The organism is Paenibacillus sp. Pae15 (genome assembly GCF_024519685.1).
Taxonomy (GTDB): domain Bacteria; phylum Bacillota; class Bacilli; order Paenibacillales; family NBRC-103111; genus Paenibacillus_G; species Paenibacillus_G naphthalenovorans.
The window spans coordinates 1-109802 of sequence record NZ_JALJRM010000017.1; the positions used below are offsets into that span (position 1 = coordinate 1).

The 109802-nt window shown below is 49.8% G+C and carries 99 protein-coding genes; 15 read left to right on the plus strand and 84 right to left on the minus strand.

The window, feature by feature from the left end:
- Positions 1 to 118: 118 nt before the first annotated feature.
- From NR121_RS15005 to purB, 4 genes are all read right to left on the minus strand, one after another.
- Positions 119 to 571: a tripartite tricarboxylate transporter TctB family protein gene (locus NR121_RS15005; RefSeq protein WP_256831409.1), complete on the minus strand. Its 453-nt coding sequence runs from the start codon at positions 569 to 571 to the stop codon at positions 119 to 121.
- Positions 572 to 707: 136 nt separating this feature from the next.
- Positions 708 to 1781 carry a tripartite tricarboxylate transporter substrate binding protein gene (locus tag NR121_RS15010; protein ID WP_256831410.1) on the minus strand — a complete coding sequence of 358 codons (1074 nt, stop codon included), beginning with the start codon at positions 1779 to 1781 and terminating at the stop codon, positions 708 to 710.
- A 302-nt stretch (positions 1782 to 2083) separates the two neighbouring features.
- Complete coding sequence (locus NR121_RS15015; protein WP_256831411.1) at positions 2084 to 4177, minus strand: molybdopterin-containing oxidoreductase family protein; 2094 nt, start codon at positions 4175 to 4177, stop codon at positions 2084 to 2086.
- A 42-nt stretch (positions 4178 to 4219) separates the two neighbouring features.
- Positions 4220 to 5590, minus strand: a complete 1371-nt coding sequence (purB, locus tag NR121_RS15020) for an adenylosuccinate lyase (protein WP_256831412.1) — start codon at positions 5588 to 5590, stop codon at positions 4220 to 4222.
- Between the two features lie 305 nt (positions 5591 to 5895).
- Between purB and NR121_RS15025 the strand changes: the two genes are divergently transcribed.
- From NR121_RS15025 to NR121_RS15045, 5 genes are all read left to right on the plus strand, one after another.
- Positions 5896 to 6807, plus strand: a complete 912-nt coding sequence (locus NR121_RS15025; RefSeq protein ID WP_256831413.1) for a LysR family transcriptional regulator — start codon at positions 5896 to 5898, stop codon at positions 6805 to 6807.
- Between the two features lie 211 nt (positions 6808 to 7018).
- Entirely contained in the window at positions 7019 to 7441 is a 423-nt protein-coding gene (locus tag NR121_RS15030) for a MarR family winged helix-turn-helix transcriptional regulator (protein WP_174350043.1), read from the plus strand.
- A gap of 109 nt (positions 7442 to 7550) precedes the next feature.
- Entirely contained in the window at positions 7551 to 8114 is a 564-nt protein-coding gene (locus NR121_RS15035; protein ID WP_256831414.1) for an FAD-dependent oxidoreductase, read from the plus strand.
- 26 nt (positions 8115 to 8140) lie between these two features.
- Entirely contained in the window at positions 8141 to 9619 is a 1479-nt protein-coding gene (locus NR121_RS15040) for an aldehyde dehydrogenase family protein (RefSeq protein WP_054817855.1), read from the plus strand.
- A 271-nt stretch (positions 9620 to 9890) separates the two neighbouring features.
- Positions 9891 to 10337, plus strand: coding sequence for a GreA/GreB family elongation factor (locus tag NR121_RS15045; RefSeq protein WP_062408770.1), 447 nt, complete (start codon positions 9891 to 9893; stop codon positions 10335 to 10337).
- 101 nt (positions 10338 to 10438) lie between these two features.
- Here the strand turns inward: NR121_RS15045 and NR121_RS15050 are convergent, their stop codons facing one another.
- The 11 genes from NR121_RS15050 to NR121_RS15100 all read right to left on the minus strand — a co-directional run bounded on the left by NR121_RS15050 (position 10439) and on the right by NR121_RS15100 (position 21329).
- Positions 10439 to 11479 carry a FecCD family ABC transporter permease gene (locus NR121_RS15050; RefSeq protein ID WP_062408771.1) on the minus strand — a complete coding sequence of 347 codons (1041 nt, stop codon included), beginning with the start codon at positions 11477 to 11479 and terminating at the stop codon, positions 10439 to 10441.
- Positions 11476 to 12501, minus strand: a complete 1026-nt coding sequence (locus NR121_RS15055; RefSeq protein ID WP_256831416.1) for a FecCD family ABC transporter permease — start codon at positions 12499 to 12501, stop codon at positions 11476 to 11478. The genes NR121_RS15050 and NR121_RS15055 overlap by 4 nt, the downstream gene beginning before the upstream one ends.
- Before the next feature lie 125 nt (positions 12502 to 12626).
- The gene (locus NR121_RS15060) at positions 12627 to 13601 is read right to left on the minus strand and encodes an ABC transporter substrate-binding protein (protein ID WP_062408773.1); all 975 of its coding nucleotides are present in this window, start codon (positions 13599 to 13601) and stop codon (positions 12627 to 12629) included.
- 97 nt (positions 13602 to 13698) lie between these two features.
- Positions 13699 to 15342, minus strand: coding sequence for a helix-turn-helix domain-containing protein (locus NR121_RS15065; RefSeq protein ID WP_256831418.1), 1644 nt, complete (start codon positions 15340 to 15342; stop codon positions 13699 to 13701).
- Positions 15343 to 15435: 93 nt separating this feature from the next.
- A complete protein-coding gene (locus NR121_RS15070) occupies positions 15436 to 15750 on the minus strand; it encodes an MFS transporter (RefSeq protein WP_054817853.1) in 315 nt (104 codons plus the stop codon).
- Positions 15751 to 15889: 139 nt separating this feature from the next.
- Positions 15890 to 16666, minus strand: a complete 777-nt coding sequence (locus NR121_RS15075; protein ID WP_074726857.1) for an IucA/IucC family C-terminal-domain containing protein — start codon at positions 16664 to 16666, stop codon at positions 15890 to 15892.
- A gap of 273 nt (positions 16667 to 16939) precedes the next feature.
- Complete coding sequence (locus NR121_RS15080) at positions 16940 to 17788, minus strand: sugar phosphate isomerase/epimerase family protein (RefSeq protein ID WP_054817851.1); 849 nt, start codon at positions 17786 to 17788, stop codon at positions 16940 to 16942.
- A 62-nt stretch (positions 17789 to 17850) separates the two neighbouring features.
- Complete coding sequence (locus NR121_RS15085; RefSeq protein WP_062408776.1) at positions 17851 to 18456, minus strand: NAD(P)H oxidoreductase; 606 nt, start codon at positions 18454 to 18456, stop codon at positions 17851 to 17853.
- Between the two features lie 71 nt (positions 18457 to 18527).
- A complete protein-coding gene (locus tag NR121_RS15090) occupies positions 18528 to 19493 on the minus strand; it encodes an LLM class oxidoreductase (protein ID WP_054817850.1) in 966 nt (321 codons plus the stop codon).
- A gap of 109 nt (positions 19494 to 19602) precedes the next feature.
- Entirely contained in the window at positions 19603 to 19905 is a 303-nt protein-coding gene (locus NR121_RS15095) for an ArsR/SmtB family transcription factor (protein WP_062410945.1), read from the minus strand.
- 284 nt (positions 19906 to 20189) lie between these two features.
- Positions 20190 to 21329: a zinc-dependent alcohol dehydrogenase gene (locus tag NR121_RS15100; protein ID WP_062408777.1), complete on the minus strand. Its 1140-nt coding sequence runs from the start codon at positions 21327 to 21329 to the stop codon at positions 20190 to 20192.
- A 268-nt stretch (positions 21330 to 21597) separates the two neighbouring features.
- On the opposite strand from NR121_RS15100, the gene NR121_RS15105 reads away from it, so the two are divergent.
- Positions 21598 to 22389 (plus strand): IclR family transcriptional regulator, encoded by a 792-nt coding sequence (locus NR121_RS15105; RefSeq protein WP_083351140.1) that lies wholly within the window; start codon positions 21598 to 21600, stop codon positions 22387 to 22389.
- On the opposite strand, the gene NR121_RS15110 is transcribed toward NR121_RS15105, so the two are convergent.
- The 22 genes from NR121_RS15110 to NR121_RS15215 all read right to left on the minus strand — a co-directional run bounded on the left by NR121_RS15110 (position 22386) and on the right by NR121_RS15215 (position 45438).
- A complete protein-coding gene (locus NR121_RS15110) occupies positions 22386 to 23621 on the minus strand; it encodes a Zn-dependent hydrolase (protein WP_256831420.1) in 1236 nt (411 codons plus the stop codon). The genes NR121_RS15105 and NR121_RS15110 overlap by 4 nt on opposite strands.
- Positions 23622 to 23627: 6 nt before the next feature.
- Positions 23628 to 24173, minus strand: coding sequence for an L-2-amino-thiazoline-4-carboxylic acid hydrolase (locus NR121_RS15115; RefSeq protein WP_054817849.1), 546 nt, complete (start codon positions 24171 to 24173; stop codon positions 23628 to 23630).
- 76 nt (positions 24174 to 24249) lie between these two features.
- Positions 24250 to 24981, minus strand: coding sequence for an ABC transporter ATP-binding protein (locus NR121_RS15120; protein ID WP_373864957.1), 732 nt, complete (start codon positions 24979 to 24981; stop codon positions 24250 to 24252).
- Positions 24968 to 25753 (minus strand): ABC transporter ATP-binding protein, encoded by a 786-nt coding sequence (locus NR121_RS15125; RefSeq protein WP_062408780.1) that lies wholly within the window; start codon positions 25751 to 25753, stop codon positions 24968 to 24970. The genes NR121_RS15120 and NR121_RS15125 overlap by 14 nt, the downstream gene beginning before the upstream one ends.
- Entirely contained in the window at positions 25716 to 26711 is a 996-nt protein-coding gene (locus NR121_RS15130; protein ID WP_074726854.1) for a branched-chain amino acid ABC transporter permease, read from the minus strand. Before NR121_RS15130 ends, NR121_RS15125 begins: the two co-directional genes overlap by 38 nt.
- 9 nt (positions 26712 to 26720) lie before the next feature.
- Positions 26721 to 27593 carry a branched-chain amino acid ABC transporter permease gene (locus NR121_RS15135; RefSeq protein ID WP_074726853.1) on the minus strand — a complete coding sequence of 291 codons (873 nt, stop codon included), beginning with the start codon at positions 27591 to 27593 and terminating at the stop codon, positions 26721 to 26723.
- Between the two features lie 68 nt (positions 27594 to 27661).
- Positions 27662 to 28789 (minus strand): ABC transporter substrate-binding protein, encoded by a 1128-nt coding sequence (locus NR121_RS15140; protein ID WP_074726852.1) that lies wholly within the window; start codon positions 28787 to 28789, stop codon positions 27662 to 27664.
- Between the two features lie 455 nt (positions 28790 to 29244).
- Positions 29245 to 29694 carry a hypothetical protein gene (locus NR121_RS15145; RefSeq protein WP_054817847.1) on the minus strand — a complete coding sequence of 150 codons (450 nt, stop codon included), beginning with the start codon at positions 29692 to 29694 and terminating at the stop codon, positions 29245 to 29247.
- A gap of 6 nt (positions 29695 to 29700) precedes the next feature.
- Positions 29701 to 30621, minus strand: a complete 921-nt coding sequence (locus tag NR121_RS15150; RefSeq protein ID WP_249929453.1) for a fumarylacetoacetate hydrolase family protein — start codon at positions 30619 to 30621, stop codon at positions 29701 to 29703.
- On the minus strand, positions 30564 to 31394 hold the full coding sequence (locus tag NR121_RS15155) for a creatininase family protein (RefSeq protein ID WP_074726849.1): 831 nt from the start codon (positions 31392 to 31394) through the stop codon (positions 30564 to 30566). The genes NR121_RS15150 and NR121_RS15155 overlap by 58 nt, the downstream gene beginning before the upstream one ends.
- A 29-nt stretch (positions 31395 to 31423) precedes the next feature.
- Complete coding sequence (locus NR121_RS15160) at positions 31424 to 32623, minus strand: amidase (protein WP_054817845.1); 1200 nt, start codon at positions 32621 to 32623, stop codon at positions 31424 to 31426.
- 96 nt (positions 32624 to 32719) lie between these two features.
- Entirely contained in the window at positions 32720 to 33757 is a 1038-nt protein-coding gene (locus tag NR121_RS15165) for an ABC transporter substrate-binding protein (protein WP_256831422.1), read from the minus strand.
- A gap of 44 nt (positions 33758 to 33801) precedes the next feature.
- Positions 33802 to 34230, minus strand: coding sequence for a cupin domain-containing protein (locus tag NR121_RS15170; RefSeq protein ID WP_054817841.1), 429 nt, complete (start codon positions 34228 to 34230; stop codon positions 33802 to 33804).
- Between the two features lie 77 nt (positions 34231 to 34307).
- Positions 34308 to 35066 (minus strand): cysteine hydrolase family protein, encoded by a 759-nt coding sequence (locus NR121_RS15175; protein ID WP_054817865.1) that lies wholly within the window; start codon positions 35064 to 35066, stop codon positions 34308 to 34310.
- Positions 35067 to 35083: 17 nt separating this feature from the next.
- The gene (locus tag NR121_RS15180; RefSeq protein WP_256831423.1) at positions 35084 to 37246 is read right to left on the minus strand and encodes a CocE/NonD family hydrolase; all 2163 of its coding nucleotides are present in this window, start codon (positions 37244 to 37246) and stop codon (positions 35084 to 35086) included.
- Positions 37247 to 37379: 133 nt separating this feature from the next.
- Positions 37380 to 38156 (minus strand): ABC transporter permease, encoded by a 777-nt coding sequence (locus NR121_RS15185; protein ID WP_054817864.1) that lies wholly within the window; start codon positions 38154 to 38156, stop codon positions 37380 to 37382.
- 152 nt (positions 38157 to 38308) lie between these two features.
- Positions 38309 to 39118, minus strand: a complete 810-nt coding sequence (locus NR121_RS15190) for an ABC transporter ATP-binding protein (protein ID WP_062408789.1) — start codon at positions 39116 to 39118, stop codon at positions 38309 to 38311.
- 361 nt (positions 39119 to 39479) lie between these two features.
- Positions 39480 to 41084, minus strand: coding sequence for an alkaline phosphatase family protein (locus NR121_RS15195; RefSeq protein ID WP_256831424.1), 1605 nt, complete (start codon positions 41082 to 41084; stop codon positions 39480 to 39482).
- 227 nt (positions 41085 to 41311) lie between these two features.
- Positions 41312 to 42784, minus strand: coding sequence for a sodium:solute symporter family protein (locus tag NR121_RS15200; RefSeq protein WP_082660771.1), 1473 nt, complete (start codon positions 42782 to 42784; stop codon positions 41312 to 41314).
- An 8-nt stretch (positions 42785 to 42792) separates the two neighbouring features.
- Complete coding sequence (locus NR121_RS15205; protein WP_054817838.1) at positions 42793 to 43053, minus strand: hypothetical protein; 261 nt, start codon at positions 43051 to 43053, stop codon at positions 42793 to 42795.
- Between the two features lie 38 nt (positions 43054 to 43091).
- A complete protein-coding gene (locus NR121_RS15210; protein WP_062408793.1) occupies positions 43092 to 44750 on the minus strand; it encodes a HAMP domain-containing sensor histidine kinase in 1659 nt (552 codons plus the stop codon).
- Complete coding sequence (locus NR121_RS15215) at positions 44737 to 45438, minus strand: response regulator transcription factor (protein ID WP_054817833.1); 702 nt, start codon at positions 45436 to 45438, stop codon at positions 44737 to 44739. Before NR121_RS15215 ends, NR121_RS15210 begins: the two co-directional genes overlap by 14 nt.
- Positions 45439 to 45744: 306 nt before the next feature.
- Between NR121_RS15215 and NR121_RS15220 the strand changes: the two genes are divergently transcribed.
- On the plus strand, positions 45745 to 46104 hold the full coding sequence (locus NR121_RS15220) for a N,N-dimethylformamidase alpha subunit family protein (RefSeq protein ID WP_062408794.1): 360 nt from the start codon (positions 45745 to 45747) through the stop codon (positions 46102 to 46104).
- A 25-nt stretch (positions 46105 to 46129) separates the two neighbouring features.
- Positions 46130 to 48406 carry a N,N-dimethylformamidase beta subunit family domain-containing protein gene (locus NR121_RS15225; RefSeq protein WP_062408795.1) on the plus strand — a complete coding sequence of 759 codons (2277 nt, stop codon included), beginning with the start codon at positions 46130 to 46132 and terminating at the stop codon, positions 48404 to 48406.
- A 23-nt stretch (positions 48407 to 48429) separates the two neighbouring features.
- On the opposite strand, the gene NR121_RS15230 is transcribed toward NR121_RS15225, so the two are convergent.
- From NR121_RS15230 to NR121_RS15245, 4 genes are all read right to left on the minus strand, one after another.
- Positions 48430 to 49203: a cysteine hydrolase family protein gene (locus NR121_RS15230; protein ID WP_174349737.1), complete on the minus strand. Its 774-nt coding sequence runs from the start codon at positions 49201 to 49203 to the stop codon at positions 48430 to 48432.
- A 102-nt stretch (positions 49204 to 49305) separates the two neighbouring features.
- The gene (locus NR121_RS15235; RefSeq protein ID WP_054817829.1) at positions 49306 to 50172 is read right to left on the minus strand and encodes an alpha/beta fold hydrolase; all 867 of its coding nucleotides are present in this window, start codon (positions 50170 to 50172) and stop codon (positions 49306 to 49308) included.
- A gap of 34 nt (positions 50173 to 50206) precedes the next feature.
- Positions 50207 to 50596 carry a hypothetical protein gene (locus NR121_RS15240; RefSeq protein ID WP_062408797.1) on the minus strand — a complete coding sequence of 130 codons (390 nt, stop codon included), beginning with the start codon at positions 50594 to 50596 and terminating at the stop codon, positions 50207 to 50209.
- Between the two features lie 267 nt (positions 50597 to 50863).
- Positions 50864 to 52768 carry a sigma-54-dependent Fis family transcriptional regulator gene (locus NR121_RS15245; RefSeq protein WP_256831426.1) on the minus strand — a complete coding sequence of 635 codons (1905 nt, stop codon included), beginning with the start codon at positions 52766 to 52768 and terminating at the stop codon, positions 50864 to 50866.
- 218 nt (positions 52769 to 52986) lie between these two features.
- Between NR121_RS15245 and NR121_RS15250 the strand changes: the two genes are divergently transcribed.
- Positions 52987 to 53178, plus strand: a complete 192-nt coding sequence (locus NR121_RS15250) for a hypothetical protein (protein ID WP_054817826.1) — start codon at positions 52987 to 52989, stop codon at positions 53176 to 53178.
- Between the two features lie 198 nt (positions 53179 to 53376).
- On the opposite strand, the gene NR121_RS15255 is transcribed toward NR121_RS15250, so the two are convergent.
- The 7 genes from NR121_RS15255 to NR121_RS15285 all read right to left on the minus strand — a co-directional run bounded on the left by NR121_RS15255 (position 53377) and on the right by NR121_RS15285 (position 60515).
- Positions 53377 to 54222 (minus strand): sugar phosphate isomerase/epimerase family protein, encoded by an 846-nt coding sequence (locus NR121_RS15255; RefSeq protein ID WP_256831427.1) that lies wholly within the window; start codon positions 54220 to 54222, stop codon positions 53377 to 53379.
- Positions 54219 to 55304 (minus strand): zinc-dependent alcohol dehydrogenase family protein, encoded by a 1086-nt coding sequence (locus NR121_RS15260; RefSeq protein WP_256831428.1) that lies wholly within the window; start codon positions 55302 to 55304, stop codon positions 54219 to 54221. The genes NR121_RS15255 and NR121_RS15260 overlap by 4 nt, the downstream gene beginning before the upstream one ends.
- Before the next feature lie 29 nt (positions 55305 to 55333).
- Complete coding sequence (locus tag NR121_RS15265) at positions 55334 to 56188, minus strand: carbohydrate ABC transporter permease (RefSeq protein WP_174350413.1); 855 nt, start codon at positions 56186 to 56188, stop codon at positions 55334 to 55336.
- Between the two features lie 36 nt (positions 56189 to 56224).
- Positions 56225 to 57103 (minus strand): carbohydrate ABC transporter permease, encoded by an 879-nt coding sequence (locus NR121_RS15270; RefSeq protein ID WP_054817824.1) that lies wholly within the window; start codon positions 57101 to 57103, stop codon positions 56225 to 56227.
- A 76-nt stretch (positions 57104 to 57179) separates the two neighbouring features.
- Positions 57180 to 58616 carry an ABC transporter substrate-binding protein gene (locus tag NR121_RS15275; RefSeq protein ID WP_256831429.1) on the minus strand — a complete coding sequence of 479 codons (1437 nt, stop codon included), beginning with the start codon at positions 58614 to 58616 and terminating at the stop codon, positions 57180 to 57182.
- Entirely contained in the window at positions 58613 to 58960 is a 348-nt protein-coding gene (locus NR121_RS15280; protein ID WP_054817819.1) for a Gfo/Idh/MocA family protein, read from the minus strand. Before NR121_RS15280 ends, NR121_RS15275 begins: the two co-directional genes overlap by 4 nt.
- Before the next feature lie 133 nt (positions 58961 to 59093).
- Positions 59094 to 60515 carry a response regulator gene (locus tag NR121_RS15285; protein ID WP_256831430.1) on the minus strand — a complete coding sequence of 474 codons (1422 nt, stop codon included), beginning with the start codon at positions 60513 to 60515 and terminating at the stop codon, positions 59094 to 59096.
- An 84-nt stretch (positions 60516 to 60599) separates the two neighbouring features.
- Between NR121_RS15285 and NR121_RS15290 the strand changes: the two genes are divergently transcribed.
- Positions 60600 to 62438, plus strand: a complete 1839-nt coding sequence (locus tag NR121_RS15290; RefSeq protein ID WP_256831431.1) for a sensor histidine kinase — start codon at positions 60600 to 60602, stop codon at positions 62436 to 62438.
- Positions 62439 to 62728: 290 nt separating this feature from the next.
- On the opposite strand, the gene NR121_RS15295 is transcribed toward NR121_RS15290, so the two are convergent.
- The 4 genes from NR121_RS15295 to NR121_RS15310 form a co-directional block, all read right to left on the minus strand.
- Entirely contained in the window at positions 62729 to 64033 is a 1305-nt protein-coding gene (locus NR121_RS15295) for a TolC family protein (protein WP_256831432.1), read from the minus strand.
- 24 nt (positions 64034 to 64057) lie between these two features.
- Positions 64058 to 65281, minus strand: a complete 1224-nt coding sequence (locus NR121_RS15300) for an ABC transporter permease (protein ID WP_256831433.1) — start codon at positions 65279 to 65281, stop codon at positions 64058 to 64060.
- Between the two features lie 7 nt (positions 65282 to 65288).
- Positions 65289 to 66563 (minus strand): HlyD family secretion protein, encoded by a 1275-nt coding sequence (locus NR121_RS15305; protein WP_256831434.1) that lies wholly within the window; start codon positions 66561 to 66563, stop codon positions 65289 to 65291.
- A gap of 155 nt (positions 66564 to 66718) precedes the next feature.
- Complete coding sequence (locus tag NR121_RS15310; RefSeq protein ID WP_054817863.1) at positions 66719 to 67303, minus strand: TetR/AcrR family transcriptional regulator; 585 nt, start codon at positions 67301 to 67303, stop codon at positions 66719 to 66721.
- A 215-nt stretch (positions 67304 to 67518) separates the two neighbouring features.
- Between NR121_RS15310 and NR121_RS15315 the strand changes: the two genes are divergently transcribed.
- Entirely contained in the window at positions 67519 to 68637 is a 1119-nt protein-coding gene (locus tag NR121_RS15315) for a hypothetical protein (protein WP_256831435.1), read from the plus strand.
- A 79-nt stretch (positions 68638 to 68716) separates the two neighbouring features.
- Here NR121_RS15315 and NR121_RS15320 read toward each other — a convergent pair whose 3' ends face one another.
- The 17 genes from NR121_RS15320 to NR121_RS15400 all read right to left on the minus strand — a co-directional run bounded on the left by NR121_RS15320 (position 68717) and on the right by NR121_RS15400 (position 87168).
- Positions 68717 to 69337, minus strand: a complete 621-nt coding sequence (locus NR121_RS15320) for an NUDIX hydrolase (RefSeq protein WP_235594307.1) — start codon at positions 69335 to 69337, stop codon at positions 68717 to 68719.
- A gap of 180 nt (positions 69338 to 69517) precedes the next feature.
- Positions 69518 to 70783, minus strand: a complete 1266-nt coding sequence (locus NR121_RS15325) for a nickel pincer cofactor-dependent isomerase, group 22 (RefSeq protein WP_256831436.1) — start codon at positions 70781 to 70783, stop codon at positions 69518 to 69520.
- A gap of 131 nt (positions 70784 to 70914) precedes the next feature.
- Complete coding sequence (locus NR121_RS15330) at positions 70915 to 71916, minus strand: MBL fold metallo-hydrolase (RefSeq protein ID WP_256831437.1); 1002 nt, start codon at positions 71914 to 71916, stop codon at positions 70915 to 70917.
- Positions 71917 to 72103: 187 nt separating this feature from the next.
- Positions 72104 to 72973, minus strand: coding sequence for a 3-hydroxyacyl-CoA dehydrogenase family protein (locus NR121_RS15335; RefSeq protein WP_256831438.1), 870 nt, complete (start codon positions 72971 to 72973; stop codon positions 72104 to 72106).
- Positions 72974 to 73016: 43 nt separating this feature from the next.
- A complete protein-coding gene (locus NR121_RS15340; RefSeq protein WP_306274549.1) occupies positions 73017 to 74459 on the minus strand; it encodes an NAD-dependent succinate-semialdehyde dehydrogenase in 1443 nt (480 codons plus the stop codon).
- Between the two features lie 38 nt (positions 74460 to 74497).
- Positions 74498 to 75649 carry an iron-containing alcohol dehydrogenase gene (locus NR121_RS15345; RefSeq protein WP_074726830.1) on the minus strand — a complete coding sequence of 384 codons (1152 nt, stop codon included), beginning with the start codon at positions 75647 to 75649 and terminating at the stop codon, positions 74498 to 74500.
- A 20-nt stretch (positions 75650 to 75669) separates the two neighbouring features.
- On the minus strand, positions 75670 to 77265 hold the full coding sequence (locus NR121_RS15350) for an acyl CoA:acetate/3-ketoacid CoA transferase (protein ID WP_256831439.1): 1596 nt from the start codon (positions 77263 to 77265) through the stop codon (positions 75670 to 75672).
- Positions 77262 to 77729 carry a MaoC/PaaZ C-terminal domain-containing protein gene (locus tag NR121_RS15355; RefSeq protein ID WP_054817808.1) on the minus strand — a complete coding sequence of 156 codons (468 nt, stop codon included), beginning with the start codon at positions 77727 to 77729 and terminating at the stop codon, positions 77262 to 77264. Before NR121_RS15355 ends, NR121_RS15350 begins: the two co-directional genes overlap by 4 nt.
- A gap of 24 nt (positions 77730 to 77753) precedes the next feature.
- On the minus strand, positions 77754 to 78464 hold the full coding sequence (locus tag NR121_RS15360) for an ABC transporter ATP-binding protein (RefSeq protein ID WP_054817807.1): 711 nt from the start codon (positions 78462 to 78464) through the stop codon (positions 77754 to 77756).
- A complete protein-coding gene (locus NR121_RS15365) occupies positions 78457 to 79194 on the minus strand; it encodes an ABC transporter ATP-binding protein (RefSeq protein ID WP_249929459.1) in 738 nt (245 codons plus the stop codon). Before NR121_RS15365 ends, NR121_RS15360 begins: the two co-directional genes overlap by 8 nt.
- Positions 79191 to 80291: a branched-chain amino acid ABC transporter permease gene (locus NR121_RS15370; protein WP_171005808.1), complete on the minus strand. Its 1101-nt coding sequence runs from the start codon at positions 80289 to 80291 to the stop codon at positions 79191 to 79193. Before NR121_RS15370 ends, NR121_RS15365 begins: the two co-directional genes overlap by 4 nt.
- Before the next feature lies 1 nt (position 80292).
- On the minus strand, positions 80293 to 81162 hold the full coding sequence (locus NR121_RS15375) for a branched-chain amino acid ABC transporter permease (RefSeq protein WP_062408812.1): 870 nt from the start codon (positions 81160 to 81162) through the stop codon (positions 80293 to 80295).
- 94 nt (positions 81163 to 81256) lie between these two features.
- A complete protein-coding gene (locus NR121_RS15380) occupies positions 81257 to 82516 on the minus strand; it encodes an ABC transporter substrate-binding protein (RefSeq protein WP_062408813.1) in 1260 nt (419 codons plus the stop codon).
- The gene (locus NR121_RS15385) at positions 82500 to 84140 is read right to left on the minus strand and encodes an acyl CoA:acetate/3-ketoacid CoA transferase (protein ID WP_256831440.1); all 1641 of its coding nucleotides are present in this window, start codon (positions 84138 to 84140) and stop codon (positions 82500 to 82502) included. Before NR121_RS15385 ends, NR121_RS15380 begins: the two co-directional genes overlap by 17 nt.
- Positions 84137 to 84877 (minus strand): 3-oxoacyl-ACP reductase FabG, encoded by a 741-nt coding sequence (gene fabG, locus NR121_RS15390; RefSeq protein WP_062408814.1) that lies wholly within the window; start codon positions 84875 to 84877, stop codon positions 84137 to 84139. Before fabG ends, NR121_RS15385 begins: the two co-directional genes overlap by 4 nt.
- Before the next feature lie 65 nt (positions 84878 to 84942).
- Positions 84943 to 86121, minus strand: coding sequence for a thiolase family protein (locus NR121_RS15395; RefSeq protein WP_256831441.1), 1179 nt, complete (start codon positions 86119 to 86121; stop codon positions 84943 to 84945).
- A 42-nt stretch (positions 86122 to 86163) separates the two neighbouring features.
- Complete coding sequence (locus NR121_RS15400) at positions 86164 to 87168, minus strand: LacI family DNA-binding transcriptional regulator (RefSeq protein ID WP_054817801.1); 1005 nt, start codon at positions 87166 to 87168, stop codon at positions 86164 to 86166.
- A 592-nt stretch (positions 87169 to 87760) separates the two neighbouring features.
- Between NR121_RS15400 and NR121_RS15405 the strand changes: the two genes are divergently transcribed.
- Positions 87761 to 87979 carry a hypothetical protein gene (locus NR121_RS15405; RefSeq protein ID WP_054817799.1) on the plus strand — a complete coding sequence of 73 codons (219 nt, stop codon included), beginning with the start codon at positions 87761 to 87763 and terminating at the stop codon, positions 87977 to 87979.
- Between the two features lie 135 nt (positions 87980 to 88114).
- On the opposite strand, the gene NR121_RS15410 is transcribed toward NR121_RS15405, so the two are convergent.
- From NR121_RS15410 to glgB, 6 genes are all read right to left on the minus strand, one after another.
- Positions 88115 to 88525 carry a DUF2203 domain-containing protein gene (locus NR121_RS15410; protein ID WP_054817798.1) on the minus strand — a complete coding sequence of 137 codons (411 nt, stop codon included), beginning with the start codon at positions 88523 to 88525 and terminating at the stop codon, positions 88115 to 88117.
- Positions 88526 to 88546: 21 nt separating this feature from the next.
- Positions 88547 to 89308 (minus strand): NRDE family protein, encoded by a 762-nt coding sequence (locus NR121_RS15415; RefSeq protein ID WP_306274552.1) that lies wholly within the window; start codon positions 89306 to 89308, stop codon positions 88547 to 88549.
- A gap of 151 nt (positions 89309 to 89459) precedes the next feature.
- Complete coding sequence (gene glgA, locus NR121_RS15420) at positions 89460 to 90887, minus strand: glycogen synthase GlgA (RefSeq protein WP_256831442.1); 1428 nt, start codon at positions 90885 to 90887, stop codon at positions 89460 to 89462.
- A gap of 144 nt (positions 90888 to 91031) precedes the next feature.
- Positions 91032 to 92141 carry a glucose-1-phosphate adenylyltransferase subunit GlgD gene (gene glgD, locus NR121_RS15425; RefSeq protein ID WP_074726826.1) on the minus strand — a complete coding sequence of 370 codons (1110 nt, stop codon included), beginning with the start codon at positions 92139 to 92141 and terminating at the stop codon, positions 91032 to 91034.
- The gene (locus NR121_RS15430) at positions 92138 to 93313 is read right to left on the minus strand and encodes a glucose-1-phosphate adenylyltransferase (RefSeq protein ID WP_062408818.1); all 1176 of its coding nucleotides are present in this window, start codon (positions 93311 to 93313) and stop codon (positions 92138 to 92140) included. The genes glgD and NR121_RS15430 overlap by 4 nt, the downstream gene beginning before the upstream one ends.
- Positions 93306 to 95246: a 1,4-alpha-glucan branching protein GlgB gene (gene glgB, locus NR121_RS15435; protein ID WP_256831448.1), complete on the minus strand. Its 1941-nt coding sequence runs from the start codon at positions 95244 to 95246 to the stop codon at positions 93306 to 93308. The genes NR121_RS15430 and glgB overlap by 8 nt, the downstream gene beginning before the upstream one ends.
- A 424-nt stretch (positions 95247 to 95670) precedes the next feature.
- On the opposite strand from glgB, the gene NR121_RS15440 reads away from it, so the two are divergent.
- On the plus strand, positions 95671 to 96534 hold the full coding sequence (locus tag NR121_RS15440; protein WP_054817796.1) for a class I SAM-dependent methyltransferase: 864 nt from the start codon (positions 95671 to 95673) through the stop codon (positions 96532 to 96534).
- Positions 96535 to 96537: 3 nt separating this feature from the next.
- Positions 96538 to 97227 carry an RluA family pseudouridine synthase gene (locus tag NR121_RS15445; RefSeq protein WP_256831443.1) on the plus strand — a complete coding sequence of 230 codons (690 nt, stop codon included), beginning with the start codon at positions 96538 to 96540 and terminating at the stop codon, positions 97225 to 97227.
- Between the two features lie 258 nt (positions 97228 to 97485).
- On the opposite strand, the gene NR121_RS15450 is transcribed toward NR121_RS15445, so the two are convergent.
- Both NR121_RS15450 and NR121_RS15455 read right to left on the minus strand, forming a co-directional pair.
- Complete coding sequence (locus NR121_RS15450) at positions 97486 to 97569, minus strand: putative holin-like toxin (RefSeq protein WP_256380597.1); 84 nt, start codon at positions 97567 to 97569, stop codon at positions 97486 to 97488.
- Positions 97570 to 97720: 151 nt separating this feature from the next.
- Positions 97721 to 98134, minus strand: coding sequence for a MarR family winged helix-turn-helix transcriptional regulator (locus tag NR121_RS15455; RefSeq protein ID WP_054817795.1), 414 nt, complete (start codon positions 98132 to 98134; stop codon positions 97721 to 97723).
- A 200-nt stretch (positions 98135 to 98334) separates the two neighbouring features.
- Here NR121_RS15455 and NR121_RS15460 point away from each other — a divergent pair, with 200 nt between their 5' ends.
- Positions 98335 to 98502 carry a hypothetical protein gene (locus tag NR121_RS15460; RefSeq protein ID WP_171005809.1) on the plus strand — a complete coding sequence of 56 codons (168 nt, stop codon included), beginning with the start codon at positions 98335 to 98337 and terminating at the stop codon, positions 98500 to 98502.
- Here NR121_RS15460 and gyrA read toward each other — a convergent pair.
- The 7 genes from gyrA to NR121_RS15495 all read right to left on the minus strand — a co-directional run.
- Positions 98499 to 100934 carry a DNA gyrase subunit A gene (gyrA, locus tag NR121_RS15465; protein WP_062408821.1) on the minus strand — a complete coding sequence of 812 codons (2436 nt, stop codon included), beginning with the start codon at positions 100932 to 100934 and terminating at the stop codon, positions 98499 to 98501. The two genes, NR121_RS15460 and gyrA, sit on opposite strands and share 4 nt — an antisense overlap.
- A gap of 76 nt (positions 100935 to 101010) precedes the next feature.
- The gene (gene parE, locus NR121_RS15470; protein ID WP_062408822.1) at positions 101011 to 102978 is read right to left on the minus strand and encodes a DNA topoisomerase IV subunit B; all 1968 of its coding nucleotides are present in this window, start codon (positions 102976 to 102978) and stop codon (positions 101011 to 101013) included.
- 62 nt (positions 102979 to 103040) lie between these two features.
- Entirely contained in the window at positions 103041 to 104033 is a 993-nt protein-coding gene (locus NR121_RS15475; protein ID WP_062408823.1) for an ABC transporter permease, read from the minus strand.
- Positions 104026 to 105030, minus strand: coding sequence for an ABC transporter ATP-binding protein (locus NR121_RS15480; protein ID WP_054817794.1), 1005 nt, complete (start codon positions 105028 to 105030; stop codon positions 104026 to 104028). The genes NR121_RS15475 and NR121_RS15480 overlap by 8 nt, the downstream gene beginning before the upstream one ends.
- Positions 105031 to 105050: 20 nt before the next feature.
- Positions 105051 to 105968 carry a GDSL-type esterase/lipase family protein gene (locus tag NR121_RS15485; RefSeq protein WP_074726823.1) on the minus strand — a complete coding sequence of 306 codons (918 nt, stop codon included), beginning with the start codon at positions 105966 to 105968 and terminating at the stop codon, positions 105051 to 105053.
- A gap of 307 nt (positions 105969 to 106275) precedes the next feature.
- Entirely contained in the window at positions 106276 to 107691 is a 1416-nt protein-coding gene (locus NR121_RS15490) for a M23 family metallopeptidase (RefSeq protein WP_062408826.1), read from the minus strand.
- Positions 107692 to 108006: 315 nt separating this feature from the next.
- The coding region (locus tag NR121_RS15495; RefSeq protein WP_256831444.1) for a dynamin family protein at positions 108007 to 109802 on the minus strand (1796 nt) is incomplete at its 5' end.

Here is a 109802-nt window from a genome sequence, read left to right on the forward strand (position 1 = left end):
GGAGCGCGCCAACCAATGTTCCGATAATTACCCCGAGAACGCACCAAAAAATAACTTGCGGATCCAAAATATTCATAAAACCTTGCAGTAAAAGTTGTAATTCCATTTACCTCACCTCCTAACCGAATATTCCTTTCGGCAGATTGATCCCGAGCCAAACATCAAAAATGAAATAAATGCATACCATAGCTGCCGCACTGAAAATAGCCGCTCTTACCCATGACAGTTTTTCGACCATAACCAAAGTCACAAGCAGAAATAAACCTATGGTTACCACCAAACCTAAATCATCGCCAACCCACAAAGAGACGGCCAGCACTCCGATTAAAAAACACTGTTTCCAAACGGTGGATTTTAAAACCGGCTCCTTTTGGGGATATCGCTTTCTCTTCAGAATCAACTCTACTAAATAATAAATAATCAAGGCGATCAAAATGATGATCAGGATTCTCGGAAAAAAACCGGCACCCATCAACCCGTTTTTTAACAAGAACGGGAGTTTCATGGATTGCAGAAAAAGTATAAACATGAGTATAAACAGCGAGGCGCCGAATATCAGTTCAACTAACATTTTCCTCCCCTATTCTTTTCCGTCATGATGAAGCAAGTGTGAGCTCTTTATCGCAGCAGTGATGAAAGGGCATTTCAAATGTTACATTTGAAAATGCCCTTCCTCCGTTAACCTGATAAAGCGATTGCCAGTCGCTTTATCTATTGGCCTGAACCTTCTGAATATAGGCCTTAAAACGAGGTCCTTCTTCTTTCAAAAATTTCGTATACTCCTCTGAATTCAAAAATGTAATTTGCATCAAATTTTTGTCGGCATACTCTTTATATTCCGGAGTCTTTGTCACTTCTCTTAATTTGTCTTCCCAGTATTGAACGATTTCCTTCGGAACGTCTTTGCCTATCCAAAAACCGCGTGCTTTGCTATGAACAATGTTAATTCCTTTTTCCACCAATGTCGGCGCTTCCGGGAACTGAGGCAGTCTTTCAGGGGACAGCACGGCCAAAACTCTGGCATTGCCGGTTTTAACATGGTCGACAAAAACGTTTGGGTCAACAAGTGCCACATCCAGATGGCCGCCCAAAACATTGGTGACGACAGCTGCGGATCCATCCGTCGGTACGATATTCAAAGATCCGATCTCAAGCGGTTTCTTTCCTGATTTTTTGGCCAGTTCCTCAAAAATCGTATACCATCTGTAAGGTTCGGCGCTGTCCAACGCTCCAGGCACGGCAATCGAGACGGATTGCGGATCGTTTTGTATTTCCTCCAGCAATTGCTCAATCGTTTTAAAACGGGAATCCGCTTTTACCGCTATGACAAGTGTTGAAGTGCCGACTTGCGCAACAGGCTGAAAATCATCATAAGTAGCATCGAGTGCGCCGTTCATTAACGGAATGCCCATTTCCGGAACATTTAGCAGTTGATATTTATTATCCTTTTCTTTGAACATTTTGGTAAAAGCTTGAACACCGCTGGCGCCTGGCAAATTTTCTACCTGAAAGGTTTGGTCCACGATCTTGTTCTCGGTTATTATTTTTATTATTGTTCTGGATTGAATATCTGACCCTCCGCCGGGAGCATACCCGACTAGAACATTTATGGGCTTGTCAGGATAGCCATCCAAAGCAGACTTTGGAGCCTGGGTGGAAGCAGATGTATCCGTAGGAGAAGATTCCTGCGAGGAAGGTTTTGCTGATGAGCAACCTGCGGCCAACACCATGACGGAGACAATCAGAATGAACATAGGCATTAAAAAATTTTTAAATTTCATAGTTTTTTCCCCTTCGTTTTTAGATAACTGGTACGATGCCAAAAAATCATGTTAAATTTATGCAAATTGCAAAAAAAACGAAGACACCTCCCCTATCAGGTCTGTATCTCCGGTCGTCCGGTAGAAATAATTACCAACTATTCCTATGTGATTAGTCTGAATTTACGTTTGTTATCATAGCATCGCCGAAAATTCCTGTCAATACCTACATTAACCTTTCACTGAGCCTGCGGGGATTCCACTGACGGGCTGCTTTTGCAGCAAAACGAACCCTGATGTGGGTGCTGAACTGGAGAGTAAGTTCACACCACTTTTTGTACCTTCACCAAACATGTATGATACGTTATGTTGTCTCCCCAGTCGGTAGCCCGTTCGCTTGTCAGCACATTGACGGCCGCAACCGGTTCTCCTTCTTCCGATAGAGCGTAGTAGCCATTATCCAGGCTGACGGCGCCGGGTACGATTTGATCCGTTATTCGAATCTGTGCCCGTACTGTCCCCCGTCTGCTGCTGATCCGCACCCAGTCTCCATTGTCCACATTAGAGGCAAGAGCGTCGTCAGGATGTATCGAAAGCAGTGGCGGGTCGTTGACGGTTTCGCTTAAGGTCGAGTTGGTTGTCGAAGACCTCTTCGGGCAAAGCAGCTGCAACGGATAATTCAACCTAAGGGGGTCTTCTACTCCTTCCGGTTCGGAGCGGTAGACAGCACAAACCGGCAAGCCTCGTTTGGCCAGGCCAGGCGAGCTTAGCTGGATTTTACCGCTCGGTGTCGGAAAGGGGAGTCCTTCCTCGATTTGGCGGCGAAAGGGGATATCAGGCAAATCGCCTGGAAGCACATAGATGCCGATTCGGCGAAATTCCTCAAAATCCGGCACACCCAACCGGCCGGCAAACGCTCTGAGCCAACCTTCCTCACCCTTATCATCGAAATCTGCTCCTTTGCCGAGACGTTCGGCGAGTTCCCGCAACACATCGAAATCCGAGCGGACACCTGGAGGCGGGTCCACAACTTTTTGCTGGTAAAGAATAAAGTTGCCGTGTCCTGCCCAAGGCATCTGGATATCCTCACGTTCCATAAAGGTGGCCGCCGGTAATACAATGTCTGCCTGGCGGGCGGTGAGGGTGAGGAAGTGATCGTGAACAACAAAGAAGTCCAGCCTCTGCATCGCCTGCAGGGTACGGCGAATGTTGGATGTCTGCTGCACCAGATTTCCGCCAACCGAGTAGGCCATGTGAACGTCAGTTGGATAACCGCCCGCAACGCCCCGGGCAATGGCATCAGGCCAATTCGTAATGCGGACTGAAACATTCGCCGGGTTGGGCGGGATCGGCAGGCCTACACCATGCGGGCCACAACCGTATCCGCAGCCGCCCGGGTTACCGCCGCTCATGCCAACGTTCCCCGTCATCGTTGCCAGCGTGGCCGTTGCCCGGGTGAAGTTCTCTCCTTGAGCGCTGCGCTGGGCCCCTCTTCCGGCCATCAAAGCTGCCGGCTTTATGGTCGCGTAGAGCCGAGCCAGCTCGATGATGGTCTCTTCAGGCACGCCGGACAGGCCGCTTGCCCAGGCCGGAGTCTTTGCAAGCCCGTCATCTTCGCCGCGCACATGCGCCGCAAAGGATTCAAAACCTGTGGAATAGCGCTCTACGAAATCCCGATCCCATGTCCCTTCATCGAGCATGACATAGGCCATAGCCAACAATACCGCCACATCGGTACCGGGGCGGATCGGGATCCATCGGTCAGCAAAGCGGGCCGTTTCCGTCCGGCGCGGGTCGATACAAATGATTCGTACCCCCCTCCTGCGTGCCTCCTGAAGGTAATATAACGAATCCGAGCCAAAGCGTGTAACTGCGGGATTGTGCCCCCAAAGCAGAATCAGTCTGGAATTAAGCAAGTCGTCGTAGCTGTGGGCGGTATGGATCGTGCCGTAAACCTCATTGGAGGCCGTCTGCGCCGCGCCATAGCTGTAACTTCCTTGCACCTCAAGCCGGCCGCCCAAAGTATTCAGGAAGCGGCCAGCCATTTTTCTGCATTCGTGCAGCACGGCCGTAACGGAACCGGTACGCGATAGATCAATGATGGAACCGGCGCCATACCGCGCTATGGTCTCTCCCAGATGATAAGCAACCCGCTTTAAGGCTTCATCCCAAGAAATCGGCCGGAATTGCCCGCTGCCCCGCTCTCCGACTCGCAGAAGCGGTGTCGTCAGGCGGTCCGGGTGATAAAGACGGTGAAGGTATCCGATTCCCCGCCCGCAAGGCACAATGTTCAGCTCCCGGTTTACTTGCCGGCGTCCGGCAACAGAGATTGCCTTTCCATCGGCCACTGTCACTTCCAAAGGACACTTGCCGCCGCAATCATGGGCACAGGAAGTATATCTTATTTCGGTTGCCATATATTTTCAACACCTCACTATGAAAAAGCGAACAATGGTATCCTATTCTTCCTTCAACCATCCCGAGCTTTCGGCTAGCTTTAATACCCGGTCCACAATCAGCGGGGCGGATCCCAGATAGGTGGACGGATCCAGCAATTCCTCCAATACGGCCGGATCCATCGCTTCGCGTATCCGTTCGTCCGCCAGCAGAACCTCTCTGAACGGTCTGCCCTCTTCAATAGCCTGCATGCTTATCTCGTACACAACATGGTGAGCGGTTTGCTTGCCCAAAAGCTCACCCAGAGCAAACATGATCCTTTCGGACAGCAGCAGCCCTCCAAGCTTATTCAGGTTGCGCATCATATTAGCGGGTTTTACCACTAGACCGGAAAGCACTGTACGCGCAGTCAGCAATTGCGAGGACAGATAGATGCATGTCTCGGAAATGACGATCCATTCTCCACGCCAAGCGATAAGCTCCCGCTCGTGCTCCACGATCATGGATTCCTGGGCGATGGCCACGTTATAGCGAATCGGCTTGGCCAAAGAGGCCAATCCCTCGAGAGCGGACGGGTTTCGCTTGTGCGGCATCGTAGACGATCCGATCTTCCCTGTGGTAAAAGGCTCTTCCAATTCATCGATTTCGGTGCGCATCAGGTTATAAAACTCGTTGCCCATCTTCGCGAGCGTGGCACTGATCAGACCGAGGATACTTATATATTCGGCGATTCGATCGCGGGATGAATGCCAACAAATATCCGGCGCCGCCAATCCCAACCGTTCGAGGGCGCGGCGTTCCACTTCCGGTCCAAGAGGCCCATACGAGGCGTAAGTCCCTACGGCACCGCCCAATACGCCGGTGAACACCCGGGCTTCCGCTTCGCGCAGCCGATCGAGATGACGAATGACCTCGTTCAAGATGACAGCCATCTTGAAGCCAAAAGTGGTGGGCACCGCCTGAACGCCGTGCGTTCGCCCGGCAATCGGCGTTTCACGGTGTTCCCGGGCCAACCGGGCAAGTTCCCGGGCGACGGACCGTAATTCACGGACAATGATCGTATGCGCCTCCTTGAGTTGGAGAATCACTCCCGTATCGATCACATCCTGAGTCGTAACTCCATAATGAACATACTCCCCATATTCCGGACCGCAGACCTGCTGCAAAGCCTTCACTGTAGGTGTCAACGCGTGCTTCACTTTTTGAACTTCGTCAGCGATCATCTGAAGGTCAAGCAATTCCACTCGGGCATGGACGGCAATGGTTTCGGCAGCAGCAGCCGGGATTAATCCCAATTCTGCCTCGGCGAGAGCCAGGGCTGCCTCGACATCCAGATGTTTCTGAGTCCTGTTTTCGCCTGACCAAACAGCACGCATCTCCTCCGTCCCAAATACATGGCGAGTCATTAGCATATCGATAACGTGTGAGGACATCCAAATTACCCTTCCTATTCATGAAGTTGTTTTCGCGAGCGTCTACATTTTTTTTACCGGATCCAATGCAAAAAGACTTTGCAACTATGAAATTCATTTCAGTGTTTTCTGATATGATTGGTTTTAAATATACTTTCGATGATTCGAAAAGTAAAATTAAGAAATTCTTGAGTCACCATAAAATAATTTAAGCGTCAAGAGGAAAGATGACGTTACGGTAAAAGTTCATAGAGATCACCGGCGTTGCATTAATCCAGTCCATCATATAAATTAAAACTATTCCATATTCAATTGGAGGGGCTTTGATGAATGAAAAAGACTGTATCATGCTGCAATATCTTTTTGAGGAAATGAATATAACCAAAGCGGCAGAACGTCTGTTCATGACACAACCGGCAATAACGTACAGACTTCAACAAATTGAGAAGGAATATGGGATTAACATCTATGCAAAAACCGGAAACGGAAAAGGATTCAAGTTTACGCCTGAAGGCGAGTATTTGGTGAGACAAGCCAAAAAAACATTATTGGAAATCCGCAAAACCAAAGATTACATCTTAAATATGAGCCGGGAAGTACAAGGTAAGCTAAGAATCGGTGCTCACAGTTATTATTCCCGATATATCCTACCGTCTCTGCTAAAGAATTTTATAGGCATCTACCCGAAAGTAGAATTTAACGTTCATACTGGATTCAGTTTTGAGGTATTGGAATTATTGCAAAATGAAGAAGTTCATGTCGCCATTATTAGGGGCAATTATGAATGGTTTGAAGAAAAATTTCTGATCGATGAGGAAAACATATGCCTGATTTCGAAAGAACCAATCAATATCGAAGAATTGCCCAATTTACCCCGAATCAATTACAGTATTGACGCGAAGCTTTCTTACAAAGTCAGAAACTATATGAACCTGCCATTAACCATAACCATTAAAAATTGGTGGTATGAAAGATTTAATAAACCTCCACTCATCACCATGCAAGTGGACAGCTACGAAACCTGTAAAGAAATGGTCAAAAATGGGTTGGGTTATGCCATTGTGCCGCGTGCGTTTGTAAATCCGAATGATGAATTATATTCTATAAACTTGAGTCTGAAAGATGGACAAATCATAACGGTGAAAACGTGGATGTTATACCGGGCATCATCCTTGCAATTGACGACTGTCGATAAATTTGTACATTATATAAAATCATTGCATGAAATGCTAAAGTAATTCGCAAGCGATAAATTCACAGAGCCAAGAAAAAGAAAAGGCCGCACAAAGTGCAGCCTTTAGTCGTATAATGGTCTCCTTCTGGAAAATCCGTTTTGCAGCATTTCACACGGACCATAAGAGAAAAATGTGAAAAAAATTGACATCAAAAATTTTGCATAATATAATGTATCTGTAACAACTGTTGTTATAGCAACAAGGAGGTGGTTGTTTGAAGTTGTTAGATGAATATATCAGCATTTTTATTCACCAGACCGACTTAACCTTGACCAGTTACATTAAAAAGCAATTGGCTCCATACAACCTGGCGCCTGAACAAAATCTGGTTATGATGCTTCTTTGGGAGAAGGATGGCCTTACCCAAAATGAAATTGCGGAACTGCTGGTAAAGGATAAAACCAATGTTGCACGGATGTTGTTTAATCTTGAACAAAAAGGATTTATCCGAAGAGCATGTCCGAAAAACGACCGTCGATCATTGATCGTTTATTTGACGGAAGAAGGAAAACAACTCGGCAATCACATTATTCCTCTCACTGAGAAGTTTAATGAGTTGGTAAAAAATGAGATTACAAATGAAGAATTAAAGGAACTAAAAAGAATCCTTACAAAGATAAGCCATAATGTCACATAAAATCCTGCATATCGCTGCCATCATGCAGCTCTTGTATATTCATATAGAGACTTTGCGAGCACTAAAGTTGCTATAACAACCATATACTCATTAGAGGGAGTGTCGAACGATGTACGATATTGCTGTTATCGGTGCAGGCCCTGCCGGAGCAACCGCTGCACTCTTTGCCGCTAAAGCCGGTAAAAAAACGTTATTGATTGATAATGACAAAACCATGACGAAAAGAGCTTGGGTTGAAAACCATTATGGCGTACTCGAAATCTCAGGACCCGAGCTTGTAGAAACAGGAAAAAAACAGGCAAGCAAATTGGGGGCGGAAATGGTTACAGCAACAGTGGATAATATTACGGAAACAGAAACAGGTTTTAAAATTCATTTGGACAATCAAACCGTTGAATCGAATCAAGTGATTTTGGCTACGGGCGTCCTAACTGATCTGGCCGAAAAAATTGGCTTGGCCACAAAAGAAGGCACAGAACCGCGCATAAAGAAAGTGATCTCCGTGGACAGCCATGGTAAAACAAACAAAAAAGGCATTTGGGCGGCAGGAACTGCAGCAGGGGTAAGCGTTCATACCATTATCACAGCCGGCGATGGCGCGAAAGTGGCGATTAATGTCATAAGTGAGTTAAATGGCGAACGTTATGTTGACCATGATGTACTTAAGTCTTAATTTAATTTAGAAAGAGGGTTATTTTTATGGTGAATCAACCGGTTGTTGTTCATGCGATCATCAATGGCGAGAAAGTCGAAACAGATAAACAGTATTCCCGCGAGAATCCGACGAACCCCAACGAAATTGTCGGCTACGGCCCTGTGAACACACGCGAGGAGGCCATTGAAGCCATTGAAGCTGCGGCAGCGGCTTTCCCCGATTGGAGCAGGACACCCATCGAGGAACGTATTGCACGGATGCAGCGCGCCATTGCAAAGCTAAAAGATGCTAGCCCGGAAATTTCGAAGCTTCTGTCCCGTGAGCATGGCAAACCTCTGTACGATGCAGAAGGTGAGCTTGCGATTTCCCTGATGTGGATGGAATATGCCTGCAACACGGCTAAGGAAGTGCTTAAAGATCAGGTACAGGAGCATGAGAACGGAAAAACCATTATTTCCAAAGATGCGATAGGTGTCGTTTCCGCCATAACACCATGGAATTATCCGCTCTCCCTTTCGACCATTAAAATCGCTCCGGCGCTGTTGGCGGGCAATACCATGGTGCTCAAGCCGAGCCCCCTTGCCCCGTTGGCTGTAAGCAAAGTCATTGAGATGATTGCAGCCGAGTTTCCGGCAGGTGTGCTTAACATGGTCCACGGCGAATCGGATGTGGGAGTGGAACTGACCTCTCATCCCAAGGTTTCCAAAATCGCATTCACCGGCGGAACCAAGACGGCAAAAGCCATCATGAAAGCCGCGGCAGATACTATTAAGGATATGACATTGGAATTAGGCGGAAATGATGCGGCGATTATTCTTTCTGATTTCGACGTGAACGATGAACGTGCGATGCGCCGCCTCGTGATCTCAAACTTCCTTACTGCCGGACAAATTTGTATGATTGCGAAAAGAATCTATGTCCATCGCTCAATTTATGACAAATTCGTGGAGAAATATATTGAGGCGGCGAACAAGTGGATTCGGGTGGGCGATCCCTTTAACCCGGACGTTACCGTTGGCCCGGTGAATAACGCTGGTCAGGTTAAGTTTGTACGGAGCTTAATCGACGATGCTCAAAACCGGGGTGCCCAAGTGATCAAGTTGGGACGTATTCTTGATCCGGAACTGTTTGAAAAAGGTTACTTCCTGCAACCGACTGTCGTATTGGGAGCCGGATACCATGACCCTATCGTCGTGGAAGAACAGTTTGGTCCCACCGTCCCGATCCTGCCCTTCGATGATGATGACCAAGCCATCTCCTTAGTCAATGACAGTATTTATGGTCTGACGAGCTCCGTATGGGGCGAGGAAGAGCATGCCCTTAGGGTAGCACGGCGAATCGAGGCAGGTACAACCATGATTAACACCGCTGCCGTACAGGGACTTGACGTTCGTTTTCCATTCGGCGGGGTTAAGCAGTCCGGCATAGGGCGTGAATATGGTCCGGAAGGCATTCTCTCCTATGTCGAAACTCACGTCATTAACATACCAAAGGTCGGCGAATTGCCTTATATTCCCGAATAACCATTTCCTTTTTATAAGCATGTCGTGGCTTCCTGCCTCGACATGTTTTTCTGTTTATGTTTCTCTCGGAAATGAAGGAATCGTGATTGCTTTCCGGATCGGCTGCCAGGTTTGGCCGGATTTAAAATGATTGGATTTACCAGCAAGATTTGGTACAATAATCTGAAGGTCTCCCTTATGGAGACCTATATTTACATGGGAGGGATTTCGATGGTAAGTGGCTTTAACTTCAGAGTATATGGTTTGCTTCGTAAAGGAGGGGAAATCTACTATGAACCATAGTCTTATGTATCAAGGTTCCCGGCTTCAACTGGTGAATCAGCTGGTTTATTTTGACGATGAAAAGCTGAATTTCCTCAACCAGTATTTCCCTGAGCCTAACCAAAAACGCCGCAATGTGGAGAAGACAATATCAGTATATTGTTCGACGCTTGAAAGGATTATCAAGGATCTAACCGAAGAAAATCTGAATTCCATGGCGCTCATAGGAAGCCAAGTAGATTTGCGATATCTGGACGATGGATCAACGGAATCTCTTACGATTGTATTCCCGCATCGGACGGATCCCAATAAAAACCTGATATCTTTCTTATCTCCTATAGGCTTTCAACTGCTGATGGCACAAACCAATGAAAACTATCAGCTTGTGATACCTTCCGGCGAAACCTTGGTAAGAGTGGAAAATATTAAGTTTGTTAATCACGGCGATGTACATTAACGGTTATGAGATTTAGAAGAGCAGACCTGGCAATTGGGCACGCTGCTTTTCATAAAAAAAAGTCAGCTAGTGCAAAAACTGGCTGGCTTTTTGTGCATATTTTATTTATTGCGATTTCTATAAAGCAGATAGATAAAGAAGGGTGCACCTACACCCGCAGTAAACACGCCCGCGGGAATATCGAGTGGGAGAAAAGCCGTTCTGCCAAACGTATCGGCAATCAGAAGCATCAGGCTGCCAATAAGAGCCGCTACCGGAATTAAGCCGCCAAACGAAGCGCCTACGAGCTTTCTGGCGATATGCGGAGCAATTAAGCCGATAAATCCAATCGCTCCGGCTACGGCCACGGCTGAACCCGCCAACGCCACGCTGATGAACAGCAGCATTAATCGGTGATGCTGAACAGGAGCCCCTAAAACCATCGCAATATCGTCCCCCAGCTCTTGAACATTGATGTGTCTGGAATAAATCAGGGCCAGCGGAATAAAAATAATCAACCAAGGCAGCAAAGCATACACATTATCCCACGATGCACCGTAAATACTTCCGGTTAACCAAATATAGGCCTGACCGGCTGCTTTAATGGGGCTGAGAACGATCATTAGCATGGTTAAAGAGCTTGTCGCCGCTGAAATCCCAATCCCAATCAGCACCAGCCTTGTTGGAGTAACTCCTTTATTCCATGCCAGCAAATAAATAACGATCGAGACCAAGCCGGCCCCCAAAAAAGCTGCTACCGGGAGCCACTGGATGCTTACCGTCCCCGCAAAATAGGTAATAAACGCCACTGCCGCAAATGTGGCCCCTCCTGTAATCCCGACAATATCCGGCGAGGCCAGCGGATTGCGGATAATGCCCTGAAGGATCGATCCGGAAACCCCCAGAGCCGCTCCGACCAATACAGCCAGAATAATACGGGGAAGCCTTAACGTCCCAATAATCAGCAAATTCACGGCCGTCCCTTGCCCAAGGATCGTTTTGTACACGTCCGCCAGAGAGGTACCCTTGTTGCCCAGCCCGATACTCATCATCAATACAAATAATAACAATAACGTTAACACGGAGAGCACAATCATCGTTTTCTTCTGTACAAGAAAAGAAAAGTGCCCCGTTTTGCTTCGAAAAACAACCAGCCGCTTCATTGCGAAACCCCTTTCGAGCGAAACCCCTTCCTGGCAATGTAGATAAAAAATGGCACTCCGATTAATGCCGTCATTACTCCGATCGGCAGCTCTCCAGGCATAATCACAAAACGAGCGACGATATCTGCAAGCAGCAACAAGATAGCCCCCAGTACTGCGCTGTAAGGAATAATCCAGCGATAATCAACACCCACCAGAAAGCGGGCAATGTGCGGAATAACAAGACCTACAAAGCCGATGGAACCGGCAACCGCAACAGAGCTGCCCGCCAATAAAATGACCGTAACAGCAATCGATATTTTCACAAGGCCTGTTCTTTGCCCCAATCCTTTGGCAATATCCTCTCCCGAAGAAAGAATGTTGACAGGCTGTGCCAGTACCAACGCGGCGATCCCGGCGAAAATCATGTACGGCAAGACCGGAATTAACCCCTCGGCCGATTTGCCTGCGACAGAACCGGCTAACCAAAACATCACATTTTGCAAGCCCGTTTCATTGACAACCAGCATCCCTTGAGTAAAAGAAGTAAACAAGGCTGTCATCGCCGCGCCGGCTAGTACGATTTTAATCGGAGTCATGCCGTCCCGACCCAGAGAACCGAGGTAATAAACGGTCAAAGCGGCAATACCCGCTCCAAAAAAGGCGACCCATACCAATTGATCCAGGGAAGAGACCGGGAGAAAGGCTAACGCCATTACCACAAAAAAAACGGCACCCGAATTAATGCCGAAAATACTTGGAGAAGCCAAAGGATTCCGGGTCAACGCCTGCATCAGAGCGCCCGCAACGGCTAAATTCCCCCCTATCATAGCGGCAAATAAAGCGCGGGGTAACCGTGTCGTTTGGATAATCACATGTTCGTCCGATGACATATCATAATGGATAAACGACTCGATAGCCGTGAGAAAGCTGATTTTCGTTGTTCCCAGCACGATACTCAGTATAAAAGAAATCACAAGGATTAAAATACCAAACACCAAACCCGAAGCTTTTAAAGATGTCTGGTGTAATAATGGACTCACAAAGACCCTCCTCTTTGAGGTTTCATTCTCTCCACAGCCTTCATGAAACGAAGCGGAATTAAGGAAGAAACTTCTTAGAGGCTGTTGATCCCGTCGTTGTTCAACAGCCTCCTCATCAAAATATGCTATTTTAAACCATAGAATTCATAGAGATCATTTACCATCTCCATAGCCGCTAACGGGCCGGAGCCGTTATTCCATACCGCCGTATCCACCTCGAATACTCTGTTGTTTTGAACGGCTTTTAATTTTTTCCACAGCGGATGCTCGCTCCATGCTTTTCTCAAATCCAGTCGGCCGTCATCTCTTGTCGTACTCGTCTGATCAAATATAATGTCTGCATCCATTTGCGGAATACTTTCCTTTGATGTGAGCTGGACTCCCCATTCCGTTCCCCTCTGGCTGGCTGGCCGGGCGATTCCCAACTCGTCCAAAACGAGAGCTGAAAATCCGGTATAAACAATTCGGGCATGATCTACCCGGAAGTCAACGATGCCGGCTTCCAATTTTAATTTATCGCCCATTTTCTCCTTAAAATCGGCTACCTTCCGATTCCACTCTTCCAGAAATTTTTTCTCTTCATCCTTTTTGTTTAAAGCTTCTGATGTCAGAGTCAACGTATCCTTCCACAAATGAACCTCTTCTGTCATGACTGTTGGCGCGATGGCCGATAATTGCTTATAAATCTTCTCATGGCGTGTCTTGGAAGCGATAATCAAGTCCGGCTGAATTGAAGCCAATTTTTCCAAGTCCGGCTGGTTTTCCGAACCCAGGTTAGTTACCCCTTCCATCTGGGCTCTGATGTAATTGTACCAGGGTTGTTCGATCCAGGATTCAACGGCTCCCACAGGCTTAACTTTCAGCGCCAAGGCAGCGTCCGTAGCCCCTTGAAACAGGGTGACCACGTTTTTAGGCGTGCCTTTAATTTCAGTCGTGCCCATGGCATGTTGAACGACTCTGGCGTCCTGATTTTCGGTTTCTGGTACTTGTGGCGGCTGAGAAGCCTCTCCCCCCTGCTGATTCCCCCCGCAGCCGGCGATCACGAGCATCAATACGAACATCGCCGCCAGCATCAATACTAATTTTTGGCGTCTAACCATTTGTGTACCTCTCCTTTTTCTTGGTGTACCTATTAATGATATTGATTCTTATTCTCATTATAAGGATGTACCACATAATGAACATGGAGATTTTTGATCACTTTTTGGACAATACAGATCTTTCTGCAGCGGCATCTGCCATCAGCAGCTGGTGCATTTTGTCCAGAAATAAATCATGTGACAGAGGATTATAGCTTGTATAAAGATGCTGGCTGTCATACATAAAATAAACTTTTTTGTTCCTGACCGCTTTTAGCGCATGCCATTGTTTGTTGGCATATAACGCGCATACTTCATTCCGGATGGCCTGATCCATATGTGCAGTACCATCGTGCCTGTAGCTGGTTAACAGGATACGATCCGCTTCAAACTCCAACAAATCCTCCAGCAATATCTCCTTATAGTGAGCAATCCCCGATACACCTTTGGGAGCGGCCAACCCTAAATCGCCATAAAGAACCGACCCCATGTTTCGCAGACCATACACGCACATTTTCCCTTCGCCAATGCCAACAATTAAGAAGGTTTCATCTCCTATTTTGCTTTTGATTTGTTTTCGGATCGTGTCCGCTTTCCAATCGTAACGCTCCAGCCAATCGTTTGCTTCCTTTTCTTTGCCGACGATCTTTGCTATCGTCTGAAAATGAACTCTCCAGTCTTTGGAAAAATGAAGCGTTATCGTCGGTGCGATTTGATTAAATATTCTCTCCTTCGGTGATTTTTCCACTTGGCGGGAACCGCTCGCCACAATTAAGTCCGGCTTGGCGGTCATCAGTCTTTCCAAATCGGGATTGAAGTGGCCGACGGCTATGGTGTTGCGCAACCGGGTAGTGATGGGGTAAGCGTTATTGATGATAGCGGCATAAGGCTCGATGTCCAGCGCAATCAAATGACCTGTAGTTTGATGATTAAGCGAAGCAATTTTACCGGAATATTTGATTTTTTTCACATAATTCATCGGCGAGCAGCCTGTTTCTGCCTTAAACTTGCGGCTGAAATAAAATTCATCGCTAAAGCCGACGCTTTGGGCAATCGAACGAAACGATTCGCCGGACTGGACCAGCAATTGCTTGGCTTGATTAATCCGGATTTCAGTCAAAACTTTCATCGGACTTTTTTTAACCTGTTTTTTGAAGGCCCGCGAGAAATAATCCGCACTCAAACCTGTCATTTCAGCAAGCTTTTCCCGGGTTATGTTTAAAGGATAGTACTGTTCCATATAATCTAATGTAAGACGAATCGCTTGCTGCAAATCCGACTTCTCTTCCTGAATGGTATCCTTGAATAGCGTGATGATCATTTCTTGAAACATAATATTCGCTTTCATGGCATCCCAGCTATTGTCACTACGATGTTTTGTCTCCATCTTATGAACCATGTCGATCAGAAACTGAAAATGCGAAGCAAACAGTTCATCCGGACATTTCAATTCCGCAAGAACGAAATGCCCCCGGCCCGCAGGCCGCAGCGCATAAAACCGTATGTAATAATAATCCGCCTGCTCATTTTGAATGAACAGTTTGACATAGGTGCCGGGAGATACGATAAAAATCTTCTGCCGCTGCAAGGAATAGCTCCGTCCGTCGATGACAATGCTTCCTTCGGCTTCCTTAAAAAGCAGCATGCCGTACAACGAATGATCATGTTGAAATATGGACTCATTCGAGTTTACGTGTTGAATATCTTCCAGTCTAAACTGGCAAGCAGCGAGCTGCATTGAAAGATGTGAGCCGTTGTCCATTTGTACTCGTCCTTTTTCGTGAATAATAATCATTCTCATTATATATGATTTCGACAAATCTTTCCCGATTTCCTTGTTCGGATCCGTTTTTTATTATTCCTTCAGAACGGCTGCATCGGCAACGATTTTTCTTGCAACCGTCAGGTTGATCAGCAAGAGAACGGCGGAAAAATAAAAATCATCGGCAAACCAAAATAAGACGCGACCACTCCCATCCCCATGGACCCTACCATACCTCCCGGAAAGAAACAAGGCACAATTGGAATAGCTGAATGTACGGCTTTCCATGCCATTCGGCGCATAGCGACGAATCAGGACATGGATGGAAGGGGTCATGCCGCCAAGGAACACACCCGTACAGAATCGCAGCACAATGAGCTGCCATAATTCCTGAACGATGCTTGGCACGGATGAGCATTAATTTACGTCCATACCGGTCTCCAAGCTTTCCCCATACCAATGAAAAAATAAAAGTGGTCAGCAGGTTTGCCCCGAAAATAAGGCCCGACCATATACGGACTTCTTCAGTGTCAGTGAGTCCTAATTGCTACAAATGCTTCACCTTTGGACAGTTTGAACAGTAGCCTTCGTCAGGAGAAACTTTATAGTAGAAACAGCATGTCTTTCGCATACGAACCGGTTGAACTGCAGAAGAAATCGTACATGCAGGATAGTAATACCTTGCCATTGGATTATCCGTTTCCCCGAATAAGATCCCGGGCGCTGTACTAATCAGATATTTGAAATCCTCCTGTATGCGCTTGTTTTCCTGTAAGTCGGACCCTTCCCCCATTCGTTTCTCATAGAGCGAATATAAACGAACAGCCGTATTTTCCCATAAAATAGCCATTGGAATATCGGCGGCTTCCGAAATGGAACGCCACAGTTTTGCCAAATGCCCCGCGAACAGATTTCTTATCGTTTCATCGCGCCATTCATCCCGCTTCCCTGCCGCGGGTTCGTTCACCTGCAAATCTGGCGCGCATAGACGGGCAGACCACGATTTTTTGAGCGTTGCGGACGATTCAAGAAGGCTGCTTTCAATAGATAAATCCAATCCTTTATTATACATCGTCATAGCGTATAACCCGGGAGCAAGGGTTAAAAAAGCATACCTCTTGGCGAATTGCGAGGCGGTAATCATTCTTGACGGAGACTGGAGAACCATAGTTAATTCATCCAAGTAGGACGCACATTTTTCACCGTCAAGCAAATCGACGATTCGGATCGAACTCGTGGAATGGGGCGACTGCTCTATGGAAAAATAAAAATTTTTTATTACGTATTCCAATTCCCCCACTTCAAGCCGGGACTGCGTTTTCACCTGATTTCCTCCCTATGTCACGCTGCTTCGCATGGAGCGGATTCACAGCCGTGCCGTTGGTCATGATACTGATTATTATTATTAATGCAAAAAAAATGATTGAACATGGACATTTGCGCCCGATTTTTGGAATAATAGGACATTAGTACCCCGGCAGTTTCTTGATGGTTTCAGTTAAAGCATGCAAAAGCACCGGACGCGCCCTATAAAGGGCCGTCCGGTGCTTCAGTTCCCGGGTATTGAATGGGTGAATACTATGCAAAGCCCGCAAGGTTACGGAAGCAATTTCAGCTCCGCCCAGTGCGGATGTGCTTCAAGACGCCGTTCCATGTCACGGAATGCCTGGAGCGAGCGGCTCAGCTTCAAGTAGGCGTCGCCCCCTTCGCTCCAGCCCTGAAAGCCGATCATCCCATCATAACCAATCCTTTTCAGCTGTCCAAGCAGTGCGAAATTGTCCAGCTCGCCTTCATCCAACGGCTCGATCGTCGCAACGTTGCCAAAACCGTGCGGATTCCGGCGGCTGCCGGACAGGTTCACTTGCTTCAGATACGGCGCCACCTCATCCAGTATGCCCGCCAGGTTGCTCCCGTCGACGGCGTACCAGTGGTAGCCGCAGAACACGATACCCAAACGGGGATGGCTCAACCGTTTGCACAGCCGCACCGCATCTTCGTGGCGTTCGACCCAGAAGGAAAGGTGCGTATACAGCAGGATATCGATGTTTCTCCGCTCGCAAATCTCGAGCGCTTTTTCCAGCCACTTCACCACGGCGTCGTCACCCGCCGGATCCGAAGGGCGCAGATGGCTTCCTGCGGACTGGATCGCCAGCTCGACCGTCGAACATCCTTCAAGCGTCTCCAGCATCTTCAGAATGCCTTCGTTTCTCGGATGGCTCTCGCCTAAAGAGAGATCCAAGACGACGTACACACCGGCCACGTCCAGCCCGTATTTCCCTTTGACGCTGCCGAGCTTCGCCGCATCCCGCCACCGCTCTCCGTGCCAGATGGACAAATGCATCGCATCGTACCCGATCTCTTTGAGCATCTCGCATCGGGTTTCAAAGCTGTAAATTCCCATGGAGTTGTAAAAAGAAAAATCCATTGCATAAACACGGTAAGCCATTCGTTGCCTGCTCCTCCTTTTCGGTAAATCAATCCTGGGGATTGAATACGTCAGCCTTTTTGCTATTGCGTGACCGAATCGCTGTAGGTTTGCCCTAACTCATACGCGCGTTGTAACAAACTCTCGTAATGCTTGTTGATTTCATCCTCGCTTTCCATCTCTTCAGCCAGCGTGTTATAGAAAAACGCCACTTCCGACTGAGAGATGCCCGTATATCCTGCCAGACCGACATTCAAATATTGGGATATCATCGTATCGAAGCTTCGTTTTTTTAAGCTTGCTTCGGTCTCCCCGACAAGCGGAATCCACAATACTTTTTTGTGTGGCAGGCGTGCTCCTCCATAAGCAAAACCATAGTTCCATGTACGGTCTATATAGCCTTTCGTAATCGCCGGCAAGGAATACCACCAAACCGGAAAGATGAACGCGAGTCCTTCGTTTCTTTTCAGCCTTTCCATTTCAGCTTGCACACGAGCGGAATAGCTCTTTCGTGGGTTATCCCAATCAGGTTCATCTTTTTCAAAGACGAGCGGATGAAATTCTTCCCCGTACAGATCCGCCATCTCCACTTCATGTCCGGCATCGGTGAGTCCTTGAACAAAACGTTCGGCAACGGAAAATGTAAGAGATTCCCTTCTGGGATGCGAAACGATCGTCAGCACTTTCATATCAGTCACTCCCCGACAGATTTTGGTGAAACGGACCGGTCGCGCGGCTAACGGGACCGGGGCTTTCCTGTTCACGAATTTTCCTGCTGCTTACCGGTTATTGCGGGAAAATGCGGAAGGACTTCTTCTCCCAATTCTTCAATGACTTCTTCAACCGGCCGGTGCCCATATTTCAAGTTGATAATCACATGATTGACACCGACGCTTTTAAGAAACTGAATAAATTCAATCAGCGGATTGCGTCCGATACGGAATCCTAGATGGATGGGGACCGGTCTATGATTCGGATCCTCCATCAAATCGATATATAAGGACTGGCTGAACGGTTTAAACTGATCGGTGTAGGAACGCCAATTTTTGATCAGTTCCGCTTGGAACTGCACGTTTCGCGGATAATACATCCAGCCGTCGCCATTTTGGGCAATCCATTCGACGGACTGTGAGCTGTGGCCGGTTACCAGCACCGGGATATCCGAAAGACGCGGTTTGGGCAAAAGGTCTCCGAGCGACATTTCGACGCGCTGCGTCCGGATCGCCGGGAAGTTCTCCCCCCACACTTTTCTCATGACGGAAAGGGCTTCTTGAAACAACGGGCCCCGCTCTTCGAAATCAACGGAGAAGGCCGGGAATTCTATAGGACGATCCCCGGTCGCCACCCCGAGAACCAGGCGTTCGCCGGATATGTGATCAACGGAAGCGGCTGCTTTAGCCACATGCAAGGGGTGACGCAAGGTGAGAATAACGCTTGCGGTGCCCAAAGCGATGTTTTGGGTATGGGCGGCGATATACCCTAAATAAACCCAGGGATCATACATTTGGCCCACATCCCCAAAATGAGGGTCATACATCGGAACATCCCTGACGAACAGCGCGGCAAAATTGAGCTCCTCCGCTCTTTTGGCCAGTTTCATTTGCTTTTCTATGTTCATCTCCGGAATACTGCCTGCGTATGATTCCAAAGGAAAGAACAATCCGAGAGTCAAATGGTTTTCTTTAAACATGCGTGAAAATCCTTTATGATTTTCAAACTTGTTCATATTCGTACCTCCTAATCATTAATTATAGATATCTATAAATATCGATATAATAATAAAATAAAAATCCATATCCTGCAACCATAAAGAAAGTGGAAAACAAAAAATTTGATTACAATTCTTTGTTTATCCCTTCCAACACTTTTTTGATATTTTCCTCATCCCTTTTATAATAAGTAAATTGCCCAATACGCTTTGCTTTTATCAATCCGGCGTTCTGCAGCATGGACAAGTAAAGGGACACCGTGGATTGCGACAATCCCACTTTTTTGTGGATGTCGCTCACGCAAACCCCGTCTTCATGAATATCCCCGCTTTGCGGTTTGGGAAAATGAATCTCCGGATCTTTTAACCACTGCAAGATCAGCATTCTCGTTTCATTAGACAAGGCTTTAAATACTTCCAAAAGTTCCATGGCTTCCTCCAGATACATAAAATTTAAACGTATTATTCATATGACTCCAGTTTTCCACTGCATTTTAAGCGAAAACCTGCTGCGTTGACTGAGTTTTTGAATGCTAAAAAACCGGATGGACTCCGATGGATTGGAGAAATCCCGTTATACTCATTCTAACACTACATCCTGACCGAGTGGAATACCATGATTGAAGATTCTATCTTTAAAAAACAAAAAATCCTTGATAATTCAAGGATTTTTTGTTTTATTTATGAAGGTGCCTGAAGGATACGTAATATGATTCAAGGCTTCAAGACGAATTTAATGCTTTCGTCCATATGGTTGTAAAACGTGTTGTACGCGTTGTGCGCTTGATCCAGCGGCACTTTATGCGTGACGATCTCCGACGGATCGAACTCGCCGGCTGTAATTTTTTGAAACAGCATCGGCATGTAATGAATCACGGGGGCCTGTCCCATGGTAAGCTTCACGTTTCGTTCCCAAAGGTTTCCGAACATGAACTGGTTATATTTAGAACCGTATACTCCCGTAATCTGAATCGTGCCGAATTTTCTCACCGCGTTCATTGCGATGTTGAGCGGGCTGAGCGTTCCGCCGACCAGCTTGGCCTTCTGCTCTTCCTCCTCCAATGGCGTCTTCTTGCCGTCCATGCCTACGCAATCGATGACGACATCCGCCCCACCGCTCGTGATTTCTTTGATATGCAGCCCCGTGTCATTGAACTGTTCGAAGTTAAAAATCTCGACGTTGTTTATTTTTTTGGCATAGTTCAGCCGGTATGGAAGATTGTCGACCGCGATGACCCGTTTGGCCCCTTTCATCCAGGCAAATTTTTGCGCCATCAAGCCGACGGGGCCGCAGCCGAGCACCACGACCGTATCCCCCTGCTTCACGCCGCCGTTGTCCACGCTCCAATAGGCTGTCGGCAGCACGTCGGATAGGAACAGCAGCTTCTCATCCTCCAATTCGCATGATTCCGGAATGACGAACGGCATGAAATTGCCATAGGGCACGTAAAGCAATTCGGCTTGTCCGCCCCAATAATTCCCGTAACGTTCGGTGAATCCGAAATAAGCTCCCGTATCCACTTGAGGATTGGGGTTGGAATTGTCGCATTGGCTCTCCATTTCATGCTGGCAGTAAAAACAGCTGCCGCACGAGATATTGAACGGCAGCACGACCCGGTCGCCTTTCTTGACCCTTGTCACATCAGGGCCTACTTCTTCGACGACGCCCATCGGTTCATGTCCGACCACGTATCCGGGTTGGGCCTGAATCGCCCCCTGGTAAATATGGAGATCGGAACCGCATATGGCAGTCGAGGTGATCCGGACGATGATCCCGTCTTTTTTCTGAATTGTCGGATCGGCAACCTGTTTCACCTGCATATTCTTTACACCTTCATAAGTTACAGCCTTCATCGTCGCCCTCCTGTTTATGGCATCCTTTGTTTTGCACACTGCACATATCTTGCACCCGGAGAAGACGGATTATACGCTGCAGGGTAACGGAACGCAATGACAACAAAGGATAACTGTCGACACGGTATTTGCATTTGATATAATAAAATATAAGTAATGGTGAGATGGTCAGAACATACAATCCATCATTCTCTGTTTATACCGGGAGACCGGCCAGTGCTCCCGCTCCCACTCATTCTTATTATTTAACGGCTAACGTTATGGAGGTATGGACTTGAATGAAAAAAATCCGCGCTTGATCCAATCGGTTAAGCGAGCCCTTGATATTATTAATTGTTTCGATTCTTTAAACGTTCAATTATCCCTGAGCGAAATCAGTGAAAAGCTTCATTTGAATATCAGCACGGTTTATGGCATCATTAACACCCTTTGCGCCTATTCCTACATTGATAAAAATCCCAACAACGGCAAATATAAATTGGGGCTGGAATTTCTGCTCAAGGCGAATCTGGTTTCGGAAAGCCTTGATCTTAAAGAAATCGGATATCCCTACTTGACCGAATTGACCAAAAAATATCATGAAACGACCCACTTGTATGTTTATCAGAATAAGCAAATTTTCTGTGTGGGCAAGGTAGAATCGCCAAGCAATTACTTTATTATCAGCTCAAGAGCCGGCAGCAAGCTTCCGATGCATGCTTCGGCGTCGGGTAAAGTCTTTCTCGCGAACATGTCCAGTGAGGAACTGGAGGAGTTTTTGGATAAATACAAGTTCACCAAGCTGACTGACAATACAATTACGAATAAGAAGCAGCTAATGAAATGCTTGCAGGAAATCAGGAATCAAGGGTACAGTATTGAAAACGAGGAAATTGAGGAAGGCGCATACAGTATAGCCGCCCCCATCAAAAATTCGACGGGACAGGTTGTCGGCACGATCAGTATTGTCGGTTCCTTAACCCGTATGAAGGAGAACGAAGAAAATATCCGAACTGATCTGCTGAAGGCGGCTTGCTCCATCTCCAGCCAGTTCGGATACCATCAGAAACTTGAATCTTAATTATTCTGCTCTACAGCCAGTTGAAGAAGCGTGTGGTACAGCACCTCCGCACCCGCACGGCAGTCCTCCGGGGAGCTCCATTCCTGCGGGGAATGGCTGATGCCGTCCCGGGAACGTACGAATATCATGCCGATGGGACATAATCCGCCGAATTGCATGCCGTCGTGACCGGCTCCGCTGACAAGTGTCAGCACAGGCAGCCCGGCCCGCTTGCACCCCTCTTCAATGATGGCCCTGATACCGGGAGAGCACGGCGAAGGCGCAACCCTTTGCAGCGTGCTGATCCGAAGCTCGATCCCGGACGCCTGGCAGACCTCATGGGCAAAGGTATGGATAGCTTGTTCGAGCCGGTCCCGCACGGCAAGCTCGATATCTCTCAAATCCAGCGTAAACTCCACCTGCTGGGGAATGACATTAATGCCGCCGGGAATAACGCGCGCTTTTCCGATCGTAGCTACGGCATTTGTGTATTTCTTTGCTTCCTGATAAATATATCCCATTATTTCGGCGGCCGCCTGCATCGGGTCCCTTCTTGCATTCATTGGCGTTGCCCCGGCATGGCCGGCTTCGCCGGTCAAAGTAAACTGCTGCCACAGCGGCCCGGCAATCCCCGATACGACGCCGACGGGTAAGCCTCTGCTTTCCAGAATCTTACCCTGTTCAATATGAAGCTCAACATAAGCCTTGACCTGCTCGGGGCTCCTCGCAGCTTCGGCAATTCGGGCGGGGTCCAGGCCCGCCTCCTGCATCGCTTGCCGAATGGTAATCTGCCGCTCATCGGCATGCTCTAAATGCTCTGCCTGAAGCGTTCCGGCCAAGGCCCGGCTCCCGATCATGCCGAAGCCGAATCTGGCGCCCTCTTCATCGGTAAAGGCAATGACCTCTATCGGATGGGTGGTCGTGATTCCCCGCTCGTTCATTTGCTGCAAGACTTCAATCGACGCCAGGACGCCAAGCGCTCCGTCAAACTTTCCTCCATCGGGAACCGTATCGATATGCGAACCGGTCAAAACAACGGGAGCCAGCGGATCGCGTCCTTCCTTGCGCCCGATGACATTGCCGGCGGCATCCTCACGTACGTCCAGGCCGGCTTCCTTCATATAAGCGATCACCTGATTTTTGGCCTGTCTTTCCGCCTCGGTAAACGAAAACCTTGTCACCCCTCCGCTGTGAGTCTGTCCGCCAATCGCGCTTAGTTCCATCAGCCTTGCCCACAATCGATCGCGAGTCATCCCATGTCATCCTTTCTTCGTATGGTTATGCTCCTCTTCTTTCTGCTTGCCGTCAACCTGATTGTCTTTCATTTGAAAACGGAAATGACAATGCCCTTCCTTTAGAAGATATTTATCGTGTTCCACTTCAAAGTTCGGGTTATACCCTTTGGCTATGGCCGGATCAATCATTTGACAATAAAGGATGCCGTATTCCTCCATGCCGTCCGCCTTCCATTGGTCGCCAAAAGCGCATCTCGTAAAGTTCTGTTCAATCTCCAACGGATGATAGTGTGTCTCATACTCGAATAAATCGCTGCGTCCCATGTCATAATGAGGCAGATAATTATGAATGTCATTCGGCTTTCCGTTCGCAGCCGCCCGGCGGGCGATATCCCGGCCGCGCTCTTCTCCGAAAGCGCGCACCCCTTCACGAACAGCCTCCTTGCCTTCTTCGCCAAAACGGTCGACCACCGCCTTCGAGACATGGGCGAACAGCTTGGCCATTATTGTATATGGGGATACAGGTTCAAGACTTTCATCCTGTTTGCGTTGATCCTTTTCTTTACTCATCGTTGCAGCACCTCATTTAAATTATTATAGAAATTGGGTATAAAAGATAGGGATCAGAGAACGAGATTTGTTCAAATTATCGCTCATTCATTCCTAGATAAACGGATTTAATCATATGATGATCCTTCAATTGATCCGAACTGCCTTCCAAGACGATGTTTCCCGTTTCCATTACATATCCTCTGTCGGCCAGCGCCAGCGCCATTTTGGTATTCTGCTCAACGAGCAGCACCGACACGCCGTTCCGGTTAATCCTTCGGATGGCCCGGAATATTTCCCGAACCAGCAAGGGAGCCAGGCCCATGGAAGGCTCGTCAAGCAGCAGCAGCCGCGGTCTGGCCATCAGCGCACGGGCAATCGAAAGCATCTGCTGTTCTCCGCCGCTCATCGTGCCGGCAAGCTGCTTCTTTCGTTCCGCAAGCCGTGGAAACAGCTGAAAAACCTCCGCCATATCCGCTTTAATTTCTTTGCTTCCTCTTCTGATATATGCCCCGATGCTCAAATTTTCCATTACCGTAAGATCGGCAAAAATCCCTCTTCCCTCAGGAACATGAGATATTCCCGCCTTCACGATAAGGTGCGGCTCCAGACGGGTAATGTCGGTGCCTGCAAACAAAATCCGTCCGCTTCCCGCTCGGACGATGCCCGAGATGCAGCGCAGAACGGATGTTTTCCCCGCTCCGTTAGCCCCGATCAGAGCGACAATTTCCCCTTCACGGACTTCCAGATCCAATTGTTTTACAGCTTGAACATGACCGTGGTTGACCGTTAGCTGCTGAATTTTCAATAATGCGTTATTCCCCGTCAAAGTCATCATCCTCCCCGCCCAAATAGGCGCTGATTACCTTGGGATTTTGTTGTATTTCCTCCGGGGGGCCCTCGGCGATTTTATGCCCGTGATCGAGCACGACGATTTTATCCGCAATATTCATAATAAGACCCATATCATGCTCGATCAGCACCATATCCAGGTTGAAATTTCGGGAGAGGTAGCCGATCTTGTCCGCCAGCTGCTTTTTCTCCGGCCCATTCATACCGGCGGCAGGCTCGTCAAGCAGCAGCACCTTGCAGCCTGTAGCCATGGCACGCGCAATTTCCAATAGTCTCTGCTCCCCGTAGGGCAAATTGCCGGCCCATTCGTCCAGCTTGCGATGAAGCCCCACCACCTCAAGCAGATCGATACACTCCCGGGCTATGGCGTCGCGCCGGCGTCTTCCCTTGCCGAACAGAAACAGGGAGCCCAGAATGCTTTCCGAATTGCAATCCGGATGAGCCACCAGCACATTTTCCAGCACGGTCATGTTTTTGATCAGCCGGGTGTTCTGAAAGGTGCGTGCGATTCCCAATCGAGCCCGGTCAAACGGCTCCAGCTTCGTAATATTTTGACCCATGTAATGTATCGTACCTGACGTAGGCTTATAAACTCCCGTCAGCAGATTGAAAAGTGTCGTTTTCCCCGCCCCGTTCGGACCGATCAGCGCAACAATCTCACCGCTGTTCACACTAAGGTCGATTTCGTTGAGTGCTACCAAACCGCCGAACTTAACGGATACTTTTTCGAGACTTAGCAATTTGGCCATGTGGCTGATCACCTTTCTGCGAACTGTAGAAATTGATTGTACGGTGCTTCTCGCCCCAGAAACCCGAAGGCTTGAAAATCATCATGAGAACAATGGCCAGGCCAAGCAGCATCATCCTGTAGTCATCGACATAACGAAGCAGCTCCGGCGCCAGCACCAGAATGACCGCACCCAGAATCGATCCGGGAATGCTTGCAGCGCCGCCCAGAATAACCATAGCCAAAATATTCACCGAATCCAGGTAACGGAATGTATCCGGGCTGATAAAGGTAATATACGAGGCCCAGAACGCGCCGGCCGCGCCGGCAAAAAATCCGCCCAGCGTAAAGGCAAGCAGCTTGTATTTCACGGGTCTGATCCCGATGGATTTCGCCAAAGTCTCATCTTCGCGAATCGTCAGAAGATTGAGTCCGATTCCCGAATGAACCACTCGATGAATCACATAGATTGTGATCATGAGCATGACTAAAATAAGATAATAATAATCGGTTTTATCGGTGAACGAGTAACCGAACAAACGGGGGGCGGGAATTCCTGGAATCCCCATCGGTCCCCTGGTCACTTCGACCCAGTTTACAAATATCAGACGGACAATTTCGCCGAATCCAAGGGTTACAATCGCGAGATAGTCTCCTCTGAGACGGATGACCGGCAATCCGAGCAGAAAGCCGAACAGTCCGGCTATGATCGCTGCGGCAGGAAGCGCCAGCCAGAACGAAAGCTGAAAGTGAATCATTAACAGCGCCGCTGAATAAGCGCCGATCCCATAGAATGCGGCATGTCCAAGCGCGAATTGCCCGGCATAACCGATAATCACGTTGAGACTGAGTGAAAGTATGCTAAAAATACCGATCGCGATCGCAATATGAACGAAATAACTGTTTATCTGTTCCAGCAATAAAGGCAGAATAATAAGAAGCGCGGTGACGATGATTTTCCGGTAATTTAATTTGCTCAAGCCATTCACCTACACCTTATTAATTTCTTTCTTTCCAAGGATTCCCGTAGGTCTGATCAGAAGTACAATGATCAGGATGGAAAATGAAATGACGCTCTGGTACGGGGTCGAAATATAAGCGCCGCCCAAATTTTCAATCACCCCAAACAGAATGCCCCCCAGCATCGCCCCGGGAATGCTGCCGATTCCTCCAAGCACCGCAGCGGTGAATGCATTGATTCCTGCCATATATCCCATCGTTGGATAGACCGCATTATAATAAATGCCCACCATGATTCCCGCACATGCAGCAAGCGCGGAACCGATGGCAAAGGCCAGTGTAATCATCCGATTCGTATTGATTCCCATCAGAGAAGCATGTGGAATGCTCATGGACGTGGCCCGCATGGCCGTTCCGGTCTTCGTCTTGGTGACGAACAGGTGCAGGCCTATCATCAAAATCAAAGATAATACAAGAATTAAAATCTGAATTTGAGAAAAGATAATATGGCCTACCGTATACGTTTTGCTGCCGAATGTCGTGGGAAAAGGATGGGTTCCCGTACCCCAGAGCTTCTGCGCCAGACTGATCAGGAAGGTGGAAACCCCGAGTGCGCTGATCAGCGGCACAATGCGATCCGACAAGCGGAGCGGACGATAGGCAACCCGCTCGATGATCATGCCCATTACCGCCGTCGATGCCGCGGAAATCACAAAACTGGGAAATAACGGCATGTTCAGCTGCTCTATCAAAAAAAGCCCCAAAAAGCTGCCGAACATGTAGATATCGCCATGAGCGAAATTCACGATTTTCAGTATGCCATAAACCATCGTATATCCAAGCGCAATCAGCGCATAAATCATTCCAATCGTCAGCCCGTTTACCAGTTGCTGAAGGAGCATGCTAACATCCCTTCCATGCGTTGGAGCAGGAAATATGTCTCAATTCCTGCTCCAAACGTGTTTATATCTTATTGATAAAGCACGAAATGTCCATTTTTAATCGTCAATTTCTCAGGAATGGTCTGGACATCGCCGTTTTCGTCAAACGTCAGTACTCCCGTCGTACCCGGGAAGTCTTTCAGCGTATCCAGATACGTTTTAATGCTCTCCCTGTCAGGGCCGCCTTGCTTAATGGCTTCAATGACTACGGAAGTGGCGTCAAAGGCATATGCGGCATACGTATCCGGCCGTTTGCCGTAAGCGTCCTGATAAGCTTTGTCGAACTTCGTTGCCTGTTCATTATTGCCGCCCGGATAGAAAAATCCGATGAGCTTGAAATTCTCTACTGCCGCCCCACCCAAGTCGAGCAGCGCCTGGGAGTACAAGCTGTCTACACCGATATAGTCTACGGACAGGTTGAGTTTTTGCGCCTGCGAGGCAATCAGGGCCGCTTCGTTATAAAAACCGCCGATAAAAATAGCGTCCGGCTTTTTCTCCTTGATTTTGGTAAGAATCGTGCTGAACTCTTTGGCCCCCGGAAGATAGGACTCGGCCGCAACGATTTCAATACCGTTCTCCCGTGCCGATTTCTGATAAACATCCAGCAGCCCCAAGCCAAAGTCGGACTGCTCATAGATGAGCGCTACCTTTTGGTATCCCAGTTCCTTCGACCATTTTGCCAAAAAGGATGCCTGGAAAGCGTCAGTCGTGATCACACGGAATGTGTAATCTCCCGCATTCGTTACGCCGGGAGCGCTCGAAGACGGCGAAATTTCCACGATTTTGTTCTGGTTGTAAACCGGCGCTGCAGCTAGCGTCGCCGAACTGTTAAAATGCCCTACGACTGCCAAAATGTCTTTATTTGATGAAAATTTGTTGGCCACGTTTACTGCTTCACTAGGATCGCCCTTGTCATCCTCGATCACAATCTTCACTTGCTTTCCGTCGATTCCGCCGGCCTCGTTAATTTGCTTGGCAGCCAGCTCGGCCCCGTTCTTAAACGCCTCCCCGTACTGCGCTTGCGTGCCGGAAATCGGAGCCGAGAGGCCGATTTGAATCGTTCCGCCCGCATTGGCACCCCCATCCTTGGCTGCGCAGCCCGCCGTAAAAACCATCATTGTTGCTAAAGCAGCGGTAATGAAAAAACGTCTCTTCATCCCAATGTCCTCCCAAACATGAATTATTCCTATAAGGTTAGTAGTATTTTCATTATAATTCGTTTTGCTGAAAAATCAACACATTTTTTTAATATTATCAAAATCATTTTGATATTGTCAAAGTAAGTTCAAAAATACGCAAAACATAAGAAGCGCCGGTGATGGTTATTCATCTCCTGACTTCCGCTTGTCTTGTGGAAGCGGCAGTATGCGAACGGAACAGTTTCCTCCGTTGGCACCTGCCAGGAGATCTCCGTTTTCCGGGGTTCCGTCTTTAAAGCAAGTACGCGAGGCCCTCTTGATTCCGGTCGGTACCATACAAAAAAACTCAGAACTGGTTTTACTCAGCTCTGAGTTTATTGTCAGGCAAAATTGCTTTGTTCATGCGTGTTCCGCCCGCTGCCGGATGGACTTCCGTTTTTTTTCAAAAGACGATAAGCGCTTGCACACATCCTTTATCTCCACATGTTCGTACATCGGCCGCACTCCACACAGGCATACAAGTCAAGCAGCTGCCCCTTGGTAAAGTGTTCAATCTTGCCCACCCCGAATTCCTCTGCGGTTTCATCGGAAAAATCCAGCTTACACGGCCTGCCGGGAGGGCCCGTGCCCGATAATACGATATCGAAGGGCACGAACAGCAAATGGGCGCGCTTCGACTGCGGCACATAGAGCAGAAAAGCAAGCAGAATCAGGAGATGCAGCCACCAGCAAACGTAAACCAGCCAATAGGCCGCTTGCCGGCCTGTCCCCGCCGACAAAAGCGACAGCAGCGAGGAAATCGGACTGAACTCCGATGGCGGCTTTCCCCCTGCTTCAACCGGGGCAGCTTTTCGCCAAACCGTCTGTACGCCGCATACCCAACCGATAGTATGATCATCTACCGCCTGCATCCTGCGCCGCATAACGCATCAGGCCTCCCGGATTACGGGATTTCTCAATGCTTCAAAGCCGTCGATCCGGCATTCCGCCACATCCCCTTCCCGGATCGCGACCGAGCCGGGAGTGCCGGTCATGATGACATCGCCCGGCAGCAGCGTCATCATCTTGGAGAAATAAGATACGATAAACCATGGAGAATAGATCATATTCGCAATGGTATTGCGGTGCACGACCTGTCCATTAAGCCCGGTTTCCACCGTCAGCTTCTCCAGCCCGGGCAGCTCATCGGGCGTGATCAGGAACGGTCCGAAGCTGAAAAACGTATCGAAGTATTTTGACCTGCCGAGAAAACGGGGATTCCGGGCATGAATATCCTGGGCTGTCATATCGAGTGTTGTCGTAAACCCTGCCGTAACGAAAGGCGCTTCGGCCTCCCCGATGTTTTTGCACGTTTTCCCGATGACGATGCCAAGCTCCGCTTCAGCGGTGACCCGCTCCGACTGGCCGGGAAGCACGATCGCTTCGCCGGCTCCGATCAAGCTCGTATCCGGCTTGATAAAGCAAATCGGCTCTTGCTCCGGAGGCGTGGCGTTCAATTCCTCCGCTTTTGCGATATAATTCATTCCGATCCCGCAGATTTTACGCGGAAACCGGTAAAGCGGAGCATACTCGTCATACCTGCAGGACCGGGGCTCCCACCGGCTTAACAGCTCGCGGCCCTCCCGATCGTACCAGCGCTTCAGATCGCTAAACTGACCGCGCCGCAGCAGTTCATGCAATTCCGTACTCCATTCCGTGGACAGCGCGCGATTGATTGTGCGAAGCAGGACCGGTCCGGAATCGGCTACGATTGCCGCTTCTTCGACGGCACCTGTTTTTAACGAAACGAGCTTCACCGCTTCACCGCTTTCTCTGAGCTTTTCTTGACCTCGGATATTTCGAACGCGCATAATTCCGCCAGCGCCTGGGCTAATATATCGGTGATCCTCTCCTGAATAATCCGGCCTTTCTCCGCCGTTGCCTTCGTAGCGTCGCCGCAAATGCCGCTTGCGGAAATATCGGCCATTTTCCAGGCAAATCGAATTTTCCCTTCCAGCGTCAGGAACTCCAGGCAGGACAAATCGGGAAATTCCCTGACAGCAAACTGGTCCTGAACCCAGTTCGGTTTGATCGCCTTCACGATGGATGTTTCGTAATCGCCGCCATGAATGCCGTATTCCAGCTCTTCGGGTGAAATCAAACCCTCCGCGCCTCCCAGACTCCCGGGCGACAAATAAAATACGGTCATGCCGAACTTAATCCTGATTTCCCGGATGGCGACATTCAGCAAATCCACATTTCCGCCGTGCGTATTGAACAAAAGCAGCTTGCGGAACCCGCTGGCATTCAAGCTTTCGGCAATATCCATAATAACGCCCTGAAGCGTTGAGGCCGACAAGGAAATCGTGCCGGGAAGGCCGAAATGTTCGTTGCTTTTCCCATAGGATACCGGGGGAAGCAGCCAAACCGCCGTTTCCTCGTTCAATTTCTCCAACGCCCGGGTCAATGTCGCTTCCCCGATCAGCGTATCCGTCATTACCGGCAAATGGGGTCCGTGCTGCTCCACAGCCCCGACCGGCAAAATGACCAGCGCCTGCTCTTTCGGCAGCTCCTTCACCTGCTTGCTCGTCAACCGCGGCAAAAACCGTTCTTCCCACGCCGCACCTTCATATCTCGTAAACATAAGGCATTCTTCCTTCATAATGGATTTTGTCAAAGGATCGCAGCCGTTTCCGGAAAAGCCTTCAATAACTTCTCATGAATCCATCTTAGCAGTTTCCGGTCCTGCCGGTACCCGGCAATGACAGACAATCCTATCGGCAAACCTTCAGCTCCTGCAATCGGAATCGTCACCTGAGGCATGCCGGTCAATCCCGCCACACAGGACAGCTGCATGACGCGCGAACGCGTTCGTTCGATTTCTGTTCCCGCCAATCCCCGTTTGGGAGCTGGGCCGGGAGCTGTCGGTATGACCAGCAGCCCGTCGCTGCCCAGCAGCGTATCCATATATTCGCAAATTCGCTGCCGCACCGTCTTTTTGTTTTCAAATTCGGCTTTTCCGAGCGAGCTCGCCCAAGCAAAACGCTCGGCGATGTCCGGGCCAAACACCGGCTTTTCCCTCTGAATCCATTCGCCATGCGCGCTCCAGATTTCGTAGCCTTGAATGGTCCGGAACGTGTTCACCCACTCGTCAAGCCCCTGCGGCGCAATATCGATCCATGCGCTTTTGCCGGTCAACTGCTGAAAATAAGGCAACCATTTCATTAGAATCATCCGGCAATCTTCCTGAACAATATCCCATGCGTCCGTGCCGAAATGAACCTGCCGAAATTCACCCGATTCCGCTTCTGCGCTTTCGATTAACGCGCTTCCGACATCCCATAGCGTTTTGGAATCTCTGGCCATCCAGCCGACCGTATCAAAGCTTTGGGCCAAAGGAATAACCCCTTCGACCGGAACCAGACCGTGTGTGGGCCGGATTCCATAAATGCCGCAGTAAGCGGAAGGAATGCGGACCGAACCGCCCGTATCGGTTCCCAGCGCAAAATCGGCCAGTCCGGCGGATACGGCTACTGCCGAGCCGCTCGACGAGCCGCCGGGAATCCGATCGGGATCTTTGGGATTCACCGGTGTGCCGTAATGGAAATTTTCCCCATTCAGACTGAACATCAGCTCATCCGTCTGTGTCGTTCCCCTCAGCCTGGCCCCTTGTTTCAACAAAAGCTCGATGGCGGCCGCATGTTTCAAAGCCGGCTTATGCGTCCGAAACCAATCCGGATTTCCAGCCGTATTTGTGTTTCCTTTCACTTCAAAGACATCTTTCACAGAAAATGTCAAACCCTGCAATCGTCCTTCCCCAACCGGTTCGATCGTCAAATCTTCCCGAACGTAGGCGTTCCATTCGCGGTGCATCGGCTTTCCTCCATTCGTCCACATTTGACCGTACTTCCGACGATCCGCTTCTTTCTTAAAAAGGCAGATAAATGTTTGTCAACGGCTGCGCACCGCTTACGGTTTTTTCAAAAATTCGATCGTAAATGCTTTCGAAACATCCTGTTTCTCCTTCAGGCCCTTAATCTCCAGCAGTTGATCCTGCACGGCGTTCCAGCGCTCCATCGTCATATAGCCGATGCCGTTCGCCTTCGTTTCCTCGTTCAAAATAAACTCTTTCTGCTGCTCCGCTTCATAATTCATCGCTTCGACCGTCATATCCTTGTTGTAGGTTTGGATAAACGGGTTCACGCTCTTGTAATTTTCCAAATAGTGGCTCCAGCCCTTTTGGGTGGCTTGAACGACGGCTTTTACAATATCCGGGTGCCGCTTCAAATAATCCTCCGTCGTAAAGAGAACGTCGCAATAGTTGGCATAGCCGGAATCGGCTATTTTCAGGTATTTTACCTTTACCCCCTGCTGGGACAGCGCGTACGGCTCATTGGTGAGGTATCCCTGATTCAGGGAGCCTTTGGTTTGGATAAAATTGACCAATTGCCCGGTGTAGGCCATCTCGTTCACGTTCTTCAAATTGTACTTGCTCTTGATGTATTCCCAGTACAGCACGCCGGGCTGCATAAACACCGTCCGGCCTTCCAGGTCCTCAAAGCCGTTCAGGTTGTCGTCTTCGTGATAAATCAGCACCTGGGGAGTATGCTGAAAGGAGGCCAGCAATCCGACAACAGGGATTCCCTCTTCCCGCGCCCGCAAAATGTCATCGGCGTACGAAATGCCGAAATCGGCTTTTCCCGAAGCGACCAGCTGCATCCCGGATATTTGCGGACCGCCGGGCTGAATCGTCAGATCGACGCCCAGCTCTTTGTAATATCCCTGCTGAAGAGCGGAAAAGTACCCTCCGTCCTCCCCTTTGGCATACCAACCCTCGATCAGCCGCGCCTTTTGAAGAACTGGTTCTTTGCCTGCATCCGTCTGTTGGTTCTTCCCGTCCGGGGACGGGACGTTACCGGTGCTTGCCGGCGGACCGGAAGAACAACCGGAAATCAAAACGGTCACGGCTATAAGCGCCAGCAGCACCATCTTCGGCCTTATCATCATAAGCATCCTCCTGCTCCTGATCTATCTGCGATCGGCGCTGTTGATTATATTCCGCTTCCCTCGATGACGCGCAGATCCTCTTCGTCCAGACTGGCAGCCGGACCGGATTTGATCAAATTGGAAAATTGTTCGTCCGGAATCATCGTCGTTAATACATACAGCCGGCCTTTTCCTGTATTGTGGACTTCGTGATTGTTTCCAGGCGGAACGATGAAAAAAGACCCCGTCCGGACAGGTATTTTCGTATCGCCGACCACCGCTGTCCCTTCCCCGGCAAGCACGTAAAAATATTCGTGCGCCGCAGCATGTTCATTCGGCGGCGTCTTCCCGCCCTCATCGAATATTTCCAGAACCGACACGAACGGCGCCTGCTCCCCGTCGCACAGAAGCACAAATTTATTAGAATCTTTCTCCGAGATTTTGTGAACCGGGCATTCCGTATAGTTTCCGGCAACCCATCCTTTTAATGACATCGTACAAGTCCCTCCCAGACCGAATCATATTTTTGCAATCAAACGCATACTTCCCTCCAATGCGTTTTGGCACTTCCCTACCGCTGCAAAGCTTCCAAAACCGCAGCCGAGGTTGTCACAAACCCGTAGCACTGCTTGATGTTGTAAAGGGTCGCTTCGACGCAAAACGCAGGTGAATTGGTGGCGCAGCAATCTTCGAGCAGGATGCTGTCATAACCGGAGTTGACCGCATCCTGCAAGGTCGCCATCACGCATTGATCTAGATTTACACCGGCAAACAACACGGTGCGGATTTGCAGGTTGCGCAAAATGCTGTCCAACGGCGTATCCCAAAACCCGCTCATTCTGTATTTGTCCACGTAAATATCCGACGGTTCCGTCTGCAGCCCGGAAACGATCGCCGCTCCCCAGCTTTCCTTCTCCAGAACGCGGGATTGATTATTCGGCAGCGGCTCCCCGATGCCGATTCCTTCGCCGGTCATGTTATACACGTGCAGAATAGACGGGCTTAGATTGGCTTTGTCCGGCCTGTTTCCCCAATTCAGCCAAATGACGGGCACTCCCGCTTGGCGAAGTGCGGGCAGCGCGCGGTTTAAAGGTCCGATGGGCTGCTGCAGCGCCTTGTAATCCGCTCCGATATAGTCCAGCCAACCATTTTCCGAACAAAAATCGTTCTGCATATCGACGACAATGATCGCCGTATGCTGCAAATCAAAGGTAATCCGCTGCGGCTGGGCCGGAATGGAAAGCGCAACCGGCTGCCTTTCTTCTCTTCGCAAATCCGCATGAGCGGTTGAAACCGACCAATGGTTTCGTTGATTTCCAATGCAGTACATCAAATCACCCGGCTTTTTCATAAATTCGGAAGCGCGATAAATGAAGCCATTCCCGACTGGCTGCCAACAGCAACCGTAGCGATGCGCAGCGATTCCGCGCCTGCACGGTGCAGATCGGCATCAGTATGATTGGGATGTCTTGCAAATAAGGGAAATCCGCTGCCGGTCAGCTCCAGGCGGATCGAGCTGCCCCGGTTCAGGTGCAGCGCGCACGGCCGCAGCGAAATTTCCGCCTTCCCCCAGCCTTCTACCTGTTCGCGGGATAGTTCGGTGCGGCCTACCGTCAGGAAGCGCGCGGTTCCGTCCGGCAAAACGACGGAAAGCGTGGCGACCAGGTCGGTCGGGCCCCCCAATGTCTGGAAATATATTGTTGCTTTCGGCGATCCCAAAATATGCAACGGGCTTTCCAACGGCTCGCTGGTATATACGAGGATTTCATACCGGTCCTGCGCCGGACTGCGATCCAGGGGCAGGTAGGATTCCAGGCTCATCGGCAGGCGGGCGTCGTAAACGAAAACATCGGGAACGGACGGCGCGCCCCCGGGTTCCTCCGGCGACAAGCTGCCGCCGCCAAGAGCGCCGTTAGCCGGTTTCTCCCCTCCCTGCAGATACCAAAGGGAGCTTTCGGCGGCCGGCTGCATCAGCGAAGTCCGATCCGAATGGCGCCAAACGTTGCTTCCCCGTTCAAAATAGCGAATCGCAGGCTCATGAAACAGCTCGGCATCCCGCTTGTCTTTCAGCCAGTAATCAAACCATCTCACCTGCTCCAGGTGAATGTCCCCATCCGCCTGATCCCCATGGTCCACACCACCGGCTTTTCTTCCCCATGGAATATGCGTCCACGGGCCGACGATCAGACGATGAAAGAGCTCCGGGCTTCCCGGTTCCTGCTGCAGCGCTTCGTAGCTTTGCATCGTGCCCATGAGGAAAACGTCGTACCATCCGCCGATTTGCAGAGAGGGAACGGGACGTTCCTTCACCTTCGGCAGCCAGTCGCGTTCAGCCCAGTACGCGTCGTACCCGGAATGCTCGCACCATTCGAAATAAGCGGGGAAATATTTGCGCAACACCGGATGATGTTCCCCGAGGACGGGAAGCTGCCAGATGAGCGCATCCGGGCTGCGCATCATTTGGGTACAATACCGCTCGGCTTCAGAATCGCCCAGTCTCCTGGCGGTATCCCGCGCAAGCTGGTAGGCCCAGGGAAGGTGCTCCCGAATCGCGAACCGCCCATGCGGATAAAACATCCCGTGGTACAAATCGGCAGCGCACATCGCGGGAGCGATCGCCTTCAGATGCGGAGGATGCGCGGACGCCGCCGCCCACTGCGTAGAGCCCTGATAGGAGAAGCCGTACATGCCTACCCGGCCGGTTGAGCCCGGCAGCTTCGCCGCCCACTCCACCGCATCGTAACCGTCCTGTGCTTCATGGATAAAAGGAATGAATTCTCCTTGCGAATCTCCCCTTCCGCGGACATCCTGAATTACAACGATGTATCCGTGCTGCGCGTACCAGAGCGGGTGCGCGTGGCTGACCGTGGAAGCGATCGCCCTTCCGTACGGCTGGCGCATCAGCAGTACGGGATATTCTTTCTCCGGCTCATCCGGCCGGTAAATATCGGCATATAAAACCGTACCGTCCCGCAACGTGCAAGGCTGCTTTCGTTCAACGACGACCCCGCCAAAACAAACTGAAGATCGGCTCATTCTCAACACCCCTGAAATGAAAATTACAATGCTAGATCGTATGGTATCGTCCTGAAGCAAATAAGAAGCCCTTAAGACGGAACCGCCAGCTTCTTCAGGTTTAACAGGCTTAAAGGATCGTTCGAGATCCCACAACCTATCATGCGAATATGACCTTCCTCCTTCTTGCATGTCCCAGATATGCGGATTGGCTACGCCGATTCCGATTTCCTCGCATCTTGCCATCAGCCGGTTTAACCGCTCTTCGTTCTTAAAAAGGATCACCGGGATGCCAAATACCAGCAAGTCGCCGTTGGCCGCTTCTTCCCAGCTTGGAAACGAAACGATCCATTGCGACCAAGGCACTTTCGGTACGAGGGAGATTTGAATGTCCGACACGATGCCGACGGTGCCGTACGTATGCAGATAAAGATGAATGTCCTCTCCGCTTACCGTAAACGTGCGGGGATTGACTTCCATCGTTTTTACCGTCATCGACTGAACCCGGAGAAAAATGGCGATAGTCCTTGGAGTATTTTTCCAGGGAAGGCGCATCCCACAGCAAAATTTGTTCGTTTACCCGCTGTCTCAAACTTTCCTGCCATCCGTTCATCATCGTTTGTCCCCCTTATCTCATTTCCGATTCGTGCCAGGAGCTCAACAGCCATTTGGAAAAAGCATTGATCAGCAAAAAGAACGCGATGCCCAACACGGAAGCGGATAACCCGCAAGCAAATAAATAAGGTGTCTGCAGCCGCGTTGCCGCTACCGTAATCGCATAGCCCAGCCCTCCTTTCCCTCCTCCGATTCCTGCAATATATTCGCCAACGATGGCTCCTACAACCGACAGCGAGCAGGATATTTTCAAACCCGCCATAATGTAAGGAAGAGCCGCCGGAAAACGCAGCCGCCAGATCGTTTGCATCTTCGTCGCGTTATACAGGTAAAACAAATTTTTCATGTTTTGTTCCGTCGAGTTCAATCCGATCAGCGTATTGGACAGAATGGGGAAGAAACTGATCAGGAACGCAATCACTACGATCGCATTCATGCCCGCTCCGAACCAGATGACGATGATCGGCGCCACGGCCACAATCGGAATCGTCTGAAGAATGATCGCATAAGGATATACGCTTCGTTCCACCATCTTGGATAAGGCCAGCAGGACGGCAATAGAGATGCCCAGGATCACGCTGACCACAAATCCGGCCACCGCTTCGGCAAGCGTGGTGCTTACCGACTCCGCCAGATTGAGCCCATTTTCTTTGGCCGCCAAAACAATATCGGTCGGTTTCGGCAAAATATAAGGCGGTATGCCGATCAGTCGGACAATCGCTTCCCAACCTCCCACGAACAAAATAAAGACGGCAAGCGGCGGCAAAACCTTCATGAACCGGCTCATCATCGGGCTTTCCTGAATCACGGTCGTCCGTTTGTCGCCCGGGGGACGGGAACCGGCACGTTTCTTAGCAGCCGGCTGTCCGGATTCTTTCAACATGCCTGCAACCATGTCTTTCATCCTATCGTTCTCCTTTCGTAAGTTGCAACGTCATCTGTTTAATGCTTCAGAACGCCGGAAATCTGGCGCACATAGCTTGCGAATTCCGCCATCGTGCGAAAATCCTCATTGCGCGGGAACGAATAAGGAATATCGATCACATCCGCGATTTTCCCCGGCCGCGGTGTCATCACGATCACCCGTGTGGACAAGAACACCGCTTCAAACACGTTGTGCGTAATAAACAAAACGGTCATTTTTTGATCCTGCCGCCAAATGCTCAGCAGCTCGTCCTGAAGCGTCTGGCGGGTGATTTCGTCGAGCGCGCCGAACGGTTCGTCCATCAACAGCAATTTGGGCCTGGAAATCAGCGCCCGCGCGATCGATACCCGCATTTTCATGCCGCCAGACAACTGGCGAGGCAGCACTTTCATGTAATCCTTCAATCCGACCAGTTCCAAAACCCGCTCGCCTTCTTCCTTGCACTGCTTTTTGGGAATTCCCCGAAGGGTTAGCGGCAGCGTGACATTATCAATCAATTTCGCCCATGGCAAAAGCGTATGTTCCTGAAAGACAAAAGCAATTTCATTCTGCTTGCGGGCTTCCTTGGGTGTGGTCTGAAGAACCGACAGCCTCCCGGAAGTAGGATTGGTCAATCCGGCGATCATGTTGAAAATCGTTGACTTGCCGCAGCCCGAAGGTCCGACGAAGCAAAGAAACTCTCCTTCAACTGCCTTAAGATCGGCATTTTGCACAGCGATCGTGCCGTTCGGATAAACTTTGCCGACATCTTCCAGATGAACTAGGAGCTCACTTTTTCCGGCTTCCCCCTTTGACGGAACGATTGATTTTGTCGTGACCAAAGCCATTCTTCCATCCCCTCCTCCATCAACTCGAATTAGATCATGCCGCCTGTCATGCTTCAAACTTTTTATGTTATATTTTATAACACATTCCAAAGAAGCGAACAATGAAAAACGGGATATGTTGTGTAACTTTACAATAAAACGGACTATATTCGTATTTTTTTACGATCTATTCCGATTTTATGTCTTGTTTAATTACATGAAGAAACCGGACGGCAGCAGCTTCTGTCGACGAAAATAGCCGCCCTTCCTTCCAGCAGGGGGGCGGCTATGGCCTTTCTTTCGGTATTGGAGACGAGCGGAATGATGGGAAATGAAATAGCCCGATCCATCCGGTTTTCATGTCGCTATCGGCACTCGTTGTTCAAAGCGGTTGTGGAGGTTGAATGAGCAGGTCCAACACAAATGCTTTTAAATCCACGATGCGCAAGTACTGCGGCTTTTGATCCGTTCCACATATGATCAAGGGAATGAGCGATTCCGTTTGATGAAGAGAGCCATGGCCTCCGCCGCCCTTATGCTTCGGCGAGCTTCTGTCCGCCAATTCATAACCGGGTTTTGCGGTAACCACCAAAAATTCGCCGGGATGTGAGTTCAAAGCTCCGGATAATCGCTGCAATGCATCAGGGTATTGGCCATACGCCAATGTACCCTCCGAAGCATTGATCTTTACGTCCAGCACCTCGGCATCCTGCTCGACGGTCCATTTTTGCCGATATGGATCGGTCAGCCGCCCGTTCGCTTTAAATGCCAGCTCCTTGAACGAACCGCCCTGAACCGCACGAATCCATTCGTTTTCTTTCCATGCGATAAAATCAATACGCGGATCGGATTTTAATGCGTTGGCCATGTCTCTTAGTGACCGATCTGCTTTAAGCTTATAAACATAAGCCATGGTTTCATTGACAGCAAGGACGATGTCTGTTTCTTGCGATAGGTTTTCTCCAGGACGCAATACATGATCTCCCCGGAAAAAGGCAGGCAGGTCGATAACGGGATCACTTTGGGCAGGCAGGATTTGAGTGGCTCCACTGTCGCCAGCGATGACAAAAATCGCATTTCGCAAGGCTTCTTCCGGTGTACCGAATGTTTGCAGCAATGTAAGAAGCTGCCCGTCGATTTCCTGAATTCCATTACGTTCCGATGGACCTTTCTTATGAATTTTTTGATCTAAATCCGGCAAGTAAACATATAAAAAATCGGGCAATTGATTGGCTTTAATCAAATATTTGGCTGTATCAATGGAATATGGATTGTTTAATCCCATTCGCCGGGTTATCCCGTCCGGGAGTTTTTTAATGCCTTCCAGTGGATTGGACAAAGAGCCTAAGGCTAAAAAATCCGGCCCTTTCACTTGAATTTCCTTTGGCAAAGAGGCTGGTACTTGAATCCAGAGGGGAACGGACAACGTATGGTCGGTGGTTCCGCGATAAATTAAACCGTTAACGGAACCGGACTTGAGCCCATGTCTAGCCAAGTCCTCATAAAGGGTGGGCTGTTGCCGGTTTAAATGACTGCCATTCAAGTGAATTAGTGCATCGGCCAATACCGGATCTATGCCATGCTTGAATACCTCCATAGGCCCGGTACCGTAATTGATCACTTTCTTTTGATCAGACGAATACCAGGTAAGTCCCGGCACATGATGATCATCAGGATAAGTTCCGGTAAGAAGAGAACTATCGATCGTTACAGACATCGTGGGAAAAGAGCTCACCAGGTTTTGATAATATTGCCCATGTTCAATCAGGAATTGAAACGTAGGGAGTTCCTGTTGTTCAATCCCTTTATTTATCGCTTGTGACATTAAAGAATCGATCATCAAAAAGATGATTTTCTTCGCATGTTCTCCTCTGGCCGATTTGACTTGCATGAGATCCTTTTCTTTTGGAATGGAATCCTGCCGCTGGCATCCGAGCATCAGGCTAATGATCAGCAGGAGGAAACACCAGCTTATCTTTTTATACATGACTAACCTTCACCAGCCTTGATCGTAGAATGCTCAAGCTGCTTCCTTCCACCATCCTTGCACCTGCTTTCCAAACCCTATAACCAATATTCACTAAAATAACTTTAACCGTTTCATCCGTTTTTTATCCATCATTTAGAAAGATAAGCATAAAATAACCTCTATCCTAAGCAGCTCCTGCCTGCTTGGATAGAGGCTTTGCGCTATAGGCAATGCCGGCGGCTTCCTCAGCTCTTCGATCTTCTCGCGTTCCTTCGCGCAGTCTCTATATCGGACCACAATTGTTCCACATGCGGGGAAATCGGCTTGAGATAACCCGCGATGATCATAATCCCGAAAGCGAGAATAATGCCGTACATCCCGGCAGTCCAGCCCAGCTCGTCAATAAAATAAGGGTTAAAGATGATTAAATAGACGGATGTCGCCGTACCGATGATCATACAGGCAATGGCACCTTCTTTATTTGCCCTTTTCCAATAAAGGCCTAAAAAAACGACCGGAAAAAACATGATGATGCCTTGATAGGTCAGAATGGCTATAAACACCAGTTTACCAAAATCAACGGCGGCCATCGCCAAGGATAACAGGCATATGATGATCACGGAGATCCGGGTCACTTTCAGAGCCTTTTCGTTCGATATTTGAATATCGATCTGTTTGGCAATATCGTTGGAGATTGCGGTGGCCATGGCTTGAATGATCCCCGAAACGGTAGATATGCTGGTCGCCATAATGAGCACACTCATCAATGCCAGTGGAATAGGGCCCGCCATGCTGGCAATCCACATATAGGCTTCCTCCGGATGATTGCGGGGGTATTCCATGGAATGGATCATGATCCCCAAAAAGACCATAGACGTCCAGAAAATAAAGCCTAACATCGAGGCGATGACCGCCGACTGTTTAATGGCTCTCACATTTTTGGCTGCAAACATTTTATTATAGATCCAGGGCCACATGAATGCACCCAGTCCGCTTACAATGATGATCGAAGTCCAATAGGGCGTGGGAGGAGACCATCCGGGCCCGGGGTAGGTTAACACATCGGGATAGTCCCGTGCAAGCATCTCCATCCCGCTGCGGATGCCGCCGAAAAATTTGTAAATTAACCATAAAGACAGCCCTGTTCCCGCCGCAAACATAAAGAGGCCCTGAACGGCATTGGCTCTAATCACAGATCGCATGCCACCCATGGAAACGTAGATCATCACGGTAAGCACACCGATCAGCATCCCCCAAAAAGGGCTTATTTGCCCCCCGGTAGCGTAGCTGAATATATATCCCTGCGTCACCCATTCCAAAAGCAGCCAAGGCCCGGTAAACAGGACCCCCAAAAACGACATCATGATCCGCAGCATCCCGCTCTGATAACGAAAGCCCATCAGCTCGGCTTGTGTGATTAAATTGTACTTTTTTCCCCAGATATACGTTTTCTCTGACACCAAATACATAATAAATATAGATATCGTTCCGTATATTGCGGTATAAATGCCTATAAATCCGAATCCTACGTTAAATTCGGCCCATGCTGTAAATACGGAGCCGACATACCACGATGAAAATACGGACAATCCAATGGCAAAAGGTCCAAAACTCCTGCTGCCTGTTGTATAGTCGCTGTAATCGTTAATCCCCTGATTTCCCCGATTTATCATAATCATGAGCAATAAAAAGATCAAAATAAAGGCTAGTCCCATCATTCCCTCTTTTATCGTTCCTCGTTATTTTCTTTTGGCATACGCTCAATCTCAACATCCAGATCCCCGCTCCACGCATCGGCGATACACCAAATCAATAATAACAAACACATGCCGGAGATCAACATTAATTGCCAAAACATGGAGAATGGAATGTTAAACACCCAAGGCTGAATACGGTTGGACCAGTCGAACAGAACAGGAAAGCAGCTTAACGAGATAAGAACGAAGAAAGAGAAAGCTATTAAGCCCCTGCTGAATGTATAGGACATCGTTACCTCCCCGTTTCTAAAGTATAACTCTCTTCTATCTATCCGGCGGACATGTCGCTTACGCCACTCATCATGGCACCCGTGTCAACAACGGGAAGCATAATATAGACGGTTGTGCCTTGGTTCACTTCACTCTCTATAAAAATATCCCCATGATGCGCTTCAATCATTTTTTTGGAAATGCTTAACCCGAGCCCGCTTCCCTGGATCTCTTTTTCAACCGACCGCGTTTCTCGATAGTAGGGGACGAACACCTTATCGATATTTTCTTTCTGGATTCCCATTCCGTTGTCTTGCATTTTGATGACGATATCTTTGTTGTTTAAATAAACGGTGATCTTGATATGGATTTTCGGTTGATTGGAGGCATATTTGATCGAGTTATTTAAAATATTGATAAAAACCCGGTAGATCTTCTTGGGATCCACAAACACTAAAGGCAAATGGTCTTCATAGTACGTATTCAGGGTAATATTGGCATGCTCCCCGTCAGAAAACACGGTCTTGAGTGCATGATCCATAATAAATTCAATATTTATCCATTCCTTTTGGAATGTCAGTTCTTCTGCGTCCAATGACGAGAGGTCAAACAACCCTTCAATCAATTGAATGATTTGATTCGTTTGGACGAGAAGTTGATCGATCAGTTCTTTTTTCTGCTCCTGGGGCAAAGCGTATTTGTTCAGAATCTCCAGGAACCCTTTCATCGAAGTCAATGGGGTTTTTAAATCATGGGATACCTGAACGATTAACTCGGAACGTGATTTTTCCGATCTTTTTAGCTTTGAATAGGTTTGCTGAAGCAAGTCGTTGGCTTCCTGCAAATCTCTGGTTCGTTTTTGCACGTTTTCTTCCAATTGATTGGATCGGCTGTGCAGTTCCGTTATCAATTTTTGAATGGTGCTGTCCATATAGTTAAAGGTATGAATGAGCTCTCCTATCTCGTCTGATCTTTTCGTATGCAGAGGATCGATTTCAAATCCTTTGGCTCTTTGGATTAAAGCGGATGTTAATTGTCTGATCGGGGTGGTAAAAAACTCGGAAAAAAAATAGGAAAAAAATAAGATTAACAACATTCCGATAAATAAAAAAAAGCTCATACGTTGGACAAGCTTATATACTTGAGTATCGGCATAATCTTCGGCCTGACCGGCGGCGATGCTCATTAAACGGGATTCAGGGATGAGATAAGCGATAAACCACCCCGCTTTGTCCAGGCTCATATACAGCAGGTGAACCTTCTCGCCAGGCGCATTGACCGTAACATGTCCGCTTTTATGATCGAGTATGGTTGAATGATGTGCCTCAAGAAGGTCAATGTGCACCTCCGGCTCCAAGTCGTTGCGGGCCTTGGCGATCACCGCCCCGTTCGTATCCAGGATATATGCCATGGGCTTATATCCGTAAACCGCAATATCCAAAAGCTCTCCGGCCAGAAGTTCACGCGATGCCTTATCCGTCTTCCCGCCCCATTGTTCATTCAAACGCCGCGTTCTTTCTTCCAGGGAAACGGACGCTTGAAGAATATTATTGGATGAGGTTTCATGAATCATCTTTTTTGTAAGCGCTTTAACCTCAATCAAGAAATAGATGCTGAACAGCACATACGGGATTAAGGATAACAGAGCCGTATACATGAGAATTTTGACAAAAAGGGATCTTCTGATCCATCTTTTGATCCAATTAGTAACGAACAAATTTATACCCCGCTCCTCTTACGGTAACGATATACCTTGGATTCAGGGGATCTTCCTCCACTTTTTTTCGCAAACTGGAAATATGAACGACCACCGTTCTGTGATCACTCAGCGTATCGTTTCCCCAGATTTTATTTAAAAGCTCCTCCATCGTAAACACGCGATTACGGTTTCTGTACAGAAACGTCAGCAAATCGAATTCCTTCATGGTCATATGTATTTTTTTCCCGTCCCGATAAACTTCCCTGGCTTGCGTATCAATCAGTAGATTATCGATGTGAATCCGGAAGTCCTGTTCGAGCGCTTGCTGTCTTTCTTTTTGCAAGATCCGGTTTCTGCGCAAATGCGCCCTCAGCCTGGCTAATAGAACATTGATGTTAAACGGCTTTTCGATATAATCATCCGCTCCCATACTGAGACCCAGGATTTTGTCATTGTCCTCACTCTTGCAGCTCATAAACAAGATGGGACTGGTTGTCAGCATGCGAATTTGTTTGCACACCTCGATGCCGTCCATATCCGGGAGCATGATATCCAGAAGAATAAGAGAGGGATTATTGCTCTTTACTTTTTCAATCGTTTCTATGCCTGAAGAGGTCATGGAATATGAAAGTCCTTCATGATCCAAGCAAATCGAAAGAAGCTTTTGTATCTTCACATCGTCTTCCACGATCAGGATTTCTTCCATTCCCCCACCTCAATTTCCCTTATTTTATTATTTGTAATGATAATACAAAATTTAGAATATTTCAATTTTTCCGTTTTTCTGATGGACGCTTCGGAAGCCTGAATTCCTAAAATAAACTTTACCTTCATTTGATCCGGGTATGATGCGGATTTGATTGCCGGTTTATCTTTGGCTTATATAATGGACTTGCACCGGAGTATGAGCTGGATATCCGCAATGAAATGTGACGGAGGTGACGGTACATTTTTGTTCTATTCTTTATTCGCTGACAACGATCTTAAAACAAATGATGGAGGGATCGGCCATATGTCCAAGAAAGCCAGAGATAAAGAGGTCTATTTGGATATCGATTTGAGGAATTTTGAAACGAGAATCAAACCGCTGATTACCAAGGAACTGATAGAGGAGCACCGGTTGAATCCGATCGGAAAGCATAGCGAGCAATTGGATGTGGTATTGAATTTTTTCAGAAGACATCATGAACAATTGGAAGGCAAATATGTCATCGTGTGCACTAAGCCCCATGAAGAATGGTGTATCGGCGAGCATCCCGCCGTCCGCGGGGAACGCCCGCAACTGTTCGAGGATGAAAAGTTTGATTCCAGGGAAGCTGCGGAACATGGGCTTTTTCTGAAAAGACTCCGGCACTTTGGTGTAGTCATTTAAATCTGAAACCAAGGGGAGATGACTAGTGGCGATCAATGGATATACAGATAAGCTCAGCGTAGAACCGGGAAGCACCATTCAATTTATGGTGAACTGTGAAGGGCATGAAACCTACCAGGCCTCCATCGTTCAATTAATTCATGGGGACACGAATCCTCAAGGACCCGGACTGAAGACGAAACCCGTCAACACCGGCATAAATCAGGAATATAAAGGAAGGGAACAGAAAATTTACAGCGGATCCTATATTATGGTTCCGGATCAACCCTTATTCAGAAAACTTCAGAGCTTCTCCCTGCAAGCTATGATTTGGCCGACTACACCGGATAAAGGTGTTCAAGGACTGCTCACGAAATGGTCGGAAGCCGGAAAAGCCGGTTATGGTTTGTTTATTGACGAGAATGGCTGTCTGGCTTTATGGATAGGCGACGGGAAAGGCAAGGTCTACAAGATCAGCACAGAGAAAAAGCTGGAAGAAAAAATCTGGTTTTTTGCAGGCGCTTCTTATGACGCATCGAGCGGGGCGGTTGAAGTATTCCAAAAGCCTCTCATCGGCAAAACCAACGGAAGATATGCTCTTCCTTACTCCTTGGAAAGAATGGCCGCACATGTAAAGACGACCGTAAACGCAAAGCCTGATACGGATCATGATACTCCTTTCCTTATGGCCGGTTATTTACAGCACGCAAGCGCAGGCAAGCACATCGCGGGCGGTTTATATAACGGTAAAATCGACAGGCCTCGCATGGCAGACCGCGCTCTTACCCTGCAGGAGATGGAGCAGTGTATTGAAGAGCCTTTTGAGGATTTGCTGGCCGTATGGGATTTTGCGAAAAATATCGGTCCGAACGGTATTGAAACGCCCAGCAGGATATGGGATGCTTCCAGGAACGAGCTGCACGGAGAGGCCGTTAACCTTCCCGCCCGGGCGATGACCGGTTACAATTGGACATCGCATGAACAAAATTTCATCCATGCGCCCGAGCAGTACGGAGCCATTCATTTTCATGACGACGATCTTTCCGATGCCCGATGGGAAGCGGATTTTGAATGGACCGTCCCGGACGGTCTGAAAAGCGGTGTGTATGCGGCCCATGTCAAAGCAGGAGAGGATGAAGACTACATCACCTTTTTTGTAAGGCCTGCCAAAGGAGCAACCGCCAATAAAATCGCTTTATTGATTCCAACGGCGAGTTATTTGGCTTATGCAAACACAAGATTTCAGGACATTCCTCTCGCTCAATTGATGTTTGGACGCGCCCCTGTGATTCAGCAAGAAGACTTGTACCTGATGGAACATAAAGAATTTGGTCTTTCCACGTACGATGTGCATTCCGACGGCAGCGGAGTATGTTATTCCTCTTCCCTTCGCCCTGTCCTCAATATGAGGCCGAAGTACAGACATAACCTTTCTCCGTCCTTGTGGCAGTTTAATGCGGACCTCCATTTGGTGGACTGGATGACCGAAAAGGGTTACTCCTTTGATGTGATTACCGATCATGACCTTCATGCCGAGGGCGTGGAGCTGTTAAATCCGTACAATGTAGTCCTTACGGGATCCCACCCCGAATATTATTCCGGCAGCATGCTGGATGCGATCGAAGATTACCAGCAGCTTGGCGGAAGACTGATGTATATGGGTGCCAACGGCTTCTATTGGATCATCCAGTTCAACCCGGAGAATCCGAATATGATTGAAGTCCGCAAGCAATTCGGCTCCAACGCCTGGAAGGCACAGCCTGGCGAATTGCATCTCAGCTTCAGCGGCGAACAGGGTGGACTTTGGAGAAACAGAGGAAGGGCTCCGCAAAAAATTGCCGGCACCGGATTCATAGCCGAAGGCTTCGACGTCTCTTCCTATTACCGCCGGAATCCGGACAGCTTCGATCCCAGAGTCTCCTGGATTTTCGAGGGAATCGGGGACGACGAGCTCATCGGCAACTTCGGATTAGTCGGCGGCGGGGCGGCAGGGCTTGAACTCGACATCTACGATCTTGAGCTTGGAACCCCGCCGGAAACGCTGATTCTTGCTTCTTCGGAAGGACATACGGATGTGTACATGCAGGTTGTAGAGGAGCTGTTTTTTAACGTCCCCGGGATGGGCGGCTATGAGAATCCCAGGGTCAGAGCCGATATGGTTTATTACCCCACTCCCAATGGGGGAGCTGTTTTTTCGGTTAGCTCCATTGCTTACTGCGGAAGCCTGTCCCACAACCGGTACGATAATAATATTTCACGGCTCACGGAAAACGTACTCAATAAATTTATGTCGGACGAACCTCTGCCGTGGCAATTGCCATAATTCTGCAGACGTCGTTCCCGTTGTTAATCCAGAATAGCCTTCGATGTTAGGAAGCGCAGACCATACCGGTCTGCAAGTTCATCAAAGGCGGCGCTTGTCGCCTCTTCAAAACCGGCAATCGGGCTCATGCAGTCCGTAAGGATGCTGAACCGGGGCTTGACGGTCTCTTGTTCGAACAAAACCATGACCTGCTTGACCGAAGTCAGCACACAGTGTGATGCCGCTTCGCCGGCGAAAATGACTTCATCATACTTCCTGAATTCATTGATCATCCGATCATCGTAACGGTTCATCGGGTTATACTCCGGATGAACGATGCCGTACATATCGCTAATCGGATCAAGCCCTTTTTCAATTACCAAAGGATTGAGCCCTTTCCTGCGGGAATGCCGGATGATCGCGTGGTAAATATTTGGCTCTACGGCTGCGCCCGGCGTTCCTTGAAGACAGTGATCCGCCCAAATCATGATGGACCTCAGCTGACTCAGGCACTGCAAGCTTTCATCCGGATGAAAGCGCGGACTCCACCGGCCGGCCATAACATCGTCATAAGTAATCGTCGTGTAGGGCTTTGGGGATTGCCCGTCTTGATCAGCCCACCATACGGAAAAGAAAATCGATATCGGCTGGTGGGTATCCAGCGAATAGCCTATGCGTGCAATGGCGCGTTCATTCGCAGTAATGAACGCCTCCAGCCGCGCCATATCTTTTTTGGCTCCTGCGACGGGCAGTGCCCCGTCATCCATAAAATCATTCTGCGGGTCAATCACAAACAGCATGATGTTATCCGATTTCATTATGAACCACCCCTATTCATGATTTGGCAGCGCTTGTCCTTTCTCTCCAGTATAACTCAAAAAGAGCCATCCGCGACAGCAGTCGTGAATGGCTCTGAATTTTTACGCTTTGGCTGTGCTGGCCGCGCGGATGAGCTCCAATGCTTGGGCAAGGTACTTTCGGAACACTTCGTGATTTTCACTCATCGGGAAGTGGCCGATGCCGGCCATTTCGATAAATTCGGCATTTTTGATTTGGCTTGCGGTTCGCCTACCGTCTTCAGGCGTAGTGAGATAGTCGTATTCTCCCGTGAGCATGACAACCTTGACTTTGTCCCCCTGAATTTGATCCAGCTTGCCGCGAAGATCATGATCGACGGAGTAGAAATACAAATCCCCCTTAAACGCTTCCGAGCCCTGGGAGTAATAAAACCACGTTGCCCAGCGATCCTGATCCGGCGATTGCGGAGCCATAAGATCCCATACTCCGCTGGCGCATACTTGAGCTGCATTCGCATGCGGATGATGCCACCAGTCCAGATAAAAGCCCGGAGAGTAATCCGCCGCTTCAACCGGAATGACCGCAGCAAAACGGTCCGGATAGCGAAGAGCAAGCTGAAGAGCTACGTTTCCTCCAAACGACGAACCTATGAAAATCGGATTTTCCAGCTCGAGCGCATCGCACAGGGTAACGATAAATTTAGTATAAAAATCGGCAGACAGCTTATACTCTTCCTTCCACCATTCACGATTCAGCGGAGGATCGGATTTTCCATGCCTCGGCAGATCATAAGCGATAATGCGATAATTGTTCGTGAATTCTTCATCCTCGAGAAGCCCCCGCCATTGATGGTTGTGACAACCTGCCGTGTGCTGGCAGACAATGGGCTGTCCCGTTCCGTTCTCCAAATAAAATACTTTATATTCATCCCCATCCACTTCAATCGTGACATAACGGCCCGTTACGGGTGAAAATGTAGCTTTAGGCATCGCTTGTTTCCTCCTTTTTATCGTTTATCCGTTTTTATACCGGTACACCTACAACCCGGAGCAATTCCAACTGGGTGGTAAGGCAGCGAAGATTTTGCATTAATACAAGCAAGTCGCCCTCCAGTTTCATATCGCGCTGGAAGCTTGCCGCCCAAATGCCGTGATACATCGGCGGCGGGGTAGGCTGGGAAAACTTGCGCCACGTATCTGCGCTGGCACGAATGGCAAATTGATAATGCTCGAGAGGGCCCGGGTCCATGGTGACGTTTACAATTTTTCCCGCGTGCGTTTGAATCAGGACCTTCGTCGTCTCCATATCCAATAGATACGAGCAGGTAAAAAACTTCCCGTGGGCGTTCAGCTCTTCATTGCTGTCATTGATCTCTTTAAACTCCGTGGTCCATTGCTTTGCTGCAACTGTCATTTCCAATTGCCTCCTTCAGATCGTTTTGGAGTAGAGACTGGTGAATTTCCCTACTTGCCTTATAAATTAGCAAAAACCACGCCAATAGAGTTTATGCTTTACCATTGTTTTAACCTCAGTAAGCATCTGCCGTTTCACCCCTCATCATTTCATCGCAAGCCCGCCTACCCTGTTTCATGGCACATCCGGTGTCCGGACAACGAACACCGGGACTCCAGAAAAAAAGACAACTCAAGGAGTTGAGTTGTCCGAGAAGGAGGAGTCGATTCAACAGTTTATGCCATGCTTTTCCATTTTTCGATATAAAGCGCTTCGCGAGATATTCAGCGCTCTGGCCGCTTGAACCCGGTTTCCGTTGGCCGTTTTTAAGGCCCATTCAATCTGCTCCCGTTCGCTCATGCGGATGGGGCTCTTGTTTCCCATATCCAAATACTCTAGTACATGACGGGCTTCCAACTGATCCTGTTCATGAAGATACGCTATTCTGTCCATTACATTTCGAAGCTCGCGTAAATTGCCTGGCCAGGTGTAGTGCCGAAAGAGCTCCATCGCTTCCGGCGTACAAATCATCTGATTGCGCTTTGCTTTGTCACAAGCTGCGGAAAGCATCTGATTCAGCAAATGCTCCAAATCTTCCGGCCGTTCCCGTAACGGAGGAATATGAACCGTAAACACATTGAGCCGGTATAACAGGTCTTCGCGGAACTCCCCTTTTTCCACCAGCAGCCGCAAATCCTTATGAGTGGCTGCAATAAAACGCACATCCACAGGAATAGGGGTTGTGCTTCCGACTCTTGTAATTTGCTTCTCCTCCAGTGCACGGAGTAATACCGCCTGGAGCTCGAGAGGCATGTCGGCAATCTCATCCAAAAACAAGGTGCCCCCGTTCGCCGCTTCTATTTTTCCAGGGTTCCCCTGCTGCCTGGCTCCGGTAAAGGCGCCTGCCGCATAACCGAAAAGCTCGGAGGCAATCAGCTCCTTCGGCAAAGAGGCGCAGTTTAAAGCAATAAAAGGTTTGCCGTTTCTGCTGCTTTCGCGATGTATCGCTCTGGACATGTAATCCTTGCCCGTGCCGCTTTCCCCACGGAGTAGTATCCCCGCATCGCTTTTGGCCGCTTTCGCCGCCATGTGAAGCGTTTTCAAAAACGTCGGATTTTTTGTTTCAAAAGCAGCATGAACTGCGGACGGTTCCTTTCCCTCAGGCTTTGCCGCCGACGGGGCCTTTTTTTTCTGCGCTTCCGTCTTGACCAACACAACCATGGCCAGGTTTTCGTTCTGCTTTGTCAATTTTTTCGATTCAAGCAGGTATCTTTGTCCCTCAAGGAAAATCTCGGCCGTTTCATCCGATTGAATGTTCAATTGGTTGATGATGGGATGCTCGTTGGTCTGTGCAGAAGGATGCAATCTTTGGTTCTCCTGCTGAAGCAGATGGATAAATTCAGATGCCCGTTTATTCTTATGAATGATCTTCCCCCACTTGTCGAAGGAAAAAATACCGGTGGACTGCAAATTGATATCCCAGGAACGCAGGAGAATTTCCGACAGGATTTCTTCTTTTACTCTGTTTCGGTCATAACGCAATCTCTCGGCAACAGACCGTGCTCCGGAGACCGCCAACGTGTACAGCTCGCGGATGTCATTGCCCGGACCTACCCGGCAGATGTCGAACACCCCCATATATTCTCCGTCGACAAATATGGGACAAGCCGAGCAATCCCATACCCGGAAAGCGGTACAATAGTGTTCATTGGCGGATGTGGCTATAGCCATACGTGTCCTTAGCGCAATGGAAAGTCCAGTCGAACCTACGTTATCCTCCATCCATCTGGCACCGGGTGTAATTCCTCCCCGATCGCACACATGCTGCGCTTTCGCATCGGCCATCATTTCGATCAAATATCCATCTGCATCGGCAAGAAGGAGCAGGTAACCTCCACCCTTTAAATAACTGTACATTTCTTCCATCACCGGGATAGCGGCTGCCAGTAGCTCTTCGTTTTTTTTGCGCTTATCGATAAACTCATCTCTGCCAATATGAGAAGCAACCTGATCCAATTCATAAGAAATACCGATCTGCCTGCACCTATACCATGAATCCAGGACTTCCTTGCGAATATTCGCGTCCGCTTCCCCTTTGAGCACGAATTGCTGCCATGATTGCGTGACATTCAACGGTATTTCCCCCTTGGCTAAAATAGATATGTCGCATTATTCAAACAATGTATAACCATTCTATTAAACCGGATCGTTTTCCTGCAAGTCCTATTTTCAAAACCTGATGTTTCGAGGTTAGGACAGCCATCCGATCCGAAAATATTGTACGAATAGGTGAATACCCAGAACATCAATCCAATTAATCGCTGTTCATTCAGGAGAACTACGCCGATCATATGACAAGAAGCGGAAGCTCGATTATTCTTTTACCCATAGCCGCTAACTTTTTCGAAAACTTGGTTACGATACTGATTGAAGACAATATCCTCATTCAGCCTAATCCCAACCGGTTGGCCGTATATTTGGATTATTCTTTTGGCGGTACTTCGGTACCCGCTGCAGGGCAAATTCAGGTCATCAATAATTAGCTTAGCTATGCCCTGCCTTGGGGCGCTCCGACGGATACGGTCAGTATGATCGCCCCGGTCGGCTTCAGCAATCCTTCTCCCGCCGGTGTATATTTGGCAGGGTTCGCTCTTATCGACAACATCCTTTTCTAAATCTTGAGCAAAACAAAACAAGCTGTCATTTAGGCATATTAGGCGACAGCTTGTTCTGATGGCGGTTTAACCCCATTGAATCTCTTTTAATTTGTTCTTCAAATAGTCGATCGATGCGGCCGCATACCAATCGGGATCGGCTCTGCGGGTATGGAAGCCGACCTCCATCGTCAAATAGCCTTGATAGTCGATCTCTTTCAAAGCTTTCAACACAGCGTCGAAATTGCAGTTTCCTTGTCCCGGCGGAAGACGGTCGGCATCGGATATATGGATATGGTGAAGCTTATCTTTCATGCGGTACACGTAGTCACTGGATACCTCGCTCCGATAGAGCGCATGGAAGGTATCAAACATCACTTTGACGTTATCTTCACCGGTTTGCTCCGCCAGCAAGAGGGCGTCGTCTGCGGTCTCGACCAAATTGCTGTCTGTAGGCGTCGGCTCCACTACCAGCGTGACGCCAAGCTCCTTTGCATATCGGGCACACTCCACCAGACCTTGAAGACTGTAATTCCATGCCTCCTGCTGCGGAGTCCCATAGACGGCCCATCCCGCAATCCAAATCACGGTAGGACATTCCCATTCATGCGCAAGGAGAATAATATCCTTGTAATGCTGAACTGTGAACTCCCGTTCCTCTCTAATCGGAGAGCTTGGGTTGTTCCCCGGCCCCCCGCCCGGAGCGGGCAGCATCGACGATACGTTCAGTTGATGCGTTCTGAGCAGCTGTTTGATTTCCTTTCTCCGCCCGTGCGATAAATGATCCGGCCAGGCATGGGGACTGGCGCAGCCGATCTCGATCCCGTCATAGCCCATAGAGGACAATCTTTTAATGACTTCATCCAATGGATATGACGGAAGCCAGCTTGGAAAACAACTATACACCCATGTATTAAACGAGATTCCTTTCATATGTTCATGCTCCCTTCTATGGATACGAAATTGGTGTCAACCTGCCAAACGAATACGGCTTTTTCGGTCTTTCTTTCATCGAACAACCGGAACGCTTTCTCTGCTTCTTCCAACCGGAAGGTGTGTGTAACCAGTTTTTCAACCGGGACGTTTTTGCGTACAATGAATTCCGTAATCTCTTCATATTCCTGGATCGGGAAATACCACGAGCCGATTAAGGTTAATTGTTTACGAATGAGCTGCTCGCTTGGTTTGATCGTGGATTCCCTGCACTCCCCGACAAACGCCACTCTGCCGTGGGTTCTCACACTGTCCAACGCCTGATTTTCCGCAATCGGACTGCCCGAGCAATCGATAGCCGCATCCGCGCCTTTGCCATTCGTGATCTCGCGAATTCGGCTGACGACGTCTTCTGTATTGCCGTTGATCGTGTAGTCGGCTCCGAGTTCCGTTCTGGCAAGCTCCAGCCGCTCTTCGATCATATCGACAGCGATGACGGTTGCGCCCAAAGCTTTGGCGACCAAAATGCCGGCTCCGCCCATCGGTCCCAGGCCAAAAATGACCAAGGTATCCTTCCCGGAAATGTTCAGTCTTTTTTGAGCATGGTACAGCGTTCCCACCGCATCTGTGGATACGGCAGCGGCCACATAGCTTAACGAATCCGGAAGCTTCATGCAATTTTTCTCGGGAACCACAAGATAATCGGCATCTCCGCCATGCACGTCAAAGCCGACACATTTCCAGGAGGTGCAGAACATCATATACCCGCTTTTGCAATTTGAGCACTCTCCGCACCCGACAGCCAAATATACGGCTACCCGGTCTCCTGCTTTAATCGATTCGACGCCTTCTCCGGTTTGGACCACCAATCCTGCCGGCTCATGACCCGGAATGATAGCTCCCGATTTGGTCGCCTCGCCGCCAACCACCGGGTTTCCATAATAAAGGCTCATATCGCTGCGGCAAATCGCCGATGCCTTCATCTCGATCAAAACCTCGTTGGGACCCGGAGCGGGAACCGGAAACTCTTTGACTAGCACTTGCTTATTCCCTGGAAATACTACGCCCTTCATTGTTTTCATCCATATGCCCTCCATACCCTTTGGATTGTTTATTTTACGGAACCCATCGTTAAGCCTTTAATCATGTGGTTCCTTACGAGAATGGCAAAGAACAGAACCGGAGCCGTCATTAAGGTCGAGGCCGCAGTCAACTCGCCCCATTTTACCCCATACATCGTAATGAATTGGTTGGCGATCACAGGAGCCGTGACGGCATCATTTCTGGAAAGCACCAACGCAAACATAAATTCGTTCCAGCTGAACATGAGACATATAATCGCGGTTGCAGCCAAACCGGGAGCGATCAACGGCAGAATGATTTTATAAAAAGCGGTCATCCGGGAGCAGCCGTCCATCATCGCCGCTTCTTCCAGATCGATCGGAATGTCATCGAAAAATCCCTTCAGCATCCACACCACAAACGAAAGATTGAATGCCGTATAAGGAATAATCAAAGCGGTATACGTATCGATCAAATCAAACCAGCTCATCATCATAAATACGGGTACCAGCGTAGCGGCCGGCGGAAACATCCGGGTGGACAATATCCAAATCGCCAGATCCTTTCCTCTTTTCAAGTTAAATCTCGACAAGGAGTAGGAAGCCAATGCTCCGAATACAATGGACAAAAAGGTGGATACAAGCGAGACAACCACACTGTTCCACAGCAGGCTGCTGAATTGATTTGACGATCCTTTACTTGAAAATAAAGACCCGTAATTCTCAAAGGTCGGAAGAAAGAACCACACCGGCGGTAAGGCTTGCGCATCCCAGGATGTTTTTAACGACGTTAACACCATCCACGCCACCGGGAAGATCGCGACAAACAGAATAATGTAAGTCAATAGATCCAGGAACCGGTTAACCGCGGTTTTCTTTGTTTTATACGGTAAAATTCCCATCATATCATCCCCAATACTATGTAGATCGGATCGATTGAATTATTTTGGCGTTTCCCTGTAAAGAAACCGGATAAACTGAGAGGTAATCAAAATGACCATAATTAAGAACAGCCAGGAAATCGCCGAAGCATACCCGGTCTCCCAGAACTTGAACGCTACACGATAAACGCGCAGGCTCAATAATTCCGTACTGATCCCGGGTCCTCCATTCGTTAAGGTCCAGACCACATCAAAGGACTTGAAGGCATCGATCATCCGGATTAACAGCACGACCAGAATCACGGGCTTTAACTGCGGAAGGGTGACATGCCAAAACAATTGCCATGGCGAGGCCCCGTCCATCCAGGCGGCTTCCACCGGATCGTCAGGCAAAGATTGCAGTCCCGCGAGCAAAGAAAGCACCATAAAAGGAGTCCACTGCCAGACATCGACCAGAATAACGACAGGCATGGACAGCGTATGGTCTCCAAGCCAATTCGGACCTGTGATGCCGAACCATGAGCTCAAATAATGATTAATAATGCCGAAATCAGTATTAAACAGCCATCGCCACATGAGACCAACCGCTACCGGTGTGGCCATCATCGGCAGAAGCAGCAGCATCCGGATCACGGTGATTCCTTTCATTTGGCGGTTTAATAACAGCGCAATCAGAATGCCGAGCACAAACTCCAAAAAAACGGCGCAGCCCACATAAATCAGCGTGTTGATGAATGAAGCCTGGACATCGGGGTCGGTTAAAGCGCGGGTGAAATTATCCAGCCCGACAAAGCTCCACTTCTCTGGTTCCGTAGCTTTATAATTAGTCATACTGGTCAGCAAAGAAAAGATGAACGGGACAATGGTCATGGAAATCAGAACAACCATGGCCGGAACAAACAAAAGGTATTTCAGCTTACTCTTATCTTGATTTCTCATGAGGGAATTTCAACTCCGTTTAAAGCGGACGCTTGTCGCCGAATGTTCATGCTCATGCGTCCGCTGGGATTCAACCTTAATAACCTGCTTGCTTCATCAGGGTTTCGACTTGTTTGGCGCCATCGTTCAGCGCCGTCTTCGCATCCTTTTTACCGGACAAATAATCGCTGACTGCAATTTGGACAGCTTCGGAAACCTGATCATAATTCGTAATTCTCGGACGGCCCACGCCCACTTTTAGAGATTCGCCGAGAACTTGGTAGTACTCTTTAAGAGATTCCTCGGGCAAAGACTTCGCAGCTTCATATGCGGATTTTCTCGTCACGTGCTGGTTAAATTTCAAGTAGCCTTTTTGAGCCTCCGGGCTTGTCAAATATTCCGCCAGCTCGTAAGCGCCTTGTTTGTTTTTGGAATATTTGCTGATGCCAATCCCCCAAGATCCGAAGTGCGGCCCTCTCACAAGCTTATCGCCGTCTTTTACACCGGGGAATACAAAGTATCCGGCTTCGCCTTTTACTTTGGGATCCAGCTTCATATCGTGATAATTCATCCCCATGGCCACTTGTCCGGAGCCGAAGACGGTCGCCACTTCATCCCAGGTGTATGTCAGTACGCCAGGAGGCGTCACTTTATGCTGGCCGATCCAGCTGCCGTAGGTTTCCAGCGCTTTTACTCCCTTTTCATCATTGAACACCGGCTTCAGATCATCGTCAAAGACTTTCCCGCCAAAATCACTTAAGAACGACTTGAAGTCAACAAAATTGGCTTCATGCTTCTTCCCCATCAAAGTCGTACCGTACAGATCGATTTTGCCGTCGTTGTTGGTATCGCGGGTGAAAAATTTAGCGATATCCAGATACTCATCCATCGTTTGGGGAATGGTTAATTCACGGTTGTACTGCTTTTTAAATTCTTCCTTGTTGTTCGGATGGTTAAAAAGATCCTTTCTGTAGCTCACGGTCAACACATTGGATTGAACCGGAAGGCTCCAGATATCGAATCCCTGTGAAACAATGTTATCCAGATGAATCTCATCCATTTGTGGTGGATTGGCTTGCGGCGCATCTTTTTTGAATACAGAAGTATCCAGAAACGCTTTGGCGATAAAATCATCCAGCTTCAACGAATCCGGCGATTTCGTAGACTTTATATAAGAAGTCATGGGTTCAATGTGCTGGATAATTTTGGGCATCCATGGCGTATCGATCGCAATCAAATCATAGTGGTCGCTCTTTTGGGCCAGTTCCGAAAATACTTTCTCTTGAAGGTTGTTATATGGGAATGTATTCACTTCAATCCGAATGCCCGTTTGCTCTTCGTATTTTTGCGCGGCGTCGATGATAGCCTCCGAGCCTGCCTCGACCGTAGCATATAACACTTTCAACACTTGGGGTTTCCCGCTATCGGCCGCATTTCCGTTTTGCTCATGGGCAGGCGGTGCAGCTTCAGAACACGCTGACAAGACCATCATCATTGAAAGCACCAGTATTGAAGCCGTTTTCATTTTTCTCATTTTGCATTACCCCTTTTTATTTGTATTGTCCACATCAACCCATTGGCCTGTGGCATGACTTTCCAGAATGGCATCGATAATACACCTTCATTCGGTTTCTCTCGATGCCCGATCCACAGCTTCTCGGGTTCCTCCTGATTCCAAAACGCGGAGCTTTTGCTTCCATTGATCTCAAAGCTTAACCTATTTTTGCGTCCGGCGCTGACTTGGGAAACCGTAAAAACACCTCTGGTTCCATCTTCAAAGCGCAGCAGCACGCTCGCATAATCTTCCGTATGGATCAGGGGATGACCGTCAATTGTAATCCGTCTCGTACAAAAGCCAGTCCTGCAAATAGCTTCCATGCACGACTCTACCTTTCCGAAATAATCCTAACATGAAACAGTTAACCGTTTACAATATGAGTATAGAAAATCCGCGCATGCGAAAACAGCGGAATAATTTAGCCGAAGGGGAGAATTTTTTAACCTGCAGGGTTTACTCCGTTTCATCGCCTGTATTGGCGAATCCATTGCCTCTGCGATACTCTGAAGGCGTTAAGCCGAATTCTTTTTTAAACAAGGTTCGGAAATAGCGGTAATCCATATAACCGATTTCTTCAGAGATTTCATTGATTTTTTTGTCCGTTTGGAGCAGCAAAGTCTGCGCATGCCGCAATCTGCTGCGGATCATATATTTGACAAAATTCATACCAGTCTGCTGTTTGAAGATGCGGCTTAATGTGACGGGGTGAACGCCTACGGCGTCGGCCACCATTTCGAGACTGAGATTCGGATCGCGGGAAGTATCGACCAATTGAAGCGCTTGTCTAAACCAGCTCAAGCTCGATTGATTCTCCAGCTGCGTCAAGGCGCGGACACCATCCAAAACAAACTTCCAAATCTTTTGCTTCAATTCGCTCCACGTCTTGTGCTTGGTAACCCACTGAGTCCAATAATGGATTTTTTCTTCTTCCAATACAATTAGTTCGCTTTTACTGGTGAGTCCTTCGTCAAGCAAGGCCATCAGGTTCACACACTCTTTCTTGAGTTGGTGAAACTCAAGCTCCTCCAAGCTGTTCAACCAATGGTCAAGCGCTGCTTCCAGATGCGGAATGTCTCCGATTTTGGCATACGATAAGATGTGCTGCCGCAAGGATACGGCTTTCCTGGCCGCCTCTTTGCCGTTCTTTTCCAAGGCTGCCTCCCCCCGTTCCCGCTGCCCCTCAAAAAAACGCTCACTTTCCCATTGCTCAATTCCGGCTGTGATACTGGACAAAAAATCGTGCTTCTCTCGGAAACTCGTCCTGTTTTGGCCCGAGGGCGTGTGAACCACCACACCGCCATAGTCAAAATTGACGGAGAAAGATAATAAGATGCGGTCGGGATGGCTTTCCCATGTCTTGCATAGCTCTGCAGGATCGCCAAAAAGAATTTCCTTCCACTCCCGCTCATCGAACCATAGGCCGGTATTATAACACTTTAGATCATGAACAAATACATATTGGTTGGATAATTTGACAAGCACCGATTCCATTTCCTTCAGCAGCAAAACGTCCATCTCCAGCTTTACTTTCTCAACGACTTCCCGCAGCTGCTCGCGGTCCGCCGGCTTTAACAAGTAGTCGACAGCACCATACTGCAGCGCTTTACGCGCGTATTCAAAATCGTCATAGCCCGATAAAATAACAACCTGCATGGCCGGGTAAGTTCTTTGGATCGAACGAAGAATCTCCAGACCGTCCATTTCCGGCATCCGTATATCCATAAAGACAAGGTCCGGTTTCACCAGCGAAATTTGTTCCAGGGCCATTTTGCCAAACCCGACATCAAAGATCTTGGCAGAAGGAAAAAGCATTGTTAATTTATATATAATGCTTTCGCGCACTTCTTTCTCGTCATCGGCAACACATATTTTCATAGTTCATCTTCAGCTCCTTACAAGGATTTTGTTAGAATTTGTCGAATAAGAACAACCACCAGTACCAAGAGGGGAAATGATTCCATGCTGCCATTACTGCAGTCTGTTCAACGGTGGATAGGCTATTTATCGCTTAAATATAAACTGTTCATCCTTCTGGTTGCAATCTCCATTTTTCCCATCTCCCTGGTTAGCTACAGCTCCCAGCATTTTATGTTTCGTTCCAGTACGGAGCATTCGGCATCCATTTCTTCACAGTACGTTCAATTTGTCTCCCATGATATCACAAGTTATTTGCAGGATTTGAGCCAATCCTTCGATTCGCTGCTGACCAATCCCGACTTCCAGAAATTTTTGGAGACACCCGACGATGATTTGGTTCAGCAAGCCAATTATATTATTAATTTTCGTCCGGTTCTAAAAAATTCCCTTCAATTCTGGAACGAGGTGCTCGGTGTTCTTTATCTTGACCAAATGGGAAAATCGTATTTTGAATCGTATCAGAAGCGCCTTAACTATGAATACTCTTTTCAAGAGAATCATATATACAGGTCGTTTTATCAAATAAACAAACAAGAATTAATCGCTCCTCATCCGATGGATTATATCCAAAACCCAAGAGAAAACGTTTTCTCTCTTGTCCGGCCCATCGTTAATTTGCGTACAGGACAGATCAATTCCTGGTTCGTGATCGAGATTCGGGAGGACAAACTGAAAAGTATGCTAAGCGGAAGCAATTATGGGCAGGACGGGTATCTTTTACTATATCAACCTTCCAGCGGTACGGTCGTTTCCAATTTCAGCATGCATTCCACCCTGCTGCAGGATTTTCAGACGTCACTGGCTTTAGATCCTGATCAAAACAGGGAATTTATTTTTAACTCCGATAACGTGAAGTATCAAGCTGTCTATGCAGATATCCCTTACGGCCATTGGAAGCTGGTATGGATGGCTCCGCTCAGCAGCATTACGAAAGGCGTTCAGCAATCCACTCAATTGACCATGCTCATTGCCGTGGTCAGCTTGATCATCGCTTTGATTATTGCATTCCCTGTCATGAATAGCGTCCTCCGGCCGCTGTTTAAACTTAAGGGAGGGATTGTAAGTCTGGGCAGAGGGGCGTACGTTCCGATTCAGATCAAATACAGCAACGATGAAATCGGATTTTTGATACAAAGCTATAATCAGATGCTCGGTGAGCTGCAAAGAATGGAGCAGGAAGTGTTTGAATCCAGGGTAAAAGAAAAAGAGAGGGAGCTGCTGCAGCTGCAAGCTCAGATTAATCCTCACTTCCTGTTCAATACACTCGAAACGATTGAGTCTTATGCTGTCAAAAACAATGGAGAAGCGGTTGGCGAAATGGTGCAATCCGTGTCCCGGATGATGAGATATAATGTGAGAAACGATGGAGGATGGGCTCCGGTAAAAGAAGAAATGGCCTATATCCGAAATTTCCTTAATATCCATCACTATCGAAACGGCAAGGATGTGATGGCGAAATTCGACGTAGATTCGGCTGCAGCAGATATTCCAATTATGAAGCTGAGCATACAACCCTTTGTAGAAAATGCGATTAAATATGGATGGAGCCCGAGCATGGGCGCTGAGGAATTCCTGTTGACCGTTACAGTGGAGCTGACAGAGGGGACGCTTCATATCGATGTTCGTGATACAGGAACCGGCATACCGGCACATATTCTGGACAAGATTACTCGATTGATTCATTCGAAGGGAGAAATCGTCGATCCTTATTTTCAGAAGCACACAGGCATTTACAACGTATACCGCCGGTTTCTGCTGGCCTACGGAGACTCGGCAGACTTTAGGATCACTTCCCATCCGCATCAGGGAACCAGGGCGGCAATCCGCGTACCCTATCGGAGGTCACAGCACAGCATGTCTGAATCCTCCAAAAAAAAATAAGGTGGAAAAGTCGCCAGCTTCAGGCTATCTAACGGCTTCTCCATGGACGGTTAATCCGCTCTTTCCATGCGTAAATAAATCCCGGTTCACCCTAAGCATGCGGATAGGGCTGCTTATGGAGGAGACCCCCATATGCGGATTTCGAAATATTGACGAGCATACATCTCTACTGCCGGACCGGGATGTATAAGTCTCATCGAGATTGCCTCAATCGGGATTTGGAGTCCGATAAACAAGACTCCTACAAGGAGAGCCATCCACAGCTTCGTCCTGTGCATCGTTATACCGATCTACTGAATGAATCCTTTCTCCATGGCGATCGCCTTTTCCCTCAGCACATAATATTTCAACTTCGCTGCCTCCAGCGAGGCTTCGCTTTGGCGCACTTTGAGCTCGAACTTCCGGAGATCGTGGCGGGATATGACGCCGACCTCATAACGGAACTTCATCCTGCTCAGGTCCGCCTTCGCTTCCTCGGCATTGCGCTCTTCTGTCAAATAGGACTGATAAGCATTCTTCGCTTCCGTGTAGGTGGCTTGAATTTTTTTGGACAGCTCCAATTGCGTCTGCTTGTTTTTCGTTCCCGCAATCGCATAATTCACGGCCAAACCGCCTTCTCCGTACACGTTTTGAGTGACGGAATTATCGCTCTGCCACGCTGCTTCATCTATGTTGTTGGCACTCATTTTCATTTGGAACGAATGCCTTAATAACGTCTCCGTATCCACTTCGACAATCGGCGCTGTAGACAGGTCCTCAATCTCTTTCAACTCCAGATTCGGATCATACGCAATTCCGATATCGAAGGAAAGCTGCAGCAAGGCGAGCCGGTAGTTTTGGTTTAATATCGTCAGCTCGTCTTTATGCTTTGCCAGCGCTCTTTCCGCTGCCAACACATCCTCGGAAGAAGCGAGGCCCTCCTCCTTAAACAGCGTCGCTTTCCTGAGTTCCTGTTCCAGCAAAGTCTGATATTCCTGCATGAAGGCGATTTGCTTCTTCATCCCGAGCAGCTGCACGTACTGAGCGATCGTCTGAAGACGTATTCCCTCCCGTGCCTCTTCCTGCTGCAGCCGGGTGTTGCGCTGGTCCGTTTGCAGCTGATGGGCTGCCGATTTCATTTGTTCCCTTTGCTGATGAATCATTTGGTTAATCCCCGCGCTCATGGCGCCCATTCCTTGAATCAACTGATTGACGGCTTTATTCGTCACGGTCGTCATCGGACCGATCCACAAGTTCTCCTCCGGCTTCAGCTGCACGCCTTGGGCATTCATAGCCGCGATCATTTCTTCCGGGGTATCGGGAAGATGTGCGCCTGTAACCAGAGAACCGTGCAGCGAATCGCTTTGCTGCTTCAAATCGTTTTCCTTGGCGTTCAACGCCGCATATTTCAACTGCAGCAGCATCAAGTTGTCGGAGTCTTCCAAAGCCCGTTTCAGTACGGCGGGCAAATCGATGGACGATACGAAATCCAAATCGTTCGCAGAAACATAAACCTGCCGATCGAGCTCTTCATTTGCTCCGTCGGCCAATGCCGCTGTTTGCACACCGGACAACATTAACAGAGCTGCGCATAAACCGGCCATCGTCTTTTTCATCTCTCATATCTCCTCTATCTATTTTTAAATCGTCAAGCTTGTTGAATCGGAGGAACGGGGCGCATTCAAGCCTGGCTCTGCCTGCAGCTCCTCCTTCTTCCGGAACATCAGAAACCGGGTCAGCAGCAGTGCAATAAAATATGCGACCATTCCCATCATCGCCATGGCCAAACAATCACGCCATATGACGGAGAATTCGTTGGCCTTTACAAGGACGTTCCGGATGGCATCCAAAAAATACGTCAGCGGCAGCATATGCCCTACCGCCTGCAGCGCTTTGGGCATCGCCTCAAACGGCCAGGTGAAGCCGGAAAGCAGAAACGACGGGACGGCGATCAGCATCGCCGTTTGCGTAGCTCCCAGCTGATTGGCGGAGATTAGACTGATCAGATACCCGATGCCGCTGACGGCGAACGTGAAGCAGAGCACGGTAAGGAAAACCAGCGCAGCGCTGCCTGCGAACGGAGCTTGATAAACATACAATGCAATGCACAACGCAACGGTCGTGTTGAACAGATTGATCAGAAAGTAAGGAGCCGTTTTGGCATATGCCAATCGCCATGGCTCCCGCCGCCAATAGGCAAACCGCTGCCAGGTCCCTTGATCCTTTTCCCTCGTTATCGCCAAAGCGATACCCAGGAACAGGACCTGCTGCAGAATCGCTCCGATTAAGCCGTATATCATAAAATCGCTATAGTTTACCGTGGGATTATATAAAATGCGGTATCTGTAAGGAATCGGAGACAGCGTATGGAGAACCTGCTCGTCCTGCAATCCCTGCTGCAGCTGCAGCTTTTTGGCGGAAAGGCCCATGCTGAACGTCGTGATGACTTCATTGGCTCCTTTTGTCGCCGTATTCGAATAAATCATATTGCTCCCGTCCACCCAAGTCAGCAGCGGAAGCGTTTGGCCCTGCTTTAAACTCGCTTCGAAGCGGTCGGGGATGAATAAACCGACCTGCGCTTCTCCCGAAGCCAGCGCTTGTTTCACCTCCTCTTCCGAATGTACCCTTTGGGTAATGCGAAACGTTTCGCTTTCATCGAAGGCCTGGATGATCTGACGGCTAAGCGGACTTTGATCGTCATCCATCACGACGGTGCTCAATTCCGTTACCTTGTGATGCGTATAAATCGCCCCGAACAGCAAGGTATACATCACCGGTACAATAAACAAGATAGCGAATAAACGCCGGTCCTTCACAATGCTTTTCCATTCATCGGCGATGACGACGCCTACCTTCAAGTCCATGACTGGATCACCCTTCCGTTGCCCCGATCCACTGCAGCGTCATTCCGACTGCAGCGCCCTCCGGCATTTGCCGAAATCCAACTTTAACGGCAAACGATCGAACGTCGGTTTGTCCCGCGGTTTGCGTCGCTTTTTTGACCGCAAAATCAGGTGCCGCGGATATAGATTGAATCGTACCTTCCACCTCTTGTCCTGTGGCGATCAGCTTCATCCGAATGTTGTCCCCGGCTTTGAATCCGGCTACGCTGGTTTCCGTCATATAAAACTTGGCCCACGGCGTATCTGTCGTTTGAATCGTAAAAATCGGGAATCCGGAGCCGACAAGCTCGCCCGGCTGCGCGGTTTGCGATATAATGACCCCGTCGCTGGGCGCGGTCAGTTCCGTATAGCCGACATAAACTTGCGCCTCTGCTTTGGCGGCCTTCGCCTGCTTTTCGCTCGAAGCGGCCGACTGCAGCGCACCCTGCGCTTGCTTAATGGCGGCTTCGGCCGCGGCTACGTCCCCTTGCCGAATAGCGACCTGCTCACGGCCCGCCTCAGCAAGCTGAAGCGCCGCTTTTGCCTGTTCCAGCATCGCTTCGGCGGCGCGGATTTCTTCTTCCCGAGGCCCCTGGTTTACCATTTGGAGTTGCTGCTCAGCCAGTTCTACCTTGGTCTTTGCCTCCTGATAGCTGACCTGGACTTTATCCACCTCCGCTTTGGAAACAAGTCCTTCCTCCAGCATCGCATTCATCCGGTTCAAGTTTTGTTCTGCAATCTCGTACACTTCTTTTGCCGCCTCGTATTGAATCTCCGCCTGCTTCTTTTCCTCCGGGCGGGCGCCTTGACGTAATCCGTCCACTTTGGCCTGAGCCGCATCAACCGCCGCTTTCGCTTGAGCGATTTGCTGCTCCACCGTCTCCGACGTCACCGTTACCCCGGCTGCCGCCTGCTGCTTCTTCGCCTGCGCCGCCGCCTTTGCGCCTTGCGCTTCTGCGATCTTGCCCTGAGCCAGCGCAACTGTAGCATCGGCCTGAGCAAGCTTGGCTTCCAGCTCCGAGCTCTGCAGCCTTGCCAGAACCTGGCCTTTTTGGACGGTATCTCCTTCGTGAACAAGGATTTCAGTAATCCTTCCCCCCAACTTGAAGCTCGCGCTGACCGCATTCGTTTCAATGTAAGCCGTAGGAAGGGCCGATGATTCGGCCTGTGCATTACCCGCCGTGGGATGCGTACTGAGCAGATAACCGCCCGTACCGATAGCCAGTGCCATTACAATAAATATCATGGGTCGAATAAAGCGCATGAATATCCCTCCAGCTTAATGTTGTTGCCACTGCCACTGCATTTATGCAGAAAAACAGATACTTATACAATCATAAGAATTAAAATATTACGAATTGACCGTATTGTTCATTTGGTCATTATGCTCCAAAAAATAATCCTCCTTTACAGAGGATCCTAATTCGGCTTGGCCAACAAGCCTTCGGACAATAATAACTGCATATATTGCTTGATCTGCTCTTTATTCAGCGGCTCATGGGTCTGACTCCATTCCGTTGTAAGGGCGATATAAAATTTCAGGAGCATAAAGGAGATGACCCGGGAATCACAAGGCTTGATTTCCCCTTTTTCAATCGCCGCCTCGATTTCCTGCCGCATATATTCGAGGACCAGATTCTCCAGCCTTTTGATGCCCTCCAGCGCCTGAACGGTTCCGATATCGCGAACTTCCTGGGCCAGCTTGACGAACAGCTCGTGATCGGCCCTGAACTCCAGCAGCGCATCCAGTACCCGGATCAGGTTCTGATCGAATGTGTCCTCCCGCTTGATCGCCCTCTCGCAAACTTCCTTCATTTCCTGAAGGGCCTTGCGCAGGATTTCGTCAAACAGTTCTTCTTTCGTTCTGAAAAAGGTATAGGTTGTTCCTTTCCCGACATTCGCAATTTTCGCCACCAGCTCCATCGTCGTCGCTTTATAACCGAACTGGGCGAACGATTGCGTAGCGGCAGCCAGTATCATTTTACGACGATCGATCGTTGACATCAGAATAACTTCCTTCCCTTTTCCCGTTTGAATTTGACCGTTATTCATTTTTGGTCATTTGGTCATTATTTACTTTACCATGATCTTCCCTTGATTGCAATAAGTCTGCAGGAGTAACGATGCTGCAAATGATTTTTTAACACATGTGAAACCTTTTACTCTTTTTGTAAGTCTAATGCATAGAAACTATTCTTCGAAAGGAGCTCGTTTGTCCTGTGAAAAAATATGCGGCCATCGTTCTCTTATCTATGCTGAGTCTAAGTATTTGCGGCGCCGCCGCCGCTGAATCCGGGAAACTCTCCAATACCAACGAAAGGAATATGGATCTTCCTGCAGCCGGAGATTTCGAAGCATTCAAACCGGAGAAGGATCTGCTGGTTACGGAATACAAGTTTGAGTGGTCCAAAGAGCAGCTGTACAACTTGCATCGCACGCTTCCCCACGCTTATATACCGTCATTCGTGCTTCAAGACAGCGAATTTGACGGCCTTCAGCCCGTAGGGGTGATGACCAGCATGCCCGGTGTTAAGGTAGAGAAATTGGACAGTAATGAGGACGGGGTGGACGATCAGCTTCGTCTGTACGTCACCGATCCATCAAGCCTGATTCCGGGAAAACAATATGAAATGACTACCATATGGCGCTATCGGGGAACAGACAATCCGAGTATCCGCATGAGTTCTTTCTTAAGTCACCCGCAGCCGTCGAACGGCATGATAAATAACTTGTGGGGAACAATGGACAGCTTATTCCGCTTCACATGGGATCAAGTGAAAGAACGCCAATGGACGCATCCCGTTCAAAAACAACATCAGGCTGCCGATCATACTCCCATGTACTATGCCAAGCTGAACTGGACCAACTACGCAGCAAAAGATAGCGGAAGGCTGAATGCTAGCTTTCTGCACATTCATTCGCCTGAGCAACTGGAGCAATATAGAGCCGGGCAGAACAAACGATTACATGAGCTTTCCGATGAAGACGGATTTCAGCGTTTTGCCGTAACCTACGCCAAGCCGCAATTTCTCACTTACGAACAGCTGTACGATAACTATGATTATCTCGTGACTCAGGTTTATCAAATCGGCAAAAATGAGGACGGGGAGGAGGTCACGATCGTTTCGTTTGATCAGGATCATCGTATGCCCATAGAGCTGCTGCGCGAGAAAAAGATATCCAGTTTTGCCGTAACCGAGTGGGAAGGCATCGCTTATTCGTCGAAGATTAAAGAGCTGGCGGGAACCGCCTACTCCGTGGATACGCCATATCAGAACCATCGGCCTACCGGTATGTTCTGGATAAAAAACAAGTTCGGCAAAGAAGCGTCGAAATAATCCGTATGTAAAGCCGCAGGGCAAGCCGCGGCGGCTTGTCAACCAAGCTCTTGGCAGCATCAGGCGGCGAGCAATCTCGTTAATTGCTTTTCGCCGCCTCCGTCACCTCAAGAAAATGGTTCAGGATTCTCGCGGTTAATCCCCAGATCACACGATCTTTATAATAGTAAAAAAACTCGGGAACGGTTCCTTTTCCCCATTTGTAATTCCGGCCGTTAGGGATTCGATCGTATGGAAAATCTTCACGCGGAGCCACGCTCAGATCCACGTAATGAAGCTCTGGAGCATGGCTCCGCAGGTATTCCATCGGTACGCAAAACACGCTAGCCACTTCATCAGGGTTGGGCCGGATCTGATCATAGTTGGATATCCGCGCCGCAAACGGATAAACGATATGAAATGACGTAATCAAATAGTCCAATGGCCCAATCACTTCAACTTCATGTTGAGCCAGCCCCAATTCTTCACAAGTTTCACGTACGGCTGCAGCCCTTTCATCCTTGTCGCCCGCATCGATCTTTCCTCCGGGAAAGCAAATTTCCCCCGGCTGCCTCTTGAGATGATGCGCCCTTTCTTCAAACAAGATGTTCAGTTCGCCGTTTATTTCAACCAGCGGAACCATCACCGCATATTTTAAAAAGTTTTTATGCCCCATCAGTTCTGATTTTCTATTTTGTAAAGCTTGGTAGACTTGTCTCAAGATGTTCCACACTCCCGGTAAAAATCAAGATCTTACCACCTTATTGTTCATATTATATCGTGTTTGCACTACAAATAACGTTATCTTTGTGAACAAATGGTTTACAAAAAAACGCAAGAGCCGTTCGGGCAAGACAGGCTCTTGCGATGGATCACTTTGTATTGCGGGCCCCAATGCTATTTACAGCTGAAGCTGTCCCTCATCCCCGAATTGAATGCGGACAGGACCCTCCACGAGTTCGATTTTCGGATCGTCCTGAATTTCACGCCATAGGGCTTCGGAAACCCACATCTCGTCAAGATGCAGCGTATTATGAATGATCGCAAGCTTCAAGCTGGAAGGCTCGGCCAGTCTTAAAATGGACAAAGCATTCTTCATCAGTTCTTCATCGGTTTCAAAGGTCATAGGAACCGCCGCGCGCACAACCAGTCCCGAAGTCATGCAGTTCAAATAAGTAGCTTGTCTGTCAATCTTCGAAACCAAGCGCTTCGTCGTATAATCCGCCAGACCGATTCCCGTTGCGTTTCCGTGCGAAGGCTCGGAGAGGTCCAGCACACCCAAATACTGAATGAAAGGCTCCTCTGGCTCGGGGATCCCTTGAATTCGCAGCCGGCCGATAATATTCGTATCCATCCCGGTGCCGCTGTAGTTTTTACCCATTTCTTTCACGATGCAAAGATCCATATGCTTCACCGGAAGCTTCGGCATATAGGATTTGGAGAGAATCAGCAGCTCCTTTTCTCTCTCCCAAAGCTCCGACTTCGGAATCCCTTCGATCAGCGCCGTTTCCTCGTATTCATTCTCCACAATGGCAATGCCTCCGACGACCGGAACCCGCTCCAGGATCACGCCGGCAATAGCCGGAATAGCGTCAGCGATACGACCGACGCCCAGGCTGTGCACCATCGAAGCTCCCTTGGCCCTGCCCATACCCACAGCCATCATCTTCATCATCCCGCTCTCATACGTCCCGCTAAAGGAAGTATGCGCTTTAATGCGGTTTACCACAATCACTCCGTCTGACGACAGTGCTTCCTCGGCACAATATACAGGCAGTCCCTGAATTCCCTTGGTTGTATGTCCAAGCAGCCGGACTTCACCGGAGCAGGACACAGGAGCTCCTATGTTTTCCGGTGTAATTCCCAAGCTCTCCAGGATTTCTTTCTGTCCTTCAGGCTCTCCGCGGCCATGGCTTCCCATGCAGGCAAAAAGAAACGGCTGCAGTTCCCTGCTTTTGAGCTGAGCAACGATGGAGGTCAGGATCGGCACAATGTTGGTAATTCCCCGGCTGCCTACCGTTATTCCAATGGTTGAACCGGGAGCCGGAGACTGTTGGCCTGGCGGAAACAGCCGGTCTACGGCTTGCTCCACCGCCGCCTCCAAATCGCCAAGCTGCGATCGGGCAAACTTCTGCTTAATCCGATAAACTGAAGGATAATCACTCATAATATGGCAGGGCCCCCTATATAGTCAACTATACAACCATTATATTCCATAGGGGGAAGAAGTAAAATACCCGGATTGCTTCTGTTTTTGATGCCGACCGACCGTACGGACTAATCTGCCTTCTCGCTGGTTCATGCCATAGGACTCAACAGGTTCATCTTGGATTTTTCAAGCGAAAATACAACGACACCGTCACGGCCCAATTCGCAGGTGACCAAGCCTTCTTCTCTTAAATAGATCAAGTGGGCAAGGGTTTCCTGAAGCGCAAAGAGCAGCTGCAAAGGATCCGCATTGCCGGAAAGATGGGCAAACAGCTTGCCGCTTACCTCTTGAGCCGTGCAGGGCCGTTCCAGCATCGGCAATATTTCCCGTAGCCGGTCTTCGTGATGGCGGATCAATTCCTTGGCTCTTTGGTTCCCGTTATTAAAAATATACCGGTGTCCAGGGAGCACCGTATCCATCGGATAGGATTGAATCTTATGCAAGGAGTGGATAAACGCCTTCAATGGATTCGCGTTAAATCCGGGGAAATAGCCCACATTAGGCGTGATTTTAGGCAAAAGCAAATCCCCCGCCAATACCGTTTTGCTCCGGGCGGAATAAAAAATCATATGGCCGTCCGCATGTCCCGGCGTGTGTATCGCTGTATATTCCTCATTGCACCACTGAAACGTGTCCCCTTCTTCAAAGGTCGTAAACTCAGGAAAAGGACTTACATATTTAGTGAATTGTTCTAAATAATCATAAATCTTTTTCCGCTCTTCCGTTCGCATGCCGTGTCTCAGGGCATAGTCAGTAAAGCGTTCCGATTCCTGCTTTTGAATCCATAAATGCTGGACCATCCTTTGGCCTTCCGCCGAGATTTTGACGGGCGCTCCCGTATATTCCTGCAGCCAACCCGCCAATCCCATATGATCCGGATGAAAATGCGTCAGTACAATCTCAACGATATCCCGCGGGGCAATATGGAGTTGACGAAGCGCGGTTTTCCAAGCCGATTTGGCTTCTTCCGTATGAAAGCCCGTATCGATCAGATGCCAGCCCAGCGGGGACTCCGCGAGGTAACAATTCACTGTTTTAAGGGGAACCGGAATCGGTATTTCAACCAGATAAAAACCATTGTATAGGTTCATTTCATCACCATGCTCCTTATTTTAAAAAACCACATGTCGCCGGGAAGCAGAAATTCCGCCCCCTGATCATTGATTTTATTCGATATTTTTTTAATTGTGGGAATTTTTCTATTATAATAAAAATTTCTATAAAATAACAGCCAAAAGAGCCGGCATGAAATGACCGGCTCCTGCACTTGATATATCTTTATTCGATTCGTTCGCCTTTATCGTTGTAGCTGTAGAAGCCCCGCCCCGTCTTCCGGCCCAAGGTTCCCGCTTCAACCATCTTGACAAGCAGCGGGCTGGGACGGTATTTCGAGTCGTTAAATCCCTCATAAAGCCCTTGCATTGTTGCCAGAAGCGTATCCAGGCCTACAAAATCAGCTAACGTAATCGGGCCCATCGGATGGTTGGCCCCCAGTTTCATGGCGGTATCAATGTCGTCGGGCTTGACGCCCTCCATCACCAAAAAGATCGCCTCATTCATCATCGGCACCAGTACCCGGTTGACAATAAATCCGGGGTAATCCTTGCATTCTACCGGGGTCTTCCCGATACTTTTGGCAAACGCCATTACCGTCTTCAGCACTTGGCCTGAAGTCAGCAGTCCCGGAGTGACTTCCAGCAGCCCCATGACCGGCGCCGGATAAAAAAAGTGGGCCCCGATCACCTGCTCGGGTCTGCGAGTAGCCGCCCCCAATGCAGAAACCGAGAGACCTGAGGTGTTCGAGGCCAGGATCGCTTCCTGGCGCGTGACTTCTTCCAGCTGCTTGAAAATCTTTTTCTTTAGCTCCAAATGCTCGGGAACGGCTTCAATCACAAGATCGGCATCAGCCAGAGCCCTCATGTCCGTTTCGGTTTTCAGCCTGTTTAGCGCAGCCTCTGCCTTTTCCGGCGTCATCTTTCCTTTTTCCGCCTTGCGATCCAGCATGCGCTTGATATTAGCCAAGCCTTTGTGCAGCTGTTCGCCGGAAATGTCCACCCAGACGACGTCATAGCCCGCCTCTGCAACCACCTGCGCTATGCCCGAGCCCATCAGTCCTGCACCAACCACGCCTACATTGCCTATCTTCACTGCATCTCTCTCCTCTTTCCATGTTTCATCTGAACGCAGCACCTTAAATGCCGATCGACATAAATTTCGTTTCGAGGAAGCTTTCGATGCCTTCTTTACCGCCCTCGCGTCCGAGCCCGCTTTCCTTAAACCCGCCGAACGGCGCCTGCGCCGTGGAAGGGGCCCCGTCGTTAATGCCGACAATGCCGAATTCCAGCTTCTCCCCGACTCTAATGGCACGTGAAAGGGATTCGGTAAATACATAAGCGGCTAATCCGTAAACGGAATCGTTCGCCATGCGAATGCCCTCTTCTTCCGTTTTGAAGGTGACGACCGGTGCCACAGGCCCAAACGTTTCCTCCTGCATGATGCGCATGTCCGCCGTTACTCCGGATAAGACGGTAGGCTGATAGAAATAGCCCGCATCCTCCTCATCCGACTGATGAAAACCTTCTCCGCCGCAGACAAGATGAGCTCCTTTGGCCAAGGCATCCTGCACATGCAAGCTTACCTTTTCATACCCCGCTTTATCGATCAGCGGTCCGATCACCGTTCCTTCCTCTAAGCCGTTGCCCACCTTCAAAGCGCTTGCTTCCTTTTTGAACAATGCGATAAAACGGTCGGCAGCCCCCTCTTGGACGAGGATCCGGTTAGCGCAAATGCAGGTCTGCCCTGCATTGCGGAATTTGGATGCGATCACGCCCTTCACGGCGCTTTCCACATCGGCATCGTCAAATACAAGGAACGGCGCATGTCCGCCAAGCTCCAAAGAAATATTTTTCATCGTATCCGCAGCCTGCTTCATAAGCAGCTTGCCGACTTCCGTCGAACCCGTAAACGTGATTTTTCTTACGCGCGAATCCTCCATAAAGGCTTTGCCGATCTGAACCGCATCCCCTGTAACCAGATTGGCCACACCTTTGGGAAGCCCGGCCTGTTCAAGCAGCTGATATAATTTAATGGACGTTAAAGGCGTTTGTTCGGCAGGCTTTAAAATAACGGTACAGCCTGCGGCCAGCGCAGGGGCTATTTTTCTGGTCACCATCGCGGCCGGGAAGTTCCAGGGAGTAATCGCCGCTACGACGCCCACCGGCTGCCGCAAAACGACGACCCGCTTGTTTCTGGCAGAAGCCGGAATCGTACTGCCGTAGACCCTTTTCGCTTCTTCGGCATACCACTCGATAAACTTGGCTCCGTAACCGATCTCTCCTTTGGCTTCGGCAAGCGGCTTGCCTTGCTCCATGGTCAACGCAGCCGCCAGATCATCCAAATTTTGCATGATCAAGCGGTGCCATGTCATCAAATATTCCGCCCGTTCCTCCGCGGTATGTGCGGACCAATCGGCAAATGCCAGGTGCGCCGCGTCAATGGCGCGAACGGCTTCGGCATAGCCCCCGTTCGGCACGCTTCCCGCGAGCTCTCCCGTCGCGGGATTCAGAACCGGGAAGTATTCCCCGCTGTCCGGTTCCACCCAAGCCCCATCAATAAACATCAATGAATTTTCCATGAATTCCTCACCTTTCATCCCGTTCTGGCCGAACCTGTTCAATAAATTTGACGGTACAAAGCGGTGACATCCTCCAGCCTGGTCAAGCGGGGATTAACCTTGATGTTCCCGCTCTTCATCGCGTCTTGAGCCATCTCGGGAATGGCTTTTTCATACGCTTCCTTATCGATTCCCAGCTCTGAGATCGATGAGGGGATGCCGATGTCTTTTGCCAGCTGACGAACGATCTCGATAGATTTGTAAGATTTTTCCAGTATATTTCCCGATACGGAGGAATCCATGGCTTCCGCAATCCGGGCAAATTTTTCAGGGCAGGCAAGGACATTGAATTCCATAATGACGGGAAGCAAAATCCCGTTGGCTACTCCGTGAGCGATCCCGAAAAAGGCGCTCAGCGGATGACTGATGGCATGCGCGTTGCCCAGCCGGGTATTATTAAACGCAAGCCCCGCATGCAGGCTGGCCAGCAGCATGTTCTCTCTGGCCCGCAGATTCTCCCCATGATATACCGCTTGGCGCAGGTTCGCGCTAATCAGCTGCATCGCATCCAAAGCGAGAACCTCCGAATAATGGAAGGATGCCAAAGACGTATACGACTCGATCGCATGAACCAGCGCATCAATGCCTGTCGCTGCCGTAATTTTTGCAGGAACCGTGACCGTCAGCTGCGGATCGACCACCGCCCATTTTGCTGCTACAAGCACGCCGCCGACCGTCAGCTTATAGTTTCGCTCCGTATCCGTAATCACGGTGAAGGAGGTCACCTCGCTTCCCGTGCCGGAAGTCGTTGGAATGGCCAACAGCGGAGTAATCGGTTTAGAAAAAGTATCGATCCCTTCATACTGGACGATGGATCCGCCATTGGCATGAAGGACGCCGACCGCCTTGGCCACATCGATCGGGCTGCCTCCGCCTACGCCGATCAGCATATCCGCATTCAACCGGCGGCATATCTCTACGGCTTTATCCACCGTCCGTACAGACGGATTAGGCTCTACTTCATCAAACACCTCATAGGTCACCTGAGACAATTGATGGGTTACCGCACGAATCACCCCGGAATTGACGATGCCTTTATCCGTAATAACCAGGACATTCCTGGCCTTGTTTTTGGCTACAAGCTCGGAAACCTTCTCGACGGCTCCGATTCCCCAAACAATTTCGGTTACATTCTTAATGACAGATAGCATTGCAAGCCAACTCCCTCCGCTTATTTGCGTACCGTCAAAGCAGATGTTTGAAAAAATTCATCGGCAATACCCATCGGCTCATCCTTGAAAATCCGTGAATCCATCGTCTTCAGTGTACCGGAAATGATCGGTTTAAAGTCCATCAGGCCTAAAATATCCCGGTCCATATCTATCCCCGGTGCAATTTCCGTCAGGACCAGACCTTCCTTTTTCAGCTCAAAGACGGCTCTTTCGGTCACAAAGATGACAGGCTGGCCCCGATCCCGGGCATAACGACCACTGAATGTAATCTGGTTTACCCGCTGAAGAAACTTTTTGGCCTTCCCCTCCTTCACAATGCTCAGCTTGCCCTGTTCAATCGCCACTTCAAGCCCTCCGGCCGTGAAGGTTGCGCAGTACACCACTTTTTTGGCCGGTTGAGTAATATCGATGAACCCTCCGCAGCCTACGGTTTTGGTACCGAACCTGCTCACATTGACATTGCCTTCGCGATCGGCTTCGGCAAGCCCCATAAAGGTCACATCGACTCCGCTGCCGTTATAGAAATCAAACTGGTAGCCATGCTCAATGATCGCCTCTGCATTTTTGGTAATTCCGAAATCTATACCTCCCTCGGGGATGCCTCCGATGACCCCGGATTCAATCGTCAGGGTAATCGCCTGATGGATTCCTTCTTCATTGGTAATAGGCCCCACCACATCACCCGGAATCCCCGTGCCCAAATTCACAACAGCATTCGGGAACAGCTCCATGACGGCCCGGCGGCCGATAACCTTTCGAACGTTTAACGGCAAGGACCTGCCAGCCGATTCCGGCACCCGCACATCCCCTGAGTACACAGGATCGAAGAAAAACGATGAGGACTGCCGATGCTCTTCCAACGGATTCTCCGCAATGATGATCCCGTCCACATAGATACCCGGAATGACAATTTGCTTCGGGTGCAGATTGCCGCTTTTGGCCAAATATTTTACCTGCACGAACACTTTACCGCCATTAGCCCTGGCAGCTTGAGCTACGGATATCGCCTCCAGCTTGATGGCTTCCTCCTCCATCGTCACATTCCCTTTTTCATCGGCTGTCGTTCCCCGGATGACCGCCACATCAATCGGGTGACTTTTATAATATAGATATTCCTCGTTATGGAGCTGAATGACTTCTACAATATCCTCGCTTTGTTTGGAGCGGTCGTTAATCTTTCCACCCTCCACCCGCGGATCTATAAAAGTGCCCAGCCCCACTTTCGAGAAATTGCCGGGTTTGCCGGATGCCATGGCGCGAAACAGATGTACCAGCTGCCCTTGCGGCAGACAATACGCTTCGACCTCGTTGTTGTGAATCAGCTCCCCCCATTTGGGAGCAAGCCCCCAGTGAGATCCGATGATCCGCTTGACGAGTCCCGGATGAGCCAGACGCTGTATCCCGTTGACCCTGTCGCTTTGACCCGCACCGTGCAGCAAGGTCAAATGTTTCGGATGTCCCGTCTCCAGAAAGCTGCGCTCGATCTCGTTCAGAATGGTCCCGCAGGCCCCCATTAACGTGAATCCGACCGTGGCGAGCGTCGAACCGTCTTTCAAATAAGTCAGTACGTCGTTGGCTTTTACCACTTTATTCATGCGATCACCCCTTCGCTTGCGTTTCTTCTTACCATCACCGTTTGGATGCCTTCCTGTGTGACCGTACCGTCCTGATTGACCAGCTTCACAAAAAAATGAATAATCCCCCGGTCCGGTTTGCTCTTGCTTTCGATTTTTTCCTGCACCGTAACGATCCCGTGAATCGTATCCCCGAAAAAAATAGGCGCTGTAAATTTCCACTGATCAATGTTAAGCAGGGCAATGCCGGTGCCGTCGAATAAGCCCAGGCGAAACATCAGACCATGGGAGATCGACAATCCCAGCAGGCCTTGAGCCAACCGCTTGCCGAACGGGCTCCCTTTGGCAAATTCTTCACTCGTATGCAGCTCGTTCATATCCCCCGACATGGCGGAAAAATAAACGACATCCGTTTCCGTGATGGTGCGTGTGGGCGTACGAAAGGTTTGCCCTATTTGATATTCCTCGAAATAGATGCCAGGCATGATGCGACACTCCTTCCATACCTGTCAATGAAAGCCAAGATAGGCGGCCTTCACTTCGGGATCGACCATCAGCTCATTGCTGGTCCCCGACAGGTTGATCGATCCGTTCTCCAGTACATATCCCCGGTCCGCAATGGATAACGCGATCGGCACATTTTGTTCGACAACAAGCATGGCCATGTCGGAAGAACGGTGGATTTCACCCAGTTTCTCGTACATTTGTTCCACGATGATAGGCGCCAGGCCCGACGATGGCTCATCCAATATAAGCAGCTTTGGCCTTAGCATTAACCCCCGGGCTACGGCGAGCATTTGCTGCTCCCCTCCGGACATCGTTCCCGCCAACTGATCCTTCCTTTCCGCCAGGCGGGGAAAAAGACTGAAAACATAATCCAGGCTTTCCTTACGGCGGGCTTTCGCTTCCTTCACATAGGAACCCAGAATCAGATTATCCAATACCGACATCTCGGCAAACACTCTGCGGCCTTCCGGGACGTGGGCAACCGCCATATTCGCAATATCGTAGGCGTGTTTGCCGATCAGATTGACTCCTTCCAGCTCAACACGTCCCTGAAGCGGAGCCAAGAGACCGCAAATCGTTTTGAGGAGCGTCGTTTTACCCGCACCATTGCTTCCAACAATCGCCACGCACTCCCCTCGCTGTACATTCAAGGATATGCCTTGGAGAGCTTTAATCGCACCGTAGGATACATGCAGATTTTCCACATTAAGCATGCTGTGCAAACCCCTTCCCCAAATAGGCCTCGATGACGGCCGAATTGTTCATGACCTCTTTCGGAACGCCTTCCGCCAGCTTGGCGCCGAAGTTTAAGACGACAACCCGATTCGAGATGGTATTAATGACTTTCATCACATGTTCTATCACCACAAGCGTAACGCCGGCGTCTTTGACCTTCCAGATCAATTCGATCGCTTCCTCCACTTCCATGGCGTTTAATCCGGCCAAAGCTTCATCCAAAAGCAATAATGCAGGTTCGGTAGCTAAGCTTCTGGCAAATTCCAGTCTGCGTTGATCAATGATCGAAAGCGTGCGGGCTACAGCGTGTTTTTTATCGCCCAGTCCTACAAATTCGACCATCTCCAGAGCCTGCTGCTCGGCACGCCGGGGATTCGGCGTGTTCAGGAAAGCGCCCACCATCACATTCTGCAGCACAGTCATATCCCCGAAAGGGCGGGTCACTTGAAACGTACGGCTGAGCCCTTTTTTGCAGATTTCATTGGGAGATAACCCGGTAATGTTCTGGCCGTTCAGCTTCACCTCTCCTGTATCCGGGGAATATACTCCTGTGATGAGGTTAAAGGTTGTGGATTTCCCTGCACCGTTAGGCCCGATCACCCCCAGGATTTCGCCTTTATTGACATGAAAGCTCAAATCATTAACAGCCAGCAGCCCCCGAAACCGTTTCGACAAGTGGTTTACCTCCAGAATCGGTTGACTCATCATTGACTGCCTCCCTTCGCTGCTTTTCCGCCCGGAAGAATATCAAGAAGCTTCGTGTACAATTTGGCCAGGGGTCTGATTAAACCGTTGGGCAGTACGATAACCACGATAACCAAGATAATACCGTACAAAAAGTAATTGAGTCCTTGAACCGAGCTGAAGCCCAGCCAGTCGGTGATCGTAATTGCAATCTCAATGAAAGGCTTCATGACGATAGCGCCGATGACCGGCCCCATGACCGTACCTAAGCCGCCAATAATCGATACCATGGCAAACTCAACGGACAAAGGAATGTCAAACACCGATTTGGGCTCGATGAAATACATATACTGCGCGTACAATGTGCCGACCATGGACATCGTAAACGCACTGATCGCCAATGCGATATGCTTCACACGCGGAATATTCACGCCTACCGCTTTCGCCGCCTGATCGTCCTGCCCCATGGCCACCATATAATAGCCCAGACGGGAGCGTTCGATTTTTTTCACAAGGAAGAGCATCCCCACAAGAAACGCGAGAAAAATATAGAAATAAGGCAATTTGGTGGAAAACTGGAGCATCAGAAAGGATTCCATGTAAGGAACGGACAGACCCTCTGCTCCCCCGGTAAAGCCACGGAATTTGGTTACCAGCAGCAAAGCGACCTGGGAGAACACGATTGTTGCAATCGCAAAGTAATGGCCTCTTAGCTTCATTAGGCTCATTCCCATCACAAAACCGACAATAACCGAAAAGATTCCGCCGACCAGCATCCCGATCCATGGACTCACATTCAGCTTGACCAGCAATAACGTGGACGTATAAGCGCCAATCCCGAAGAAAAGCGCATGTCCGATCGAAACCTGCCTGGCATATCCGCCGAATATATTCCAGGAAACACCCGCTATGGAGAAAATCAAAATCATATTCAGTATATTTTGATAGTATTCGTTCACCGCCAAGGGGACCAAAGCGAACAGAATAAGTGCGATAACGGGTACGTACACCCTGGGCTCCGTAAGAGAAAACCGTTTCAAACCGGCCGTATCGGCCAGGTTGATTGACGCGTTTGATTTCATCGCCACGGCATCATTGAATTGCTCTTTTTGAAGGCTCATCTTATGTCGCTCCCTTTGAAGAGAATAGTCCGTTGGGTTTGATCATCAATACAACAAGGAAAAGGATAAAGGCTGCAAGAAGACCGGAGTTTGCGCTAATATACTGAATGCCCATCGATTCGGCGATCCCCAGAATGAGTCCGCCTACAAAGGCTCCTTTTAAATTCCCCAGCGCGCCAAGAATGACAACAATGTAGGCCATGAGCCCAAAATGCGCTCCGGCAAGCGGCTGTACATACTGAAAAGTACCGATGGCCGTGCCGGCCGCACCTGTGAGAGCCGCCGATATGCCTGCTGCGATTAAGAAAATACGGTTCGTATTGATCCCCATCAGCATGGCGGTTTCACGATCCAATCTTGCCGCCTTCATCGCCTTGCCCAAATCGGTTTTGGAGAGGAAGAGGAACAGCAGCGCAGCCATGACGATCGAAAGCACGAAAGCGACCAGCATATTGACGGGAACAACGAACTCACCGAACCGGATTACGCTCTCTCTCCAGCCGAAATTAATGGCGCGGGTCGTTGACCCGAACATCATCAGGGCACCATTCTGTAAAGCCAGCTGCAGTCCTACGGTCAAAAAGATTTGCGTTAGCGGGGGCGCCTTCATGATGTGCGTAAACAAATATTTCTGAATGACGACCCCGACGATAAACATGGCCGGAACCGAAATAAATAAGGTGACCAGCGGATCCATTCCGCTAAAGACCCAAACCCAGTAAGACGTGTACATCCCTAGCATAACGAATTCGCCATGAGCGAAGTTTACAATATCTACGACTCCAAACAGCAGCGTTAATCCGATACTGATCAGGGCATAGATTCCGCCGATTAATAGTCCATTGATCAGCACCTGCACGAATAATTCCATGATCTCACCGCCTGTACAGTTTCAGTTTCGTTTCATCTGGCCGGTCATCTTCCTTGCCTGACGGGGAGAGGAAAGTCCCCCTCCCCCGGTTTCCTTACTTAAATTGGGCCTTTGCATCGGATTCAGGATAAATCGTTTTGGGAATTCCTTCCTGCCATTGAATCAACACCGGATACACATTCTTATTCCATCCGGTCTGGTCAAATTCGATATTGCCGCCCGGCATGATGTTCCCTTTATCATCTTCTTTTAATTGCAGAGAAGCTAAGGCTTCACGGATTTTTTGCGGGTCTGTGGACGCCGCTTTTTCAATCGCATGTGCGATGACCCACGTAGCCGAATAAGCTTCACCGGAATGTTCTGTGATAAACTCGCCGTTCTTTTCGGTGTAGCGCTTGTTGATATCCTCAATACCCGGTTTGTTCAGGTCCAGGTTCCAGGAGGCTACGGAAACAACGCCTTCTGCATCTTTGCCTAATTCCTTGTAGAATTCAGGCATCAGATAGCCGGCCCCTCCGCCAACGGTCGTAATGTTCAGGCCCAATTGTTTAACCGTTTTTTGGATCAGAATCGCATCCTGCAGATAAGAGACCGGGAACAATATTTCCGCTCCGGAAGCTTTGATTTTGTTTACCAGAGGAGCAGCGTCGGCGAAATTGGCATGATACGGCTCGGAAAGCACGACCTCAAGCCCTAATTCCTTGGCGGTTTTGCTTAGTCCCTCTGCAGTCGATGTGCCATAGCTGGTTTCTTCGAATACAATGGCAACTTTGGGTTGCTTGCCAAGCTTTTCTACGAGATACTCCTTCGCAAACTTCACCTGGGTGTTTCCGAACATGGAGCCTTTCGGTGAAATCTGGAACAAGTATTTCATTCCGCGGGATGTTAAATTATCCGATACGGAAGCGGTTACAAAAGGGATTTTTGCTCTCTCCGCCACTTCGGATGTGACCAGGGATAACGAACTGGAGTAATCTCCTGTCAGCGCCGATACCTTTTTGTTTTGAATCAGACGCTCCGTTGCCGATTTTGCCGTTTCCGGTTTGTCACCCGGATCTACGATTTCCAATTTAATTTTGGCGCCGCCAAGCGATTTAATTCCTCCGGCCGCATTAATATCTTCGGCAGCCAGTTCAACCGCCTTCAAGGCTGCGCCGCCTAAACGGGCCAAGCTTCCCGATGTGGGATAAAGCACCCCAATCAACACTTCATCCGCTTTCGCGCCTTCATTCGACGCCCCTCCGGCAGCATTCGGAGCGGAAGAACCCGAGCTCCCGGCACCGCATGCCGCCAAGCTTGCTGCCAACAGACCGGCAAGCGATACTGCCGTTGCTTTCTTAAACCACATTTTCATTCAGAACCCTCCCCAATTTTTGGTCTGCTTGATCTTTATCTTTATTACATTGGGCTGCGAGATGCATAAGACCCAAAGAATAAATTCGTTCATCCATTAATCTAAGATTGGGAGAAACCTGAGGAGCGAATTCCATTTGATCCAATACATTTTTTTTCAAATCGATCCCCGGAGCAATCTCGATGAGCTCCATTCCCTGATCCGTCAGCTGAAACACCGCTCTTTCCGTTACAAAGAGAACCGATTGTCGATGAGCCGTTGCAAACTTCCCGTTGAAGGTAATCTGCCGGACCATGTGAACGAACTTTTTCACTCTTCCTTCGCGCTTGATCCGGACCAGGCCGTTCTCCACTTCTATGACAAGCCCGCCTGTGGTAAAGGTGGAACAAAATACGACCTTTTTAGCGGTTTGGGTGATATCGATAAACCCCCCGCACCCCGGAGAACGATGTCCAAACTTGCTTACATTCACATTCCCCTCACGGTCGATTTCACCCGCCCCCATAAAGGTGATATCTACGCCACACCCGTTGTAATAATCGAACTGGTATGAATTGTCAATGATCGCTTCGGCATTTTTAGCTACGCCGAAATCGCCTCCGCCAATGCTTATCCCGCCAATGCTTCCCACTTCAATGGACAAAGAGAGCTGGCTGTCCAGCTTCTCCTCTCCAATGATGGCGCCAATCGAATCTCCGGGAATACCCACGCCCAGGTTCACGGTATCCCCGGCGTTCATCTCCAGCACGGCTCTTCGACCGATCAGCTTTTTCATATCGAGGTCCGTTACAGGATGAGAACTGCTGTAAGGCTCTTGTATTGTTCCTAACAAGTACGGATTATAATAGTCGGATGAAGTCATCCGGTGATTCTCCAACGGATTTTGGCAAACGACGACTTCATCAACCAGAATACCAGGGATAACCACTTCCTTCGGTGGCAGCGAATGGCCTTTAACGAGCCGCTTTACTTGAAAAATGACCCTGCCGCCGGATGCTTTTACGGCTTGAACAGCCGGCATCACTTCCAGTTTGACGCATTCGTCTTCCATTGTGATATTGCCGAACTCATCTGCCGTGGTCCCCCTGCCAATGTACAAGTCAAAGGTCAGGCTTGGATAAAAGAGATACTCTTTTCCATGCAGCGTATAATTCTGAACGACTTCAAAACCGCTATCCCGGGCCTTCCGGTTCATCTTCCCTCCCTCAAACCGGGGATCGACGAAGGTTGCAAGTCCAATCCTGGACAGTACCCCCGGCTTTCCTGAAGCGGCCGCCTTGTACATGGAGAGGATCTGGCCCATAGGAAGGCAGAAGGCCTCCACCTGGTTTTGATGGATGAGATGTTCTAATTTTGGGGATAGCCCCCAATGAGAACCGATAATTCTCTTGAGCAGCGGGACGTGCGCCAAATGCTCCATGCCTCGCTTTGTATCGCTTTGGCCGGCCGAATGAACGAAGGTCAAATCCCTTGGAGAGCCTGAGTCCAGAAAGCGCTCCTCGATTTTTTGATAAATTTCCTCCGCCACTCCGATTAAACTGAAACCGGTGCTAAGGATCGTGCTGTTGTCTTTCAAGCTCGCCGCCACTTCCGCAGCGGTTGAAACTTTCACCTTCCGGGTCAAAGCACCATGCCACCTCCGATATTGATCACTTCACCGGTAATATAGGAAGCCGTGTCCGATGCCAAGAAGGCAATAAGGTTGGCTACATCTTCAGGAGCGCCCGCACGGCCCATTGGAATTTTGGAGATCATCAAGTCCCAAACCTTATCCGGTACGCCCCGGGTCATATCGGTATCGATGAATCCGGGGCAGATGGCATTCACGGTTACGTTATATTTGGCCAGTTCCCGGGATGCCGTCTTCGTCAAACCGATTACCCCTGCTTTGGAGGCGGCATAGTTCGCCTGCCCAATATTGCCCATCCAGCTGGACGAGGAAATATTGATGATGCGACCGCTTTTTTGTTCTCTCATCTGAATGCTCGCAGGCTGCATCGTGTTGTAGGTTCCTGTCAGATTTACGGCAATCACCTCATCCCACTGCTTACGCTCCATTTTGTGAAGCATGGCATCCCGGTTAATGCCGGCATTATTGACGAGAATATCCAGCTTTCCGCGCTTTTCTGCGGTTTTCTCAATCAAGGCGCGTGCCGCATCCGCATCCGCGACGTCTAGCACGAAATAGTCGGCTTCCAATCCTCTTTGGCGAAGCTCGGACACCGTCGCGGACGCGATCTCTTCGCTAATATCGCAAATGGTTACCGCTGCACCCAGCTCGGCAAGCTTCACCGCGATCGCTCTTCCGATGCCTCTGCCCGAACCGGTTACAATTGCTGATTTTCCTGTTAAATCAATCATGCCTATCTCTCCTCTATCGATTTTTTATTTAGTATTGTAAACGGTTGAGGCCGGCCTTCTTGAAATCAGGCCCTCTCGAATAGCGTAGCTACCGCCTGGCCTCCGCCGATACACATGGTTACCACTCCGTATTTGGAGGCGCGCCGTTCCATTTCGGCCAGTATTTTCACTGTCAGGATACAACCGGTTGCTCCAATCGGATGTCCAAGAGCAATGGCTCCGCCGTTCACATTCACTTTGAGCGGATCGATCTCCAAATCCTTGATCACGGCCACCGCTTGTGATGCAAAGGCCTCATTCAGCTCCAGCAAGTCGATATCCTGCAAGCTTAATCCCGATTTTTGAAGCAGCTTCTTCACAGCGGGGGCCGGTGCAAAGCCCATGATTTCGGGCTCAACGCCAGCCATTGCCTGCTCGCGTATGTAGGCCAGCGGTCGCAGCCCTAACTCTTTTGCCTTATCGGCGCTCATCACGACGACGGCTGCTGCGGCATCATTGATGCCGGACGAATTGCCTGCGGTGACGGTTCCGCCCTCCTGGAAGGCCGGTCTTAACGCAGCCAGCTTTTCCAGCGTCGTCCCTCTTCTCGGATGCTCGTCGGTATCAAAGACAATCGCTTCGCCTTTGCGCTGCGGAATTTGAACCGGTACGATTTCCCCCTTGAATTTCCCCTGGTCGATGGCTGCTGCGGCCTTCATCTGGCTTTCAAACGCAAACTGATCCTGCTCCTCACGGGAAATATTAAAGCGCTTGCTGACAATCTCTGCCGTCATGCCCATGGGGTAATTCCCGAATGGATCGGTTAAAGCGGTTAATAATCCGTCCTCCAATTGAGAGTGGCCGAAGGTGTAGCCATATCTCGCTTTTCTTACATAATATGGCAATTGGTCCATGTTCTCCGTACCGGCGGCGACAATAATTTCCGCTTCTCCCGCACGGATCGCTTGAGCGGCACTGTTGATCGCCTGCAGGCCCGACCCGCATAAGCGGTTTACGGTATAGGCATTGCTATGGGTCGGCAGCCCGGCCCGAAGTGCGGCCATCCTTGCTATAAAAGCGCTTTCAGCAACCTGACCGACACATCCGACGATCACATCTTCAACCCATTCAGGCGACACCTGGGCACGCTTTAATGCTTCCTTAATTACGATAGCTCCCAGGTCCGCGGCGTGAACATCTTTCAGCGAGCCCCCAAAGGTTCCTATCGCCGTACGCGCTGCACCTACGATAACAACATCCTTCATTTTTTTCCCTCCAGAAAGTTTATTATGAAGCGACAGCCAGCTTTAAGCTGAGCTGCCGCAGCTTTCGCGTACAATCAATGACGGAGTTAATATAATTTGCCGGTGATGAATTTCATTCTGATTCTCGATCATCTGCAGCAGGAACTCCATCGCATTTTTCCCCATCTCATAGGTAGGGTGAGCAATGGTGGACAAGGGAACAATAAAGTTTTCAGAGAACGGGTTATTGTCGTTTCCCATCACCGCTATATCATCGGGAACCCGGATACCGGCCTCCCTCAAAGCCTTTACCGCACCGAAGGCCACGAGATCGCTTGCGGCACAGATGGCGTCCGGAAGCTCTTTCACTTCGCCAAGCATTTTCTTTACATTGGCATAGCCGGATTCCTGGGTATAATCCCCATGAAAAATAAGGGTATCGTCGATCGGGAGCCCGTTCTGGTTCATTCCGCTGACAAAGCCTTCCCATCGTTCCCTTGCTGTTGAAACCTGTAAATCACCGGATAAATAAGCGATCCTTTTATGCCCCTGCTTAGCTAAATGTTTTACGGAAAGCTCGGTGGCCAGCGGATTGTTGATTCCCACATAATTTTTATCATAAGCAGGCGGCTTCCGGTTAAGCAGCACATATTTTAACCCCGTGCTCTCCACTTTTTGCAAGTCCTCTTGACTCGAGATATTGGCCAGAAGCAAACCGTCCACCCGCTTTTCCACCATCAGGTCCAGATAGGTGAGGAACCTTCCTTGCTCGTTGGAGGTGTTGCAAAGAATCAGACTATAGTTATTTTGGATGGCGGCATCATCCATCCCTTTGATGATTGTCGGATAGTAAGGGTTTAAAATATCCGACATGATCACGCCTACCGTGTTGGTGCTTTTCAATTTCAAGCTTCGCGCCACTGCATTCGGCCTGTAATTTAATTCCTCGATTGCTTTATTGACTCTATCCGTAAGCTCGGGGCTGACATATGCGGATTTATTGATTACTGCCGATACGGTCGCAATGGAAACCCCGGCCATTTTTGAGATATCTTTCATCGTCGCCATCGCCTAACCCTCCGATCAACCAGCTAAACGTTTAGCTAAACGTTTAGCTAACAAATTAAAAAATCAAACAAAATAGCGTTTTTTCACCCTATAACTTTCCATGCCCTATGGCAAATTAAGCGTAATCAATCCCATATTTATCGATCGTATAAAACCTGAATATAAACCTGTAAAAAACCTAATAAAATTGTTAACCAGCCTGGAAACGCTGCCCGAATAAAACCGCTGATAGATTTGAGCTCTTCTCAGCGAAACGTTTAGCTGATTTCTACTGCCATTATAATCAATCCCTTTATAAAATACAACATGTTTTTTCCATATTTTTTTTGCAATTGAACGTTTCAACCGAACGCAAAAAGAAGGATTCCTTCGAACCCCCGGATTGACTGGTTTTCGTTTAGCTTCATGCCTGCAGGTTTCCTCCGTTATTCGCTCCACTCCTTGCTGCAAGGATTATACTATCGCTCCCTCTTCCCATGCAAAGTAAATACCGATGCGCTGTCATCATCTCCGCAGCGCATGCATATATTTATTCGTGTTCAACAGACAGGGTTACCGTAGAATGCAAAAGGAAAGGGATGGGTGATATTTCATGTGGGAAAGCGTGCTGAAGAAGGATCAGCTGGAATTACAAATGAACTCGAATGACAAATCGATCCGGTTTCGAGTATCCGAACAGAAAGAGACGGCAGAACGCATCGAGCTGGAGCTCAACCAATCGGAAATGTTTGAACTTCTTCATGCCTTTTTAACCATTAACCGCTCCTTCAACAAGGAGACGATGTATTATGACGAGGCCGTTCAGGCCTGATTTCCTATGCCGCCGCAAAGGCAGTCCGGGACGGGAGAGCCATTCCGGGCTGCCCGTTTTTTAGATTTACACCGTTCAGGAAGCCGGCCCGCAATGGGGATATCATTATCAGCTTATCCGGCTTTCAAATGCCCGTCAGGCTTCAGGATGCTTTTTCCGGCCGATAAACCCCTCATGCCAGCCGTGGTAATGTGTAATGCGCTCTTCCCCCTGCTTCCAGCAGATCAGCACTTCCTTCCCGTCCACTACCGCTGGAAAGTCAAGCAAACCGGGATTGATCATCTTCAGAAGAACGCCTTGCCGGGTGAAGTTCTCTATGAAAAGATCCACTTCGATCCGCATAAATTCAAGCTGACTTTCATCCTCGAAAAACGGGTCCTTCTCATCCTCCGTATGTATGAAATGTTTGTGCAGCGCCTTTTTCTTCTGCAGCTCCTGAAACTTGTCCTCAAACTGTCTTGTTAATGCCTGCAGCCGCAGCAGATCCTCGATCAATCGCGGCAGCATCGCGTTCGCCTCGCTCAAGGTAAATCGTTTATTGATCATAGCATCTTCACTCCCCGTCCCTTATCGTGTAATCGTGTATTGCCGGTCGTTCGTTCCTTCCGTCGAATAGACCCGCTCCTTGACATAAATTTCTTTATCCGTCATCAATAAAACGGTGGAGCTCCTGGTTCCATAATGTTCACTTTGAATAAAAACAGGAGAAAGTAGGCGTTCCCATTCCAGGGAAATTCCTGTATCGGGAAGCAGGTCATCCGAAACGGGATCATCCTGCCGGAGCAAAGCCAAAATCCGTTCTGCCATATCCCCCCGGCCTCCGTTTATGATTTCAGCCAACCCTTCTTTCCCGCGCCGAACCTTGGGCCAATCGGTATTTAACAAGTGATTGCTGAGACCATAAATACCCGGACCCACCTTTTTTACCTTATTCTCGATATTGGAATAGTAATACAGCTCATCCGCATCCCCAGCCAGCAAATTATAGCCCGGATAACGATCGCGCTTTTTCGCCGCTTCAAGCATGTAAGACTCAGGGTCCTGACGATCCTTCAAAAAACCGGCAACCAGCTCCCCACGCGAGCGTTTCCCCTCCAGCACTTCCTTCGGGTCGCGATAATTCGTTAAAGCCGCAAAACGTCCGGCGGTGGTCACCCCCATCCACGTCCCCATTTTGGACAAATCCCGGCCGGCAAGGATATGAGGATGGTCCTCCCAATAATGAACGGGACTTGTCGGCCGATCGTAAAATTCATCACGATTGGCGGCAACGATCAGCTTGTAGGTTTCGTGTGCATGATAAGCAAACAAAATTAAACACAATGTCAAATCCCAGCTTTCATCTTTGTTGTTTCTTCTGTATCTTCAGTTTAATAAAGATAGGGTTATTTTACAATGAACCTTCCCTATTCCATCCTCCTGCCCTGCATATGCAAAAAAGAGACCTTTGAAGGTCCCCTTTTCCCGCAGCCGGTAACGCTTAATTCACCAGGCTTTGGTATAAGCCGGCGTACTGCTGAGCCGATTTGCGCCAGCTGAAATCTTTCTTCTTGATATTGCTAATCAAATTCGCCCAAACGTTAGGGTCGCGGTACAGCTTGACTGCACGCTCCACCGTATACAGCATGTCATGCGCATTATAATGGGTGAAGCTGAAGCCTGTACCCTCTCCCGTCTTATCGTTGTAAGGGATAACCGTGTCGCGCAGTCCGCCGGTTTCACGAACGATCGGAACGCTGCGGTAGCGCATGGCGATCAGTTGGCCGATGCCGCAAGGCTCGAACAGCGACGGCATCAGGAAGAGATCCGAACCCGCATAAATTTGCCTCGCAAGTCCTTCATCGAATAAGATTTGCGCGGACAGCTTGTCTTCAAAAGCATTGGCGGCCCAGCGGAACAATTGTTCAAAACGAGGCTCTCCCGTACCCAGAATGACCCACTGGGCATCCAGCGACATCAGCTCGCCGATGACCCGGTCGATCAAGGCAAGCCCCTTTTGATCCACCAGCCTCGTCACAAGCGCAATCAGAGGAATCTCTTTGTTTACAGGAAGTCCGAGTCGTTCCTGCAGCTTTACTTTATTTTGCTGTTTCTTCGCTAACGAATCGCGGTAGTTGATCTCCACATGAGGGTCCGTCATCGGATCGAATTCCTCATAATCGAGCCCGTTCAAAATCCCCGTCAGCCGGTGCGACTGGCTGCGCAGCAGACTGTCCAGATGTTCGCCGTAATACGGCGTTTGGATTTCTTCGGCGTAAGTCGGGCTGACCGTGGTAATGAAGTCGGAGTACAGCAATCCGCCTTTGAGAAAGCTTGCCCCTCCGTGCTGCTCCAGCGCATATCCATGGAAATGCTCGTCCCCCAAAGAAAAGTAATCCTTACATTGCTCTTTGCCGAACACGCCTTGATATTTCAAATTGTGAACCGTTGCAACGGTCTTCAGATGAGCATACGGCGGCTGGTAGCTGAAGTGGGCCCGGTACAGCACGGGGATCATCCCGGCTTGCCAATCGTGGCAGTGGATAATGTCCGGAATAAAATCGATGTGCTGCAAGGCATCCATCACCGCCCGGCAATAAAAGGCAAAACGCTCGGCATCGTCACCGTAGCCATAACAGCCATTGCGCTTGAAATAATATTCGTTATCGACAAAGTAAAAAATAATGCCCTCGTGCTCCAGCTTCAAGATACCGCAAAACAACGATCTCCAGCCCATCTGCAGTTCAAAGACGGCGACGGACTCCATCTTTTGCACGAAATGCTGCGGGATACTCTCATATTTGGGCAGGATGACACGAACATCAAGACCTTGCTTTGCAAGTGCCTTGGGCAACGAGCCGATGACATCGGCCAGTCCTCCCGTCTTGATAAAAGGTACGGCTTCAGATGCGGCAAATAACACTTTCATGGCTTCCTCCCACTCCTTTAATTTTAGGCGGTCCGGAAAATAGGGCGAATCGGAGGTGACGCCTTATCCGGCAGCAGCCGCTGTAAAGTACGCTCCTGTCGAGCAACCGGCATCACGCCCATCAACCGGACACGCCGCAATATCCTATATCACCTTGGTTTTGGAAGCAATAAACGGTGCTTGTTTGTCACCCGTTAGCACACGGCCTCTGCTGATAAAAACATCTTTGTCGAGAATGGCATTCTCAATGATGACATTCTCTTCAATCTCGCAGTTTTGCAGAATGATGCTGTTCTTGACGTATGCGCCCTTGCGGATTTTGACTCCGCGGAACAAAATGCTGTTCTCCACTTTGCCCTCGATCACGCAGCCGTTGGCAATAAGCGAATTCCGGGCATGAGCGTTCTCTGCGTATCGGGCAGGCGGTTCGTCTTTGACCTTCGTGTAGATCAGATTTTTCTGGAAAAACAGCTCCCGCCAGACCTTCGGATTCAGCAGCATCATGCTGTGTTTATAATAGCTTTGAATGGTGTTTACGATGCCGGTATACCCCTCGTGCAAATAGCCGTAAACCCGCAGCTTGCCGATATTTTTCATAATGCCGTCCCGCACAAGATGGTCATACCCCTGGGCAAGGCAGGATTCGACCATGTCGAGCAGCAGCTCTTTGCTCATCACATACGTTTCCATCGAGATGTTGTCGGTCCGAAGACGTCCCGAATAATCCTCGATCACCGTCACCTGCCCGTCATCCTTGACGGCCAAACGGCGGTGTTTGGCATACTCATCGCTCGCCGTTTTTGTATAGATAACCGTGACGTCAGCGTCCTTCTCCAGGTGAAAATCCAACACGGTATTATAATCGATATTGCATACGATATGGCTGCGGGAAATCACCACATATTCCTCACGGCCGCGGTAAAAGTAATCGCGATGACTGTAAAACTGGAACAAATCCCCCCGGGACATTCCAGTGGTCTCATGAAGTATGGCCGGTAAAATAAACAAACCGCCGCGCTTCCGATCCAGGTCCCATTCTTTGCCCGAACCCAGATGGTCCATCAAAGAACGGTATTTGTGCTGTGTGAATACAGCTGCATTCTCAATCCCCGAGTTCACCATGTTCGATAAGGTAAAATCAATCAACCGGTATCTCGAACCGAACGGCACCGAGGCAACGCAGCGGGAATAGGTCAGTTCCTCCAAATCATCCGGTTCGTTGACCAGATTAATCACGCCCATCATTCGCTTCATGCAAAATCACCTCTCACCGAAGAAGTAGTCATCCTGATGCGTTCGTTACTGCCGATCAGAATGATGTCCTGATCGCCTTCCTCCTGAGGTTGCCCGATGACGCAGCCGTCCTCCACCAGCGTTCCTTCACCAATAATGGATTTATAAATCTTTACGTTATTCCCGATCTTGACGTTCGGCATAATGACCGAATCCTTAATCAAACTGCCTTCCCCTATCTCCACTCCATAGAAAAGCACAGAATGATCCACTTCACCGAATACACAGCAGCCTTCGTTCACCAGCGACCGTCTGATCTGCGCCGTCGGCGCTACATACTGCCCGGGCTGAAGCGGATTGACCGAGTAGATGCGCCACTCCCTGTCGTTGAGATTGAATTCGGGTTCATTCTCAAGCAGATCCATATTGGCTTCCCACAAACTTTGAACGGTACCGACATCTTTCCAATACCCCGCAAAAGGGTAAGCCATCATCCTCAAATTGTCGCGCAGCATAGCGGGGATGACATCCTTGCCGAAATCTTTGCTGGATCCGGTATCCGCCTCGTCCTTGATTAAGTATTCCTTTAACACCTGCCAATTGAATATGTAAATGCCCATAGAAGCGAGATTGCTCTTCGGCTCCTCCGGCTTTTCAACGAATTCGATAATGCATTGATCCTCATCCGCGCTCATAATGCCGAAGCGGCTGGCCTCCTCCCATTTGACTTCAATCACGGCAATGGTCACGTCCGCGCCCCTGCGCTTATGGAAATCCAGCATCACATCGTAATCCATCTTGTAGATGTGGTCTCCTGAAATGACCAGGACATACTCGGGATCGTACTGCTCGACAAACGAAATGTTGCGGTAAATCGCGTTCGCGGTACCTTTGTACCAATCTCCTCCGCTTTGCTCCATATAGGGAGGGAGCACGGTAACCCCGCCGTTCTTGCGGTCGAGATCCCACGGCGTTCCGATACCGATATAGGTATTCAGCACAAGCGGCTGGTACTGCGTCAGCACGCCGACGGTATCGATGCCCGAATTCGTGCAGTTGCTCAATGTGAAGTCGATAATCCGGTATTTTCCCCCGAAATGCACCGCCGGCTTGGCCAGCTTGTTCGTCAACAATCCTAGACGCCTTCCTTCGCCGCCTGCCAGCAGCATGGCTACACACTCTTTTTTACGCATCGGCTCTGCTCCTTCCTCGATTGGCTTTCGAACGCTTCCGCTTGATTTTGATCGGTTTGAAAATCACCGTAGCCAGCGGCGGCAAACCTATATGCAGACTGTCCGGGCGGTCATGCCAAGCGATTTCCTCGGTTTTCAGCTTGCCGGAGTTGAGCTTGCCGGAGCCTCCGTATTCGCCCGCATCGCTGTTGAACAATTCCACATATTCACCGGCATAAGGAACGCCGATTCGATAGTGTTCATGGTAAACCGGGGTAAAATTGCTCACGATGACAAGCACATCCTCAGGATCACTGGACTTCCGCATAAACGTGGCGACACTTTGCTTCTGATCGTGCGGATCGATCCAGGCGAATCCTTCAGGCTGATGATCTAGCTCCCATAAGGCCGCTTCCCGCAAATACAGGTGATTGAGGTCACGAACATAGCGGTGCATGCTGAGATGGCTGTCATAGCCGAGCATCTCCCAATCGAGATCTTCTAAATCCTTCCATTCGTCAAATTGACCGAACTCACCTCCCATGAAAAGTAATTTTTTGCCCGGATGAGACATCATATAGCCGTATAACACCCGCAAGTTGGCAAACTTCTGCCAGTAATCGCCCGGCATTTTGTTAAGCAGCGATTTTTTGCCGTGCACCACTTCGTCATGAGACAGCGGCAGCACATAATTTTCGGAGAAAGCGTACATAAAGCTGAATGTCAGCAATGAATGGCTGCCGCCCCGGAAGTACGGATCCATTTCCATGTACTTCAGCATATCGTTCATCCAGCCCATGTTCCATTTATAGTTAAAACCCAGGCCGCCGTCATGAACGGGAGCTGTAACGAGCGGCCAGGCGGTGGAATCCTCAGCCATCATCAGCGCATGCGGATCATAACCAAAGACGGTACGATTCAATTTTTTTATAAATTCGATCGCTTCGGGGTTCTCGTCCCCTCCGTGGGTATTCTTCACCCACATTTCGCGCGGTTTACCGAAATTGAGGTACAGGAGGCTGGCCACGGCATCCACCCGCAAGCCGTCTATATGATAGATATCCATCCAGAACAAGGCGTTCGAGATCAGAAAACTGACCACTTCCGGCTTGGAGAAATCGAAGGAGAGCGTTCCCCACTCCGGTTTGTCGGCGCGTGCAGGGTCATTGTATTCGAAAAGCGGTTCTCCATCGAAGCGGCGAAGGCCATGGTCATCCTTCACGAAGTGCCCCGGCACCCAATCCATAATTACCCCGAGCCCCGCTTGGTGGCAGCGGTCTATAAAATACATGAAATCCTTCGGCGTTCCGAACCGGCTCGTCACCGAGTAGTACCCTGTCGCCTGGTAGCCCCAGGAACGATCATAGGGATGCTCGGCCAGAGGCAGCAGCTCGATGTGGGTATATCCCATATCTTTTACGTATTCGACCAGATCCTCGGCCAGTTCGCGATAGGTATAGTAGCTTCCGTTCGGCTTTTTCTTCCATGTGCCCAGGTGAACCTCATAGATGTTCATAGGGCCATGAAAGGCCGATGTGGTCTTTCTTTTCTCCCTCCACGCCTGATCCGCCCATTCGTAACCTTCGAGAGATGCGATGCGTGATGCGGTTCCCGGCTTCACTTCAGACCAGAAGGCATAAGGGTCTGCTTTGTGCAGCGTCGCGCCTCCCGAAGTCGCAATTTCGTACTTGTAATAATCCCCCTCTTTGACAGCGGGCACAAACAAGGACCAGACGCCCCAGAGGCTGATTTTTTGCATAACGTGTTTGGAGCCGTCCCAACGATTAAAATCGCCAACCACCCTCACTTCCCGGGCATGCGGCGCCCAAACGGAGAAACGTACCCCCGAAACGCCTGCCTCTATCGTCAAATGGGCGCCGAGCATGCGGTAGCTCTGGAATAAATTGCCCTCATGAAATAAATACAAATCCTCCGGACCGGGGATCAAGCTCATTACCATTCATTCATCCCCTTTTCGTTTCATTTCTGTGTTCGATAACACCCCTACTGCATCTTTGAAAAATCACTTTCCTGATTTCGATTATTCTGCATAAAGATTGATAAAATGTAAGGAAATGTTTACGTAAGGAGCTGCACCTGCTGATGAATCCGCGGCATGGGCTTGCCGATTCAAACGATAAGTGAGAGGAACTCAGATTGAAGTATATTGCAACAAGCTCAAAGATATGTTTGAAGATGCGCTGAACGAAACCATGATAAAAAAGGAGAGGGATTCATGAGATACAGATATTTTCCCGGAAACGCTTCTTTTTTTACGCTCCGATGGATTCGGCCGTCCGAATCGTGTAGAATGTGAAAATGGATAACGGCTCAGGCCGGTTAAGCATAAGAACATAAACAAAGGATGGTCGCAATTTATGTATGCAGCACAAGATTGGAAAGATTACGAGCTTATCGATACCGGCGGAGGCGAGAAGCTGGAACGGTGGGGCAGCATTATTCTGAGACGTCCCGACCCGCAAATCATATGGCCTTTGGCCAAGGAAACCGGCGTTTGGCGCAATGCCGACGCACACTATCACCGCAGCTCCAGCGGCGGCGGCCGTTGGGAATACAAAAACGACATTCCGGAACGCTGGACCATATCTTATCACGGACTTTCCTTTCACATTAAACCTACAAGCTTCAAGCATACCGGTCTGTTTCCTGAGCAGGCGGTGAACTGGACCTGGATGATGGATAAGATACGCAGTGCCGGAAGACCGATCCGCGTGTTGAATTTATTCGCCTATACCGGAGGGGCATCGGTAGCGTGCGCTTCAGCGGGGGCTGAGGTATGTCATGTGGATGCATCCAAAGGCGTCGTGCAATGGGCCAAAGAAAATTTGCAGCTTTCAGGCCTCGGCCATCGTCCGGTTCGCTTCATCACCGATGACGTGTTCAAATTCGTGCAGCGGGAGCAGCGGCGCGGAAGCAAGTACGATGCCATCATCATGGATCCTCCTTCCTACGGCCGCGGCCCGAACGGCGAGACGTGGAAGCTCGAAACGAACCTGTACCCGTTTGTTGAATCGTGCATGAACATATTGACGGACAAGCCGCTTTTTTTCCTGATCAACTCTTATACGACAGGCCTCTCGGCTACCGTGCTCCATAACATTTTGTCGTTGTCGCTCGGACGTTCTTACGGTGGAACGATATCGTGCGGCGAAATCGGTCTGCCGATTACCGCCACCAAGCTTACGCTCCCCTGCGGAATTCTTGGCCGATGGGAGGCGTAACGAATGTCCAGCGCTTCTCATCCCTTACAGGTGCTGTATGAGGATAATCATGTGATTGTCGTCATCAAGCCGCCAAACGTGCCTACGCAGGAGGATGACTCCGGGGATCCCGATATGCTGACGCTGATCAAAGCCGATCTGAAGCAGCGTTATCAAAAGCCGGGCAATGTTTACCTCGGGCTGGTCCACCGGCTTGACCGCCCGGTCGGAGGCGTCATGGTATTCGCCAAAACCTCCAAGGCGGCATCGCGCCTCTCCGATGCCGTTCGCACCCGCTCGATTCGCAAGGTGTATACAGCGGTGGTTCACGGGCGTCCGCTGCCGCCGCAAGGTACGCTGAGACACCATCTGTTGAAGGACACGAAGACGAATACGGTATCCGTCGTTCCGCAGACCAAACCCGGTGCCAAAGATGCGATTCTTGACTATCGGGTTCTGGATCATCAGGACGGTCTTTCGCTTGTACAGGTTGAGCTGCAAACCGGCCGTCCGCACCAAATTCGCGTACAGTTTGCGGAGATCGGCTGCCCCTTGGCGGGAGATCAGCGGTACGGGGGACGCTTCGCGCGACCGGGACAGCAGATCGCGCTGTGGTCCACGATGCTCAGCTTCGAGCATCCGGTGACCAAAGAATCCCTGAGTTTTTCCTCCCGCCCTCCCGGTACGTATCCCTGGAGCTTATGGGATTATTGAGGCCAAGGTTATACGTTCGTCCTTCTCAACGCCTGCTTCATAGTACAATAGGTCGAACAAAATAGCCGAACGTCTTTTCAAAGCAGTCCAAAATGTGTTAATATAATCTTACATAACACCCTAACTGATAAATCTAAGAAGGACCGAAGATGTTCGCAGCATCCACGGTCCGGGGTACAATAGATTGCCCCAAGGGCGATCGGCACAAGGTCAAACCAAGAATGCTGGACCTCCTGGCTACCAAGGCTCAAGGGAGGTCTACTTCTTTTTCAAGTAGGAAAGCAAGGCGAGGATGAACATGCCGAACATGAACATCATGGTTACCGCATCCTTTACTTCCATGGCATCACCTCCTTCCAAGCCCGCTTTACGCGAGCCGGTAAGCTGCGAGGATCTGCCAACCGCCCTTGAGTGCCTATTCTATTGTCACCACATTATACCATATGGCGCTATAAATGAGAACATATTTTCGTATTTTACGAATGTAAACACTTTATGCATTTGCAACTTTTCCGAGCAAATAGACGAGAAGCTGCTGGTTATGCGACGAAATGCGGCTGAGATAAGCCTGAAGAAAGCGCTCCCGAATCTGTATGCCGCGTTCGCATTCCTCCCGCCCTTTATCCGTCACCAGAACCCATACGATTCGTCGGTCTTTCTCATCTCTTTCCCTGGAAATCAACCCGGATTTTTCCATACGGTCAAGAAGCGTCGTCACCGCGGCCGGCGTTGTCGCCAAAACGTCGGTAAAATCCGATGGCTTCATTCGCTGCTGTCCGGAGAACATCAAAAGCTCCAGAACCGTAAGCTGCCCTTCCGTCAAGGTGGGGGCCAACTCCGTTTCCATATGCGTTCTCAGATCTTTTGACAATTTCCACCAGAGCTTTGCAAACTCTTGGGTTACCACATTCATCACTCCCGCAGAGCCATTTCTTACCTAAAATTATAACACTTCCGCTTGTGATTTTAAAGGTTAATATCATAAATATTTTAGGACATAAAACGATAAAAACAGGTACCATTTGACCTAGTTCAACATATAATGCACTAGGGACGTTCACCTATCGGCGGAGCTTGTCAAACCGTGTAAAAAAGGAGTGAGCTTCATTGGAAGATTGGAAGAAGAAAATCGGGGAAACCGCCTTGCAGAAGGGCATAATCAACGACCCACAATGGCTCGAAAAGCTGGACGATTCGATACCGGTGTGGGCCGTATTACAAATGATGCTGGAGCTGCTCGAAAAAGTGGAGCCGAACTACACCAGCTATGATTAAGTAAATTTGAGCAAAACGTTGACCGTATCGTTCTTGCCTAATGGAATGATCTGCTTCCCTGTGGACTTGCGCTCCTCAATCGGAGCTTGTTCTGTCGAGAATTCGGCTCTATCGCCGCTGCTTAAAACCGCGGTAATGTCGAACGGTTCTTTTACTACAAAAGCGCCGCGGATTCCTGTGCCGTTCGGCTTCACCCGCTTGCCTTCCTTGAATTCAAATGTAAAGACGCCTTTCCCCCCGCGGCCCTGCACGGGATAGTCGACAACGAGCGAGCGCTTGGCGTATCCCAAATCGGATACAACCAATACTTCTCCTTCGTCTCCATCCAGCCACTCGGCGGAGACCACTTCATCGTCTTCCTTCAATTGAATGCCGCGAACGCCTGCCGCGGCGCGCCCCATCGGGTTAACCTCGTCTTCATTGAAGCGGATCGCCATTCCGAGCCTGGTGACAAGCAGCAGCTCCTTGGAGCCGGTGCTCAGCTTGACATCCAACAGTGCATCCTGCTCCCCAATCTTGCAGGCAACAATTCCGGTGGAACGGTTCGTTGCATACTCTTTGAGCTCCGTCCGCTTGACTTGTCCTCTTCGCGTAATGAACAGGAGCGATTTGCCCGCTTCTTCAAAATCCTTCACGGGAAGCACATGAACAATCCGGTCATCCTTGGGAATCGGGATGATATTGACAATCGCCGTACCGTTCTCTTTCCACTTGAACTCCGGAATTTGATGTACCGGAAGCAGGAAGTATTGGCCCTTTTGCGTAAAAATCAGAAGGTTTTCCAGCGTATTGACATCCAGCAGGCTGCGGAGGTAATCGCCCTCTTTCAGTCCCGTTTTGTCAATTTCCCCGCCCGAACGAATAAAAGAGAGCTTACCGGTGCGCTTGATGTATCCCTCGTTCGAAAGCGTAACGAATACGTCCTCGGCGGTCACCATGACTTCCAGGTTGACCTTCAGTTCTTCTACTTCATCCTGAATTTTGGAACGCCTGTCGATTCCGTATTTATCCCGGATTTGCGAGATCTCCTTTTTAATCACGCCAAGCAGCTTTTTCTCGCTCCCGAGAATGCCCTGCAGATATTCAATCGTTTTTTGCACATCCGCGAGCTCTTTCTCCAGCGAATGAATTTCCAAATTGGTCAAACGGTACAATTGAAGCGTCAGAATAGCGTCGGCCTGGCGTTCTGTGAAGCCGAACTTCTCCACCAGATTGTTTTGCGCGTCTTGACGGTTCTTCGACGCCTTGATCGCAGCGATGACCTCGTCGAGAATATTCAGCGCCTTAACCAATCCTTCGAGTACATGCGCGCGGTCCGACGCTTTCTCCAACTCAAATTGAGACCGGTGTGTCACGACTTCTTTCTGGTGCTCGATGTAAGCCTCCAGCATTTCCTTCAAGCCGAGCTGCTTTGGCGTCTTGTTTACAATCGCGACCATGTTGAAGTTATAAGTGACCTGCAAATCCGTTTTTTTCAGCAAATACGCCAAAATCCCCTGCGCATCCGCATCCTTCTTCAGATCGACAACAATCCTCAGACCCTCACGGCCGCTCTCGTCACGCACCTCGGCAATGCCTTCGATTTTTTTCTCCAGACGGATGTTTTCCATCGCTGTGACAAGCCGGGATTTGACCACTTGATAAGGAATTTCCGTAATGACGATTTGCTGGCGCCCGCCGCGCACTTCTTCGATTGATGTAAGCGCCCTGACATAAATGCGGCCCTTGCCGGTCCGATACGCTTCACGGATGCCCTCCGAGCCCATGATGATGCCTCCGGTAGGAAAATCGGGCCCTTTGACGATACCCATCAGCTCGTCCAGCGTAAGGTCCGGCCGGTCGATCAGCGCAATGCAGGCATCGATCACTTCGCGCAGATTGTGCGTCGGAATCTCGGTTGCAAAACCGGATGAGATCCCGCTTACCCCGTTTACCAGCAGGTTGGGATATCGGGAAGGCAGCACTACCGGTTCCTTTGTCGTATTATCGAAGTTATCCTTGAATTGCACCGTACGCTTCTCAATATCTCGCAGCAGTTCCATCGCAATTTCGGACAAGCGGGCTTCCGTATAACGCATCGCCGCAGCCGGATCGTCATCCAGCGAGCCCCAGTTGCCGTGGCCGTCGACCAGCACATGACCCATTTTCCAGGGCTGCGCCATACGCACCATGCCCTCGTAAATCGACGAATCCCCGTGCGGATGGTAGTTGCCCATGACGTCGCCAACGGTCTTGGCCGACTTGCGGTATGGTTTATCCGGCGTATTGCCTGCATCGTACATCGCATAAAGTATGCGCCGCTGCACCGGCTTCAGCCCGTCGCGCACATCCGGAATCGCCCGGTCTTGAATAATATATTTAGAATACCTGCCGAACCGATCACCTACAACCTCTTCCAAAAAGGCCGGCAAAAAGTTTTCGAGTATGCTCACTTAAGGCCCCCCGTATACGCTTATATTATTTTCTCAGGATGGCCGTCAGCCGCGTTTCATAAACGGGATGGCATCCTTATTCTTCAAATTCCGTAAAATCCACATTCTCGATAATCCAGCGCTTACGCGGATCCACCTTATCCCCCATCAGCGTGGATACACGGCGTTCGGCTTTGGCCGCATCCTCAATCCGAACCTGCAGGAGCGTCCGCGTAGCCGGATCCATTGTTGTCTCCCACAGCTGATCGGGATTCATTTCTCCCAGACCTTTGTAACGCTGTAGCTCAATGTTCTTGCCAAGCTCCTTGGTCAACGCCTGAAGCTGCTCATCGGTCCAGGCGTATTTTATCGTGCTCGACTTGCCCGATTTCTTGGTCACCTTATACAGCGGAGGCTGGGCTATGTAAACTCTGCCGGCGTCGATTAACGGCTTCATGTAGCGATAAAAGAAGGTCAGCAGCAGGACCTGGATATGCGCGCCGTCGGTATCCGCATCGGTCATAATGATGATTTTGGCGTAATTGCTTTCCGATACATCGAATTCTGGTCCGACGCCTGCCCCGATCGCGGCGATAATCGCCTTGTATTCCTCATTTTTCATAATGTCGAGAAGCTTGGCTTTTTCCGGATTCATCGGCTTGCCCTTGAGCGGCAGGATGGCCTGGTGGCGCGAATCGCGTCCCTGTTTGGCCGAACCGCCCGCCGAATCCCCCTCGACGATGAACAGCTCGTTGCGGGTAAAATCCTTCGACTGCGCCGGTGTCAGCTTGCCTCCAAGATTGGAGCTCTCGCTTTTCCCCTTCTTGCCGCTGCGGATTTCTTCACGGGCTTTACGCGCCGCTTCGCGGGCTTTCGCCGATTGAATCGCCTTTTTCATGATCAATTGCGCAACATGCGGATTTTCCTCCAGGAAAACGGCCATTTTCTCGGATACGACCGAATCGACCGCACTGCGCGCCGAAGCGCTCCCGAGCTGGTCTTTCGTTTGGCCTACGAATTCGACCTCGCCCATCTTGATGTTGATGACCGCCATCATGCCTTCGCGCAGATCTTGTCCGTCAAGATTTTTTTCTTTTTCCTTCAGCATCCCGTTTTTGCGGGCATAGTCGTTCATCACCCGTGTGTATGCGGTCTTGAAGCCGGTCTCGTGCGTTCCGCCGCCGCGCGTCGGGATGGAATTGACGAACGAAACCAGGGTCTCGGTATAGCCGTCGTTGTACTGAAGGGCAACCTCGACCTCAATCTCGTCTTTCTCCTGATAAAAATGAATCACGTCGTGCAGCACCGCTTTGTCCTCATTCAAAAATTGGACGAACTGGCTGGCGCCGCCTTCGTATTGAAACGTCTCCTGCTTGCCCGCACGCTCGTCGGTCAATGTGACCTTGAGACCCGAGTTCAGGAACGCGATTTCCTGTAAGCGTTCATATAGCGTATCGTAATTGATCGCAGTGCCGCCATGAAAAACGCGTTTGTCCGGCTTAAACGTCACCTTCGTCCCGCTTTTGCGGGTCGTGCCGATGACTTCAAGTCCTGTAACCGGCTCTCCGACGTGCTCTTTGCCCTGTTCGTCAACCCAGTATTCAAACCGCTGACGGTGAATTTTGCCTTCGCGGTAAATTTCCACTTCGAGCCATTCGGACAGCGCATTGGTGACGGAAGCGCCGACGCCGTGCAAGCCGCCGGATTTTTTGTACCCTCCGCCTCCGAACTTGCCGCCCGCATGAAGAATCGTAAACACCACCTGCGGTGTGGGAATGCCTGTCTTGTGCATACCGGTAGGTATACCGCGGCCGTTATCCTGTACCGTCACCGATTGGTCCTTATGAATGATGACGTCGATCTCTGAGCAATACTTGGCCAGATGCTCGTCCACCGCATTGTCCACGATCTCCCAGATCAAATGATGCAATCCCGATGAACTGGTACTGCCGATATACATCCCCGGCCGTTTGCGGACCGCTACAAGTCCCTCCAGCACCTGAATATCGTCAGCACCGTAATCCGTCGGCGCTGCATTTCCAAACAAATCCAGTTGTTCCGCCATTAAAGCCTCCTACACACCTTTTGTCTCCATTCAGCTAACATGCATTATAACATTTGAAAGGATTAGTTCAATACATCTTTTTTCGTAAACACTACAAAAGACACAAGTACGGATACCAGCCCCCATACCGTCAAAACGGCTAAGGAAAACGGCAAATCCATGCCTTTAATGGGCGGAAGCGAGCCCGCCAAATAATCGGTAAGCTCCAGATTGACCATGAAAAAATATTTTGCCGTTTCCCATGAGGACACCATATTGCTCAAAATCGTACCTGAGATCAGCACCGCCAGCATGATCCCCATCCCCGCCGCCGTGCTGCGAAATAATACGGATACCATCAGCGTCATCAAGGCCACAATCAGCGCGGAATACCATACCAGCCCGAACTGCATGAACAGATAAAGCCACTGCTCGACCGGACGGACCAGGGAGAAATCGATCTCCGTTCCCGAGAGCTGAAAACCGAAAAAGACGGGCATGTCCCAGCCCCCGTAACCGAAGACAGCGCCGGAAATCAGATAGGCGAGCAAGCCTGTGGCAATGACGATGATGGAAGTAAACAGAATCAGCGCAATCAGCTTGCTCAGCAGGATTTTCCACCGCTGAACGGGCCTGGTCAACAGCAGCTTGATCGTTCCGGACGTGTGCTCTCCGGACACCAGATCCGCCGCAATCACCATCACCATGAGCGGGATGAACAGGCCGACCGCATTTTTCACAAACTCTCTTGTAAAGGTTACCCCGTTCGGGGAGGCCGGATTCACATCTTTATCCAAATAATATTGCGCGAGGCTGACCTCGACCCTGCGCCACTGCTTCCACTCCTCGGGCATCCGGTTGCTGCCGAGGCTGCGGGTATAATCAACGATTTTCTGACGCTGCTCCGCCCGCCAGTCATTGGTCCCGAACTGCTTGAGGTGGTTTTGGGTCACTTTCAACTGGGCATAGGTAAACATAGGAATAATCGCAGCAAGGATGAGCAGCACGACCAGAAGTCTCTTTTTCTTGACAATCTTGATGCACTCATTTTTGACAAGCGGATACAAACTAACCAATGCGCTCTCCCTCCGTCAGCTTCAAGAATAGATCCTCCAGCGTCGGATTTTTGATCTCAATACCGTACAGCCGCACCCCGGCTTCCACCATGCGCCGCGATACATCCGGTATGGCGTCCAGATTCATTTGTGTAACGATCTGCGGCTGAATGGCTCCAGTCCCGGTTTCGCCTGCAGACGAAGCCTGGTTACCGCCGGGGAAAATCACGACCTCCGGCTCGGCCTTCAAGATGTGCAGCGCCCGGTCTATCGGTTGAACGCTCCAAACGACGGTACTGGCCGACTCATCCACCAGCGCGGACACCTCGCCGACCTTGATGACCTCTCCCTGACTGATAATGGCGACACGATCGCACATCTGCTGGATTTCGCTAAGCAAATGGCTCGATATGAAAAGGCTGAGACCCGAATCCGCCAGCTTGCGGATAAATTCGCGCAGCTCCTTGATGCCCTGCGGATCGAGACCATTGGTAGGCTCGTCGAGAATCAGCAGCTTCGGGTCGTTCAACAGCGCCTGAGCAATGCCAAGCCGCTGCCTCATCCCCAATGAATAGGTCTTCACTTTGTCGTGAATACGCTGGTCCATCCCGACAATGTCAACGACCTCCCGAATACGTTGGTCGGTAATGCCGGGCAGCATCCGGGCAAAATGCTCCAGATTCTCCCAGCCGCTCAAATACCCGTAAAGCTCAGGGTTTTCCACGATACAGCCGACATACTGAAGCGCCTCGTTATGCTCCTTTTGCACGTCATAGCCGCAGATTCGGATCGATCCTTCCGTAGGGCGGATCAAATCGACCAGCATGCGGATCGTCGTCGTCTTCCCTGAACCGTTCGGACCGAGAAACCCGAAGATTTCACCGGCATACACGTCAAACGAAATGCCTTTGATGATCAAACGATTGCCGATTTTCTTCTTCACGTCGTTTACGGACAAAACCAGCTGCGCCTCTCTCCCCTTGGCGTGCGCTTTATCCTGGGCATTCACCGTTATCATATCTGCAGCCCCTCCTGCTCCTAATTCAAAATATCGACGATCCGTTGCGCAATCCGCTCATAGCCTTGCTGATTCGGATGGAAATGATCGATATATAAGTACTTGTTCACATTCAACTGAAACAAATCGTAGGTCGGTACGACCGTAATGTTCGGATAACGGCTGGCCAAGTCGAAAGCGCCCGTGTTCCAGCTTTGAATAACCGGGGCTCCCGCACGGTTCGAATCCAGATCCAGAAACGGGTGATACAAGCCTACGTACATGATTCTTGCGCCGGGGTTCGCCTTGCTCACCCGGTCGAACACCTGCTCCAGACGCTTCAGCGCCTCCGGAATCCGCTGTGCCGCTGCCGCCGGATTGAACCCTTCCTCCGAATCCGAAGTTCCTTGCGACGTCTGCGGGCTTGTCCCTTGCGACCCCCGGGAGGGATCCGCGGCGCCTTGTGTGTCCTGTCCGCCCTGCGGGTCGAAAATATCCGCCCCGCCCTCAAATAAATCGTTGCCCCCGATCGTCAAAAGCACAAGATCCGCATCTCCGAGCGCTTTCTCCACATCGACTTTTTTGGCGTCCCAATCCTTCAACAGATCATATGTTCGAAAACCGGGAATAGCAAAATTATTATAAACGAATACCGGTTTGCCCAGCTGCTCCTCCAGCTTGTCCCGGACTTGTCCGACGTACCCCTTGCCGGTCAGATCTCCGGTTCCAGCCGTCAGCGAATCCCCCAGGGCCACGATGCGTATCTGCTCTTTAGCTTCCCAGGCATCCTGCCGGGGCTTAGTCTCTACAGAAGGAGCAACCTCCCCCGGACTCTCCGGTACGGAGGGTTTTGGAAACATAATCTGATTTACGGCATACGCAAAGCCGCCAACGCACAGGATCGTGGACAATAGCGCCGACAGCCCGACAGTGCGCCATAACCACCGTGATGATTTCACTGCTCTCCCCCATTTCTTTCGTTGAATCAAGCTGCATCTTTTTTTAGAGTAGCGGTTTGAGCAGCGATTTGCAAACTTGAAGCCCGGTTCCAATCGGCTGTACGGCATAGCAAATGGGTTTGCACACAAAGGTTTAAGCAGCATCACTCCTTGAACGGCTGTAAAATTCATGTGTATCGTATCATGCTTGTATATGGTTTAGTCGGAGGGTTGCAGAGGAAAATGGAGGAATAGCAGGGGATAACCAATACCGTCGAAGGTCTGTCAAGCCGGATCAAAAATAACGGACCGGTTGCGGGGCGAACCATTATAGACTGAAATATTTCATCGGATTTTGCTGGCGGCCGTTTTTGATGATTTCAAAATGCAGATGAACGCCTGTAGAGTTGCCCGTGCTGCCCATGACGCCGATTTTTTCTCCCTTTTTTACGGTCTCGTCCTGGCGGACCCCCAGCTTGCTCAAGTGTCCGTACAGCGTTTCATACCCGTTGCCGTGATCAATAATAATGCAGTTGCCGTAGCCGGATTTCCAGCCGGCAAAAATGACCTTGCCGTTATCCGATGCCAGAATCCCGCGCTCATCGGACACGAAATCCGTGCCTTTATGATTTTTACCCCATCGAAGGCCAAATTCGCTGGTCACTTTGGCACGCAGCACCGGCAGGGTGAACTTCCCTGTTCCCGTTCCGGGAATCACCTTTGTTCCTTGACGGACGATGCTTTGCACAGGGGCCTCCACGAGCTGCTCGCCAATCTTCTTCTCTTCCTTCAGCTCGCCGTTGACGCGAACGATTTGATAAGACACCTGCTTTAAGCCGGGCTTGCCATTAGATACAATCTGGATCACGCCGGATTTCAATCCGCTGTCCTTTTCATATTTTACTCCGCTCGGCACCTTCACTTGCTCCGTGCGCGTTTCTCTCGTCACTACAGAGAGCCATGGCTGCTGTACGCTCAAATTCAGCTTTTGTCCGATACGGATCAAATCATTTTTAATACCGGGATTATTCGCCCGAATCAGATCGGAAGGGATACGATATCTTTGTGCGATGAGGGAGATGCAATCTCCGGGCTGCACCGTATATTCCATAGGCTGAACGTCTCCGGTCACAATCCGGTTCAGCACCGTCTCATAAGCCTCCACTTTGCCGGGAGTCACGGCCGTCTCCAGCAGTTCCACCCTTTGTACAAATTCGGCGGTTGTCCTTCCTTCGGGCGTATTCCCTTCTTGTCCGGCAGACAACACCGAAGCCTCCTTATGCTTTTGGGAAGCCATATAAGGAGCCTTCACCTGTTCCAATATTGCGGCGGCCGTCTCGGGATCCTTGACAATCCCCGCCGTTCTCCCCTCAATCCGGATCTCTACGGCATAGTAAGTAAACATGATTTTCTCCTTCAAAGCGGCCAGGACCGCATCAAGGTCGATCACGTCGCGGCGCGTAGTGCTCTCTTCAAAGCGAAGCCGATCCAAATTGGACGTGAACCGGTAAAAGGAGTGCCGCTGCCCTGCTTCTTCATAACGATCCGCCTTCCACCGCCGGATCTTGTCGGTATCGGATACGGTGCCAACCCATTGGTCGTCCAGGAACACATCGTACAAGACGATGCTATGGGCCTTCACAAACCATCTGCCCGAAATGACGACAGCTATAATCACAGCAAAGGCTGTAAACCATTGAATGAAAGCCAGCGTTTTTCCCATTGCGCTCGTGCGGTTCTTCAATGTCTTTTACCCCCTTCAGACGGTGATACGAGAAAATGTAAATAAATGCCATATCGTTTGGCACCCTCACCATATATATGTCGTTCATGCCGAGATAAGACAAGAAAACAAAAAACCTCCCTAAATTCCGCTTTTGAAAGGGAATTCGGGAGGTTTGGCCGGACTGTCTGAAGTTTACTTTCACTATCTGCCGCTTGCTTCGGCGCATCGTATTTTGCTCTCCAAAGCCTGGAACCCTTTTTCGTTGTATGCCTTGACCCTGGCGCAAAAAAGAAGAAAGCTGTCCACGCATGGACAGCCCGCAATAATTCACGCTCATGACCCGATGCGGTTCAGCAACCGCTCATGCTTGGCCTGCAGCTCGTGCAGATCCAGCTTCATCTCAAGCGCTTCGATCAAGCCGGAGACATGCTCCTCCAGCGCTTGACGCAGACGGTCCGCAAGCTCAACCGTCGCGCTGCGCAGCTGGGCCTCATATGCTGCTGCCAGCAAAGCGGTCTGTGCTTCTACAAACCGGTCCATCGGGCCGTTTAATCTCGATTCCAGCTCCCGGCGGAGCTGGGCTTTCCCGTCACCCTCGAAAAAATGCTTGGGATTCTTATAGTAGCCCGCCAGCCATTTGATTTGAATATCCTCCGCCTCCAGTGAAAGCGACAGCTCCGGAGTCCGCAGCTTCATCGGTTCAAAGTCCGGGGCGTCAAAGGAGGGGATCCCCCTTTCCTGAATGGCGGCCACCCACGTTACCGCCGATTGCCGGACGAGCTTGTTGATTTTGTTCTCAATCCGCAGCGTGGTGGCGAGCACCTCCTGCGTCAAGTCAAACGAAATCATACGGCGCAAATCTTCCCAGGCCGATTGGAGCACCGTTTTTATATCTCTCCCGTCCTCGCGGAACACAGATGGATTGAACGCAAGGTTGAACAACTCGCCGAAGCGGTACTGCGTCCGCTGCTTGACGTAATAGAGCAGCTCCTGAATTTCCTTTGCCAGCTCCCGTGCGTCCGCATCTCCGTCCTGCCTCTCCAGAAGAGAAGCCCCGGCAGCCCATGAGGCACGAAGCGCTTCCGCCTGCCGGCTTCGTTCCGCCGCATCCTCCCTTGCGCTGTCCATCCACCGCTGCAGCGTCTCTGCCGCGCGGCGAATATCTGCATCCCCTGCCTGAATCGCCATTTCCGTCAGCTCTTCGAATGTGAAACGGACAAACTCCTGCTCGAAGCGGAGGATGCCGGATTGGCTGACCGTTTCCTCATCCTTACGCAGCTTGCCTTCCAGTGCATAGTAGCTGGACAGCGGGTAAATCCGCGGCTGCCGAATCCCGTGCTGCAGGAGGTTGTTTTCCACATGGTTCACGACCCCCTCCAGTTCTTCGGCCGAAGACGCCAGATCGGCGGCATTGACGATGAAGAACATTTTGTCCATCTCAAAGCTGTCCTTCACCCGTCCGAGCTGAAGCAGAAATTCTTTGTCCGCATGGGAAAACGCATGATTATAATAAGTCACGAAAAGAATCGCATCGGCATTTTTGATATATTCAAAAGCTACCCCGGTATGGCGGGCGTTGATGGAATCCGCTCCAGGGGTATCCACCAGTACGACGCCCTGCTCCGTCAGCGGATTCGCATAATAAAGCTCGATCAGCTCGACGAAGCACGACCGCGCTTCGTCAGCGGCATAATCGCCGAACTGGTCGGCGGTTACGCGAAGATCCTGCCCAAGGCTCGGGCTCATCTCGTCCCAGCCTTTCTCCACCGCCTTCAGGAAAGCGTAGTGCGGCTTTCCTTTGCCCGGCACCTGATCGGCCTTCAGACGGCGGATGATCTCCAGCGCGTCAGCCAGCGAACCAGCCGGAACTCCAAGTACTTCAAGCGAGTAAAGCAAGTCCGACGTCAGCCTGTCGCGGCTTTTCATCCGGACCCTGGCCGTTCCGTGCGGCCAGCCGGCCTCCGGATCGGGCGGCATGATCTTGTTGATCGCCGCTGTCGTCGGGTTCGGCGATACGGGCAGCACCCGCTCGCCGATCAAGGCGTTGGCGAAGCTCGATTTGCCTGCACTGAAGGCGCCGAACAGCGCGACAGTGAAGCGGTTGTTCGCCAGCCGCTCCGCCTTCTCAA

Bases quoted from the DNA above. Each gene is read 5' to 3' on its own strand.
- NR121_RS15005 (WP_256831409.1), bottom strand. From the start codon at position 571: ATGTTAGTTGAACTGATATTCGGCGCCTCGCTGTTTATACTCATGTTT.
- NR121_RS15010 (WP_256831410.1), bottom strand. From the start codon at position 1,781: ATGAAATTTAAAAATTTTTTAATGCCTATGTTCATTCTGATTGTCTCC.
- NR121_RS15015 (WP_256831411.1), bottom strand. From the start codon at position 4,177: ATGGCAACCGAAATAAGATATACTTCCTGTGCCCATGATTGCGGCGGC.
- purB (WP_256831412.1), bottom strand. From the start codon at position 5,590: ATGTCCTCACACGTTATCGATATGCTAATGACTCGCCATGTATTTGGG.
- NR121_RS15025 (WP_256831413.1), top strand. From the start codon at position 5,896: ATGAATGAAAAAGACTGTATCATGCTGCAATATCTTTTTGAGGAAATG.
- NR121_RS15035 (WP_256831414.1), top strand. From the start codon at position 7,551: ATGTACGATATTGCTGTTATCGGTGCAGGCCCTGCCGGAGCAACCGCT.
- NR121_RS15040 (WP_054817855.1), top strand. From the start codon at position 8,141: ATGGTGAATCAACCGGTTGTTGTTCATGCGATCATCAATGGCGAGAAA.
- NR121_RS15045 (WP_062408770.1), top strand. From the start codon at position 9,891: ATGAACCATAGTCTTATGTATCAAGGTTCCCGGCTTCAACTGGTGAAT.
- NR121_RS15050 (WP_062408771.1), bottom strand. From the start codon at position 11,479: ATGAAGCGGCTGGTTGTTTTTCGAAGCAAAACGGGGCACTTTTCTTTT.
- NR121_RS15060 (WP_062408773.1), bottom strand. From the start codon at position 13,601: ATGGTTAGACGCCAAAAATTAGTATTGATGCTGGCGGCGATGTTCGTA.
- NR121_RS15065 (WP_256831418.1), bottom strand. From the start codon at position 15,342: ATGGACAACGGCTCACATCTTTCAATGCAGCTCGCTGCTTGCCAGTTT.
- NR121_RS15080 (WP_054817851.1), bottom strand. From the start codon at position 17,788: ATGGCTTACCGTGTTTATGCAATGGATTTTTCTTTTTACAACTCCATG.
- NR121_RS15085 (WP_062408776.1), bottom strand. From the start codon at position 18,456: ATGAAAGTGCTGACGATCGTTTCGCATCCCAGAAGGGAATCTCTTACA.
- NR121_RS15090 (WP_054817850.1), bottom strand. From the start codon at position 19,493: ATGAACAAGTTTGAAAATCATAAAGGATTTTCACGCATGTTTAAAGAA.
- NR121_RS15095 (WP_062410945.1), bottom strand. From the start codon at position 19,905: ATGGAACTTTTGGAAGTATTTAAAGCCTTGTCTAATGAAACGAGAATG.
- NR121_RS15100 (WP_062408777.1), bottom strand. From the start codon at position 21,329: ATGAAGGCTGTAACTTATGAAGGTGTAAAGAATATGCAGGTGAAACAG.
- NR121_RS15105 (WP_083351140.1), top strand. From the start codon at position 21,598: ATGGACTTGAATGAAAAAAATCCGCGCTTGATCCAATCGGTTAAGCGA.
- NR121_RS15110 (WP_256831420.1), bottom strand. From the start codon at position 23,621: ATGACTCGCGATCGATTGTGGGCAAGGCTGATGGAACTAAGCGCGATT.
- NR121_RS15115 (WP_054817849.1), bottom strand. From the start codon at position 24,173: ATGAGTAAAGAAAAGGATCAACGCAAACAGGATGAAAGTCTTGAACCT.
- NR121_RS15125 (WP_062408780.1), bottom strand. From the start codon at position 25,753: ATGGCCAAATTGCTAAGTCTCGAAAAAGTATCCGTTAAGTTCGGCGGT.
- NR121_RS15135 (WP_074726853.1), bottom strand. From the start codon at position 27,593: ATGCTCCTTCAGCAACTGGTAAACGGGCTGACGATTGGAATGATTTAT.
- NR121_RS15140 (WP_074726852.1), bottom strand. From the start codon at position 28,789: ATGAAGAGACGTTTTTTCATTACCGCTGCTTTAGCAACAATGATGGTT.
- NR121_RS15145 (WP_054817847.1), bottom strand. From the start codon at position 29,694: ATGCGGCGCAGGATGCAGGCGGTAGATGATCATACTATCGGTTGGGTA.
- NR121_RS15150 (WP_249929453.1), bottom strand. From the start codon at position 30,621: ATGCGCGTTCGAAATATCCGAGGTCAAGAAAAGCTCAGAGAAAGCGGT.
- NR121_RS15155 (WP_074726849.1), bottom strand. From the start codon at position 31,394: ATGTTTACGAGATATGAAGGTGCGGCGTGGGAAGAACGGTTTTTGCCG.
- NR121_RS15160 (WP_054817845.1), bottom strand. From the start codon at position 32,623: ATGCACCGCGAATGGAACGCCTACGTTCGGGAAGATTTGACGATCGAA.
- NR121_RS15165 (WP_256831422.1), bottom strand. From the start codon at position 33,757: ATGATGATAAGGCCGAAGATGGTGCTGCTGGCGCTTATAGCCGTGACC.
- NR121_RS15170 (WP_054817841.1), bottom strand. From the start codon at position 34,230: ATGTCATTAAAAGGATGGGTTGCCGGAAACTATACGGAATGCCCGGTT.
- NR121_RS15175 (WP_054817865.1), bottom strand. From the start codon at position 35,066: ATGTACTGCATTGGAAATCAACGAAACCATTGGTCGGTTTCAACCGCT.
- NR121_RS15180 (WP_256831423.1), bottom strand. From the start codon at position 37,246: ATGACGGTAAAAACGATGGAAGTCAATCCCCGCACGTTTACGGTAAGC.
- NR121_RS15185 (WP_054817864.1), bottom strand. From the start codon at position 38,156: ATGATGAGCCGGTTCATGAAGGTTTTGCCGCCGCTTGCCGTCTTTATT.
- NR121_RS15190 (WP_062408789.1), bottom strand. From the start codon at position 39,118: ATGGCTTTGGTCACGACAAAATCAATCGTTCCGTCAAAGGGGGAAGCC.
- NR121_RS15195 (WP_256831424.1), bottom strand. From the start codon at position 41,084: ATGTATAAAAAGATAAGCTGGTGTTTCCTCCTGCTGATCATTAGCCTG.
- NR121_RS15200 (WP_082660771.1), bottom strand. From the start codon at position 42,784: ATGATGGGACTAGCCTTTATTTTGATCTTTTTATTGCTCATGATTATG.
- NR121_RS15205 (WP_054817838.1), bottom strand. From the start codon at position 43,053: ATGTCCTATACATTCAGCAGGGGCTTAATAGCTTTCTCTTTCTTCGTT.
- NR121_RS15215 (WP_054817833.1), bottom strand. From the start codon at position 45,438: ATGGAAGAAATCCTGATCGTGGAAGACGATGTGAAGATACAAAAGCTT.
- NR121_RS15220 (WP_062408794.1), top strand. From the start codon at position 45,745: ATGTCCAAGAAAGCCAGAGATAAAGAGGTCTATTTGGATATCGATTTG.
- NR121_RS15230 (WP_174349737.1), bottom strand. From the start codon at position 49,203: ATGAAATCGGATAACATCATGCTGTTTGTGATTGACCCGCAGAATGAT.
- NR121_RS15235 (WP_054817829.1), bottom strand. From the start codon at position 50,172: ATGCCTAAAGCTACATTTTCACCCGTAACGGGCCGTTATGTCACGATT.
- NR121_RS15240 (WP_062408797.1), bottom strand. From the start codon at position 50,596: ATGACAGTTGCAGCAAAGCAATGGACCACGGAGTTTAAAGAGATCAAT.
- NR121_RS15250 (WP_054817826.1), top strand. From the start codon at position 52,987: ATGACAAGAAGCGGAAGCTCGATTATTCTTTTACCCATAGCCGCTAAC.
- NR121_RS15255 (WP_256831427.1), bottom strand. From the start codon at position 54,222: ATGAAAGGAATCTCGTTTAATACATGGGTGTATAGTTGTTTTCCAAGC.
- NR121_RS15260 (WP_256831428.1), bottom strand. From the start codon at position 55,304: ATGAAAACAATGAAGGGCGTAGTATTTCCAGGGAATAAGCAAGTGCTA.
- NR121_RS15265 (WP_174350413.1), bottom strand. From the start codon at position 56,188: ATGATGGGAATTTTACCGTATAAAACAAAGAAAACCGCGGTTAACCGG.
- NR121_RS15270 (WP_054817824.1), bottom strand. From the start codon at position 57,103: ATGAGAAATCAAGATAAGAGTAAGCTGAAATACCTTTTGTTTGTTCCG.
- NR121_RS15275 (WP_256831429.1), bottom strand. From the start codon at position 58,616: ATGAGAAAAATGAAAACGGCTTCAATACTGGTGCTTTCAATGATGATG.
- NR121_RS15280 (WP_054817819.1), bottom strand. From the start codon at position 58,960: ATGGAAGCTATTTGCAGGACTGGCTTTTGTACGAGACGGATTACAATT.
- NR121_RS15285 (WP_256831430.1), bottom strand. From the start codon at position 60,515: ATGAAAATATGTGTTGCCGATGACGAGAAAGAAGTGCGCGAAAGCATT.
- NR121_RS15290 (WP_256831431.1), top strand. From the start codon at position 60,600: ATGCTGCCATTACTGCAGTCTGTTCAACGGTGGATAGGCTATTTATCG.
- NR121_RS15295 (WP_256831432.1), bottom strand. From the start codon at position 64,033: ATGAAAAAGACGATGGCCGGTTTATGCGCAGCTCTGTTAATGTTGTCC.
- NR121_RS15300 (WP_256831433.1), bottom strand. From the start codon at position 65,281: ATGGACTTGAAGGTAGGCGTCGTCATCGCCGATGAATGGAAAAGCATT.
- NR121_RS15305 (WP_256831434.1), bottom strand. From the start codon at position 66,563: ATGCGCTTTATTCGACCCATGATATTTATTGTAATGGCACTGGCTATC.
- NR121_RS15310 (WP_054817863.1), bottom strand. From the start codon at position 67,303: ATGTCAACGATCGATCGTCGTAAAATGATACTGGCTGCCGCTACGCAA.
- NR121_RS15325 (WP_256831436.1), bottom strand. From the start codon at position 70,783: ATGAGTGATTATCCTTCAGTTTATCGGATTAAGCAGAAGTTTGCCCGA.
- NR121_RS15330 (WP_256831437.1), bottom strand. From the start codon at position 71,916: ATGAACCTATACAATGGTTTTTATCTGGTTGAAATACCGATTCCGGTT.
- NR121_RS15340 (WP_306274549.1), bottom strand. From the start codon at position 74,459: ATGGAAAATTCATTGATGTTTATTGATGGGGCTTGGGTGGAACCGGAC.
- NR121_RS15345 (WP_074726830.1), bottom strand. From the start codon at position 75,649: ATGCTATCTGTCATTAAGAATGTAACCGAAATTGTTTGGGGAATCGGA.
- NR121_RS15350 (WP_256831439.1), bottom strand. From the start codon at position 77,265: ATGAATAAAGTGGTAAAAGCCAACGACGTACTGACTTATTTGAAAGAC.
- NR121_RS15355 (WP_054817808.1), bottom strand. From the start codon at position 77,729: ATGCCTGGCATCTATTTCGAGGAATATCAAATAGGGCAAACCTTTCGT.
- NR121_RS15360 (WP_054817807.1), bottom strand. From the start codon at position 78,464: ATGCTTAATGTGGAAAATCTGCATGTATCCTACGGTGCGATTAAAGCT.
- NR121_RS15365 (WP_249929459.1), bottom strand. From the start codon at position 79,194: ATGATGAGTCAACCGATTCTGGAGGTAAACCACTTGTCGAAACGGTTT.
- NR121_RS15370 (WP_171005808.1), bottom strand. From the start codon at position 80,291: ATGAGCCTTCAAAAAGAGCAATTCAATGATGCCGTGGCGATGAAATCA.
- NR121_RS15375 (WP_062408812.1), bottom strand. From the start codon at position 81,162: ATGGAATTATTCGTGCAGGTGCTGATCAATGGACTATTAATCGGCGGA.
- NR121_RS15380 (WP_062408813.1), bottom strand. From the start codon at position 82,516: ATGAAAATGTGGTTTAAGAAAGCAACGGCAGTATCGCTTGCCGGTCTG.
- fabG (WP_062408814.1), bottom strand. From the start codon at position 84,877: ATGATTGATTTAACAGGAAAATCAGCAATTGTAACCGGTTCGGGCAGA.
- NR121_RS15395 (WP_256831441.1), bottom strand. From the start codon at position 86,121: ATGAAGGATGTTGTTATCGTAGGTGCAGCGCGTACGGCGATAGGAACC.
- NR121_RS15400 (WP_054817801.1), bottom strand. From the start codon at position 87,168: ATGGCGACGATGAAAGATATCTCAAAAATGGCCGGGGTTTCCATTGCG.
- NR121_RS15405 (WP_054817799.1), top strand. From the start codon at position 87,761: ATGTGGGAAAGCGTGCTGAAGAAGGATCAGCTGGAATTACAAATGAAC.
- NR121_RS15410 (WP_054817798.1), bottom strand. From the start codon at position 88,525: ATGATCAATAAACGATTTACCTTGAGCGAGGCGAACGCGATGCTGCCG.
- glgA (WP_256831442.1), bottom strand. From the start codon at position 90,887: ATGAAAGTGTTATTTGCCGCATCTGAAGCCGTACCTTTTATCAAGACG.
- glgD (WP_074726826.1), bottom strand. From the start codon at position 92,141: ATGAAGCGAATGATGGGCGTGATTAATCTGGTCAACGAACCGGATGAT.
- NR121_RS15430 (WP_062408818.1), bottom strand. From the start codon at position 93,313: ATGCGTAAAAAAGAGTGTGTAGCCATGCTGCTGGCAGGCGGCGAAGGA.
- glgB (WP_256831448.1), bottom strand. From the start codon at position 95,246: ATGAGCTTGATCCCCGGTCCGGAGGATTTGTATTTATTTCATGAGGGC.
- NR121_RS15440 (WP_054817796.1), top strand. From the start codon at position 95,671: ATGTATGCAGCACAAGATTGGAAAGATTACGAGCTTATCGATACCGGC.
- NR121_RS15445 (WP_256831443.1), top strand. From the start codon at position 96,538: ATGTCCAGCGCTTCTCATCCCTTACAGGTGCTGTATGAGGATAATCAT.
- NR121_RS15450 (WP_256380597.1), bottom strand. From the start codon at position 97,569: ATGGAAGTAAAGGATGCGGTAACCATGATGTTCATGTTCGGCATGTTC.
- parE (WP_062408822.1), bottom strand. From the start codon at position 102,978: ATGGCGGAACAACTGGATTTGTTTGGAAATGCAGCGCCGACGGATTAC.
- NR121_RS15480 (WP_054817794.1), bottom strand. From the start codon at position 105,030: ATGATAACGGTGAATGCCCAGGATAAAGCGCACGCCAAGGGGAGAGAG.